The following is a 114,383-nucleotide window of genomic DNA, read 5'->3' on the forward strand; positions in this document are numbered from 1 at the left end:
CGCTGCGCATCGGGGCCCGGGCCGTCGGGGTCTCGGCGGGTGACCGCGCCGACTCCACCTCATCCAAGGCCTCCGGCGACGTCACCGATGACGTCGTCGCCGAACCGGTCTGACCACTGCGCCCGGTTGGCCCGACTTGTCGGGACCACGTCAAGCTCCGTAGCGTCGATGGGATCGCCGAGCAACGAGTCGACCCGAGATGCTTTCAACCCTGATCCGCCGCCAGACCGCCGCTACCAACCCGTGGCATGCCCTGTGGGCGATGATGGTCGGCTTCTTCATGATCCTGGTGGACGCGACGATCGTGGCGGTCGCCAATCCGGTCATCATGGCGGAACTCGGGGCCGGCTACGAGGCCGTGCTGTGGGTGACCAGTGCCTACCTCTTGGCGTATGCGGTGCCACTGCTGGTGGCGGGCCGGCTCGGCGACCGGTTCGGCCCCAAATACCTCTACCTGGTGGGGTTGACGGTGTTCACCGCCGCCTCGCTGTGGTGTGGGTTCTCCGACACCATCGGCATGCTGATCGCCGCGCGCGTCGTGCAGGGCATCGGCGCGGCGCTGTTGACGCCGCAGACCTTGTCGACGATCACCCGTATCTTCCCGGCCGAGCGCCGCGGCGTGGCCATGAGCGTGTGGGGTGCGACGGCCGGTGTCGCGACGTTGGTCGGACCGTTGGCCGGCGGGGTATTGGTCGACGGGCTCGGATGGCAGTGGATCTTCTTCGTCAACGTGCCGATCGGCGTGCTCGGCGTGATGTTGGCGCTGCGCCTGGTGCCCGTATTGCCGACCCACGAGCAGCGCTTCGACGTGCTCGGTGTGCTGCTGTCGGCCATCGGTTTGTTCCTCATCGTCTTCGCGCTGCAGGAGGGCCAGTCGAACGGCTGGGCGCACTGGGTGTGGGGGTTGATGGCGCTGGGCGCCGGCTTCCTCGCCGCGTTCCTGTACTGGCAGGCCGTGAACCCCAACGAACCTCTGATCCCGCTGGTGATCTTCCGCGACCGTGACTTCACGTTGTCGAACCTCGGCGTGGCGACGGTCGGCTTCGTGGTCACCGGGATGATGGTGCCGATCATGTTCTACGCGCAGGCGGTGTGCGGCCTGTCGCCCACGCGCGCGGCGCTGCTGACCGCGCCGATGGCGATCGCGACAGGGGTGCTGGCACCGGTGGTGGGGCGGATCGTCGACCGGTCCCATCCGCGGCCGGTCATCGGTTTCGGCTTTTCGATGCTGGCCGTGGCGCTGACCTGGCTGACCGTCGAGATGTCGCCCGACACGCCGATCTGGCGGCTGCTGCTGCCGTTGACGCTCACCGGCATCGGCATGGCGTTCATCTGGTCGCCGCTGGCCGCGACCGCCACTCGCAACCTGCCGTTGCATCTGGCCGGAGCCGGGTCCGGCGTCTACAACACCACCCGACAGGTCGGGGCGGTGCTGGGCAGCGCCAGCATGGCGGGATTCTTGACCTGGCAGGTGAACGCCGAGATGCCGCCGTGGGCGACCGGCGCCGGCCAGGCCGACACGGTGGTGACCCAGCTGCCGCCGATCCTGTACGCGCCCTTTGCCTCTGCCATGTCGCAGGCACTGCTGCTGTCGGCGTTCGTCGCGCTGTTCGGCGTGGTGGCGGCGCTGTTCCTGCTCGGCTTCGGCAGGGACCGTGCGTTCGACGATCACACCGACCTCGGCGCCGGACCCGCGGTCGAGTACGGCGGCGACGACGCGTTCGCCGATGACGAGTTCGCCGACGACGATGACGACTACCTCGAATACACCGTCGACTGGGGTGATGCGCCGCCCGACGACCGTGAGCCCGCGACCGAACCGCTGACCGCCTCCGAGCCGGAGCAAGGCACCGACGACTCGTGGCAGCTCATCCTCGAGAAGCTTCTCGCCGATACGCCCCCCGCACCGCCGGCGAAGCCGGCGGCCGATCCGGTCGTCTACCCGCACAAGGGTTTTCATGCCGACAGCGAGATGAGCCGGCAGGCCGAAACGAAGCGTCACCAAGCCAGTCACCAAGGCAGTCACCGGAGCAGTCACCGGGGCAACGGCCGCCGTGAGCGGCGGTCTCGCCACCGCTCCGAGGACTCCGCGCCCAAGCAGTTCTGGTTCGACTCCGGGGGTAAGCACGTCCGCGACGACGATCCCGGTGATGCGCCGCGGGGTGGCAGGCACTCACTGCCGTGGCACGACTAGCCCCGGGCACACGAAAGTACCGACACCGGGCCGGGCCGACTGTTGCGCCAGACGGCTTAGGTGAGCGCGTCGATCAACTCGCCCACGGTGTGGGCAGCTTCCAGCGGGTGACGCAGTCGGCCCTTCGGGTTGACGGTGTAGCTGTTGCGCCGCCCGACCTTGGACTTCTTGAGGTAGCCGTCCTCAATGAGGTCGGCCAGTATCGCCTGGACCGAGCGTTCGGTGATGCCGATCCGCATACCCAGTTCGCGAGCGGTCAGCGACCCGCCATGGGCCAGGCAGAGCAACACGTGCGCGTGATTGGTGAGGAAGGTCCACCCGCGAACGCCTGCGGGGCCGTCCGCGCGCTGCGTGCCGCGCGGCGCGGCGGTCCGTTTACGGGGGGCCGTCGCCGCCTTGGTGGGTTTCTTCGTCGCAGCCATCGCGGCCAAGATGTTACCGCATTCATTCGCGTATCGGCTTTCGCCAATGGCCATTGGCGAAAGGTCATTCCGATACCGTCGACTTTCGGCGCGCATCTGCGTCGCGGTCCCCGGTGTCCGTTCTACCGCGGGTTGCTGCGAGGCTCCACACGATCGACACGGTCAGGATCACCACGATCACCGAGAGTGTCAGCGGTATAGGCAGTTTGCCGACCGGCGTCTCCGACAGAACCAGCTTGACCCCGGCGAACGCCAACAGAACCGCGAGGCCGTAGTGCAGATGGGAGAAGCGGCGCAGCAGCCCCGACAGGCAGAAGTACAGGCTGCGCAACCCGAGCACCGCGAAGGCGTTGGCGGTCCAGACGATGAACGTGCTGGTCGTGATGGCCAGCACCGCGGCCACCGAGTCGATCGCGAAGATCAGGTCGGTCGCCTCCACGGCCACCAGCACGACGAACAGCAACGTGGCCACCCGCTTGCCGTTGACGACGGTGAACAGCCGGTCGCCGTGGTAGCGCGGATCGGTCGGCACCAGTCGGCGCACCAGCCGCACCAACAGGTTTCGCTCCGGGTCCAGGTCGTCGTCGTGCTTGAACGCCATCTTGTAGGCCGTGTAGATCAGGAAAGCCCCGAAGAGGTAGGCCGTCCAGAAGAAGGTATTCAGCAGTTCGGCGCCGAGGAAGATGAACACGAGCCGGAACAGCAACGCGCCGATGACGCCCCAGAAGAGCACCTTGTGCTGGTAGCGGTCCGGAACGGCGAAGTAGGTGAAGATGAGCGCGAAGACGAAGACGTTGTCGACCGACAGCGCTTTCTCGATCAGGTATCCGGCGTAGTAGGTGCCGGCGACCTGGCCGCCGTAGGCCCACCAGACGACGACGCCGAAGAGCAGGCCGGTCGCGATCCAGATCGTCGACCACACCGCAGCCTCGCGAAATCCGATGACGTGGTTGTCGCGGTGCAGAAAGAGGTCGATAGCCAGCATCGCCCCGATGAACACGGTGAGGGCCAACCAGCCCCACAGCGGAACGACCACCGCGTCGGCAGTCATCCGGCGACTCGTCCGTCGCGGGAGACGCCGATCTGCACCTCACGAATGCCCGGGACCATGCGCGCAAGTGCGGTGGCGATGCGTCGTTCGGACTCGTCGTCGAACCGGCCGGCCACGGTGACGCTGCCCTCGCGCACCTGTGCGATCCACCGCCGCCTGCCGGTGTAGTTGTCGAGAAGCTTCTGGACCCCGACGGCGATGGCGTCGTCGCTGGTGAGGTTGAGCCGCAGGATGTCTCCGCGACTGACGATCCCGACCACCCGATTCTCGTCATCGATCACCGGCACGCTGCGTACACCGCGCTGAAGCAGCAGGCGACCGACGGTGTCGAGGTCGGTCGAGAGCTCGACGGCGACGGCGGGCGCGGTCATCGCGGCGCCCGCAGTCTCGAGGGCGGCCTCTCTGGCGCGCAGTATGTCGCCGACGGTCAGCATCCCGGCCAGCCGCCCGTCGTCGTCGACCACCGGCACCCCGGCGTACCCGTCTTCAGCGAGGGGTACGGCAGCGGCGCGCAGGGCCGCGGCGCACCGGACCGTGATCACGGGTCGGGTCATGACTTCGGTCACCGGCAACATCGCACGCGCATCCTTCTGTAGACGAGTTCATTTTAACGAATTGTAAAGCACGAAATAAATCTCGTCAAAAGAAGCGGGATCAGGCGAACAGCACCGCGGGGTTGAGGTAGCCGCCGGGATCGAACGCGGCCTTGACGGCCCGCATCGCGGCGATGTCGGCATCGGTGCGCGACATCGCGAGGTAGTCGCGCTTGCGGGTGCCGACGCCGTGTTCGGAACTGACATTGCCGCCAAGCCGGGCGATCAACTCCATCATGGCCGCAAACAGTGCGCGCTCAGCGCTGCCATCCAGCGTGCACCGAACCAGGTTCAGATGCAGGTTCCCCTCGCCGATGTGACCGAACAGCACGGGGATCGCCTGCGGCGCATGGGCGGCGACGAGTTCGGTCGCCTCGGCGGCGAACCGCCGGATCGAGGACAGCGGCAGCGAGACGTCGAACTTGAGCGGCGGCCCGTAGACGCCGAGCACCTCGGCGATGGCCTCGCGCACCGCCCAGAGTCGCTGTTGAGTGGCCGGATCGACACCGACCGCAGGCTCGCCTGCGAGCTCGCTGCGTTCGATCACCGCCGCCAGTCGCTCGGTCTGGTCGCTGTCACCGGCCAACTCGATCAGCAACTGCCACGCGCCCTCGACCGGTGCCGCCACCCCGGCCTGTTCGGCCGTCAGCGCGCTGGCCCGCGCGTCGATCAACTCCAAGGCCGCGATGCCGTCGACATCCCGGAACACCCGGCCCGCCGCGATCAGCGCATCGAGATCGGCGAACCCGCAGATCGCGGTCGTGCGGTGCGACGGCGCGGGATACAGCCGCAGGTCGAGTCCGGTGATGACCCCAAGCGTGCCCTCGGCGCCGACCAGCAGGGAGGGCAGGTCGTAACCGGTGTTGTCGCGTCGCACCCGGCTGTGCCGGCGCACCACCGCGCCGTCCGGCAGCGCGACCTCCATGCCGCTCACCTGCTCGCCCATGTTGCCGTAGCGCACGGTGCGCAGGCCGCCGGCGTTGGTCGACGCCATGCCGCCGACGGTCGCGGTGTCGCGCGCCGCCAGGTCGACGCCGAACAGAAGGCCCGTGGCGCCTGCGGCGCGCTGGACCTCGGCCAGCGTCACACCCGCGCCGACGCTGATCCGGCGCTCCACGACGTCGACCTCGCCGATCTCGCGCAGTCGTTCGGTGGACAGCAGCACGTCGTCGTGCTCGGGCACCGTGCCCGCCACCAGGGACGTCCGACCGCCCTGGACGGTGACGTACGCGCCCGCCCCACGGCAGGCGACGAGCACGTCGGCGACCTCTTCGGCCGTTCCCGGCCGCACCAGCGCGCTGGCCCTGCCCCGGTAGCGGCCCGTGTGGTCGACGCTGCGCCCGCTCAGCACATCGGGATCGGTGCTGACATGGGCGTTCCCGACGATTCCGGCCAGCCGGGCAGTCAGACTCATTCCGCCGGTGTATCACACGCCGCGAGCGACAGGAACGCCCCCAATTCGGTGAGGCGGTCGGGGGTGGCCGGCAGGTACTCGGTGAGCAGCGGCGAGCGCACGACGACGCTGAGATACTTGGCCCGGCTCACGGCGACGTTGAGCCGGTTTCTGTTGAGCAGGAAGGAAATTCCGCGAGGCACATCGTCGATCGACGACGCGGTCATGGAGATGAACACCACGGGTGCCTGTTGACCCTGGAACTTGTCGACCGTCCCGGCGCGGACATCGGACAGGCCCGCCGCGTCGAGGCGCTCACGCAACAGCACCACCTGCGCGTTGTACGGGGTGACTACCAGTACGTCATGCGGCCCCAGCGGGCGAGTGCCGCGTTCATCGGTCCACGCCGCCCCGAGCAACCGGTCGATCTCGGCGACGATGGCGTCGGCCTCCTCGGGACTGTCCGTCGCGTTGCCGTCGTGTTCGACGGCGAGCACCCGGACCCCGGGCGGCTCCCCCTCGAGACTGCGGGCCCCGGCTACGTCGGCGACCGACCGCAGGCGACGGTCGTAGGACAGCCGTGACACCGCCGAGCAGACGGCGGGATGCATGCGGAACGACCGGTCGAGGAAGTAGCCCAGTTCGCCGGGCAGGGTGTGTCGGCCGTCGACCAGCCAACCGAGCGCCGAGCAGTCCACCGGTTCGGGATGGGTGCCCTGGCTGACCTGCGGCAGCTGTTGCGGATCGCCCAACAGCAGGAGGTTGTCGGCGGCCGGGGACACCGCGATCGTGTTGGCCAGGCTGTACTGGCCGGCCTCCTCGATGACCAGCAAGTGCAGGCTGCCCCGCGGGACGCGCACTGGATTGGCGAAGTCCCAGGCGGTTCCGCCGATCACGCAGCCGTGCTCACCGGCGATAAACGCGGGGTAATCCTTCTCGTCGATCTCCTGCCAGCAGGCATCGGCGCCGTGCTTCTTCTTGGCCACCAGGGAGGGGTCCACGCCGGCGGCGACGACCTCACGGAAGAGGTTCTCCACGACGGCGTGCGACTGGGCGACGACCCCGATGCGCCACCGTTGTTCATTGACCAGACCGGCGATGATGGCCGCCGCGGTGAACGTCTTTCCGGTGCCGGGCGGTCCGTGCACGGCGACGTACGACGAGTCCAGGTCGAGCAGTGCGGCGGTGATCGCCTCAGCCGTGTCCGCACCGCGCGGCAGCGGAGCACCGCTGCGGGCCCGCGGCGGACGCCGAAGCAGGATGTCGACGACGGCGGTGGCCGGTATCCGGGGCAGACCGGCGGCGATCTGTTCGGCAGTCGCCTCGATCGAGTCGCGAAGGGGGCCGGTGGGGATCGGGGGGCCGGGGGTCAGCGCGAACGGACGCTGGTCGAATGGACCACCCCGCTTTGGTTCTCGTTCGGCGATGAGCACATTCGTCGGCGGGTCGTCGCACTCGAGCACGGTGACCGAACCGAACGCCCGCCGCTCGGGGTCGTCGCTCAGGCCAGCCGGCGACGGCGGTTCGTAGAGGGCGTACATGGTCCGGCTGAGTTCACCGGCGGCGAGCGTGCCCGACAGTCGCACCCACCGCTGTGGTCTGCGTGCCTTCGGCGGTGTGTGCCAGTCGACTTCGACGACGGACTTCTCCGCGAGGAAGACGTCGGTGTTGTCGGACCACTCCTCGACCGGATTGTTCAACCGGTCGAAGTGGCCCCACCAGAACGGCTTCTCTTCACGGCGGTGGAAGCCGCGGGCGGCCGAGATCATCGCCACGGCAACCTGTTCCGTGGAACGTGCGGCGGACTCGTCGCCCACGAACCGGGTCAGCTTGCGCGCGAGGCCGTCGTCCTCGGTCGCGGCGGCGCCGTCGATGACCGGTTGTGCGCCCGCCGGGGGAACGCCGCTGTCGATCGCGCGGCAGATCAGCCAGTCCCGCAGCTTGCGGGTCGACGTGCAGTCGTAGCGGTTGTAGTCCGCGATCTCCTTGAGTACGACGGTAGCGTCGTACTCACGCCCCGAAGCAGCCAACTCGCAGTAGCGCGCATACTGCGTGATGCTGTCGGTGGCTGTGGTGACATCGCCGGTGCGCAACTGCCCGCCCATGTACAGCGGCTCGAGTGACTTGAGGCTGTAGTTCTCCGTGCCGACACGAATGCTCTTGCGCACCAACGGGTACAGGTCGACAAGCACGCCACAGCGCAGCAAGTCGTCGACCTCGTCCTCGCCCACCCCGTAGCGCCCGGCGAGCCGCAGCAGCGCGGTCTTCTCGTAGGCGGCGTAGTGGTAGACGTGCATGTTCGGGTAGCGCTTGCGGCGGGTGCGAACCATTTTCAGGAAGTCGCGCAGGGCCTGCCGCTCTTCGGTTCGGTTGTGCGCCCACAGCGGATGGAACTCATCGGCGGTGTCGAGCACGCCGAACAGATACTCCAGTCCCCAGTCCCGGCCGTCGTCCGTCCACAGCGGGTCACCTTCGAAGTCGAAGAACAGATCACCGCGGTCCGGCTCGGGCAGCACCATCAACGGCTGGGCATCGGCGACCACGTACGGGGGCTTGCCGTCGACGCGCGGCGCGGTCTGCAGGCGGGCCTGAGAAGTCAGCGCCTCGACGGTTCGAGGCGGCAGTTCGGCCACCGGGCCGTCGTGCGCGGCCAGTTCGGCGACCGTGGTGATGCCCGCATCGATCAGCCGGGCACGCTGGGTGGTCCGCATCCCGGCCACCAGCAGCAGGTCGTCGTGTGCGCGGACCTGGACGGTGCACTCGGGGCAGCGGAAGCACGCCCGGATCTCATCGTCGTCCCACGACACCGGTGAACCCCCGACCAGGTGGCGGTCGAGGAGATCCTGCAGGGCTGCGCGGCGCGGCGCGTAGACCGGCAGCAGTTCGTCGACGCGGTACCGCGCGGTGCCGTTGTCGCCCAGCACGAGTTCGACCTCGTCGGCGACCGGTACGCCCGCACAGGTCAGCGTGTCGGCGTAGGCGGCGAGCTGCAGCAGCGCCTCGACCTTGACGGAGCGGGCGAGTTTGGTGTCGCGCAGCCGGTAGCGTCCGTCGGCATCCAGGATCAGGAAGTCGGCGAATCCGACGAACCGGCCGTCGAACATCGCGGCCTGGTAGATCACCGGCGCCCGCCGCTCGACGGCACGGCGGGTCTGCTCGGCTGCCGCCGTCAGGCCTTCGACGGTGTACGGGGGCCTGCCGATGATCGCGACGTCCTCGCGGTCGCGGAGTTCGTCGAGATGGCGCTGCTCGTGCTCACCGCCGAGCTGGGCAGTACGCGCGAGTAGTTCGTCGTCGGCGGCGACCGCCGGTCCGCGGTTCAATTTCGCGTCGAACGAGCGCAGCAACGCGTATTCGCACCGGGCGGCGGCCGCCAGGTCGGAGGCGCTGTAGACCACCACGGTGTCGGCGACGAACACGCTGTCACTGTAGGTGACGACGCTGACACCACTGTGCGCGCTGAACGCCGTGGGCGCTCAGCCCTGCGGCCGATTGGGCGGGTACGGCTGCTGCGGATAGGGCGCCGTGGGAGGCGAGGGCGCCGTGGGAGGCGGACCCTGCTGCGCCGGCGGGTACGGTCCCGAGGAGGGTCCGTGGCCCGCGGTCGGCACTTGACCGGCCGGCGGCAGCTGTTCACCCGACGGAGAGCCTGCGGATTGATAGGCGGTCGGCACGTCACCGGTGTTGGCCGACATCTGCTCGCGCATCTTGCGGCCCTCCTCTTCGGCCCGGTTGAGGTAGTTCTCCCAGCGCTGCTGCATCGGCTTGATCAGCCCGCCCCCGACTCCGACGATGAGGATGCCGCCGATGGTGCCGAGGATCGCGATCAGCACCGGCAGCGTGACCGTCAGCGCGATGCCCACCTGGTTCAGCGCGGCGATGACGCCCAGGCCCAGGATCGCGATGGCCGCGATGTTGGCCAGCGTCCGGCCGTACGAGAGCCCGCTGAGCGTGTTGGTCACGATGTCGCGCACCGCGGCCGCGATCGCAGCGGCCACCACGACGATGATGATCGCCACGAACAGCTTGGGCAGGAATGCGATCACTCCGGAGAGCAGGTTGCTGACCGGGTTGGGTCCGAAGACGCCGAACGCCAACTGCAGGACGAACAGCAGCAAGGCATAGTAGACGATCTTGCTGACGATCGTCGATGCGTCATATTTGCTGTTATCCAACGCTTTTCGGATGCCGCCCCGTTCCACGGCCCGATCGAAGCCGACCCGTTCGAGCACCTTGTCGATGGCTTTCGCGACGAGCTTGGCCACGATCCATCCGATGATCAGAATGAGGATGAACACAAGCAGTTTCGGGGCGATGGTGGCGACTGTGCGCCACATGTCCCGCAATGCGTCTTCCACGACCCGCTCCTCAGAAAAAAGTCGGTCCCCGACGGTTATTGACACAGTCGTCGTACCCGCACCGGAATGCGATAAACGGAGCTGTGCTAGCTGATCGCCTCAGCCGGGCGTGTTCCCGACCAGCTCGACGCCGTTGCCGTTCCAGCGGAACTTGACGACGCTGTCCAGGCCCGGCACGCCGTTGGAGTAGCGGAGCGCGACCGTGTCGCCGGTGCTGGCGGACGTGTCGACGCCGTTGAAGCCGTAGGTGTCCGGCACGCCGGTGGGGATGAACTTGCCGAGGTGGAACATCACGGCGCGAGTGTTGGGGTTCTCGGCGTTGGTGTTGGCCCGCACGATGACCACCGACAGCTGTGCGCACTCGTTGAAGTTGCCGGCGATCGGCACCGGGTACCAGCCCTGGCCGCTGCGCGGGTCCCTCGGCAAGGCCGCGACGGCCTCGGCGATCTCGGGTGCGTTGAGCTCGACTGCGCACGGGTCGACCGATGCCTGCGCGCTGGGAGGCGCGATGACCGGAGCCGGTGCCGGCGCAGAGGTCGCCGCCGGGGGAGCAGCGGGGGCCGCCGACGGCGTCTTGGAAACCGTCGAGTCGCTCGCGCCACAGCCGGCGACGAACACCGCCGCGGACCCGGCAAGGCTGCCGATCGCCACCGCCCACTTCACAACAGCGCACCGTACCGAACGCGGTGCGCGCGCTCCTGCACGCCGCGCGGCGGGTCGGGCAGTCGGTGGGCACTAGACTCGGTGCTCAATGACGTCCACCGAGCCGGACGCGACCGGCGCCGACATCACCTTTGATGACCTGCAGATTCACCCCTCGGTGCTGCGGGCCGTCGCCGACGTCGGCTACGAATCGCCGTCGGCCATCCAGGCCGCCACCATCCCGGCCATGATGGCGGGCTCCGACGTGGTCGGCCTGGCCCAGACCGGCACCGGAAAGACCGCGGCCTTCGCGATCCCGATCCTGTCGAAGATCGACGTCGGCAGCCGCGTCACCCAGGCGCTGGTGCTGGCGCCCACCCGCGAACTCGCCCTGCAGGTGGCCGAGGCGTTCAGCCGTTACGGCGCGCATCTGCACGTCAACGCGTTGCCGATCTACGGCGGCAGTTCCTACGGCCCTCAGTTGGCCGGCCTGCGACGCGGCGCTCAGATCGTGGTGGGCACGCCCGGGCGGGTGATCGACCACCTGGAGAAGGGCAGCCTCGACCTGTCCCATCTCGACTATCTGGTTCTCGACGAGGCGGACGAGATGCTCACGATGGGCTTCGCCGAAGAGGTCGAGCGCATCCTCGCCGACACCCCCGAGTACAAGCAGGTCGCCCTCTTCTCGGCGACCATGCCGCCTGCGATTCGCAAGATCACCACCAAGTACCTGCACGACCCGGTCGAGGTGACGGTCAAGGCCAGGACGCAGACCGCCGAGAACATCACGCAGCGCTACGTCCAGGTGGCCGGTCCGCGCAAGATGGACGCGTTGACCCGCCTGCTGGAGGTCGAACCGTTCGAGGCGATGATCGTGTTCGTCCGCACCAAGCAGGCCACCGAGGAGGTGGCCGATCGCCTCAAGGCGCGGGGCTTCTCGGCGGCCGCCATCAACGGCGACATCCCGCAGGCGGTGCGAGAGCGCACCATCAACGCGCTCAAGGACGGCTCCATCGACTTGCTGATCGCCACCGACGTGGCGGCGCGGGGACTCGACGTCGAGCGCATCTCGCACGTGTTGAACTACGACATCCCGCACGACCCGGAGTCATACGTGCACCGCATCGGGCGCACCGGGCGCGCCGGCCGGTCCGGTACCGCGCTGTTGTTCGTGACCCCGCGCGAACGGCATCTGCTCAGCTCGATCGAACGGGTGACGCGCCAGAAGCTGGTCGAGTCGGAACTGCCGACGGTCGAGGATGTCAACGAGAAGCGGGTGGCCAAGTTCCGCGACTCCATTACCGCGGCGCTGGCCTCGCCCAAGATCGACCTGTTCCGCACGCTGATCGAGGGTTACGAACGCGACCACGACGTGCCGATGGCCGACATCGCCGCGGCCCTGGCGCTGCAGAGCCGCGACGGCGAGGAGTTCCTGATGACGGAACCCCCGCCGGAGAAGCGCCGGGAGCGACGGGAGAAGGAGGGGCGGGACAGCGAGAACCGCCCCCCGCGCAAGCCGCGGGAACGGCGCGCTGACCTCGCGACCTACCGCATCGCGGTGGGCAAGCGGCACAAGGTCGCTCCCGGGGCCATCGTCGGTGCGATCGCCAACGAGGGCGGCCTGCACCGCAGCGACTTCGGCCACATCGCGATCAAGCTGGACTACTCCCTGGTCGAGCTGCCTGCCAAGCTCCCCAAGAAGACGCTGAAAGCCCTCGAGCACACCAGGATTCAGGGTCAGCTCATCAACCTCGAACCCGACCGCGGGCCCAAGCCGCATCGGGGGAAGTACAAGCCGAAGTGACGGTGTCGGACCGGTCCAGGGATGTGGACACCGGCGGCGGGCTCGAGTCGGTCACCCCGGGCCGGGTCGCCTCGCTCACCGGCATCAGGGCGGTCGCGGCGCTGCTGGTCGTGCTCACCCACGCCGCCTACACCACCGGTAAGTACCCGCAGGGTTACCTGGGCCTGGTCTACTCCCGCGCGGAGATCGGAGTGCCGATCTTCTTCGTGCTCAGCGGATACCTGTTGTTCGCGCCGTGGGTGAAGGCTTCCGCGGCGAGCCGCGAATCGGGTCCCGCGGCGAGCCGCGAATCGGGTCCCGCGGCGGGTCCACCGCCCCCGTCGGTGCGCCGGTACGCCTGGCACCGGGTGCGTCGCATCATGCCCGCCTACGCGGTGACCGTCGTGGCCGCCTATCTCGTCTACCACTTCCGCACCGCGGGCCCGAATCCCGGCCACACCTGGGAGGGGCTGATCCGCAACCTGACGCTGACGCAGATCTACACCGACGACTACCTGTATTCGTTCCTGCACCAAGGCCTTACCCAGACGTGGAGCCTCGCGGTCGAGGTGGCGTTCTATGCGGTGCTGCCGGCGCTGGCGTATGTGCTGCTGGTGGTGCTGTGCCGACGGCGGTGGCGGCCCGGTTTCCTGATGGCCGCGCTGACCGGGCTGGCGGCCGTCACTCCGGCCTGGCTGATCCTGGTGCACACCACCGACTTCCTGCCCGACGGGGCGAGGCTGTGGCTGCCGTCGTATCTGGCGTGGTTCGTCGGCGGGATGATGCTGGCTGCCCTGCAGCCGCTGGGCGTGCGGGCCTACGCACTGGCGTGTGTCCCACTGGCGGTGGTGTGCTACTTCATCGCCTCGACGCCGATCGGCGGTGAGCCCACCACCTCGCCGTCGGAGTTGCGAGATGCCCTGGTCAAAGCGCTGTTCTACGCCGTGATCGCCACGCTGGTGGTCGCTCCGCTGGCACTGAGAGGTGCCGGGTCGGCGGATGGCAGGCAGCAGGGCCTCTACTCCCGCGTGCTGGCCAGTCGGCCGATGGTGTTCCTCGGCGAGATCTCCTACGAGATCTTCCTGATCCACCTGATCACCATGGAGTTGGTGATGGTGGAGATACTGCGCTACCCCATCTACACCGGCTCGATCACGATGCTGTTCCTCGTCACGCTCGTCGTGACGGTGCCCCTGGCGTGGCTGCTGCACCGCTTCACCCGCGTGCGGACCGGCTGACCTGGGACCCACCGCGCCGGGACGAGTTAGGTTAACCTAACCGGACCAGCGACACGAAGGGCGTCATGTCGGACAAAAAACCAACGCGCGGTTTTCAGGGGGCGGTGCTCAAGCTTCTGCGCGCCGGCGACAACGAGTTGACCGTGACCGGTAAGCGCACGATCAGCCCGCACTACACGCGGCTGAGCTTCACCGCGGGGGGCATGCTGGCCGACCGGCCGCTGCACCCGACGATGTGGATCCGCATGTGGTTCGCCGACGGAGACAAGCTGCATCAACGCGGTTACACGCTGGTCGACCCCGATCCCACGAACGACACCGTCGACATCGAGTTCGCCCTTCACGACGGAATCGCCTCGGACTGGGCACAGCGCGCGCAGCCCGGTGACACCATCGAGGTCACCGTGCTCGGCAGCAATTTCGGTCTGCCCGAACCCCCGCCCGCCGGCTACGTGATCGTGGGCGACACCGCCTCGTTGCCTGCGATCAACTCGCTGCTGTCCGCGATCGGCGAGGCGCCGGCACAGGTCTTTCTGGAGGCCGGCCACGACGACGACAAGCAGTTGCCGGTCGCGCGCAGTACCGATGTCACGTGGGTGGATCGCAAGAACGCCGGCGAGGCGCTGGTGGAGGCGGTCAAGACGGCCTCGTTCGACGCCTCCGACCACTTCGGGTGGGTGGCCTGCGACAACCGCACCACCCGGGCGGTGGCCAAGGTCTTGCGCGAGGACTACAAAATCGGCAAGAAGTCGATCAAGGCGCAGGCTTACTGGGTGGCCTGACCGGCCCGGTCACTGCGCGGATTGCCTGCTGGGCAGCACGATCGGCACCACGAACTCCTCGAGCATCGACCGCTCGTCGTCCTCGTCGTGTCCGGGGAACAGCATCAGCGACGTCATGACACGCACCAGCCAGCGCGCCCGGTGCGCGACCGTGTCCGGGTCGTCGCGCCCCAGCGAGATAACGAACGCCTCGGTGAGCGCCTTGATCACCTCGGACTCCTCGGCCATCTCCGCGCCGATCGGACGCTGCGTCGTGGCGAACCACGAGGCCAGTGCCGGGCTTTCGCGCACGTTGCGCAGCGAGGCGAGCATTCCCTCGATCAGTCGTTCGCGCGGATCGGTCAACGAGTTGATCTGCTCGGTCATCTCGCGGTAGAGCCGATAGCTCTCCCGGTGCACGTAGGCGGTGTAGAGCGCCTCACGGTTCTCGAAGTATCGGTAGAGCGTCGCACGCGAACACCCTGCGGCCGAGGCGATCTCGTGCATCCCGACGGTAGCGGCCTCCTTTTCGGCGAACAACTCGCCCGCGGCGTCGAGGATCCGATCGGCGGCCACCTCGGTGCGGCGTGCCGCGAGCCAGTCGCCAGCCATCAGGCTGTCACCGTGAACGGCACCGACAGCGGACGACGCACATAGCTACCGGGAGCCCAGACGATTTGGTCCTCATCGACCTGGAAGTCGGGAATCCGGCTCAGCAGCTCGGTCAGGGCGACCCGGGATTGCATCCGCGCCGCTGCCGCGCCCAGACAGAAGTGTGCGCCATGGCTGAAGGTCAAGATATTGCGCGGCTCCCTCGTGACATCGAGTTCGGCTGCGTTGGAGCCGAACTCGCGTTCGTCGCGATTGGCCGATCCGTACAGGAACAAGACTTTGCGGCCCTCGGGAATCGTGGTGTCGCCGACGGTGGCGTCCCGGGTGGCGGTGCGGGCCAGGCCCTGCACCGGTGACGTCAGGCGGAGTAACTCGTCGACGGCACCGGGTATCAGCGCCGGGTCGTCGACCAGCATCCGCCGTTGATCCTGGCGCTGGTGCAGCAATTGCATTGTACCGCCGAGCATCCCGGTGGTTGTGTCGTTGCCGCCGGTGACCATCGTGAAGGTGAACGCCAGAATCGACAGGAGACCGTTGATGTCGCCGTCAGCGCCGACGCCTGCGGCCACCAGGTGCGAAATGGTGTCGTCCTCCGGTTCGCGGCGACGCTTCTCGATCAGCTCGGTGAAGTACCCCATCATGGCGCCGATCGCGTCGCCGGCGCTGGTCACTCCGTTGGGTTCGGTACTCGCGGCGACGATCGCGTCGGTCCAGCCGTCGAATTGGTCGCGATCCGCTTCCGGGACACCCAGGTAATGCGCGACCACCATGGACGGCAAGGGTTTGAACAGCTCCTTGACGATGTCGCCGCCGCCATTCGATCTGATGCGCTCGATGCGCTCGACGACGTATGCACGGACCTTCGGCTCGACCGCCTCCACCTGCCGCGGCGTGAATCCGCGGGACACCAGCTTGCGGAACTCGGTGTGCACCGGCGGATCTTGCATCACGAACGGCGGGTTATCCTGTAAGCCAATGAGTTCCAGCTCGCCGTAGTTGACCGTCAGGCCCTGCGCCGATGAGAACGTCTCGTGGTCACGCGCGGCGGTCCAGATGTCCGCATGCCGCGACATCACGTAATAGTCGTGGTCCGGCTTGTCCTCGGGCACCACGTGATGGACGGGGTCGTGGTCGCGCAGCGCGCGGTACATGTCGAAGGGGTTGGCCCACGTATCGGCGTCGGCCAGCTGGAACCGCACCGGGCTGCTATGAGACAGAGTAGCTGTCATGTCTCATTGGTACGACAGTATCCGGGACTGTGTCAATACCCATTCCCGCAGCAGCCGGCCAGTTCGGGCTAGATCGCCGCGCCGGGGTTGAGAATGTTGTCCGGATCGAGCGCCGCCTTGATCCGGCGGTTGAGTTCCATCGCCTCGGGTCCGATCTGACCGGCGAGCCAGGGCCGCTTGAGCCGGCCGACACCGTGCTCACCGGTGATCGTGCCGCCGAGGTTGACCGCAAGATCCATGATCTCCCCGAACGCCCGCTGCGCGCGTTCGGTCATCGCAGCGTCGGCCGGGTCGTAGACGATCAGCGGGTGGGTGTTGCCGTCGCCGGCATGCGCGATGACCGAGATCAACAGGTTGTGGTTGGCTGCGATCTTCGCGACCCCGCCGACCAGGTCAGCCAGCGCGGGCAACGGCACGCCGACGTCCTCGAGCAGCAGCGAGCCCTTCATTTCGACGGCCGGAATGCAGAACCGGCGCGCGGCCACGAACGCCTCACCCTCCTCGGGGTCCGTCGTCGAAAAAACCTCTTTCGCGCCGTGTTCGGTGAATACGCCGGCCATGAACTCCACGTCGGACTGGCCCGCGGGCCCCCTCTCATCTGAGGCGGCGACCAGCATCGCGGCGGCGTCGCGGTCCAGGCCCATCTTCAGCTTGTCCTCGACGGCGTTGATGGCCACGGCGTCCATGAACTCCAACATCGAGGGCCGGATCCTGGCTGTGATGTCGACGACGGCGCGCGCCGCCGACTCGACCGAGTCGAACGTGGCGACCACCGTGCTCGCAGCGTGTTGCGCAGGCAACAGTTTCAGCGTCACCTCGGTGACGACGCCGAGCGTACCCTCGCTGCCGACGAACAGCTTGGTCAACGGCAGACCCGCAACGTCCTTGAGCCGCGGCCCGCCGACCCGCACCGCCGTGCCGTCGGCAAGCACCACCTGCAGCCCGAGGACGTAGTCGGTGGTGACGCCGTACTTCACGCAGCACAGCCCGCCGGCGTTGGTGGCTACGTTGCCGCCGATGCTGCAGATCTCGAAGGACGACGGATCCGGCGGATACCACAGTCCGAACTCCGCGGCGGCCTTCTTGACTTCGGCGTTGAGCAGGCCCGGCTGGACGACGGCCGTGCGGGTGACCGGGTCGACGGTGATGTCCCGCATCTTCTCGGTGGTCAGGATGACGGCGCCGTCGAGCGCCGACGCGCCGCCCGACAGCCCGGTGCCCATGCCGCGCGGCACCACCGCGATCCGATGGGTGCCGGCCCAGCGCAGCACGGCCTGGACGTCCTCGGTGGTGCGCGGTCGCACGACGGCCAGCGCCGTTCCCGCGCCGGGGTCGAAGGCCCGGTCGTGCCGATACGACGCCAGGATGTCGGGGTCGGTGACCACCGCACCGTCGGGCAGTTCGACGACCAGATCGGCCAGGGCGGTGTGCACAGGGCAATCGTACGAGCACGCGCACCGGTCGAAGCAGCGCCGGCGCCGACGGCAATACCGGTACGCCTGTATTGAAAAACCACTCGGCGCGAAACCTCCCGGGATATAGTCGCGCCGTGATCGGCGGGGATCCGCTGGCAGGACGCGACGGTGAACTGGCGACCATTCGCCGCGCGCTCGGCGGGGGTGGGAAACAATCCGGCGTGGTGATCGTCGGGGCCGCGGGGGTGGGCAAGACCCGGCTCGCGCGTGAGGTGCTGGCGCTCGCCGAACGTGCCGGTGAACCGACGAACTGGATCGTGGGCACCGAGTCCGCGCGCTCACTACCGCTGGGCGCCTTCACGGCCATGCTGGGCGACGCGATCGCCGAACCCATGCCCAATATTCGGCACCTGATCAATTCCTTTGTCGCGCAACAACGTCGCGGCCGTATCCTGATCGGTGTCGACGACGCGCACCTGCTCGACGGGCTGTCGGCGCACGTCGTGCACCAGCTGGCGCAGAGCCGGGCGACGCGGCTGGTTGTCACGCTGCGCTCCGGGGTGGACGAGCCCGATGCGATCACCGCGCTGTGGAAGGACGGGCTGCTTGCCCGCCTCGACCTCGAACCGCTGTCGGCGGACGCGGCCCGCGGCATGATCGCCGAGACGCTCGGCGGGGCCGTGGAAGCCCGCAGCGCGCGGCGATTCTGGAAGCTGACCGGAGGTAATGCGCTGTTCCTGCGCCAACTCGTCAAGGACCAGATCGATGCGGGCCACATCCGCCGGCGCGCAGGCGTGTGGGTGTGGGACGGCGACGTCGCGGTGTCCCAGAGCATCAGCGACATGGTCGGCAGGCAACTGCGCAGGCTCACCCCCGAGGTGGCGCTCGTGGTCGACACGCTCTCTCAGTGCGAACCCCTGGGCGTCGACGTGCTCTGCGATCTGGTGGCGCGGGCCGACCTCGAGGCCGCCGAGCGGATGCGGCTGGTGACCGTCGAACGCAGCGGCGGGGAGTTGGTGGCCCGGCTGTCCCACCCCCTCTACGGCGAACTACGCCGGGCGAGCGCAGGCGAGATGTACCTGTGCAAGCTGCGCGGCAGGCTGGCCGAACGGCTCGCCAAGGACCCCGACCCCGACATGCAGGCCACCGTGCGACGCGCACTGCTCGCACTCGAGTCCGACCTGCCGCCCGACCCGCAGTTGTGCCTGCAGGCCGCGCAGCATGCGATGACCCTGCTCGACCTGGAGCTGGCCGACCGGTTCGCAACGGCGGCCGCGGAGGCGGGCGCCGGCGACGCGTTGCTGATCCGGGCGCTCAACCTGCTGCTGCTCGGCCGGGGGGCGCAGGCCGAAGAGGTCCTCGGTGAAATCGCCAGAGACGGCGCCGAAGGATCGCATCAGTGGTCGACGTTGCGGGCGGCCAACCTGCTGTGGATGCTGGGCCGGCTCGACGACGCCGCAACCGTCCTGGCGGAGTTGGCGCAGCAGCAGGAGACGCCGGCGGAGCAGTACGCCCGCGCAGCTGTGGAGGCCTGCGTCGACGCGGCGTCCGCGCGCTGCGACACCGCGGTGCTCAAGGCCAGGGCCGCATTGGATTCCGGGCTGCTGACCGACTTTCACGCGATGATGGCCTCGGTGGCGTTGACCATGGCATTGGGCGCGCTCGGCAGGGCCGACGACCTCAGCGCCGTCGCCCAGTCCGCACTCGACCGCGCGATGACGTCGTTTCAGGCCTCGCACATGCGGTTCTGGTTCGCCAGCGTGTACGCCCGCGCCTGCCGGCTGACCGGGCGCATCGGCGAATGCGGCACGATGGTGCAGCGACTCGCGAACTCGGCACACGAGGTGCCCAGCCTGGCCTACGCGAACCTCACCTCGCTGATGGGTAACGCGGAGCTGATGCGGGGCAATGTGCACACCGCCGTCACGCTCCTGCACGAGGCGCTGGCCGGTGTCGAACGGCACGCTGTCACAACGGGTCTGCGGCCGGCCACCTGCTTCGGGCTGGCCGAGGCACACGCCAAGCTCGGCGAGGGCGAAGCGGCCCGGCAGGCGATCGCCGAAGCGGAGTCGAGTGTGCCCGCCGACTACCTGTACATGCACACCGCGCTGAGCATCTCCACGGGCTGGGCGATGATCGCCAACGGTTGCGTGGGTGAGGCGATCGCCACTGTGCGCGCCGCCGCGAGGCAGGCCCGTGAGCGCAACCAGCCGACCCACGAGCTGGCCTGCCTGCAGGCGGCGGCACAGTGGGGTGACTCCTCGTCGGCGTCGCGTGCGCGTGAACTGGCCGACCGGTTGACCCTGCCGCTGGCCGAAGCCGTTGCCCGCCATCAGGAATCGCTGTGCACCGACAACGGTGAGGGGCTGCTCGAAGCGTCCAGCGCGTATCAGCGGATCGGTGACCTGGTCGCGGCCGCCGATGCCGCCGCACAGGCTGCGGTCGCCTTCACCGGCGGTCAGCAACGCAAGCGCGGCCTGCGCGCCGCCGCGATCGCCAAGGAGGTCAGCGACGCCTGCGGCGGCTTGTGCACGCCCGCCCTGCGAAGCCCGGCCAGTCGGCCGCTCACCGGCAGGCAGCGCGAGGTCGTCGAGTTCGTCGTGGCTGGACTGTCGAACCGTGAGATCGCCACCAGGCTGGTGATGTCGGTTCGCAGCGTCGAGGGCCACATCTACCGGGCGTGCCTGCGAGTCGGCGCGAACTCGCGCGAGGAACTTGCCGACATCGCCAGGCGCGGGCCCGCCGCCGCCAGCTGAGATTCCTCGTCACACCGCCCGGTCGAGTTCGCGCAGCGCGGGTAGGAAGAACGCGACCACGCCGAGCAACAGCATCGGCAGCGACAGCGCGAGGAACGTCACATGCAGCCCCGCCGAGTCGGCGAGCGGCCCGGCGATGATCAGCCCCAGCGGTCCCGCGGCGTAGGCCAGCGACCCCATCACGCCGACCACCCGCCCGCGCAGGTGCTGGGGCGCCCGCGTCTGCATGACGTAGTTGTAGATCGGCTGGATCGGCCCGTAGACCAGGCCCACCACCCCGGACAGCACGAGGATGAGCGGCAGCGGCGGCAGGAACGCGATGACCGTCATGGCCACCCCGAGCGTCAGCACGGCGGTCAGCATGGTGGTCCGCCGGCTCATGTGCCTCGACAGCACCGCATAGCCCAGCGCACCGATCAGCCCGCCGATGCTCAACGCCATCAGAACCCAGCCCAGCTGCGCCGGTTCGTCGCGGTCGGTGAAGTACTTGGGAAACAGCACGCTTTCCATCGGCATGTACAGCCCGGTCGCCGTGAGGTCGACGATCGCCAGCGTGCGCAGCACCCTGTTGTGCCAGACGAACCGCAGGCCCTCCATGATGCCCGCCCAGACCCCCTCCGGGAGCAGGTCACGGTCCGGCCTGCCGGTGCCCTCCAGGCGCAACAGGGCCATGGCGGCGATCGACAACCCGAACGCCCCGGCGGTCACCCACATCGTGTCCACGCCGCCCAGCGTCGCGATCAGCAGTCCGCCGATGCCGGGACCCACGATGTAGGCCAGGTTGAACACCGCCTCGTAGACGCTGTTGGCATGGTCCAGGGTCCACCCGGCACGGCCGGCCGCCTCCGGAAGCATCGTCTCGCGCGCGGTCATCCCGGCCGGGTCGAAGAAGGCGCCCAGCGCGGCCAGAGCGGCCAGCACCGCGACGTTGATCGCCTGCACTCCGGCGGTCAGCGCCAGCACGGGAACCGCGGCAACCGACAGCGCCGACAACGCATCCGAGATCATCGACACCCGTCGTCGCCCCAGGTAGTCGACCGCCGCTCCCGCGATCAGGGTGGCCGCCAGCAGCGGCAGCGTCCCGGCCATGGCCACGATCGAGGCCTCGAGTGCAGACCCGTTGCGCTGCAACACCAGCCATGGAAAGGCGACCAATGAGATGCCGTTGCCCGTACCGGCCATCAGCGCGGCGGACAGGATCAGCAGGATGGGACCGCGCCGGCTTTTCGTCATGGGTTATCGCGCCAGAATCTAACAGCGGCCGGGGTCGCCCGGCATCCCATTTGTGCGCCCGTGCACAGTGGTTGCCGTGACACAGCCCCATCCCCGCACCGGCGCGTCGTTCCCGTCGCCGGTACCGCCGGGTTCGGGGTGGCCGGGTGACCCGGCGGCCACTCGGACCGCGGTGGCCGCGACCGCCGCCGCGGTGACGGCGATGGCGGCGGCGGTGCAAACGGTCGCTGAACTCGACGCCGAGGTGTCGGTGTGCCGGGCATGCCCGCGCCTGGTCGAGTGGCGCGAAGAGGTGGCCCGCAAGCAGGTCGTCAAGCGCAAGTCCTATGCCGACGAGCCCTACTGGGGCCGGCCCGCGACCGGCTTCGGATCGACTCGGCCCCGCATCCTCATCGTCGGCTTGGCGCCCGCCGCCCACGGCGCCAACCGCACCGGACGGGTGTTCACCGGCGACCGCTCGGGCGACTTCCTGTTCGCCGCGCTGCACCGCGCCGGGCTGGCGAACCAGTCGCTCTGCGTGGACGCGGCGGACGGGTTGACCCTGAACGACACACGGGTGGCCGCGGCGGTGCGCTGCGCACCCCCGGCCAATGCGCCGACCCCCGCGGAGCGCGCGGCGTGCGCGCCCTGGCTGGACGCCGAGTGGCGGCTGTTGGCCCCCCATGTCCGCGTGGTCATCGCGCTCGGCGGGTTCGCCTGGCGGGCCGCACTGATGATGCTGCGGACGGGCGGAATCACCGTGCGCACGCCTGCGCCGGTGTTCGGTCACGGCACCACCGCCGACTTCGGCGGCGTCACGCTGATCGGCTGCTACCACCCCAGCCAGCAGAACACTTTCACCGGCAAGCTCACACCGGGCATGCTCGACGACGTGTTCGGGCGGGCCAAGGCGATGGCGTCCGCCGGATAGTCGGCGCACCAGCTCGGGGAACGTCTGTCGGTACGGACGCGTTGTAGCTGCCATGCGGCTCTCCGTCCTCGACCTCGTGCCGGTGCGCACCGACCAGTCGACGTCCGACGCGCTGGCGGCCTCCACCCAGCTCGCGCAGACCGCCGACCGCCTCGGCTACACGCGTTACTGGGTCGCCGAGCACCACAACATGCCCGCGGTGGCGGCGACCAGCCCGCCGGTGCTGATCGCGCACCTGGCCGCCCACACCGAGCACCTGCGGCTCGGGTCGGGCGGAGTGATGCTGCCCAACCACGCTCCGCTGGCGGTGGCCGAGCAGTTCGCGCTTCTCGAGGCGGCGCATCCCGGCCGGATCGACCTCGGCATCGGCCGCGCGCCCGGCTCGGATCCGGTGACCTCGATGGCGCTGCGCGGCGCCGCGGGCCGTGACGATCGGGACATCGAGGCGTTCCCCGACTACCTCGACGATGTCGCCGCGCTGATGGGCGCCCGTGGTGTGCGGGTGCCGATCCCGAACCAGCGCTACGTCCTGAAAGCCACGCCTGCGGCTGTCACCGAGCCTCGGCTCTGGCTGCTCGGCTCCTCGATGTACTCGGCGCATCTGGCCGCGGCCAAGGGCCTGCCGTATGTGTTCGCCCACCACTTCTCGGGGCAGGGCACCGCCGAGGCGCTGGCGGTGTACCGGTCGGAGTTTCGGCCCAGCCGGCGGACACCGGAACCGGTGACGTTTCTGACGGTCAACGCGGTGGTGGCCGAGACAACCGACGAGGCAACGGCTTTGGCGCTGCCCAACCTGCAGATGATGGCGCGGTTGCGAACCGGCCAGCCGTTGGGTGCGCTCGATCTCGTCGAGGATGCCCAGCAGCAGGACCTCGCCCCCGACGCCCAGCGGATCGCCGAGAGTGCGTTCGGACGCGCGGTCGTCGGTGACCCGACGGCTGCTGCCGATCAGATGCAAGCGCTCGCCGAGAAGTTCGGTGTCGACGAGATCATGGTCAACCCGATCGCTTCGGCGCGCCGCGGCACGGCGCCGGCGACCGCGCCTGCGCGTCAGCAGACGTTGGAACTGCTGGCCAAAGAACTCTTCTGACTATGTTCTCGGGGTCAGGCGGACCACCGGGATAGGACGTGTGGTGCGCTTCTGATATCCCTTGTAGCGGTTCTTGTTTCCCCGCATGTCGTTCACGATCTCCCACAGCCGCGGGAAGTCGGGGTCGTCATGGGTGACCGGAGTGGCCGTCACCGGGATCCGCTTGGGGCCGACGTTGATCTCCACGTTCGGGTCGGCTTTGAGGTTGTGGTACCACCCCGGCGCCCTGGGCTCACCGCCCATCGAGGCGACGACGAGGTAGTCGTCGCCGTCGCGCGCGTAGCTGAGCGTGTTGGCCCGATGCCGGCCGGTCTTGGCGCCGACCGTGCGAAGGATCAGGTTCGGCGGCCCACCGGGGATGGTGTGGCCGATCCGGCCGTCGGTCGATTTGTAGACCTTGTCGTGCAGCAGCAGTAAGCGGTATGCGATGTGCTTCTCCCACCACGGCATTCCCATGGCGCTCAGTCTGGCGCAGCGGAGTCCAGTTGCGCCAGTGCCTCTCGCAGAAGGCGGCCGGACTCCTCGCGGTCGGGGTCGCGCCGAAGCAGCATGTTCTTCACGAACGACACCTTGTCGCCGCTGCGTCGAGGGACCACGTGCAGGTGGATGTGGAAGACCGACTGGAACGCGGACTTACCGTCGTTGATGACGACGTTGTTGCCGTCGGCGTGCAGGCCCGAGATCCGCGCGGCGCGGGCGATGCGTTGACCGATCCTGGCCATCGCGGCGACGGTCTCCGCCGGAGTGTCGGTGAGGTCGACGGTGTGTTCTTTTGGAATGACCAGGGTGTGGCCCCGGGCGAAGGGCCGGATGTCGAGCAGGGCCAGGTAGTCGTCGTCCTCGTAAATGCGGACGGCGGGCGCCTCGCAGGCGACGATGGCACAGAACACACACGACATGCCCGCCACGGTAGCGGTCACGAACTACGCTGCGCCCTGTGGACACCAGCGACATCGCCTTCGCCGGCGCCGCTGAACAGGCGCGGATGCTGGCCGCCGGCACCATCACCGCGGTGGATTTGCTGCAGATCCACCTCGACCGCATCGAGCGGTTGGACTCGCTGCTGCGGTCGTACCGGGTGGTGCGGTCCGACGGTGCGCGGCGCGAGGCCGCGGCTGCCCAGGACCGGCTCGACGCCGGGGAACGGCTGCCGCTGCTGGGTGTGCCGATCGCGATCAAGGACGACGTCGACGTGGCGGGTGAGACGACGACGTTTGGCAGCGCGGCGCACGGTCCGGCCAAGGCCGACGACGCCGAGGTGGTTCGGCGGTTACGTGCGGCCGGCGCGGTGATCATCGGCAAGACCGCGGTGCCGGAGATGATGATCTGGCCGTTCACCGAGACGGTGACCTACGGCGCGACCCGCAACCCCTGGAACGCCGATTACGCGCCCGGGGGCAGCAGTGGCGGCAGCGGCGCGGCGGTGGCCGCCGGTCTTGCCGCGATGGCATTGGGCTCCGACGGGATGGGCTCCATCCGGATTCCGTCGACGTGGTGCGGGTTGTTCGGACTGAAACTGCAACGCGACCGGGTGCCGCTGGGGCCGCACAACGATGCGTGGAACGGGTTGAGCGTGAACGGGCCGATCGCCAGGACAGTCGCCGACGCGGCGTTGTTCCTCGACGCGTCGACCGGACAGTCGTCCTTCGGCGCAGCCGCGGCCACCGACCCGGGCCGATTGCGGATCGCGGTGAGCATCAGGGTGCCTCCGCCGCTGATGGCCCGGGTCGGCGCTCCGCAGCGGGCGGTGGTCGACGAAGCGGTCGCGCTGCTTCGGGAGCTCGGCCACGAGGTGGTGATCCGCGACATCGATTATCCGAGATCGGCTGTCGCACATGCATTGTCGCGATACTTCCGGGGTGTGTACGACGACGTGCAGACGCTGCCGCATCCAGGCCGGCTGGAGGCGCGCACGCGTACGTTCGCACGGCTGGGCGGGCTGGTCGGCGACGCGCGCATGCGCCGGATCAGGGCCGCGGAAAGCGTGTTGTCCGACCGCATCCTGTCGATCTTCGACAGGGCCGACGTGGTGCTCACACCCGGAACGGCCACCGGGCCATCACGCATCGGCGCCTACCAACGGCGGGGCGCGGTCTCGACGTTGGCGTTGGTGGCGGCGCGGGTGCCGTTCCAGGCGATCTTCAACGTGACGGGTCAGCCCGCCGCCGTCGTTCCCTGGGGTCTCGACCACCACGGGATTCCGACGTCAGTTCAGTTGGTGGGCAGGCCGTTCGGTGAGGCGACACTGCTGTCGTTGAGTGCTCAGCTCGAGAACGCGCGGCCGTGGGCGCACCGGCGGCCCCCGGTGTCCTAGCTCAGCGCCTCGCGCCAGGCTGCCGACTTGTCCGCATACGGCATGGTCTGAGCGGGACTCGTCGACGGCAGTCGCCGGTACTCGAGGTTTCGTGTGAGCGTCACCAGCCGGCGGAAGTTCTTCTGCGCGGCTGCGCCGTTGAACAGCACCCGGGTGATGCCCGGATGGCGCTCGAACAACACCTCGAAGTCGTTGGGCACCATGCTGTCCGGCTCCACCGCCGAGTCCAGGCTGCCGATGCGCCGGCAAGAATGCAGCACATCCCACACGGCGAGTCCGCGATCCGTCAGCGCCGACACCCGTTCGGCGTAGGCGTCGTCCTCGGCGAAGCCGGCGATCCCGCCCATGATCCGCCAGAAGGCATTGCGCGGGTTCCCGTAGTACTGCTGGGATGTCAGTGACATCACGCTGGGCATGTTGCCCAGGATCAGGGTGTGCGCGCCGCGGTCGATGATCGGCGGCAGCCCGTACAACACCGGTGAGGTCATCACGTTCGACTATCCCACGCGGTATACGTTGAGGCGATGGCCGATGAGTACGACCTCGACGCGTCCGGTCTGCTCGACGGGCTCGACGGTGCCGCCCGCGCCGAGCGTGCGGAACTCCTCTCGTGGCTGCTGGACGAAGGCATCACCGTCGAGCAGATCCGCAACGTGTTCATGCCGATGCTGCTTCCCGCGCGCCGCGTCCTCGGCGACGACGGCACCTATGTCTCGGCGCGGGAGACCAGTGAGAAGACGGGCCTCGACCTGGACCTGCTGCAGCGCATCCAGCATGCGATGGGCTTGCCGACGGTCGACGACCCCGATGCGGCCGTGTACCTTCGCGCCGACGCCGAGGCCGCCACGTTCGCCCAGCGTTTCATCGAGATGGGCATCGAGCCCGATCAGATCGTGCAGATCACCCGGTTGCTCGCCGACGGGTTGTCCCGCGCAGCCGAGACGATGCGCTACGCCGGCCTGGCGTCGGTGCTCGATCCCTCGGCATCCGAACTCGTCATCGCCAAGAACACCGAAGCGCTGATGCGTGCGGCCGACCCGTTGCTCGGGCCGATGATCCAGGAGATGCTGCGGCTGCAACTTCGGCACCTGATGGAGACGGAGGCCATCAGTGCTTCCGAACGCGCAGAGGGACAACGGCTGCCGGGTGCTCGCCTGGTGACCATCGCTTTCGCCGACCTCGTCGGATTCACCCGCCTCGGTGAGGTGGTGCCGCCGGAGGACCTGGAGCGTCTCGCTCACCGGCTCTCCGATCTCGCGCACGAGGTGTCGGTGCCGCCCGTCCGGTTCGTCAAGACCATCGGTGACGAGGTCATGCTCGTCAGCCCCGACCCGGTGCCGCTGCTGGAGGCGGTGCTGACGCTCAGTCAGCAGACCGAGGGCGACGACGATCTGCCGCGGTTGCGTGTCGGGCTGGCGACCGGGATGGCGGTCAGCCGGGCCGGTGACTGGTTCGGTGGCGCCGTCAACCTCGCCAGCCGCGTCACCGGTGCCGCCCGGCCGGCGTCGGTGCTCGCCTCGGAGACCACGCGCGACGCCATTGGCGACGACGAGCGATTCACGTGGTCGTTCGCGGGCGCCCGACACCTCAAGGGCATCAAGTCCGACGTCAAGCTGTTCCGGGTGCGTCGGGCCGGCGACTGACCGAACTTGTCGGACCCTCGAACTAGTGTTCGATTCATGGTCCCGGTCAGACCCAGCGTCGACGCCGTCTACGACGAGTTGGAGGCCGCGTTGGTGAAGGTGGCCGAGTTGTCCTACGACTCGCTGTCGCCGGCTGAGGTGTTGGCTGTGTTGGCCCGTCGTGAGGCTTTTCGGTGCGGTGTCTGCGGTCGATCATGTGTTGATCGGTCAGCTGGCCGCCGATGCGGTGCCCCATGAGGTGGGCGCCGCTTCGTGGCCGGATGCATTGGCCTCCGCGTTGCGGATCTCGATGAAGGAGGCCAACCGGCGGGTCGCCTCGGCGCAGGTGCTGGGGCCGCGGCGGGCATTGACCGGTGAGCCGTTGGTGCCGGTGTTGGAGCGCACCGCGGCCGCACAGGCCCGCGGGGAGTTGGGCGCCGAGCACGTGGCGATCATCGAGCGGTTCTTCGCCAAGCTGCCGGGCCACGTCGACTATCAGGCCCGCGAGTTGGCCGAGGCAGACCTGGCCACGGTGGGCGCCGGGCTGCGCCCCGAGCACCTCACCAAGGTCGCCGACCGGTTGATGCTGCTGCTCGATGAGGACGGTCCGATGCCCAACGACAAGGAGCGGGCGCGGCGTCGGTTCTTCACCGTCGGCGCGCAGGGCAGCGATGGGATGAGCAAGGTGCACGGGCTGCTCGACCCGCAGGCGCGCGCGACGCTGGATGCGGTTCTGGCCAAGCTCGCCGCGCCCGGGATGTGCAATCCGGGCGACGAAAACCCCTGCGTCGAGGGCGAACCCAGCCGGGCGCACCAGGCCGGCGATACCCGCACCACCGGCCAGCGCAACCACGACGCGTTGACCGCGATGGGCCGGGCGCTGCTGGCCTCAGGAGAGCTGGGCCAGCACAACGGACTGCCGAGCACCATTGTCGTGACGACGACGCTCAAGGAGTTGGAGTCGGCCGCGGGCTTCGCCGTCACCGGCGGCGGCACCCTGTTGCCGATGGCCGATCTGATCGCCATGGCTGCCACCAGCCACCACTATCTGGTGGTCTATGAGAACCACCGCGAGGTGCCGATGTATCTCGGACGCGCCAAGCGGCTGGCCACGCCGGCACAGCGCCTGGTGCTCTATTCGCGCGACCGCGGCTGCACCAGACCTGGTTGCACCGCGTCGGCCTACCGGGCTCAGGTGCATCACGCGGCCAAGGACTGGGCCGACGACGGCCAAACCAACATCGACGAGCTCACGCTGGCGTGCGGGCCGGACAACCGGCTGGTCGAAAAGGGCGGCTGGCGCACCCGCATCCGTCCCGACGGCCGCATCGAGTGGCTGCCGCCGCCGGCGATGGACACCGGACAGGACCGGGTCAACAACTACCACCGCCCCGAGAAGTACCTGCTCCCCGAAGAAGACCAAGGATCGTAGGGGACAACGCTGTTGCCCACTTTCCGGGTCATCGGGCCTCGCCGAGGCTTACCATCGGACGATGAGCCGGATCGTCAACCTTGCGTGGGTGGTCGTGGTGATGGCGGCGACTGCGGTGGCTGGCGCCGGCGTCGGAAGCGCCGGCCCCGGCGATCCCCCGCCGCCGTGTGCATACACGTTGTCACCGCCGCAGGTGGTTCAGGCCGAGGGGGGCAGCCGCGTCACGGCCACGGTCACGGTCGCCGGCTGTGCGGGCGCGTTCCGGCCTGGATACAGCGTGGCGTGTGTGTACGTCGACGGCCAGGACTCGCAGGGTCAGTGCACGCAGGCAAGGGGCCCGGCCCCCGCGCACGTGTTCTTCGAGCCCTACCAGCCCGGCGCGACGTACCGCTCGACGGGCCGCGGCTGCGGCACGTTGTTCTGGGATGCGTACGCACCCAACTGCCAGGTGCTCGGCCCGGTCACCGCGACACTGTAGGCGACACTGAAGCGCCGCTACCGGTTCGGTGAGAAGCGGCGCAGCCGAAGGCTGTTGGTCACCACGAACACCGAACTGAACGCCATCGCCGCACCCGCGATCATCGGGTTCAACAGCCCCGCCGCAGCCAGTGGCAGCGCCGCGACGTTGTAGGCGAACGCCCAGAACAGATTCCCCTTGATCGTCGACAACGTCTTGCGCGACAACCGGATCGCGTCCGGTACCGCCCGTAGGTCGTCGCGTACCAGGGTCAGGTCACTGGCCTCGATGGCGACGTCCGTGCCGCTTCCCATCGCCAGCCCGAGATCGGCCTGCGCCAGAGCCGCGGCGTCGTTCACGCCGTCGCCCACCATCGCGACCACCTTGCCCTGCGACTGCAGTCGCTCGACGGCGACGACCTTGTCTTCGGGTAGCACCTCGGCGATGACCTCGTCGATGCCGACCTGTCGGGCGACCGTGCGCGCCACGGCCTCGTTGTCACCGGTCAGCATCAGCGGTGTCAACCCGAGATCGCGAAGCAGTGCAATGGCCTCGGCCGAAGTCGGTTTCACGGCGTCCGCCACCACCAGCACCCCGTGCACGCGGCCCGCCCAGCCGACGGCGATCGCCGTCCGGCCTTGTGAATCTGCCTGCCGCATGGCGTCTTCGAGAGATTGCGGGAAGTCTTGTGATGCGAACAGCCGCGCGCGCCCGGCCACCACCTCTCGCCCTTCGACGGTGCCCCGCACGCCGAGCCCGCGCATGTTGGTGAAGGCTGTCACCGCAGGCAGCTCACCCAGCTTGTCGCGCGCACCGGCGGCGATCGCCTTGGCGATGGGATGTTCCGAACCGTCCTCCACGGCGCCCGCGAGCCGCAGCACGTCGTCGGCACGTGAGCCATCGGCGTTGATCACGTCGAGCAGCGTCATCGCTCCGGTGGTGATCGTGCCGGTCTTGTCCATAACCACGGTGTCGATCCGCCGCGTGGACTCAAGCACCTCCGGACCCTTGATCAGGATCCCGAGCTGCGCGCCGCGGCCCGTGCCGACCATCAGCGCGGTCGGCGTCGCCAGGCCCAGCGCGCACGGGCACGCGATGATCAACACCGCCACCGCCGCCGTGAGCGCCGCCGCGACGGAACCGCCTGTGCCGAGCCAGAACCCGAGTGTCGCGACCGCCAACACGATCACCACCGGCACGAATACCGCAGAGATCCGGTCGGCCAGCCGCTGCGCTTCGGCCTTGCCGCTCTGTGCCCGCTCTACGAGGCGGGCCATCTGCGCCAATTGGGTGTCCGAGCCGATCCGATTCGCCCGTACCAGGAGCCGGCCGTCGACGTTGACCGTGGCGCCCACCACCTGCTCGCCGGGGCCGACCTCCACCGGGACCGACTCGCCGGTCAGCATCGACGCGTCGACGGCCGAGCTGCCCTCGACGACCACTCCGTCGGTGGCGATCTTCTCTCCCGGCCGGACCACGAACTCGTCGCCGACCCGCAGCCGGTCGATCGGAATACGCTGTTCGACACCGTTCTTGCGGACGACGACATCCTTGGCTCCCAGCTCGAGCAGGGCGCGCAGCGCGGCGCCGGCCCGGCGCTTGGACCGCGCCTCGAAATAGCGGCCGGCCAGGATGAACGTGGTCACACCGGCAGCGACCTCGAAGTACACGTTGCCGGTGCCGGTGCCGTCGACGCGCGACAGCGTGAACTCGAACCCGTGCGTCATCCCCGGGGCACCGGCAGTGCCCCAGAACAGCGCGTAGACCGACCAGCCCAGTGCGGCCAGCGTGCCCATGGACACCAGCGTGTCCATCGTGGTGGTGCCGTGCCGAAGGTTCGTCCATGCCGCCCGGTGGAACGGCCACGCGCCCCACACCACGACCGGAGCCGCCAGCGTGAACGACAACCACTGCCAGTTGGTGAACTGCAGCGAAGGCACCATCGCCATCGCGATCACGGGGATCGTCAGCGCCGCCGAGATCAACAGCCGCTGGCGCAGCGGCGCGGTCGGATCCTCTTCGACCACCGCGTCGGCGACCTGGTCATCGTCCGGCATGCGGGCCTGATATCCCGCCGCCTCGACCGTCGCGACAAGCGCTTCGGGGCTCACATCGCCTGCATACTCGACGCTCGCCTTCTCGGTGGCGAAGTTCACCGTCGCGGTGACGCCGTCGATCTTGTTGAGCTTGCGTTCGATCCGGTTCGCACAAGAGGCACAGGTCATGCCCTCGATCGACAACTCGAGGGTGGCGGTGTCGGTGGCCGGGTTGTCAGTGGCCATGGTCGTCATCGCTGTGCTCCGCGGTGGTGGCGGGTGCCTGCTCAGCCTCGTCGACCGACACGGTGAACTCCGCGGTGCGCACCACGTCGCCGTGTTGGAAGTCGAGGAACAGCCGGTAGTCACCCGAACTGGGGAAGGTGGTGTGGAAATCGATGTCCGGCCCGGCGGCGGTGGTGCCGTCACCAGATTCGCCCGCCGGGTGCACGTGCAGATACGCCAGGTCGGCGGCGCGCAGGGCGACGAGATGACCGTATGCGCCCAGATACGGCTGCAGATCGTCGGTCGGCGCGCCGTCGTGCGCAACCGACAAGGTCAGCATCGACGCCTCGCCGGCCTTCGGTGTACCGGTCAAGGTGACGGTGTAGCCGTCGACCGCCGACCGCGCTTGCACGGCGGGCAGGGGCCTGGGGTCGTAGTCGCCGCCGACGTGGATGTTGGCGCCCAGCGTCAGGTGCGGGCCGCCGGTGGGAACGAAGTCGGCGAATACCCGATAGTCCCCGGGGCGGCTCAGATCCGCCGGTACCTGCCAGTCGCCCGACGGGTCGAGCACCGGATGCAGATGCTGGTAGGCGGTCAGGTCGTTGCGCACGACGATCAGGTGCATCAGCTTGTCGTGCGCCTCGTCGTACCGGGTCACCGGTGTGCCGTCGGCGCCGAGGATGCGGAAACGCAACACGGATTCGGGGTCGGCGGGGTAGATCGTCTCGGCCAAGTCGAGCGTGTGGCCGTCCTGGGTCGACTGCAATCCTGCGGGCGGCTCATCGGCTGCGGCGGGCGCGGTGTGCTGCGGCGCGGCGCCGTCGGGGCCCACGGTCTTGCCGACCCAGATTGCCACCGCGAACACCGTCGCGAGCGCGACGATGAAGGCGGCGATCCGGGTACCCGTGCGCATCAGTCGGCCAGCCGGTAGCCCGCGTCTTCCACGGCGCTCTTGATCGCGGCCCGTTCCACCGGGGTGTCGCTGCCGATGGTGACCACACCGCTGGCGACGTCGACCTCGACAGAGGTGACGCCGGCGATCTCGCCGATCTCCTCACGCACGGAGGTCTCGCAATGTCCGCAGGTCATGCCGGTCACGGTCACAGTCGTCGTGGTCATGTCACCCACCATACCTATACCCCTATAGGGTATGCAAACCCGCGCCGCCGAGGGCCTGCTTCCGGCGGGCGTGGCACCATCGGCGACCATGCGAGTGCTCGTGCAGCGGGTTAGTTCGGCCGCCGTGACGGTCGACGGCGAGGTCGTGGGCGAGATCCGGCCGGACGGCCAAGGTCTGCTGGCGTTGGTCGGGGTGACGCACCACGACGATGCCGCCACGGCGCAGCGCCTCGCCGAGAAGCTCTGGCAGCTGCGCATCCTCGACGACGAGAAGTCCGCCTCCGACATCTCCGCGCCGGTCCTCGTGGTCAGCCAGTTCACCCTGTACGCCAACACCGCTAAGGGTCGGCGCCCGGCGTGGAACGCGGCTGCCCCCCGCGCCGTCGCCGAGCCGGTGGTCACGTCCTTCGCGGATGCGCTGCGCGCACTGGGCGCCCATGTCGAAACCGGGGTGTTCGGCGCCGACATGCGCGTCGAACTCGTCAACGACGGCCCGGTGACGGTGCTGCTCGAGCTCTGAGCTACTGCGTGGGCACCTGGGGTGCGCCCTCGGACGGCTGCACGATGACGAAACCCTGGCCGTGGAACGACACCTGAACCGCCTCACCGGACCCCCGGCCGATCAACGCCCCGGCCTTGAAGCTGGTCTTCAGCTGCGTCTGCAGATGTGCCGACCACGCCACCACCGCATTGGTATCGGCGAACGTCGGAGCCTCGCCCGCGTCGAGCACCACCGGCGGGCCGTCCGTGGTCAACGCCACCCATCCGGTACCGCGCAGCGTGGTGTTGAACAGCCCGCCGGTCGCGATGCTGCCGCCCTTTACCCGCTCGATGTTCCAGTCCAGGCTCGACGAGAACGCCAGCACGTTCTTTCCGCTGATCGACACCCCGGAGTTGTTGAGGTTCAGCAGGTGCACGTCGTAGGCGCGGTCGGCGAGGAAGACGTCGCCCTGGCCCTGGCACCGCATCAACGGCAGCCCTTCGCCGGTGAGCGCCTTCTTGATGAACTTCGAGGCGCCGCCGCCCTCGAACGCGAAGTCGACGTTGCCCTGATACGCCACCATCGAGCCCTGCCGGGCCATGAACGGTTCACCCAGCCGGACGCGCAGCAGCTTGGTGTTCTGGTTCCCGATCGGCTTCGCCTCCTTCTCGCTGAAGCGTCCATCGACCAGATCGCCGGTGATGCCCGCGAAGCCGTCGCCCCCGTGGTGAGCGGGGGCGCTCGCCTGGGCGGCGCCCTGCGGCTGTGCCTGAGATTGATGCTGCGGCCGGTGCTGCGCCTGTTCCTGGGGCGGTCCGCCCAGCGGCGCCCTACCCATCTGGCCCTGGTGGTGCACCTGATCCGTCCAGCGCTGCCCGTCCCACCAGCGGTACTCGTAGCGGCCCTCGGGATCGGGCCGCCAACTTCCATTGCTCGGTGCTGTCATGGCCTCCAAACTATGCGTTCGACTGGCATTCTTGGGCCATGGCAAAGGAAATCGACCGCGTCCGGGCGCAGAGCGCTTTCGCGGTGGTCAAGCAGCATCCCGGGATGGTGTTGTTCGTCGCGTCGCCTGCGCTCATCGCGGTGGGGTTGGTGTGGTGGCTGGTCAGTCCCGCGCTAGCGGTGCTGCTGTTGATCGCCATGGTGGTCGCCGGCGGCGCCGCGCTGCTGCTCAAGCGCGGCTGACCGGCGGTCGGGGCACCGGCCGGACGCCTCGCGACCAGAGTTCGCTGTGGGATGAAACTACGCTCACCAGTGCTGCAACGGTGTAATCATGTAATCATGAGACACATCCACCACGGCCGGCGCCGCCCAGGCGGTTGGCATCAGGCCCAGCAACCCGACGCAGGCGACGCGGCCGACTGGTTCGTCGGTCGCCTCCCGGACGGCTGGTTCGACGGCGACCCCACCGTCGTCGTCGACCGCGAAGAGATCACGGTCATCGGCCGACTTCCCGAGTCCGAGGGCGAGGACAACGAGGCGCGGGCGGCAGGCAGGGTGGCGCGATTCCGTGAGGACACCCGCGGCGAGCGCATGCGCATCGCCGACGAGGCCGAGGCCCGCTACGGGCGCAAGGTGGCGTGGGGCGTCCAGGTCGGTGACGACGCCTCGCAACGAACCTTGTTCACCCACTTGGCTGTTCCGGTTATGACGCGGCTGCGTCAACCCGAGCGGCAGGTGCTTGACACGCTGGTCGACGCCGGCGTGGCACGGTCTCGGTCGGACGCGCTGGCTTGGTCGGTGCGGCTGGTCGGCGAGCATGCCGACGAATGGTTGGGCAAGCTGCGCGAGGCGATGCGCAACGTCGACGACCTGCGCGCCGAGGGGCCGCAGCTCTAGTCAGGCCCGCTCGACGCCGACGTACTGCGAACTCAGCGCCGACGTCTGCGACAGCGGATCGACCGGCCCGGCATCGACCAGCAGGTTGCGGTTCTGCCCGTAGGACACCGGGTCGGCACCGCCACGCGGATCGAAAATCCTCGAGCCCCAGCCGTGATCGACGATCACGACGCCGGGCCGCGGGCGATCGCTGAGCGCGGCAGGCAGCTCGATGGCACCGACGGGCGAGAACACCTTGACCAGATCGCCCTGGCCGACGCCGAGGTCCGCCGCGTCGTCGGGGTGGATCACGACCTCGCTGCGCTTACCCGACGGATGCAGGCCAGGCAATTCGTTGAGCCAGGAGTTCATCGAGTGCCGGCTCCGGCGGTTGGCCAATTGGAACGGATAGCCGACCGGCGCTTCCGGGGCCGGTTCGGCCAGCAGTTCGCGAGCGCGGGCGAGAAACTCCGGCGGTGCCGCGTGCACCTTCTTGTCCTCGGTGCGCAGCGCTTCGCGGAAGTGACCGAACTCCCGCGGCCCCAGCACCCAGCCGTGCCGGTGCTCCTTGACCTCACGCCATCTGATCCTGCGGCCGTTGAACTTTCGCCCGGTCGCCACCACCAGGCGGTCTATCCAGTGCGGGCCGAACTCCAGCCCGCGCCTACCGGTCAGGCGCGCCGCCGCACGGGTGGCCTTGATGAAGCCGTTGAGCCCCTTGGCCCGAAACATCGGCTTTCCCATCGCGATTGCGAGATCGGTGAAGATCTGCCACTCCTGCCGCGCGCCCGGCGGCGGTTCGACGGCCTTGGCGCCGTAGTGCAGGTACGGCTCGTCGTGCATGTTGCTGGTGAACGCCAGCAGGTCGTCGCGCTCGAGCCAGTGCGTCGCGGGCAGCAGCCAGTGCGCGTGGCGGTGGCTTTCGCGCTGGACGAAGTCGATCGCCACCAGCAGATCGAGTTGCGCCAGCGCCGCGTCCAGCCGGGCGCCGTCCGGTCCGGAGACGACCGGGTTGCCGCAGTTGATCAGCATCGCCCTGATCTGCCCGCGTCCGGGGGTGGTGATCTCGTCGGGCAACTCGCTGATCGCATGCGCGCCGGCGATCATCTCCCGGCCCAGCAGCCGGCTGTGGTGCGGCCGGGCCTTGACCATGGCCGACATCCGGATGGCGTCGACATAGCCGGGTTCGTAGCGGCGGCCGCCCGGCCGGTCCATCCGGCCGGTGATGACGTTGAGGACGTGGCCCAGCCATTCGGCGACCGTGCCCGCCAGGTGCAACGACACGCCGGTTCTGGTGACCACCATCGCCCTGCGGGCGGCGGCGAAGTCACGCGCCACCTGCTCGATCCGAGCCCGGGGGAGATCGCACCGCCCGGCCAGGTCGTCGAGGTCCGCCTCGGCGACCAGGGCGCGCAGATCGCCCACGCCCGTGGCGAGTTCGGCGCAGTCATGTTGATGCTCCAGGCCTTCGTCGAGCACCACCTTGACCATCGCCAGCAGCAGCGCCCAGTCTTGGCCCGGCCGCACCGCGAGGTGGATGTCGGCCTTGTCGGCGGACTCGGTGCGCAGCGGGTCGACGACGACGATCGTGGCGCCCTGCTTCTGGCGGTCCAACGCCCGCCGCCACCCGCCGGGCACGGTTTCCAGCCAATTCCACGCGCTCACCGCCGGATTCGTTCCGACCAGCAGGAAGTAGTCGCAGTTGTCGACGTCGGAGACGGGTGCCATCAAGATAGACCCGTACATCTTCTGCGCCACGACGTGCATCGCGTTCTGGTCGACCGAGCCGACGAAGTAGCGGCTGTGCGTGCCGATCGCGTCGAGCCAGCCGTTCATGAAGATGATGTTCGACGACGAGAAGCCGGACGGGTTGCCGTAGTAGACGCCGACCGCATCCGGGCCGCCCGCCTCGATCGCGGCGGTCATCCTCGCGGCGATGTCGGAGATGGCCTCCTCCCACGTCGCTTCTACGTAGGTGTCGCCCACGCGCCGCATCGGGTTCAGGATCCGCCGTGGGTGCTCGACGAGTTGGTTGGCGGTGCGCCCCTTGGCGCAGAAATCCTGCCAGGTGTGCGGGTTCTGCTTGTCGGGCGCGATCTTGGTGACACGGTTGCCGTCGACCGTCACCTCCAATCCGCAGCAGGCCAGGCAGTACCTGCAGAAGGTGTAGACCGTATCGCTCATCACGGTGAGCGTACGGCGTCAGGCCTGTGTCATAGCCCAATAAGCGCCACGCTTAGCGAGCAGCTCGGCGTGGCTGCCGCGCTCGACGATCCGGCCGGCCTGCATCACCAGGATGACGTCGGCGTCGCGGATGGTCGAGAGCCGATGAGCGATGATGAAACTCGTTCGGTCGCGGCGCAACTCGGCCATCGCCTGGGAGATCAGCAACTCGGTGCGCGTGTCGACCGAGCTGGTGGCCTCGTCGAGGATCAGTAGCCGCGGCCGGGCCAGCACCGCGCGGGCGATCGTGATCAGCTGCTTCTCGCCCGCGCTGATCCGCCCGCCGTCGTCGCTGATGCTGGTCTGGTACCCGTCGGGCAGCATGTGCACGAAGCGGTCGACGTAGGCCGCCTTGGCGGCCGCGATGACGTCGTCTTCGCTCGCATCGGGCCTGCCGTAGGCGATGTTGTCGTAGATGGTGCCGCCGAACAGCCACGTGTCCTGCAGCACCATGCCGATTCCCGACCGAAGCGACTGCCTGCTCACCGACGAGATGTCCACGTCGTCGACGAGGATCCGGCCGGAGTCGACCTCGTAAAACCGCATCAGCAGGTTCACCAGCGTCGTCTTGCCCGCCCCGGTTGGTCCGACGATCGCCACCGTGCTGCCGGGTTCGGCGACCAGCGACAGATTCTCGACGACCGGTGTGCCGGGGGAGTAGCTGAACGTGACGTCGTCGAACCCGACCCGAGCGGGCGACCCGATACGCGGACGCACCCTGTACTCGGGCGACGCGGCCGCCGGATCGGGCGTCTGCTCCTCGGCGTCGAGCAGATCGAACACTCGCTCGGCGCTGGCCACGCCGGACTGCAGCGTGTTGTACATGCCCGCCACCTGGGTCAGCGGTTGGTTGAACTGGCGGACGTACTGGATGAACGCCTGAATGCCGCCCAGCGTGATCTGGCCGGTAGCCACCTGCAGGCCCCCGACCACGGCCACCGCGACATAGCTCAGGTTGCCGATGAACGTGGTGCTCGGGCCGACGAGCCCGGAGAAGAACTGCGCGCCGAAGCTGGCGTCGTAGACGTCGTCGTTGTACTCGCCGAACCGCTTCTGGGCGGCAGCGCGGTGGCCGAAGGTCTTGACGATGGTGAAGCCGCTGTAGGTCTCCTCGATGTGGGCGTTGAGCCGGCCGGTGTTGGCCCACTGCGCGACGAACAGGCCCTGTGACCGCTTGGCGATCGCCTTCGTCGCCCACAGCGACAACGGCACCGTGACCACCGTCAGCAGGGTCAGCAACGGTGAAATCGTCAGCATCATCACCAGCACTGCCAGCACGGTGAGCACCGAGGTCATCAGCTGGCTGATGGTCATCGACAGCGAGGTCTGGATGTTGTCGACGTCGTTGGTGACGCGGCTGAGCACCTCGCCGCGCTGCCGGGAGTCGAAGTAGGACAACGGCATCCGGTGCACTTTGTCCTCGACGTCGGAGCGCAGTGTCACCATGGTGCGCTGCACCGCGACATTGAGCAGCCGGGCCTGCAGCCACACCATCAACGCCGCCACCAGATACAGGAACAGCGCCAGCAGCAGGGTGCGGGCGACGGCGCCGAAATCGACGCCTCGGCCCGGGACCACGTCCATGCCCGAGAGCAGGTCGGCGAATGTCGTGTCGCCGCGGGCGCGGGCGGCCTCGATCGCCTGCTCCTTGGTCAGATTCGCGGGTAGTTGCCTGCCGACCACCCCGTTGAACAACAGGTTGGTGGCGTGGCCGAGGATCAGCGGGCCGACGACGCCGACCGCGATACCGCCGACGCCCAGCAGGATCACCGCCGCGGTGAGGCCCCGTTGCGGCGTCAGCCGCTTCACCAGTCGGACCGCTGATCCGGTGAAGTCACGCGACCGTTCCGTGGGTGCCTGCACCATGCCGCGGATCGGCCGCGCCATCGGCGCGGTCATGAGGTGCCACCGACGCTCGCGCCGAGCGACTGCGACGCCGCGAACTCGGCATACTCGGGGCAGTCCGCCAGCAGCGACTCGTGAGTGCCTGCGCCGACGATGCGGCCGTCCTCCACGACGAGGATCTGATCGGCCTGGGCCACCGTCGAGATGCGTTGCGACACAATCACGACCGTCGAGTCGGCAGAGACCTCTCGCAGCGCAGACCGGACCCTTGCGTCGGTGTGCACGTCGAGCGCGGAGAACGCGTCGTCGAACAGGTACACCGCGGGTCTGCGGATCACCGCCCGCGCGATCGCCAACCGTTGCCGCTGACCGCCGGAGAAGTTGGCGCCGCCCTGAGCGACGCGCATCAGCAGTCCGTCGGTGTGCGCGCGCACGAAGTCGTCGGCGGCGGCCACACGCAGCGCCTGCCACATCTCGTCTTCGGACGCCACACGTCCCGGGGTCGCGCCGAACTGCAGGTTGTCAGCCACGGTCCCGGAGAACAGGTAGCCACGCTGGGGAACCACACCGATCGCCGACCACAGATCTTCGGGGTCGTAGTCCCGTACGTCGACGTCGTCGATGCGCACCGAACCCGAAGTCGCGTCGTACATTCGGCAGATCAGCGCCACCAGTGTCGACTTGCCCGAACCGGTGGACCCGACCACGGCCGTGGTGGTCCCCGGCCGCGCGGTCAGCGAAACATCCTGCAGCACCGGCTGTTCGGCACCCGGATAGCAGTACGTCGCGTTCACCAGCCGGATCTCTCCGCGGATCGAGGACGGCCGCACCGGGTGTTGCGGGCTGGTGATCTTCGCCTCGGTGGCGAGCACCTCGCCGATGCGGTCGGCCGACACCGACGCGCGCGGGATGATGACGAGGATGAACGTCGCCAGCAACACGGCCATCAGGATCTGCATGAAGTAGGACAGGAACGCGATGAGCGCGCCGACCTCCATCTGGCCGGCGTCGATGCGCAACCCGCCGAACCAGATCAACGCGACGCTGGAGACGTTGATGACCAGCGTGGTGGTGGGCAACATCAGCGCCTGCCACCGGCCCGCCTCCAACGCGGTGTCGGCCAGCGCCCGGTTGGCCTCGGCGAAGCGGTTGCGCTCGAACGGTTCCCGGGCGAACGCGCGGACGACCCGCAGCCCCGACAACTGCTCGCGCATCACTCGGTTGATGCCGTCGACCAGGCGCTGCATTCGCCGGAAGATCGGCAGCAGGTGCCGCACGATCCAGTAGTTGGCCAGCGCCAGGACGGGCACGCTGACCAGCAGCAGCCACGACAACCCGGCGTTGAGGTGGACGGCCATCAGGATGCCGCCGACCGACATGATCGGCGCGGTGATCAGCATCGTGCACGTCAGTTGCACCAGCAGCTGGATCTGCTGCACGTCGTTGGTGGTGCGGGTCAGCAGCGACGGGGCGCCGAAGCGTGCCGTCTCCTCGGCCGAGAAGCCGGTCACGTGGTGGAACATCGCCGAGCGCAGGTCGCGACCGAATCCCATGCCCGCGCGCGAACCGAAGTACACCGCACCGACCGCACACACCACCTGCAGCGCGGTGACGGCCAGCATGACACCGCCCAACTCGACGATCCGCCGCAGGTTGCCGGTCGCGACCCCGTCGTCGATGATCGCCGCGTTCACGGTCGGCAGGTACAGCGAGGCGAGCGTGCTGATGACCTGGAAGACGGCGACGGTCGCCAGCAGCCCTCGGTATGGCCGCGCATACTGTCGCAGCAGCGCCCACAGCATCCCGCTACTGTCGCACATCGCTTCCGGGCACCCACGCCGCACAGCGCCTGAGAGTCGGCTGAGTCCGCAGGTCAACCGGCATGTCGGTGGTTGACCGTCTGACCTGTCGCTACAGTGCATGGCGTGACCCACAGCACGCGCGCGACACGCTGCCTCGCCGTTGCGGCCGCAGCTGTCATCTCGCTGGTCACCGCATGCTCGGACTCCGAGCCCACGGGTCCGCAGGTGCCGCAGGACACGTCCGCGCCCCAGCAGGACGTCGCGCACGGCCCCTTCTTCCCCCAGTGCGGTGGTGTCAGCGACGAGGAGATCACCAAGCAGACCCGGGTACCGGGGCTGGTCAACACCGCCAAGACCTCGGTGGGCTGTCAGTGGCTGGCCGGCGGCAGCATCCTGGGCCCGCACTTCTCGTTCACCTGGTTCCGTGGCAGCCCGATCGGCCGCGAGCGCAAGACGATGGAACTGTCGCGCACCGCGGTCGAGGACATCAACATCGAAGGTCACGACGGGTTCATCGGCTACACCGAGGACCCGACGGCGGGGGTCAACCTGTGTGAGGTCGGCATCCAGTTCGACGACGACTTCATCGAGTGGTCGATCAGCTACGGCGCGCCGCCGTTCCCGGACCCCTGCGACGTCGCCAAGGAATTGACCCGCCAATCGATTGTGAACTCCGAATGAGAAGCGTGTCGCCGCGTCGGCCGGCCGCGGGCATCGCCGCCGTGCTCGCCGCCCTCGCCGTCCTGACGGGTTGCACCCAGACCGTCGAGGGCACCGCGGCCAGGGCCGGGTCGGGCGACGTTCCCCGGAACAACGAATCCGAGCGCGAATACCCGAACCTGCTCAAGGAGTGCGACGTCCTGACGGAGGACATCCTGGCCGAGACCGTCGGCGCCGATCCGCTGGACATCCAGAGCACCTTCGTCGGCGCCGTGTGCCGCTGGCAGGCGGCCAACCCGGCGGGCCTGGTCGACATCACCCGGTTCTGGTTCGAGCTGGGCGATCTCGACCACGAGCGCCAGGTCGCCGAGCGGCTCGGGTACCAGATCGAGGACAAGCGCGTGGCGGGCATCCAGTCGTTCGTGATGCGCCCGAACGACCCGAACGGCGCCTGTGGGGTGGCCAGTGACGCCGCCGGCGTCGTCGGCTGGTGGGTCAACCCGCAGTCGCCCGGCATCGATGCCTGCGGGATGGCGCTCAAGCTGATGGAGCTGACGCTGGCCACCCGCGCCTAACGGGGCACGTGGAAGGTGACCAGGGCGGCGCCGTCGAGCGCCAGCTGGTCCCACCGGCCGCCGATGCGTAGCACCGCGATGGCCGAAGTCGGAAACTTCACCGAGATATGTTCGGCTGCAGCGGAATTACTGCTCTCGGCGGCGCACAGGCCGAGGGCGACCGCGGACATCGCGGGTTCGTGGCCGATCACCAGCAGCGTCTGCACGTCGGTGTCGAAGCGTGACTGCGCGCCGTTGATCACGTCGATCACGGTGCCCGGTGTCGCGTCGTAGAGCCGGTCTAGGTAGTCGACCGGCGCCGCGATGCGGGTGCGGGCCAGGGTCTCGCGTGTCCTGGCGGCCGTCGAGCACAGGACGGCGTCGACGCTCGGCGCGTTCGTCCTGAGCCAGTCACCGGCCAGCCCCGCCTCGCGCACCCCCCTTGGTGCCAACGGCCGATCGTGGTCGAGGACCCCCGGCGGGTAGTCCGACTTGGCGTGCCGGAGCAGCAGCAGGGTGCGGTACGGGGCACTCATTCGATCAACGGTAGGGCATGCCGCGCGACGTCCCGGGACTTGTCGGGGCCCGGTCCTACACTCGCGGTGCCCGGCAATCGAACAAACCCAGGGGAGGGGGCGAGATGCGATTCGTGCACACCGCCGATTGGCAACTCGGCATGACCCGCTACTTCCTCAACGGCGAGGCCCAGCCGCGGTATTCGGCCGCGCGGCGGGACGCCGTCGCCGGTCTCGGGCGGCTCGCCGCCGACGTGGGCGCCGAGTTCGTGGTCGTTGCCGGCGACGTCTTCGAGCACAACCAGTTGGCCCCGCGCGACGTCGGCCAGTCGCTGGAGGCCATGCGCGCGATCGGCGTTCCGGTGTACCTGCTGCCGGGCAATCACGACCCGCTCGACGCCTCGTCGGTCTACACCAGCGCGCTGTTCACCGCGGAGTGCCCCGACAACGTCACGGTGCTCGACCGTGCCGGTGTCCACGAGGTCCGGCCCAGCCTGCATCTGGTGGCCGCCTCGTGGACGTCCAAGGCGCCGGCGTCGGACCCGGTCGCAGGCGTGCTGGAGGACCTGCCCGCCGACGGCACGGCCCGCATCGTCGTCGGTCACGGCGCGGTCGACATCCACGTGCCGGACAAGGACCGGCCGTCACTGATCCGCCTCGCCGCGCTCGAGGCCGCCATAGAGCGCGGCGCGGTGCACTATGTGGCCCTGGGAGACAAGCACTCTCGTATGCAGGTCGGCACCACCGGCCGGATCTGGTACTCCGGGTCTCCCGAAGTCACCAACTACGACGACATCGAGACCGATCCGGGCCACGTGCTGGTCGTCGACGTCGACGAGGACGACCCCGCCCACCATGTGCGGGTCGCACCGCAGAAGGTGGGGCGGTGGCGGTTCGTCACGCTGCGCCGCGGGGTCGACGACAACCGCGACATCGCCGACCTCGACATCAACCTCGACCAGATGCCGGACAAGGAACGCACGGTGGTGCGCATCGCGCTGACCGGATCGCTCACCGTCACCGACAAGGCCGCGCTCGACGCCTGCCTCGACAAGTATCACCGTCTGTTCGCCGCGATGAGCCTGTGGGAGAAGCAGACCGAGATCGCGGTGCTTCCGGCCGACGGAGAGTTCGACGACCTGGGCATCGGCGGTTTCGCGGCCTCGGCGGTCGACGAGTTGGTCACGGCCGCCCGCACCGGCGGTGCCGACGCCGAGGACGCACGCGCCGCGCTGGCCCTGCTGCTGCGGCTCGCGGATCGGGGCGTGGCGTGAAGCTACACCGATTGGCACTGAGCAACTATCGCGGCATCAGCCACCGCGAGATCGTCTTCCCGGACCGCGGCGTCGTGGTGGTCTGCGGCGCCAACGAGGTCGGCAAGTCGTCGATGATCGAGGCGCTCGACCTGTTGCTGGAGGCCAAGGACCGGTCTACGAAGAAGGAAGTCAAAGAGGTCAAGCCGACGCATGCCGATGTCGGCGCCGAAGTCACGGCCGAAATATCGACGGGGCCATATCGTTTCGTGTACCGAAAGCGGTTTCACAAGCGCTGCGAGACGGAGCTGACGGTCCTGGCGCCGCGACGTGAACAGTTCACCGGTGACGAAGCGCACGAGCGGGTCAACGCGATGCTCGCCGAGACGGTCGACACCGATCTGTGGCAGGCGCAACGGGTGCTGCAGTCGGCGTCCACCGCCGCAGTGGACCTGTCCGGGTGTGACGCGCTGTCGCGCGCGCTGGACGTCGCCGCCGGCGAGGCGGTCGCCGTATCGGGTACCGAGCCGCTGCTGATCGACCGCGTCGAGGCCGAGTACGGCCGGTACTTCACCCGCACCGGCCGGCCGACAGGGGAGTGGCTGGCGGCCGTCAAGCGGCTGCAGGCCGCCGAGGAGCGAGTGGCCGCCGCGGCCGCCGCCGTTGCTGAGGTCGACGACGCGGTGCGCAGGCACGCGGTGCTCACCGGCGAACTCGCCCGTTTGGCCCCCGAGCGCGCCGACGCGTCGAGAAAGCTGGCCGCCGCACGGGAGGCCGCCGACGCGGTGGCGGAACTGACCCGCCAGCTCAAGGAGGCTCGGCTGGTCGCCGATGCCGCGCAGGCCAACCATGACGCGTCGCGTGCCGCGATCGAGGAGCGGGGCAAGCTGCGCGCCGACATCGAGCAGCGGGCTGCCGCGATCGCCGTACTCGAGGTGTCGGTGGCGACGGCCGCAGAGGACCTGGAGACCGCAGCCGAGGTGCGGCAGGACGCCGACGCCACTGCCGAGCAGGCGCGAGAAGCGTTGGCGGCGAGTCAGGCCCGGGGCGAGGCCGCCCGTCGCGCGGTACAGGAGCTGACCGACCGTGACGAGGCGGACCGGATCGCTGCGAGGCTGGCCACGATCGACGCCGCGCAGCGCGAACGCGACGGCGTCGAAGCGGACCTCGCATCGATCATGCTCTCCGACGAGGCCATGCGGGCGATCGAGGAGGCCAAGGCGGCGGTCGACATCGCCACGGCGCAGGTGGAGTCGGCGTCCGCACAGATCGAGTTGGTCGCGCTGGCCCAGGTTCAGCTCCGCGTCGACGGCGAGACGGTCACCCTGAGCACGGGCCAGTCATGGTCGACGAGTGTGAGCGCCGAAACCGACATCGAGGTGCCCGGCGTGCTGACCGCACGCCTGGTGCCCGGATCGCCTGCTTCGCAGACACGCGCACGACATGATGCCGCGCAGCAGGTGTTGGCCTCAGCGCTGGCCGACGCCGGCGTCGGCGACCTGGCGGCGGCGCGGGCCACCGACCTGCGACGCCAACAGCTGCTCGCGACCCGGGACCGGGCCTGCGCCACGTACCGGGCCCTTGTCGCCGACGAGTCGCCCGACCAGTTGCGGGTTCGCCTGGCCGCACTGCGCGAGCGTCAACCCGGCCACGCCGATCTGTTCGACGTCGACATCGCCGCGGCCCGCGCCGAACTCGAGGCCGCATCGGCTGCGCAGAAAGAGGTGTACGCCGACTGCGAGATGCGCCGCAAGGTCGCCGTCGCCGCCGCTGAACAACTGGGCGACAAGCAGGTCCGGGTCACCGTGCTGCGGGACAAGCTGGCCACCGCGCAGACCGAGCTCGGCAACTCCCGTCGGCGCCTGGACGAACAGCGCTCAGCGATCGCCGACGAGGCGCTGGCCGGCAGAGCGCAGGCGCACGCGGAGGAAGCTCGGCGGGCCGCCGAACTGGTCGCCGAACTCAGCGCGGAGGTCGCTCAGACGGCTCCGGACGCCGTCGCGGCCGCGATGGCCGAGGCGCAACATCAGGCCGATGCCCTGACTGCGGCTCACGACGAAGTGGCGGGCGCGTTGCGGGACCTGAGCGCACAGCTGAAGGTGTACGGCACCCAGGGACGCAAGGGGCAACTGGACGAGGCGGAGACCGAACGCGAGCATGCCGTGGCCGAACACATTCGGGTGCAGCGTCGAGCGCGCGCTGCCGAGCTGCTGCGGTCGGTGATCGAGCGGCACCGGGACGCGACCCGGCAGCGCTACGTCGACCCGTTCCGTGGTGAGTTGGAGCGCCTGGGGCGGTTGGTGTTCGGCGACAGCTTCGAAGTCGAGGTGGACAGCGAGCTACGCGTCTGCAGCCGCACGCTTGCTGGCCGCACCGTGCCCTACGAGTCGCTGTCCGGCGGCGCCAAGGAGCAACTGGGCATCGTGGCACGGTTGGCGGGCGCGGCGCTGGTGGCCGAGGAGGACACTGTCCCGGTGATCATCGACGACGCGTTGGGCTTCACCGACGCCGACCGGCTGGTCAAGATGGGTGCGGTGTTCAACGCGGTCGGCGGTGACGGGCAGGTGATCGTGCTGACGTGCAGCCCCGATCGCTATGCCGCGGTGGACGGCGCTCACCACATCGAGCTCAACAACTGAGGGCGGCAATCTCCACCGATCTCCGGGTGACCCTGTCATAGTGGGTCTAGGGGACATCGAGGTGAGCATCAGCGAAACCCACGGGACGACCGGACGCGATCTCTGGCCGCCGGTGGTGCTGCTGCTCCTGGCCGGTGTCGGCTGGTGGTGGTCGGTGGCCAGCGCCGGCGACATGGGCGCCGATGACGCGATGGCCGGCGCTATGGCCGATGCAATGCCGATGGACTCCCAACCGACCATGTCGTTCGTCGCCTTCCTGGTCGCATGGGTGGCGATGATGGCGGCGATGATGTTCCCTGCGGTGGTGCCGGTGGTCCGGCTCTACCGCCAGGCCGCGGCGAGGGGTAACGCCGCCCCGACGGCGTTCTTCGTCGGTGGCTACCTCGCGTTGTGGACTGTTGTCGGGGTTCCGGCGTACGTCGCCTGGCGTCGGCTCGAGGAGCCCCTGATGACCGGCAGCCCGTGGGCGGGCAGGGTCGCCGGGGCGGTCGCGGTGGCCGCGGGGCTGTATCAACTGACACCGCTCAAGACGGTGTGTCTGCGGCACTGCCGATCACCGATGTCGTTCTTCCTGCGACACGGCAGGCGCCTCGACCGTCCCACCGGTGCCTTTGTCGCCGGCGGCCGTCACGGAGTGTTCTGCGTGGGCTGCTGCTGGCTGCTCATGGCGCTGCTGGTGGCCTTCGGCGCAATGCATCTGGCGTGGATGCTGGTGTTCGCGGTGCTGATCCTCGTGGAGAAGACCGCCCCGTTCGGTGAGCAGTTCGCCCGCGCGACGGGAGTCGCGCTGCTGGCCCTGGGTGCCGCGTTGTTGGTGCAACCGGAACTCATTACCCATCTCCTCTGATCGAAAGGCACATCATGACGACGACGGAGCAACGGCTGCGGTGGCATCTGAAGGGCCGCGGCTACGAGTTCTGCAACTGCGCGCCCGGGTGCGGGTGCAACTTCCACGGGTTCCCCACGTCGGCCGACGGCAGCTGCCGGGCGATGGTCGGCAACCACATCATCGACGGGGCCTGCGGTGACGTCGACCTCTCCGGCGTCAAGGCGATCGCGGTGATCGACTGGCCGAAGGCCATCCACGACGGCGGCGGCAAAGCGGTCTTCATCGTCGAACCCGAGACCGCCGACGAACAGATCGACAGCCTGGCACAGATCTACACCGGTCAGCTGGGCGGCGACCCATGGGGCATATTGGGGACCACGTTTGAGGTGGCCGGACTCGTCAAGGCGCCGATCAGCTTCGAGGGCAACGGAATTCACACCACCATGACAGCCGAGGGTGTCGGCCGCGCCACCGGGGGCAGTTTCAAGAACCCCGTCACCGGCGAGCCCCACCAGGCGCAGATCGTGCTGCCCGACGGCTTCATCTGGACTCGCGGCGAGTGCGGGATCGGCACCTTCTCCGTCGAAGCCGAAGGTATCCGGCTCGACTTCACCGACACCAACTGGATCCTGTACGAGTTCGACTGGTCCAACAACTGAACCCTACGCGGGTTGATCAACTCCTAGACTTCGGCAGATGGAGGCCGACTACGTCGTCGTGGGAACAGGCTCCGCCGGATCGGTGGTGGCGGCCAAGCTCAGCGCGGACCCGTCTGTGGCCGTGGTGGCGCTCGAAGCGGGTCCGCGCGACAAGAACATGTACATCCACATCCCCGCCGGGTTTCAGAAGCTGTTCCGCAGCGAGGTCGACTGGGACTATTTGACGGAGCCCCAGAAGGAACTCGACGGCCGCGAGATCTACTGGCCGCGCGGCAAGATGGTCGGCGGCTCGTCGTCGATGAACGCGATGATGTGGGTTCGTGGCTTCGCAGCCGACTACGACGAATGGGGCGAGGCGGCCGGCGAGCAGTGGAGTTACGCGCACCTCGAGCCGTACCTGCAGCGCATCGAGGGCGGACCGCTGTCGATCACCCGTCAGCGCAGCCCGCGCAGCTCTACGGCGGCGTGGCTGGCTGCCGCCCAGGAGTGTGGTTACCGGGTCGAAAAGCCCAACCAGGCGGCGCCGGAGGGGTTTTGCGAGACGCTCGTGACGCAGCGCCGCGGCGCCAGGTGGAGTGCCGCCGATGCCTACCTCAAGCCGGCGCTCAAGCGCCGCAACCTCACCCTGGAGACCGAGGCGCTGGCCACGAGGGTGGTCTTCGACGGCCGCCGCGCCGTCGGCGTCGAGATCGAGCAGGGCGGGTCGCGGCGCGTCATCAAAGCCCGCCGTGAAGTCGTGCTCTGCGGCGGTGCGATCAACAGCCCGCAGCTGTTGATGCTCTCGGGAATCGGCGATCGGGAGCGGCTGGCCGAGCACGGCATCGAGGTGGTGGCGCACGCACCGGGCGTCGGGTCGAACCTGCTGGACCACCTCATCGCCGCGCTCGGCTTCGACATCCCGAATGATTCGCTTTTCGGCGCCGAGAAGCCGCTGCAGCTGCTGAACTACTTCTTGCGCCGTCGCGGCATGCTGACCTCCAACGTGGGGGAGGCCTACGGCTTCGTTCGCAGCCGTGACGACCTGGCGCTGCCCGACCTCGAGCTGATCTTCGCGCCCGCGCCGTTCTTCGACGAGGGTGTCGGCGATCCCCATGACACGCACGCTGTCGTGCTGGGCACCATCCTGCTCAAGCCGCGCAGCAGCGGCAGCATCGAATTGCGCTCGGCGAACCCGAGAGACAAGCCGGTCATCGATCCGCGCTACCTTTCCGACCCCGAGGGCGTCGATCGTGCCGCGATGATGGCCGGGTTGCGCATGTGCGCGACGATCTCGCAGGCGCCCGCGCTGAACGGGGTCATCGGACGGATCGCCCGGCCTCGCGAGGCCACCTCACTCGACGACGAGACCCTCGAGCAGGCGCTGACCTACGTGTCGCACACGCTCTACCATCCGGTCGGCACCTGCCGCATGGGTCGCGACGACGCCAGCGTGGTCGATCCGCAACTGCGCGTGCGCGGGGTCGACGGGTTGCGGGTGGCCGACGCCTCGGTGATGCCGGCGATCATCCGCGGGCACACCCACGCACCGAGCGTGCTGATCGGCGAGAAGGCCGCCGACCTCATCGCCACCTGAGCCGGGCGATCGTGCCCGCATGCCGACCCGGTCAGTGGGCCAGCGCGAGCACCTCGTCGAAACCCTCGACCAGACAGTCGTGGAAGATCTCGAAATCCGGTATCGCCCCAGCGTCGGCGTTCACGCCGAAATGGCAGGTGTCGACATAGGTCAGCAGCGTCACGTTCACCGCGGCGCCGATCGTCGGACCGAACGCATACTGGGCGCTGACCGGTGCGCCGCCCAGATACACCGGCACCGGGATGCCCGGCACGTCGCTGGCGACGAAGTCCACGTGTCGCAGGATCGACCCGATATACCAGCGCGGCATCAGGTTCAGCACCCCGGCGATCATCTGGGTGTACGGCAGCGAACGTTCGTGCCGCACCTGCCTTGCGTGCCGGTGAATCTCGCGGATCCGCTGCGCGGGGTCGGCGATGCCGGCAGGCACGTCGAACCGCATCAGGGTGATCCGGTTGCCGCCCATCTCGTCGGTCTCGGTGCGCAGGCTGATCGGCATCGACAGATGCACATCGCCGAGTTCGATGCCGTGCTTCTCGTGGTAGCGGCGCAGCCCACCGGTGACCCCGGCGACGAACGCGTCGTTGAGCGCGCCGTCGCACCGGTGGGCCGCGTCGCGAAGCCGGGCCAGGGAGACATCGTGAACGGCGAGGCGGCGCACCAGGCTGCGTTCGGCCATCAGCGGCGAACCGGTGCGGTTGACCGGACGCACGGTGCGGTACACCGACGCAGCGGTGGCGGTCGCGGCGTTGGCGGCCGCGATCGGATGGCGAATCCCGTTGTACAGCAAGCCGGGTGCCGCTTTGGCGGCCGCGGTGAGTGAGGTTCCGGCCAGCTGGGCGTCGTAGCGCAACACGTCGGCATAACCACTGAGCAACGGCCGGTCCGTGGCGTGAGGCTCGGTCGGCAGGATGGCCGCGTGGCCCGCGTCGCGCTCGAGGTCGAATAGGGTCATGCCGATCTGGACGCCGCCGACGCCGTCGGTCAGGGCGTGGTGGAACCTGCACAGCAGGGCTGCCCTGCCGTCGGCGAGGCCGTCGATCAGCGTGGCCTCCCACAGTGGGCGGGCGCGGTCGAAGTCGGCCATCTCCGCCAGCCGGGCCATCTCGAGCACCGTGTCCGGCCCGCCGGGCGCCGGAGCGGTGACGCGGCGGAGGTGGAAGTCGAGGTCGAAGTCGGGGGCCGTCTCCCACCGCGGCGGGGCGGGCGGAGGTGAGGGCACCACCCGCTGCCGGAACATCGGTAGCCGGCGGCTGACCAGGTCGAGGCGGTTGCGGACCACATCCCAGTCGGGCACCTCGTCGAGCATGATCGTCGTCACGACGGTCGACCGCAGGCGTGGATCGCTTTCCATCGCCCAGGTGAAGGCGTCCGTATTGCGCATGAAATCGGTCATTGTCTACTCCCGCCCACACGCTACGACCGCGTTCGACACCAAGTCATCCCCTTGTCCGAGTTGAGGACTTTCTACCCTCGCAACACCTTCCAACGTCACAGGCACTTCCGGGCGAAGAAGGCGCCGCTGCGACGATCCGACAGCCCCACATCCTTGCGGCGCGGGGCACAATGAAGTCGATGACCATGAGCGCCAAGCGTCGGCGAGCGCACGACAGGCTCGCGGCGCTGCCCGGTGTACGCCCGGTCCGCAGGCCGGTGTGTCCGGGGTCGGACGAGCAGTTCGATCTCTACTACGTGCGCACCGGTCGCAAGTCGGCCCGTCCGCTGGTGCTCATTCCCGGCGGGCCCGGCGCCGCGTCGGTCGCGCTGTACCGGGGGTTTCGCCGCCGCGCCGCCGCCGCCGGCCTCGATGTGATCATGGTCGAGCACCGCGGGGTGGGGATGTCGCGCCACCGCGACGACGGTGCCGACCTGCCGCCTGACGCGATGACGATGGACCAGGTGGTCGACGACGTCGCCGCGGTGCTCGACGATGCCTCGGTGCACAAAGCGGTGATCTACGGCACCTCCTACGGCAGCTATGTCGCCGCCGGGGTCGGGGTGCGTCACCCCGACCTGGTGCACGCGATGGTCCTGGACTCCCCGTTGCTGTCGGCCGACGACATCGACGCGGTGCGCCAGGCGACCCGCCGTTCGCTGTGGGACGGCGCCGATGCCGAGACCGCACAGATCGCGCCCACGATGCGCCGCCTCGTCGGCGACGATGTGCTGACGCCCGCCGCCACCCAACTGGCGATGGCGGTGTACGGGTTCGCCGGACCGGCGGTCCTGCGGCGCCAGCTCGACCTCCTGGCGGGCGGCCGCCACTGGCTGTGGTCGGCGATGGACCGGCTGTCGCGGTTCGTGCTCGAACGCAAGGCGCCCTACCGGCACGAGCCGGACCTGGTGAACCGGATCGCCTACCGCGAGCTCAACTACGCCGCCGATCCTGACGGCAAGCCTCTGGACCCGGCCGCGGCGTATCGGGAATCCGATTCCGAGACAATCGCATTCGAGACCGAGCCCTACGATCTGGTCGCCCAGATGCCCCGGTTCAGCTGGCCGACGGTGGTCGTGTCGGGCGGCCGCGACCTCATCACGCCGCCGACCGTCGCGCGGCGGATCGCCTCGCTCATCGGCGATGCCGTCCTGGTCGAGCTGCCGACCGCCGGCCACAGCATCGTCGACCTTCGCGAGCGGGCGGCGCTGGCCGTCGTGCAAGCGGTCTACGAAGGCACCGCGGCGCAACTGCCGGAGCGATCCGCCGAACTGGATTCCCGACCGGCGGGACTGGCGGTACGCACGTTGATCGGGGTGCTTCAGGCCGCCGCGACCCTCGAAGCGCTTGTGCCGGCTGCGGTTCCGCGCGCAGTCAACCGGGTCACGGCTTCATGAATCCGATCTTTGTGTAGTCGGGATCGGCGAGGCCGAACGCACCGAAGTTCGCCAGATTGGTTCGCGCGGCGATGTTTCCGGTCGATTGCGTCAGCGGCAGGCTGAACACCTCCTCGAACAGCAACTTGTCCAGCTCGTTGGCCAGTTGGCGGGCCTTGACGGGATCGAGTTCGCTGACCGTTTCCTCGATCTTCGCGTCGATCTGCGGGGTGCTGATCTTGCCGAAGTTGCTCTCGGCGCCGGTGCGGTAGATCTGAGTCAGGCTCGCCAACGGGAATGCGTCTCCACTCCAGGCGAATTGAGCGATGTCGAAGTTGCCGACGGTGACGAAGTCGGTGAAGAAGCCGGCGGCGGGCCGGATGTCGAGTTCGAGCTTCACTCCGATCTGGGCCAGGTTGTTCTGCGCGATCTGCCCGTACTGGCGGGTGCCGATCGAGTCGAACAACACGTCGCGGATCACCAGTTGGCGGCCGTCCTTCTCGCGGAACTGCCCGTTGAGTCGCCAGCCGAGTGCGTCGAGTTCCTGTCGGGCCTTGTCCGGGTCGAAGGCGACGACACCGCTGTTGTCCTGGTAGCCCTCCTGACCCGCGACATAGATGTGGTTGTTCAGCGGCTCCGGGTTGTCGGCGAGCCCGCGCTGTGTCACCTCGGCGATGGTCTTGCGGTCGATGCCCTTGGCTATCGCGCGCCGCAGCGCGGGGTCGGCCAGGATCGAACCCGGCGCACCGTTGAAGGTGAAGTGGTACCACGCCAGCCCGGGAGCACGCCGGACGCTGACGCCCTGGGTGCGCCGCGCGATCTCCATCTCGTCGAGAGTCGCCAGGCCGGTGGCGTCGATCGTGTTGTTCTGCAGCGCAGGGATCCGCGCGGCGTCATCGAGCACCAGGTAGGTGACGGTGTCCAGCACCGGCGGGGTGGCCCACCACTTCGGGTTGCGGGTCAACGTGATTCGCTTGGCGCCGCGGTCCAGGTTCGAGATGATGAACGGGCCTGCCGACGGGCCGGGACCGCTCAGCTGGGCCCTGTTGAACGCCTCCGGGGTCGCCGTCGAACTCTTGGGCAGCAGCACGGAGCTGCCGGCGAACATGCCCTGCCAATCGGCCCACGGCTGGGCGAAGGTGATGACGGCCTGGCGGTCGTCGACTCCGCGTTCGACCTTCTCGACCCGGTCGCTGCCGTTGGTGGCGGCGATGGCGAACGCCTCGTCCGTGCCGCTGGTCGCGTTGATCTGCGACTGGATGTCCTCCCAGGTGATCGGCGTGCCGTCGCTCCACACCGCGTCGGGATTGATGGTGTACGTCACCACCTGCGGGTCGGTGCTGGTGAGTTCGACGTCGGTGAAGAAGTCGGTGTTGACGGAGGCCGAGCCGTCGGCGGCGATCCGGAACGCGCGCGGCATCGTCGAGCGCATCAACGCGCCCACGTCACCGGTGTTGCCGTCGATGTGCAGCGAGTTGAAGTTCGGCGGGAAGTCGTTGAGCGCCAGCCGCAGATTGCCGCCCTGCTGCAGCTCATCGACGGGTTGGGGGTTGATGTCGTTGGTCGTGCCGACCTCGGCGGAGCCACCGGCCGACGGGACTTCGTCGTTGCCACCGGAGCAAGCGGTCAGGGTCAGCGCGGCGATGACAGTTGCCAGCCCCAGGGCCCGAGCCAAGCGTCGAATCTCCATGCGATCCGACTCTAGCGGCGATTCACCTCGGGCTGCGGAACCGCGGCGAGCAACCGCTTGGTGTAGTCGTGCCGCGGATCGGTGAACACCTGGTCACCGTCACCCTGTTCGACGATGACGCCCTGGTACATCACCGCGACCCGGTGGGCCAGGTGCTTGACCACCGACAGGTCGTGCGACACGAACAGATACGACAACCCGAAGCGCTGCTGAAGGTCGAGCAGCAGATTGATGATGCCGGCCTGGATCGACACGTCGAGGGCCGACACCGGCTCATCGAGCGCGAGGATCTTCGGCTGCAGCGCCAACGCCCGCGCGATGCCGATGCGCTGCTTCTGCCCGCCGGAGAACTCGGCCGGATAGCGGGCGGCATCGGCTCGCCCCAGGCCGACGGTCTCCAGCAGCTCGGCGACGCGGTCCTGGATGCGGGCCTTGTCGACACCGCCGGCCTGCAGCGGTTCTGCCAGCACGTCGAACACCGGTAGTCGTGGGTCCAGCGAGGCCACCGGATCCTGGAACACCACCTGCACGTCGCCGCGCAGCTCCCGACGGCCCCGACGGTCCAGCGTCGCGACGTCCCGGTCGAGTACCTCGATGGACCCCGACTGCGGCGCCGTCAGCTGCAGAATCTCGTGCAGCGTCGTCGACTTGCCCGACCCGGACTCCCCGACGATGCCGAGCGTGCGGCCCTGCTGCAGCTCGAAGCTGACACCGTCGACCGCACGCACCTCGCCGACCTGGCGGCGGATGACCACACCCTTGGTGAGCGGATAAGTCTTGGCCAGATCACGCACCCGCAGCACCACCGGCGCATCGGAGGTGTCGGGCGCCTCGGGTGCGCTGGTGGACACGCCGTAGATGTCGGCGGCGCTGCGTCCGACCACCTGTTCGGTCCGGATACAGGCGGCGCGGTGCTCGGCGGATCCCATGGGCAGCAGTTCCGGCTCGGCGGCACGGCACTCGTCGATCGCCAGCGGGCAACGCGGCGCAAAGGGGCACCCCTGCGGCAGGGCGGCCATGACGGGTGGAGCGCCGGGGATCGGCACCAGCCGCGCACCCTGCGGCGCGTCGAGACGCGGGACCGAGCCGAGCAGGCCGACGGTGTAGGGCATGCGACGGTCGCGGTAGAGCGTGTCGACCGTCGCGACCTCGACGGCCCGTCCGGCGTACATCACCAGCGCGCGGTCGGCGAACTCGGCGACCACCCCGAGATCGTGGGTGATGATCAGCACACCCGCGCCGGTCACCTCCCGGGCCGTCTCGAGCACCTCGAGGATCTGCGCCTGAACCGTGACGTCCAGCGCGGTCGTCGGCTCGTCGCAGATCAACAGGTCCGGGTCGTTGGCGATCGCGATCGCGATCACCACGCGCTGGCGTTCCCCGCCGGACAACTCGTGCGGGAAGGAGCGCGCGCGCCGGTCCGGCTGGGCGATGCCGACGAGTTCGAGCAATTCGACCGCCCGCGCCCTGGCCGCCTGCTTGCCGACGTCGCGCTGGTGGGTCCGGATCGCCTCGGCGATCTGGTCACCGACGGTGTACACAGGGGTCAGCGCCGACATCGGGTCCTGGAAGACCGTGCCGATCGCCTTGCCTCGGATCGTCGACATGTGCTTGTCCGACCGGCCGATCAATTCGTCACCGTGCAGCCGGATCGAGCCGGACACCTCGGCGTACCCGGGCAGCAGCCCGACGACGGCCATCGCGCTGGCCGACTTGCCCGCGCCCGACTCACCGACCAGTGCGACGACTTCACCCTTGTCGACATGGAAGTCCAAGCCGCGCACCGCGTTCACCGGGGCCGCATCGGTCGGGAACGCGACGCTGAGGTCGCGGACCTGCAGCAGGCTCACCGCTTCGCCCCACGGCCGCGCAGCTGCTGCGAATTCGGGTCGAGGGCGTCACGCAAACCGTCACCGATGAGGTTGGCGCACAGGATGATCAGCACCAGAACCCCGGCCGGGAACAAGAACAGCCAGGGAAACGTCGTCGCCGATTTCGTGCCGTCGGCGATCAGCGTGCCCAGCGACACGTCGGGCGGCTGGATACCGAATCCCAAGAAGCTCAGCCCGGTTTCGGCGAGCACGGCGACACCGACGTTGAGCGCGGTGTCGATGATGATGAGCGACGCGACGTTCGGCAGGATGTGGCGGGTGATGATGCGCCAATCTCGCACGCCCATATAGCGTGCGGCGGCGACGAATTCGCGATCGCGCAGCCCCATCGTCATGCTGCGCACCATCCGGGAGCTGATCATCCAGCTGAACAGCGACAGCAGCACGATCATCCAGACGATGTCGCCCTTGGTGCGCTGCACCACCATCAGGATGAGCAGGAGGGACGGCACCACGAGCATCAGGTCGACGAACCACATCAGCACGGGGTCGCGCCACCCGCGGAAGTAACCCGAGATCGTCCCGACCGTCGCCGCGATGAGCGTTGCCAGGAACGCCACGCACACGCCGATCAGCATGGACTTCTGCATGCCACGCAACGTCAACGCCAGTACATCCTGGCCGAGAGCGTTGGTGCCGAACCAGTGGTCGGCGCTGGGCGGCTGTTGGAGCGCGTAGAAGTCCAGATCGCTGTAGCCGTAGGGCAGCAGCGGTGGCAATGCATAGCAGCCGACGAACATCGCGACGAGCAGCACGAGTGAGATCACCGCCGGCTTGTTGCGCAGGAAGCGGCGCAGCACCAGGGTCCGGCGCGACGCGAAGTCGGGGAGGTCGGTGGTCGCCTCGGCGGCGGTGGGTGCGGTCATGACACCCGAAGCCTCGGGTCGAGGCCGGCTGCGATCACGTCGGACAGCAGCCCGGCCAGCAGCACCACCACGGCGGAGAACAACGTAATCGCCACGACGATGTTGATGTCCTGGTTCAGCGCGCCCTGCACGGCCCATTCGCCGATGCCGTGCCAGCCGAAGATCTTCTCGACGAACAGCGCGCCGGTCACCAGGCCGGCGATGCTGTAGGCGAACAGCGTCGCCATGGGAATCAGCGCCGTACGAAGCCCGTGCTTGAACAGCGCCTGCCTGCGGGTCAGCCCCTTGGCCCTGGCGGTGCGGATGAAGTCCTGGCCGAGCACATCGAGCATGGCGTTGCGCTGATAGCGGCTGTATATCGCGATCGAGCCGATGGCCAGGGTGATGGACGGCAGCACCAGATGCTGGAGGCGGTCGACGATCTGGTTCCACGTGCCCTCCACCGGATCCGGTGAGGTCTCGCCGATGTACTCGAACACCTGCGTGCCCAGCGAGGAGTTGACCCGGTTGGCTCCGAGGATCAGCAGACTGGCCATCACGAACGTCGGGGTGCTGATGGCCAGCAGGGACAGGATCGTGATCGTGCGGTCGCTGAGCCGATACTGCCGGATCGCGCTCCACGCACCGGCCACCACGCCGACGACCGTCCCCACCACCGATCCGATGAGCAACAGCCGCAGGCTCACCCCGATGCGGCGCCACAGCTCATCGGACACCGGCTGCCCACCCACGGTGACGCCGAAGTCGCCCTGCGCGACCCCGGCGACCCAGCCGACGTACTGCTCGAGGACCGGCTTGTCCAGCCCCAGTTCGACCCGTTTGGCGTCGATGACCTGCTGAGGCGGTCGCGGGTTGCGCGACTGCAGCGACTCCAGCGGGTCGAACTGCCAGGAGGCCAGCAGGAACACCAGGAACGAGGCCAGTGCCAACAGGACGAGGTAGTTGAGCAGCCGGCGGGCCAGATACCGCGTCATGCGGTGGGTCCGTCCGGCAGCGCGCACGCGAGGAGCAGGACGGCCAACGGCATGCGCACAGGTTAAGAGATGGCGGCGGCGCGGGGCGTGATGCGGCTGCGCGACGTGGCCGACGGACGAGGTGGGAGCCGCAAAGTAATCGTTTCGTTATCTACCGCTGCGGTTATCCGTGTGGGGTGCGGGAGTCGACGACGACTTCCGATGCGCTTTTCGATGGGCCGCGACGCTGGCTGGTCGAGGTCCCCGGAGACCAAGGAGTGGTCAGGGTGAATGCGAAGCAGATCAAGATGTTCTCCGCGACGATCGGCGCGGGCGCGCTGCTCGGCATGGGCGCGGTCGCCGTCACCGTCGGCACCAGCTCGGCGCAGGAGGTCGAACCGCTGCCACCGGGCCCGGTGACGACGTCCGAGATCACCACCGGTGAGACGGTCACCGAGACGGTCGCCCCCGAGGCGCCGGAGTCGCCGGCCGCGACGCCGCCGATCACGACACCGCCGTCGACCATCGCCACCGTCACGCCGTAGTCGCTCAGAGCCCACCGCGGCACCTTTCACAGCGGGCGCACAGGAAAGGCTCAGCCGTGGCCAATGCCGGCCGCCGATAATGGGCCCATGACAGCTCCGTCCGGCATCGGCGCGCAGGAAACCGGTCGCGTCGTCATGCACCGCGCCGACGGCAAGCCGATTCGCGTGCTGGTGGTCGACGACGAGCCCGTCCTGGCCGAATTGGTCTCGATGGCGCTGCGTTACGAAGGCTGGGACATCGCGACCGCGGCCGACGGGGCCTCGGCAATCGCCTCGGCCCGCGAGACCGCGCCTGACGTCGTCGTGCTCGACGTGATGCTGCCGGACATGAGCGGGCTGGAGGTGTTGCGCCGGCTCCGCGAACAGATCCCCGGCCTGCCCCTGCTGTTGTTGACCGCCAAGGATGCGGTCGAGGACCGCATCGCCGGCCTGACCGCGGGCGGCGACGACTACGTCACCAAGCCGTTCAGCATCGAAGAGGTGGTGCTGCGGCTGCGCGCACTGCTGCGGCGCACCGGCGTGACCAGTGAGTCCGGCGCGCCAAGATCGTCGTCGGCGACCTCGTGCTCGACGAGGACAGCCACGAGGTGATGCGCGGCGGCGAGCTGATCAGCTTGACGGCCACCGAGTTCGAACTGCTGCGCTTCATGATGCGCAACTCCAAGCGCGTGCTGAGCAAGGCTCAGATCCTCGACCGCGTGTGGAGCTACGACTTCGGCGGCCGGTCCAACATCGTCGAGTTGTATGTGTCGTATCTGCGCAAGAAGATCGACAGCGGGCGCGAGCCGATGATCCACACCCTTCGCGGTGCCGGATATGTCCTCAAGCCCGCGCGCTGACCCCGCGCCGACGCGGATCCGCTCGCCGAGGACGTGGTCGCTGAGGGCGCGGCTGCTAGCTTCGCAGGTGGCACTGCTGGCGCTGGTGTGCGCTGCCATCGGGGTCGCCACGGTCTTTGCGCTGCAACACTTCCTGACGAATCAGCTGGACGACCGGCTCGCCGAGACGGGGCGCCGGTCAAGCGGGCTCTTCGAGATGGGGCCGCCTGCACCGCCACCGGGCGCTCGGCCGCCGCCCGGCTTTCCCCGGCGGATGATGCTGCGCGACGACATGGGTCCGGGGCCGGCTTTTCTCAACGCGCCGGGCCAGGCCGCAGGCACTCTGGGCGGCATCGTCTCGCGTGGCCGCACGGTCGACGCCGGAGTCGTCACCGCCGACGGCACGCGTGCTCGGATCAGCTCTGCCGCAGCACAACAACTCGTCGGCATCGACCCAACCGGCATACCCCAGACCCGCGAAATCGACGGGCTGGGAAGCTACCGGTTGATCGCCATGCCGGTGCGCGGGCCCGGCAGCGCCGTGATAGTGACCGGCCTGCCGATGTCGGATGTCGGCGACACGCTGCTGACCGTCGTCGTCATCTTCTGCGTGGTGGGCGCGACGGCGTTGATCGCCGGAACCACAGCCGGAATCGTGATCATCCGTCGCCAACTGGCGCCGCTGGCAAGGGTCTCCGACGCGGCCCAGCAGGTGGCCGGCCTCGAGCTCGACCGCGGCGAGGTCCAACTGCCGACGCCGATCGTCGACGTCGACCCGGCGGCCGCGCACACCGAGGTGGGGCAACTGGGTTCCGCGCTCAACCGGATGCTCGACCGGATCGCGTCGGCGCTGTCGGCACGGCATGCCAGCGAGACCCGGATCCGTCAGTTTGTCGCCGACGCCAGCCATGAGCTGCGCACCCCGCTCGCCGCGATTCGCGGCTATACCGAACTGGCACAACGCAAACGCGACGACGTACCCGACGATGTCGCTCATGCCATGAGTCGCGTGCAGTCCGAGGCCGTGCGCATGACAGCGCTCGTCGAGGACATGCTGTTGCTGGCCCGGCTCGACACCGGGCGGCCGCTGGAGCGCTCACCGGTGGACCTGTCCCGGTTGCTCGTCGACACGGTCAGCGACGCACACGTCGCCGGGCCGGAGCACCAGTGGTCGTTGGACGTGCCCGACGAGCCCGTTATGGTCGCCGGTGACGAAGCCCGGCTGCACCAGGTACTGGCGAATCTGCTGGCCAATGCCCGTCTCCACACACCGCCCGGTACGGCGGTCGCGACGTCGTTGGCGGTCGGCCCCGACGGCGCGGCGGTGCTCACGGTCGCCGACGACGGGCCCGGGATCCCGGAGTGGTTGCAGCCGGAGGTCTTCGAGAGGTTCGCCCGCGGCGACTCGTCGCGCTCGCGGCGCGGAGCCGCTCCGGTGGCGACATCGGCCCAAAGCGGAAGCACCGGGCTGGGGCTAGCGATCGTCGCGGCCGTGGTCAGGGCACACGGCGGCGCCATCGCCATGCACAGCGCTCCGGGCGACACCCGCTTCACCGTCACCCTGCCCGCAAGCTGACCCCTTCTCCCGCCATTCCCGCGACTATTCCCGCGACTATTCCGGCGAGCGTGCGTGTCTGCGCACGACACGCTGTGGAGATTCGACACTTTGCGCACGCTCGCGCCCGGTGACGCCGAGCTGGTCACGGCATAGTGTCGAAGGATGTCTGTCACCGACGAGTACCTCAAGAACAACGAGGCGTACGCGAGCACCTTCACCGGTCCGCTGCCGCTGCCGCCGAGCAAGCACGTCGCGGTCGTGGCGTGTATGGACGCGCGACTCGACGTCTACCGGATACTGGGCCTGGGCGACGGTGAGGCGCATGTCATCCGCAACGCCGGCGGGGTCATCACCGACGACGAGATCCGCTCCCTGGCGATCAGCCAGCGCCTGCTGGGGACCAAGGAGATCATCCTTATCCACCACACCGACTGCGGCATGCTGACGTTCACCGACGACGGGTTCAAGCAGCAGATCCAGGACGAGGTCGGCATCAAGCCGGAGTGGGCAGCCGAGGCGTTCATCGACATCGAGGAGGACGTGCGGCAGTCGTTGCGCCGTATCGAGGCGAGTCCGTTCGTCACGAAGCACGACTCCGCGCGCGGTTTCATCTTCGATGTCGCAACGGGCCGGCTCGCCGAGGTCTCGCTCTAGACCTCATCTCTCGCGCGAGGGTGCGCGTTATGTCGCCGATTCCACGGCGTGTCTCGTGCAAACACGCACGCTCGCCGAAACTGCAGCGTTGACAGCGGCGGCCACCGCATCGTTTAATATCGGGTAATGGTCATAAACATGGTCAAATCAACCAACTTTACGAGGAAATGATGACCGCCACCGAGCAACTCAACGCGGGCCGCTACGAGCTCAGCCACCTGCGTTCGCTGGAGGCCGAGGCCATCCACATCATCCGCGAGGTGGCCGCCGAGTTCGAGCGGCCCGTGCTGCTGTTTTCCGGGGGCAAGGACTCGATCGTGATGCTGCATCTGGCGATCAAGGCGTTCCGGCCGGGCCGGTTGCCGTTCCCGGTCATGCACGTCGACACCGGACACAACTTCGACGAGGTGCTGCAGACCCGCGACGAGCTCGTCGAGGAGGCGGGCGTGCGTCTGGTCGTGGCCAAGGTGCAGGACGACATCGACGCCGGCCGGGTGGTCGAGACCATCCCGTCGCGCAACCCGCTGCAGACCGTGACGCTGCTGCGGGCCATCCGCGAGAACAAGTTCGACGCCGCGTTCGGCGGGGCGCGACGCGACGAGGAGAAGGCCCGCGCCAAGGAGCGGGTGTTCTCGTTCCGCGACGAGTTCGGGCAGTGGGACCCCAAGGCCCAGCGGCCCGAGCTGTGGAACCTCTACAACGGCCGCCACCACAAGGGCGAGCACATCCGGGTGTTCCCGCTGTCGAACTGGACCGAGTTCGACATCTGGTCCTACATCGGCGCCGAGAACATCAAGCTGCCGCCGATCTACTACGCCCACCACCGCAAGGTGTTCGAGCGCGACGGCATGCTGCTGGCGGTGCACAAGTACCTGCAGCCGCGCAAGGACGAGGAAGTGGTCGAGAAGTCCGTGCGATTCCGCACCGTCGGTGACGTCACGTGCACCGGCTGTGTCGAGTCGACGGCCGCGACGGTCGCCGAGGTGATCGCCGAGACCGCCATCTCGCGGTTGACCGAACGCGGCGCCACCCGCGCCGACGATCGCATCTCCGAGGCAGGCATGGAAGACCGCAAGCGCGAGGGATATTTCTGATGGCGACGCTGCTTCGCATCGCGACCGCAGGCTCGGTGGACGACGGCAAGTCGACCCTGATCGGCCGGCTGCTCTTCGACTCCAAGGCGGTGATGGAGGACCAACTCGCCGCGGTCGAGCGGACCTCCAAGGAACGCGGCCACGACTACACCGACCTGGCTCTGGTCACCGACGGTCTGCGCGCCGAGCGCGAGCAGGGCATCACGATCGACGTGGCTTACCGCTACTTCGCCACCTCGAAGCGCAAATTCATCATCGCCGACACCCCCGGGCACATCCAGTACACCCGCAACATGGTGACCGGCACGTCGACGGCCCAACTGGCCATCGTGCTGGTCGACGCGCGGCACGGGCTGCTGGAGCAGTCGCGCCGCCATGCGTTCCTTGCGTCGCTTCTGGGCATCCAGCACATCGTGCTCGCCGTCAACAAGATGGACCTGATCGGTTGGGACAAGGAGCAATTCGAGAAGATCCGGGACGACTTCCATGACTTCGCCGCGCGCCTCGACATCCATGACGTGACGACGATCCCGCTGTCGGCGCTCAACGGCGACAACGTCGTGACGAAATCCGACAACACGCCGTGGTACGAGGGGCCGCCGCTGCTGGCTCACCTGGAAGAGGTCTACGTCGCGGGCGACCGCAACCTCACCGATGTGCGGTTCCCCGTCCAGTACGTGATCCGCCCGCAGAGCCGCGAACACCACGATCACCGCAGCTATGCGGGCACCGTGGCCGGCGGCGTCATGAAGGTGGGTGACGACGTTGTCGTGCTTCCCAGCGGCCTGTCGTCGCGCATCGCCTCCATCGAAGGTCCCAGCGGGCCGATCGAGGAGGCGTTCCCGCCGATGGCGGTGTCGATCAGCCTCGCCGACGACATCGACATCTCCCGCGGCGATCTCATCGCCCGGCCCAACAACCAGCCTCGGGTGGCTCGGGAGTTCGACGCCACCGTGTGCTGGATGGCCGATGCCGCATCGTTGGAACCCGGCCGTGACTACCTCGTCAAGCACACCACCCGCACCACGCGGGCCAAGGTGACGGGCCTGGACTACCGCCTCGACGTCAACACGCTGCATCGCGACAAGACCGCGACCGCACTGAAACTCAACGAGCTGGGCCGAATCTCGCTGCGCACCCAGGTGCCGCTGTTGCTCGACGAGTACAGCCGCAACGCGACCACGGGTTCGTTCATCCTGATCGACCCCAACACCAACGGCACCGTCGCCGCGGGCATGATCCTGCCACAGGTCTCGACGCGCACCTCGAGTCCCAACACGGTGCGCCACGAGTCGCTGTGCAAGGCCGAGGACCGGCTGTCGAAGGGCCGCACGGTCTGGTTCACCGGGTTGAGCGGATCTGGCAAGTCGTCGGTGGCGATGCTGGTCGAGCAGAAGCTCCTCGAAAAGGGCACTCCCGCCTACGTTCTCGACGGCGACAATCTTCGGCACGGCCTCAACGCCGACCTCGGCTTCTCGATGGCCGATCGGGCGGAGAATCAGCGCAGGCTGGCGCACGTCGCGGCGATCCTCGCCGACTCCGGCCAGGTGGTGCTGGTGCCGGCGATCAGCCCGCTCGAGGAACACCGTGCACTGGCGCGCAAGGTGACCACCGATGCCGGTCTGGACTTCTTCGAGGTGTTCTGCGACACCCCGCTGGAGGACTGCGAACGCCGCGACCCGAAAGGCTTGTACGCCAAGGCCCGCGCCGGTGAGATCACGCACTTCACCGGCATCGACAGCCCCTATCAGCGGCCGAAGAGCCCGGATCTGCGGCTGACCCCGGAGCGCAGCACCGAGGAACTCGCAGACATGGTGATCGAGTTGTTGGAGCGCGATCAGTGAGCGATCACGAGCTGGCGGCCCGCCTGGCGACCGAGGCCGGCTCGCTGCTGCTCGAGGTGCGCGACGAGCTCGCCGACGCCACCGAGAAGGAGCGTAAAGCGGCGGGCGACAAGCGTTCCCACGACTTCCTGATGGAGGCGCTGGCCCGCGAGCGGCCGCATGACGCGGTGCTGTCCGAGGAGGGCGCCGACAACCCGGTCCGCCTGTCCGCCGACCGGGTGTGGATCGTCGACCCCCTCGACGGTACTCGCGAGTTCTCCGAATCGGGCCGCGTCGACTGGGCGGTCCACGTCGCACTGTGGCAGGACGGGGCGGTTGTCGCCGGCGCGGTGGCGCTTCCCGCTCAGGACATCACCCTCGCCACGCCCACCGTCGCCACGCCGCCGTCGAACTCCGGTCAGCCGCGCATCGTGGTCTCCCGAACGCGGCCACCGGCGCTCGCGCTGGCGGTGCGCGACGCGCTGGACGGCGTACTCGTCGAAATGGGCTCGGCGGGCGCGAAAGTCGCATCCGTCGTGCAGGGCCTGTCCGACGTCTACGTGCATGCCGGCGGCCAGTATGAGTGGGACTCCGCGGCTCCCGTCGCGGTCGCGCGTGCCGCGGGACTGCACACCTCGCGCATCGACGGCTCACCGCTGGTGTACAACCGGGCCGATCCGAAGCTGCCCGACCTGCTGGTGTGCCGGCCGGAGTTGGCGGAGGCCGTACTCACGGTGACGAAAACGTAGCCGTCGCCCTTCACACCGAGCCGGGTCCGGAGGACGATGGGGACATGGGTGACGATTCATCGGCGGACGCCGCGAAGGGGCAGGTATCGACCAACGCCGCGGAAGTGTACGAGGAGTTCTTCGTACCTGCGCTGTTCGCACAGTGGGTGGAACAGATACTCGACGCTGCCGACGTCCACGAAGGTGACCGTGTGATCGACGTCGGTGCCGGCACGGGCATCGTCGCGCGCGCCGCCCTGCAGCGGGTAGGACCAACCGGGTCGGTGATTGCGGTGGACCCCAACGACGGGATGCTCGCGGTGGCCGCCAAGATGGCCCCCCAGCTGGACATCCGACCGGGGACAGCCGAGCGACTGCCGGTCGATGACGATGAGATCGACTGCACGACATGTCAATTCGCGTTGATGTTCTTCGACGATCGGTCCCGCGCTATCAGTGAGATGGCCCGCGTCACACGTCCGGGGGGACACGTCGCAGTCGCCACCTGGGCCGCCGTCGAGGAATCCCCCGGCTATGCGGCGATCGTCGATCTGCTCGGCGACGTCATCGGCGATTGGGCCGCCGAGGCGTTACGCGCGCCGTTCACCATCGGCACGCGCGACCAGCTTGCGGATCTGTTGCGGCCGTGCTTTCCGGAAGTGTCGGTTCAACGGCGCGAGGGGCAGGCCCATTTCGAGTCGCTCGACCAGTGGCTGCACACCGACATCCGGGGCTGGACGCTTGCCGAGCGTGTCGACGACGAGCAGTTCCGGCGGTTGCGCAAAGCGGCGAGCAGGGAACTCGATGAATTCGTCGGCGAGGACGGTCGGGTCACCTTCGCGGCACCGGCGTTGTTGGCGACGGCAACGGCGGCATAGCGGCGATACGACTGCCCGGCGACGCCATACCGGTAGCCGCCGCGGCGTGAACTGGCAGAATCCCCATCATGCGGATGTCGGCCAAAGCTGAGTATGCCGTCCGCGCGATGGTGCAGTTGGCGACCGCCGACACCGGCGTGCTGGTCAAGACCGACGATCTGGCCAAGGCGCAGGGCATCCCGCCGCAGTTCCTGGTCGACATCCTGTCCGATCTGCGCACCGATCGCCTGGTGCGCAGCCACCGCGGGCGCGACGGCGGCTACGAACTGGCCCGGCCCGCCGCCGACATCAGCATCGCCGATGTCCTGCGGTGCATCGACGGTCCACTGGCCAGCGTGCGCGACATGGGGCTGGGCGACCTGCCCTACTCCGGGCCCACCGCGGCGTTGACCGACGTCTGGCGCGCGTTGCGGGCCAGCATGCGCTCCGTGCTCGAGCAGACCAGCCTCGCCGCCGTCGCCTCCGGCGCGCTGCCTCGACACGTCAGCACGTTGGCCGACGACTACCGCGGCCAGGAGTCCAAGCGCGGCCACTCGGTGAGTTAGCGGCGACGCCGCAACCGGCTGCGCGCGGGTCAGCCCGAACCGGATCCGTAAGGGCGGGTGATGATTTCGAGGTAGTGTCCCGCCGGATCCTGGAAGTAGACGCCGCGGCCGCCGTCGTTGTGGTTGATCTCGCCCGGACGATTGCCGTGCGGGTCCGCCCAGTGCTGCATACCCCTGGCCCGAATGCGGCCGTAGATGTCGGTGAACTCGTCTTCGGATACCAGGAACGCGTAGTGCTGCGGCCGGATGGTGTCGTCGGGGCCGACCTGCGCGAAGTCGAGGCTCACTCCATGGTTGAGCTCCACGGCCAGGAACGGCCCGAACTCCTTGGCCCGCGGCAGGCCGAACAATTCGGTGAAGAAGTCCGCCGACCGCTGCCTGTCTGTGGCGGCGACGATGGTGTGGTTGAACGTGATGGCCATGTGCGATCAGTCAACCACCGCCGCCCGACGCGGGGCAACGGTGCAGGATGGACCCATGGCTGGAGTCGACGTGCTGACCTGGTTGATGACCGAGACGGTCGGGGTGCTCCTCGACAAGGCGGTGCGGTAATGGGGTTCGATCTACGCGATCTCGAGGTTCCGGTGCTGGTGGCCCCGATGGCGGGTGGACCATCGACACCCGAACTGGCCGCGGCCGGTTCGAGTGCAGGTGGCCTCGGTTTCGTCCCGGCGGGTTACCTCACCGGCGACGTGTTCGCCGAGCGGCTCACCGCTGCGCAGCGCCTGACCACCGGACCCGTCGGTGCCAACCTTTTCGTCCCTCAACCGAGCGCGGCCACCCCGGAGGCGATCGAGCGCTATTCGGCGGCGCTGCGCGCTGACGTGCAGCGCTACGGCGCCGAACTCGGCACACCACGCTTCGACGACGACGCGTGGGCGGCCAAAGTCGGCGTCCTGCTCGACCTGCGGCCCGCCGTGGCGTCCTTCACGTTCGGCCTGCCCAGCGCCGACGAGGTCGGGCGACTGCGCGCGGCGGGCATCACCACCTTCGGCACGGTCACAACGCTGGCCGAGGCGAGACGCGCGGTGGCCCGTGGCGTCGACGGTGTGGTCGTGCAGGGTCCGGCGGCCGGTGGTCACCGCGGCACCCTGGACCCGACCGCGGCCCCGTCCGAGGAACCACTCGACGTGCTGCTGCCCGCGGTGATCGCCGACGTCGAGGTGCCCGTCGTCGCCGCGGGCGGGCTGATGACCGCCGACGACGTCGCGTGGGCGCGACGGTCCGGTGCCGTCGCAGCGCAACTCGGCACCGCCTTCCTGCTCGCCGACGAAGCGGGCAGCGGCGCGGTGCACCGGACAGCGTTGCGCGACGGCGCCTTCACCGAAACCGCTGTCACCAAGGCGTTTTCGGGCCGCTACGCCAGAGGTCTGCGCAACCGCTTCATCGACGACCATGAGGCCGAGGCGCCGTTGGGCTACCCCGAAGTGCACTACCTGACCAGCCCGCTGCGGGCGGCGGCGATCCGCGCGGGCGATCCGCACGGCTTCAACGTGTGGGCCGGCACCGGATTCGCCAAGGCCGTTGCCGGGCCGGTCGCCGACATCATGCGGACGCTCACCTGACCTGACCGCCCCACCGATCAGCGCAGGTCGTCGATGACGACGTCGCCGGTCTCCGACCGCGCGGTGACGACGGCGTCGGCCGAGCCGCGATCCCGGGTCTGCGGCACCCGGACCACCGTGGCGCCCCGGTCTTGTCCCGTGCTGGCGTCGACGACGTAGCGACCGTGAGCCGGTAGCCCGAGCACGACATCTCCGTTGCGACTCTCGACGTCGACGGTGCGCGGTGCGGCTTCGGCGAAGTCGACCACGACGTCGCCGCTGACCGTGGTGGCCGAGAAGGAGTCAGTCACGACGATCGGGTCGCGGGTGACGACTTCGCCGTTGACGTTGTGGACCTCGACCCGTCGTGCCGACCCGCTCAGTACCACGGCGCCGTCCTCGGTGCGGGCGATCAACTGGTCGAGATCGGCCTGGGCGAGCACCACTCCGGTGTCCTGCTGGGTGGTCACGCTCAACCGGCGCGCCAGATCGGGCGGCAGCACGATGGTGATCTCGCCGGCGCGACTCCACTGTAGAAAGCGCGACGACTCGCCGCTGATGGATACCCGCGCATCGCCGTTCTGGGTGTCGACGGCCAACGGGTTCGCCGCGGCCGCGGTCGAATTGACCATCCGGAGGTCGGCGCGCGGTTCGCGCGCGTCACGGTCGGCGGAGATGCGCACCACGACGGGGACCTGACCGGTGTCGACGGTCAGTGTGCGCATCGACGACGGCAGCGGTCGGGAATCGGTGATGACGCGGAAGTTGATGAGGCCCCACGCCGCCGCGCTGAGGGCGACGAGGGTCCCCACCACCAGCACCGCGGCGGCGACGATGAGCGTTGCGCGGATCGCCGTGCGTCCTCCCGGGGAGAGCGGGGGCGTCGGTGCCGGCGGTGGGGGAGCGATGGTCGTCACGGGATGTCCTTCCAGCAGGTCAGGATTCGAGGTAGCGCAGCACCGCCAGCACGCGGCGGTTCTCGCTCTCGTCGGGGGCCAGGTCGAGCTTGGTGAAGATCGACGCGATGTGCTTCTCGGCCGAGCCCACCGACACGTGCAGCGCCGCCGCGATCGCGGAGTTCGTCTTGCCCTCGGCCATCAGTTGCAGCACCTCGTGCTCGCGCTGGGTGAGCGCTTCGAGCGCGCTGCGCCGGTGGGAGCGCAGCAGGATCTGGGACACCACTTCGGGGTCGAGCACCGTACCGCCGCTGCCGACCACGTCGACGGCGTCGAGGAAGGCGGGCACGTCGGCCACCCGATCCTTGAGCAGGTAACCGAAACCCTTGGTGTCCGAGGCGATGAGGTCGGCCGCATACCGTTCCTCGACATAGTGGGAGAGCACCAGCACCGCCGACTCGGGATTCTGGCTGCGCAGCAGCGCGGCGGCGCGGATTCCCTCGTCGGTGAACGTAGGTGGCATCCGCACGTCGACGATCGCGAGGTCGGGGCCTTCGGCGTTGACCAGCCGTAGCAGGTTGGTCGCATCGGGCACACCGGCCACCACCTCGTGGCCGGCATCGGTGAGGATGCGCTCGATGCCGGCGCGCAGCAGTGCGGAGTCCTCCGCGATCACGATTCGCATGGCAGCACCGCGGTGACGATCGTCGGACCGGCCGACGGGCTGGACACGGAGAAGGTGCCGCGGGCCGCGCGCACGCGTTCCTCCAAACCCCGCAGCCCGGTGGCGTCGTCGTCGGTGATCTGCGCGCCACCGACACCGTCGTCGAACACCGAGACCGACAACCGCGAGGACGCGTCGTCGAAGCGCACGGTGACGATGGCCTGGGTGGCCTGCGCGTGTCTGACGACGTTCGTCAGCGCCTCGGCGACCACAAAATACGCGCACGCCTCCACCTCGTCGGGCAGGCGCCGCGGCAGGTGGACATTCAGTGTGGTGGGCACGCCCATGTTCCGGGAGCGCTGAACCACCGACGACAGCGCGGCGTCCAGGCCCCGGTCCGACAGAATCGTCGGAGCGATGCCGCGCACCACGTTGCGCAGCTCGACCAGCGCGGCCTTGGCGTCGTCGTGCGCCTCGGCGATCAGCGTCTTGGCGGTAGGCGGGTCGGTGTCGAGCTTGGTCTGCGCCAGCCCGATGGTCATGGCCAGCGACACCAGCCGCGGCTGAACGCTGTCGTGCAGGTCGCGTTCGATGCGATGACGCTCGGTCTGCGCCGACGACACGGCGCCCTGTCGGGCATCGGCGAGCGCGCTGACCTGATGCTGCAGCTGCGCGGTCGGCGACGGCGGCAGCAGCCACCGGTCGATCGACGCGTCGACGGCGGGGCCAAACACCAGGATCGCGACGGCGGCCGCAACCGCCACCAGTGCCAGCAACCACGCCAGCGGGACGGGCAGGAACGACAGGCCGGCGTCGTCGTCGCTCTGCTGGATCGCGATCGCCGCGGCCGGGCCTAGGAAGGTGAAGATTAGCAGTCCGAACGCAATGCCGACGGCGACCATGTCGTAGGCCATCCGGAGGTAGTGGTGCGCGACGACCTTCCAGAACCGGGCGCTGCTGACGTCCAGCCACAGTTGGTGCAGCCAGCGCTGGAAGCCCGTGTAGTGCGACATCCGCCGCGGCGGCGCCGCGATTCCCATTCCGAAGACGGCTTCGCTGCGCAGGCGCTCGACCCGGTCGACGCCCCGTATCAGGTAGATGAACACCACCGTTGCCAGTGCGAACCCCACACCGCTGGGAATCGAGGAGACGCCGATGACCAGGATGCCGAGCGGAATCCAGAACCACACCAGCGCAATCGCGGCTCCGGTGATCATCGAGGCGGTCGGCACCAGGCCCAGGGCACGGGTGCGCCGCGCCTCGACGTCCTCGCCGTCGGCGGGCGCGGCCGCGGTGTCTGGATCGGTGTCGGTTACTGCAACCATGTGATCAAACCTATGGACTGCGCGGGCCGGGCGACACACCGTTTCCCGGAGACTCCGGTGGGGGATAACCCCCGCACGTCACTTGGGTGCGGTCAGCTCCAGCGCGATGTTGTCCGGATCGCGGAACTCGAGGATGTAGGCGGGGCCGATGTCCTTCATCGGCTCGTGTGCGATGCCCAATCCATCGAGATGCGTTGCCGCAGCTTCTATTTCACTCTTAGTGCCGAGCCGGAAGGCCAGATGGTCCAAGCCGACCCGGTTCTCGTCGAACCGGTCGTCGGCGACCGGACGCAGACCCAGCAGCGCGCCGCCCAGATCGTAGATGACGCCGCCGTGCAGGAAGCCCAGCGTCTCCCTGGTCGCTTCGTCGGCGCCTTCGGGCAGTTCGAAAAGGATTGCCCAGCCGAACACGGATTCGTAGAACCGCCGCGACCGCTCGATGTCGGTGACGGTGAGGCGCACATGCGCGACGGACGTGGTGTTGATCGCCATCTCCCCATGCTGCCAGCGGCTCAGGAGTCCTCGGGCCCTATCGCGGGCATCGGCGCCGTCGGTGTCTCGGCGACCGCCATCTTGGCGGCCGAGTCGGTGGGGATCACGCCCGCGGCCAGGGCCGCCAGCGCCGCCTCCGTCCCGACGTCACCGCGGGCCCGTTCACTCATCAGCCACCGGATCTCGAGCAGATCGCAATACGCCTGAATCGCTGTCCCGGTGTTGGCGACGGCTGCGTGGGCGTGGTGCATGCCCGGCGTCGCCACCTCCATCACCCACAGCTGTGCCGCGGTGTGCTCGTCGACGTCGTGGCCGGCATCGCGGCACAACTGGCCCTGGTAGGTGTAGAGGTCGCCGAGCAGGATCCGGGCCTGACCCTCGCCGACATCGAGTCCGGTCAGCTCGCGCAGGCGCTGGGCGTGATAGCGGCGGTCGCCGACCGCGACGTGCAGCCGCAGCTCCTCGGAGTCCGGGCCGAGCGGCCGCAGCACGATCTCGTCGACGGCGAACCCGAGCTCATTGAGCCGCCGGATCATGCCCTCGACGTGATAGCGGTCGGCGAGCCCGAACACCGGCTGCTCATGCAGCACCTCCCAGAGCTGTTGATAGCGACCACGAATGTCGAGAGCCTCGTCGATGACGGTGTCCTCCAGCTCGGAGCGGCCCAGCTGCTCGATGAGGTCCACCATGCCGGCGGCCACGTTCTCCACCAGGATGTCGATGTCGTGTTCGCGCTGACCGTCGGACAGCGACGGGTGCACCTCGCTGGTCTCGGCGTCCACCAGAGACGCCTGCAGGACCTGGCCGTCGCGGCGGAACAGCGTGTTGGCCAGCGAGCAGTCGCCCCAGAACACGCCGTGGCGGTGCAAGTCGACCATCAGGTTGGCCATCGCGTCGAACAGCCGGGCGCGGTGCTTGGGCTGATCCGGCGGCAGCCGCTTGAACAGTCGCCGGTACTGCCACGAGCCGCCGAGGAACCGGGTCACCAGAATGGCGGTGTCGAAGTGCGGTTGGCGCACCAGCCCCGCGGGCCGCACCGCGGGCAGCCCCATCCCCTCGAGGGTGCGCAGCACCGCGAACTCCCGGTCCGCGATGCGCGGCGGCATGTCCTTGAGCGCCCACAGCGCACCGTCGGCCTCGGCGAACTTGACCAGGTGGCGGCTCGGGCCCACCGCGACGTCGCGCAGCGGTACGTCGGGCACCGTCCACTCCGACAGCGGACGTTCCCACGGCAGCGCCAGCAGGTCGGCGGTTGGTGCCCGCAGCCGGATGTCGGGCACCCGCATGGACATGACGTTCATGGTGCCAGCAGCGTGCCAGAATCGCCGTCGTGCACATCGGGATGACCGTGCCGGTGATGGAACCGGATCTGAACGCCGCCACGCTGAAGGCGTGGGCCCGCGCCATCGACGACGGACCGTTCTCCTCGCTCTGCTGGGGTGAGCGGATCGCGTTCGACAACCCCGACTCGCTCACCCTGCTGGGCGCGCTGGCGGCATGGACCGACCGGGCACGCCTGGTGACGACGGTCGTGGTGCCCCAGTTGCACGACCCCGTCATGCTCGCCAAGGCGCTGGCCACCGGCGACATGCTCAGCGGTGGCCGGCTGACCGTCGGCATCGGGGTCGGCGGCCGCGAAGAGGACTACCGCGCCGTGTCGGCCGACACCTCGTCTCAGACCATGCGCGGCATGGCCGAGCGGGTCGCCGTCATGAAGCGCATCTGGTCAGGCGAGAAGGTCACCGAATCCGTCGTGCCGGTCGGACCGCCGCCGGCGCAACCGGGCGGGCCGCAGTTGCTGGTCGGCACCATCGGGGCCAAAACCATTCGCAGTGCCGCCGATTGGGCACAAGGACTGGCCGGGATCACGCTGGATCTCGACGTCGCCAAGCAAGCCGAGCTCTTCGACGTCGCACGCCGGGCATGGGCGCAGGCCGGCAACCCGGCGCCGCACCTGGCCACCTCGTTCTGGTTCGCCGTCGGTGACGGACACGACGCGCGAAAGCAGGTCCACCGGCATCTGCGCCGCTACATGAACTGGATCCCGGGCGATGTGGTCGACGCGATGGCGCCCACGACCGGATGGGCCGGCAGCGACGAGGAACTGCTCGCCGTACTGCGCCGCTTCGAGGACATCGGCACCGACGAGATCCATCTGATCCCCACGAGCTCCGACGTCGGCCAGGTGCACCGGGTCGCCGACGTGGTCCGGGAGTTCGCGGCGGACCGCTGATTACCTACTCTGCGCGTCCGGAGGAAAGTTCACGTCTTTGGTGACCGATTCCCATTCGTCGATCGAGGCACCGAACGCCGCCAACTTCTCACGCACCGCCTTGAGCACATCGCGGCCCAGTAAAAGCCGCAGCGGCGGTTCATCAAGCGTGCTGACCATCAGCACCGCTTCGGCCACCTTGCGCGGATCGCCGGGCAGATGGTTGGCGAACTCCTTGATCATGGTCTTGCGCGCGCCGACGTTGTCGTCGTAGTCGGTGATCGGTGTCGTCGACTCCCACATTGAGCGTGCCGCCCAGTCGGTGCGAAACGCGCCCGGTTCGATGGCGGTGACCTTCACTCCGAATGGCTTGACTTCCTGGGCGAGCGCCTCGGTCAGCCCCTCGAGCGCGAACTTCGTCGACGAGTAGTACGCGTTCGGCGGGTTGGCCACCAGGCCGGTCATCGACGAGATGTTGATGATGTGCCCGGACCCGCGGGCACGCATCTGGGGCAGGACGGCCTTGATGGTGTCGACGACACCGAAGTAGTTGGTGTCGAACAACTTGCGGACCTTTACGTCCTCGCCCTCCTCGACGGCGGACAGGTAGCCGTGGCCCGCGTTGTTGACCAGCACGTCGATGCCCCCGAACGCATCGTGGGCCGCCTGCACGGCGGCCGCGATCTGGGCTTTGTCCGTCACGTCGAGCGCCGCCACCGTCGCGCGCTCGCCGAAGGTCTCGGCGAAGTCGGCGACCGATTCCGTGCGGCGCGCGGTCACCACAACGTGGTGGTCGGCTTCCAGTGCCGCCCGGGTGATCTCGCGCCCGATTCCCGTCGAGCAGCCGGTGACCAGCCAGCGGGCCATGTCAGATCGTTCCTTCCGGTAGCCGGCGCAGGTATGCGGCGCGTCGGTCCGCCAGCTCGGTGGCACGTTCGGACTCGGACACCCGCCGCAGTGTGGGCACCTCGTTTTCCAGGGCATCCAGGGCGACGACCCGGCCACGGGCACCCAAGTCGGGCTTCGGTCCGTCGGCGCCGAACTCGGCCATGCGCAGGGTAAGGATGCCCTCGTGCAGACCGTCGGAGTCGATCCAGTTTGCGACGCCCGGGTCGGTCGGGGAGATGACGTAGGTGTAGCTGCCGTCATCGCCGGCCACCGACTGGGCCTTGTTGAGGCTCCCGGTCCGATCGACGATGTCGAGGGTGGTGCCCCAGACGTTGCTCAGCGGGACGGTGAAGTACTCGGCGCCGCCGTCGCTGACGTCGACGACGAACGCCTCGCCCGGATTCAGGTCGAACCGGCCCATCACGTAGACCTGGTTGCGCATCGCGCCGACTCGGTCCGCCGACCACGCAAGGTTGAAGTGGTTGGGCGGCATCTTGTAGATCCCGTGGCTCAGCTTGCCGGTGAAGTTCGCGAAGTGCGCCATCATCGCCGCCGTGGCTTCGGCCTGCTCGTCGAGCGTGCGAGCCGGTGTCGACGGCGCCGAGCCGAGCCGTTGCACCGCAAGATGGTTGGGGTCGTCGCGATCCCAGTGCAGCAGCACGTCGCGGATGTAGAACTCATGTGCCTCCCCGGTCGTCTGCACGTGGTTGGGCCGGTCGCCGGCGGGGTCGGAGTCGACGGTGATGGTGAACGACCCGTCCGGGTCGACGGCCATGGTGCGGCCGTTGAGTACGGCGACGGTGCCCATGTCGGCGTCCCAAAGGGTGAAGTAGTTCTCCGCCATCCGGTTCTCGCCCACCCGGCCCCGGATCTCGTAGCGCTCGTCGCCCGAGATGGGGATGACGCGGTACACGCTGTCCGGATTGTCGATGCCCCAGCGTGATCCGGGGATCGCGTGCCCGGCCACCGGGTGGCCCAGCCGGGTGATGCACGTGACCTGAGGTCGCAACTTGTCCTGGTTCGACGACCACATCGCCGCGGAGAACATGACCTCGGCGAAGGCGGCGTCGAACCGCTCGCGCATGGCCTCGGAGGCCTTGGCGCGCGAAAGCCAGTTCTCGGCGACGCTGCGGTAGGCCGCATTGACCGTCGGGTGGTCCCTCAACTCCAGGGCGGCCAGTTCCTGTTCATGCTGCGATGCCGTCGCGACGGGATCACCGGTGAAATCGGTCATCATGTCCTCTCCGAAGAAGTTCGCGCAGAACGGAACCGGGTGTAGGCCGCGAAGCGTTCGTCGATCCGCTCGTCACTCAGCCCGTGATCCGATGCGGCGTAGGGTGGCCGGGCGGCCTCGCGTGGCCGGTCCACCAGCCAGCGGCGCATCGCGGCCTCCGCATCGACGGTCAGCGGCATCGCGATCGCGTCGTAGACCCGCGACACCTGCCCGATCGGGTCGGCGACCGCGTCGGCGTACTCGATGTCGGTGCAGCGCCACTCCTCGTCGCGCCAGTGCGACCGCACCGCTATCGCACGGTCGGTGGCCCAGCCCATGCGGTCGAGCCAGTCGGTTCCGATGCGGTGGCGGTCGACGTGGTCGGCGTGCATCGCATGCAGCGTGGCGTTGAGGCTGGCGCCCGAGGCGATCGCGTCCTTGGGGTCGCGGTGCATGTGCACGAGGTGCAGGTCGGGGAACCGGTCGCGCAGAGCGTTCAGATAGCCCAGGTGCGCAGGGGATTTGAGCACCCAGCGTCGTGGGCCGGCGCCGGTTCCTTCCCGCTGCCGTTTCTGCCATTGCAGGAACTGCAGCATGCGGTGCAGGTAGTCATACGCCGGGCCGAAGTCCTGCGAGTCGATCCAGCACCGGTACTTCGGCACGTGCGCACCGGATTCGGGCACGTGTGACAGGAACGCATCGGAGAGGAAGACGATCTCCTCTTCGGGCTCGCGTGCGTACATCGGGTGGATGGCGAACAGATCGGGCGCGAGTTCGCGCGACGTCGCCTCCCGCCTCTCGCTCACGGCGATGCGCGGATCCTCACGGTCGGTGAAGTCGTAACCCAGCTGCGGCGCGACCTCGACCACTTCCCAGCCGTACGCGCAGTGGAATCGCTTGTCCGCGGCCAGGAGTCGCTGCAACAGCGTGGTGCCGCTGCGCATCATCCCGACCACCACGATCGGTGCGGCGATCGCTTCCTCGGCGATCTCCGGATGGCGTCGTATCCACTCCTGGGCGCGCAGACGCATGCGCAGGCTGTGGACCAGACCCGAGCGCAGAATGTGCACACCGATGTCGTTGAGGTCGGCGGCGGCGTAACTGCCTGCGAGCACGTTCAGCGGTTCGGTGAACGTCAGGTCACCGAAGTCCTCGATGCCCTCCTTGCGTTGTGCGACGGCCATCAGGGCGGCCGCGTCGAAGGGCCGGGTCACCGACTCAGAACTTCAGGTGCCGGCTGGTGTCGCCGACCTGGTCGACGAACATGATCCGGGTATCGAACCACCAGGACCCCTCGACGCGGTGAAACGTGTCGAGGTAGCGACCGGTGACGATGACCTGCAGCGGCAGGTCCGGCGTCGCCTGAGTCACGCAGTAGTAGGCGCTGGCGCGAGCGGTGCCTGTGGTCTCGTCGACGTCTATCCGCACGTTGGTGGTGAAGTGTTTGGTCTTGGGAGTGCCGTCATCGTGGATGCGGGTGGCCATGTCGTACATCTGCCGGACCCGCGCGGTGCCCTCGAAAACCGTCTCGGGCGGGCCGTCTTCCATACCGCAGATCCGGCCGTGAGCGAACAACGCGGCGACGCCGTCGAGGTCGCCTGCGTCGATGCGGTCGGCGTAGGTGTACACCAGATTCTCGATCTCGCGGGCGGCATCGCTCATCGGCGGTAGACAACCAGGCCCGATGTGTCATGTCAACGACTTCGCGCCGTCACTAGGCTTTCGACCGTGACTTCCAAGTGGACGCCGACCCGACTCGGCAATCTGAGTGGCAAGCGGATCATCGTCACCGGCGCCACCAACGGTGTGGGTCTGGCGACGGCGCGGGCACTCGCGGGAGCCGGCGCACATGTGGTCCTGGCGGTGCGCAACCTGGAACTGGGCGCGCAGCGGGCGGACGAGATCGGCGGCGACACGTCCGTCGTCAAGCTCGATCTCGCCGACCAGTCATCCGTGAGGGCCTTCCCCGATCTGATCGAGGGCGACGTGGACATCCTGATCAACAACGCTGGCCTGGTCGCGCAGAACCGCGGCGAGACGGTCGACGGGTTCGAGAGCACGCTGGGCATCAACTTCCTCGGTCCGTTCGCCTTGACCAATCTGATCTTCGAGCGGGTGCGCTCGAAGATCATCAATGTCGGCTCCGATGCCCACAGGTCCGCCACGATCGCTTTCGACGACCCGCATCTGCGCACGCGCAAGTGGTCGGCGTTCCCGGCCTATGGCCGCTCGAAGCTGGCGGTGATGTTGTGGGGCCTGGAACTGGACCGGCGACTGCGCGAGGCGGGCTCGCCCGTCACCAGCTACCTCACCCACCCGGGTTGGGTCGCGTCGAATCTGTCGAACGTGTCGGACAAGGTGGTGATGGCGGCATTCCACTCGGTGGTCAAGGCGGTGGCCGGCGTGCTGGCCAACGACCTCGATGCGGGTGCGGCCCCGACGCTGTACTGCATCACCGAGCCCATCCCGCCCGGCAGCTACGTCGGGATCGACAGCAGGTTCGGCCTCAAGGGTGGCCCGACGTTGAGCGGTCGCGCCGCGGTGGCATGCGATTACGACGACGCGCAGCGGCTCTGGCAGTTCGCCGAGAAGGAGACCGGCGCCACCCTGCAGCTGTAGTCGCGCGGTGGTGAAAATGTGAGCCACCATTTGATGGTCCGCCGAAAATTGATCATGTAAGGCGGCGGCACTGGCGCCAACCGCGATGATTGTCACTGCGCCGAGCCGCCAAGTGAAGATCCCTCGGAATATCGTTTGTCGCCGTGGCAAGCCGGGTACCGTGCATTTGACTAGCACGTAAATGAGGGAGGTGCCTGTGCGCCGGACCTCGAGAATTGCGGGCTGGCGGCGCGTGGCCGCGCTGCGGCACTTTCTTCATGGCTTCAGCCGATCGATTTCTGCGGCGGCTCCAGAATTCCGAGTTGTCACTTTTTCTGACGGCGTATTTGCGAGGTCGGGGCGCAAAAGGCTTGTCGGGGGGCGTCGACTAACAATCCATTAGTAGGGGGTGAGCCGGATGTCGTATGCCGGATACATCGGACGGGTCGGGGTCTTGGCCGTCGCGCTCGGAGTGGGCGTGTCAGTCGCAACACACCCTGGCATCGTGCTCGCGGAGCCGACGGGGGATCCCGGTGTGTCGAGTTCCGACTCACCATCGGCGGCCTCGACCGGCTCCGGGGCCGCGACCGGCACCGAATCGTCGACGACTACCGGCGGCCTACCGAGCCCGTACGCACCCAGTGATACGTCCGGAGCTTCACCGACGCCGGTTTCTTCACCCGACGAGGGCCCGACGGCCGCCGCGCCGCCGAACGCGTCGGAGCCGCCCGAGAACCCCGACAGCGAAGCCGACCATGAGGAGGATGTCGATTCCTCGATTCCCCCCACGGCCGCCAACACACCGCAAGCCATACCGGCCGGCTCGGAGCAGTTCGACAGACCGACGCAGACGTCTGGTGTAAGCCCGCTGCCTGAATCGACGTCGCAGCCGTCCTCGACCGCCGATTCGGGAGCCCCGGCCAGCCACAGATCGGTCGGAATTGCCATAGCCGACGAGCCTGACGATTTGTCGGCGTCCGATGACTCGAGCGTCGTGGAAACCACGGTCACCACGAGCGGCGCCCCGACGCTCGAGTCGATCTCCGCTTCGACCCTTGAACAGCCGGCCGAGACATCAGTAGCCGACGTCGGTGTCATTCAGAGCCGTCCGCAAGACGCTCCCGCCTATTTCTACGGCGTGCTGGCCCCGCTGAATATCGTCATGACCGCCGTTTCACACATGCTGGCCTGGGTCGGCGCGTTCGCCGGTGCTGTGCCTGGCGCGCCGCTGGAGTCCCCGCTTCTGCTCTTGCTGATGAGTTGGATGCGTCGCGAGAGCCAGCAATCGCTGGTTCGCGACGTGCCGGTAACGAGTCTCGCCACCACCACCACCGGCCAGTCCTTCGATCCACTGCCGGAGACCGACGCCGGCCAACCGCCATCCGTGATCGAGGGCGTTGGCACGACGGACCCGGTGACGGGCGAGATCTCGGGATCGCTGAATCCGGCCGGGACGTCACTGACTTACACCCTTATACAGGGGTCTTCCATGGGCGGGTCGGTCCTAGTGAACGCCGACGGCACTTTCCGCTACACACCGACGACTGCAGCCAGGTTGGCCGCTGCGCAGACCATGGGTGTAGACCTGGACTCCTTTACGGTTGAGGCCAGCGACGGTCAAACCGCATCGACTTCCATCGTTCGGGTGGCGGTTTCGCCGGCCAACCTTTCGGTGGCAACCAACGCCGGCCAGACGGGCTACCTCCCGGGCGGCGTCGCCGTCATCGGTGACCGAGCGTATGTCGCGAATCAAGGTTCCAACACCGTGTCGGTAATCGATATCTCAACGCCCGCGCCGGTCCTGCTCGCCACCATTCCCGTCGGCTGGCGTCCCACCGCTGTGGCCGCCGGAACTGCCGACGGATCGCGCATCTACGTGACCAATTCCTGGTCTCACACCGTATCGGTGATTGACACGTCCGCGCCGACGCCAACGGTTATCGCGACGATCCCTGTCGGCTACGGGCCGACGGGCATCACCGTGAGCCCGTACGGCTCGCGCGCATACGTAGTCAACACCTCCAGCGGGACAGTGTCGGTGATCGACACAGCGGTCAACCGGGTCACCGCCACGGTATGGGCGGGCTATTCGCCCGGCGGTGCCGGGCTCAGCCCCGACGGAACACGGCTCTACGTCACCAGCCTCGGAGGATGGACGGTGTCGGTCATCGACACCACCACACCCACACCGACCGTGCTGGCGACGGTGGGAGTAGGTGCCGCGCCGAGCTCGGTGGCGGTCGGCCACGATCGGGCATTCGTCGCCAATCAGTACTCCAACACCGTGTCCATCATCGACACGACAGGGCCTACTCCGCGGCTGACGGCGACGGTCTCGGTGGGGCCGGCGCCTACGTCGATTGTGCTGAGCAAGGACGGGACAGCTGCATATGTAGCCAACAGCGACGACACCGTGTCCGTGATCGACGTGGCGGGCAACCGCCTACTTCGCACCATCACCGTTGATCCCCAGCCCGAGTGGGGCGCCCATTCGTTGGTGCTGAGCGCTGACGGATCACGGTTGTACGTTGCCGATGCATACGACGGGGCATTGCGGTCTGTCTCCCTGGTCACCGGCACGTCGATCAAGACCGGCCATGCACCTCTCGTCCTTCCCGGCGGTCATGGCTACACCGTCCCGGCAACGTGGTATTTCCCGAACAAGGACGAGCCGCCGGTCGGCGTGGTCTATCTGCAACACGGCTTCTATCGATCCAGTGCCAATGTGTCGGCGCTCGCCAGGGAACTCGCCGAGAGCACTAACAGCGTCGTGGTCACGCCGGACATCAGTTCCAACTACTTCGATCCGTACAACATCTGGGGCAGCCCCATACAGCGCGCCGTAGCGTCGATGTTCTCCGGAGATCGCGCCGCCTTGACGGCCAGTGCATCCGCCGCGGCTGGATACTCGGTCACGTTGCCGAAACAGGTGGTGTTGGCGGGACATTCAGCGGGGGGAACAGTCGTCTCAGCGGCTGCCGGATACATGGCCGATTCCGGCGATGCCAGTGCGCTGAAAGCCGTCATCTTGTATGACTCCGTTGACACCCGTGAGGCCAGAGTCGGACTTGCCAAGCTGAGTGGAGTCAATGCGGTACCGGTGTATCTCATTGCCGCTCAACCGTGTTCGTGTAACTACGGTGGTCAGCATGCTTACAATACCTTGACATCACCGCCCAGCAACTTCACCGGCATCATGTTGGACGGGGGTGGCCACCTCGACGCCGAGGGCGAAACGACCAATTGGTACGCGACGTTCTTCTGCGGTGCCGCCCAGCCCAACAACGCGGCTGCGGTACGGAACATCACTGCGAGCTGGGTCACCCACGTGTTCACGGGATCGACCACCGAGATAGCCGGGCCGGTGGGGACGGTCATCCACCTGGACAATGCGACGGTTCGGATTGTCGGTTCGAGCGGCGCGCTGGCCGCCTAGACCGATCGCATGCTTATTGCCGCATCGGTAAATCGTTGTCTCTCAACAAGATACTGAATGGCACCAGGACACGAATCCATTCTGGAATGGCAACGAACTGATCAAGATCAGTCTGCTCGCATCGACTGAATGGTAGAAAAAGTCCGCATCAAGGACCCCGCGGCGGCATATCGACGCCTATCCAACGGTCAGCAGAACCTCGCTCGTCAGTCGATATCGACCGGGCCTCGTGACAGTTGACACGCTTCTACCGAGGAGCCCCCAATGAGGAAGCCAGTGGCAATACTGGCCGCTGTCTGGAGCCTGCTGAGTGCTCCGCTCTTCGCGGGCCCCCCGCCCGCGAAGGCAGCGGACAACACTTATGCCCTGCAATCGATGTTCAACGCGCTCAAGGCCGGAGACACGCTGACACTCGACGCCGCCGCCACATACGAGTACAGCAACGTGCTGACCATTCGGGTCGCGGGCGTGCGGATCAACGGCAACGGCGCGACGCTAAGAGCCACCAACCCGTCGCTCGCTGCTCTGCAGATCCTTGCTGACAACGTTATTGTGAGCGATCTCAACCTGACGGGGTTGGTGGGAGCCCCTCGGCAGGACGGCCCCAATCAATCCAGGTTGGTTTTCGGCAGCACCGGCACGGTCATCAGCGATGTGAACATCACCGGTGGCGCATCGGCGGGAATCTATGTCGTCGGTGCACGTAATTTCCGGGTCGAGCGCGTGACGATTCGCGACACAGCTGCCGACGGCGTTCAGGTATCGGCCGGATCCAACACCGGGCGGCTCGACAATGTGACGGTCGAACGGTCCGGTGATGATGCGATAGCCGTCGTCTCTTATCTGTGGAGCTTCCCTCCCGCGGCGCCCTGCCGAAACATCGTCATAGAGTCGCCGGTCGTCAGTCGACCCGGCCAGCGCGGGATCGTCGTTGTTGGTGCTGACAACGTCTCGATCAACAATCCGACGGTCACCAGCACGCCACTGTCGGGCATATTCATCGGCTCCCAAGGTTGGCCGTATTTCACCGCAGCCACAAGCGGGGTCAGGATAACGGGCGGCAAGGTCACCCGGGGCAATGACGGCGGGGGCATTCCCACCGGTGCCCTCACGATACTCAGCCAGAATTACTTCGCGAACGTCTCGGACGTCGAGGTATCTGGCTTGACCATCGCCGACACCCCTCAGTCTGCTGTCGCCAACATCGGCGTCGCCGCCTTCTGGGCTGGGCCGCCGAGCCGGGTGGCGCTGCGCGACATCGCCATCACTCAGCAGCCCGAGACACCAGTCGTTTGGGCGAACGTCGCGAGAAGCAGTTACACGACGTCGGGCGTCACCATGAACGGTCGACCGATACCAGTGCCGTGAGTAATCCTCTCGCCTGAATTCAAACCAGCATCAGCGCGGCACGGGTTACCCGACCTGAACACCCGCCTCTCATTTGAGGCGTGCTGGCGTCGGAGCGCTTGTAAACTTTCGCCGGACCTGCCGACGTAGGGGGTGTGATGGCAGAGGTGTCGCGGTACCGTCGCCCGGATCCGCCGCTGCGGGTTGTGGTGACCGGCAGGGCGACTGAGTGTCTTTTCAACATCACCTGCCTGCTGTGGGGTGACATGCTGCGGGATGAGGATGATGACTGATCTGCGGCAGGCCGCCGACGGCGGAAGATCCTCGCGCTTGCGGCGGCTCGGGGACCTGGCGGTGGGTCGAGCACTGTCCTTACCGCCAGTCAGAACCGGATACACGGTCCGCCGCGGCATCAGAGTGCCGATGCGCGACGGCGTAGAACTGCTTGCCGACCACTACGCGCCGGTGACGCACCGCGCGGCGGGCACGATCCTCATGCGCAGTCCGTACGGTCGCGGGATGCTGTCATCGCTGCTTTTCGGCCAGTTGTATGCCTCACGTGGCTATCACATCGTTATCCAAAGTGTGCGCGGCACTTTCGGTTCGGGCGGCACGCTCTCGCCGATGACGTATGAGAAGGACGACGGCCTCGACACCGCGAAGTGGCTGAGTCAACAGGATTGGTACACAGGTGGCTTCGCGATATTGGGTGTTTCGTACGGCGCGATGGCGGGTTGGGCGCTGCTCGATGACCCGCCATCCGACGTGACGGCGGTTATCTCGGTTGTCGGGCCCCATGATGCTAGTCGAATTTCCTGGGACACTGGAGCATTCGCTCTGGCGGATACTCTCGGGTGGTCGCACCAGGTTGCCAATCAAGAAGATGTCAGCCGCTGGCAGAAGCTGTTGGCCGTCAGCCGCACCAATGACGCGCTGGATGCCGCGTTGGCCGAATTCCCACTCGGTGACGCCGCCTCGGCGCTGCTGGGCGACAGTGCTCCGTGGTATCGGACTTGGATCGAGCACAGCGACAAGGCGGATCCGTACTGGACACCGATGAGATTCGATGGAGCGCTCGAAAAGATCGACGTCCCGGTGTTGCTGATCACCGGCTGGCAGGACGCATTCCTCACTCAAACGCTTGACCAGTACCACCGCCTCCACCAGCGCGGGGTTGATGTGGCACTGACTGTCGGTTCCTGGAGCCATCTTTCCATGCTGACGACGGCGATCGGCGATGTCTCTCGAGAGACTCTGCACTGGCTTGATCGGTACGTCGCAGGTCAGGTCAGCACACCGGTGCGCAGTCCGGTCCGCGCGTCGATCACGAACGACGCATGGGTCGATCTGCCTGCCTGGGCCCCCCAAAGTGAAGAGCGGTGTTGGTATCTGGCCTGTTGCGAGGCCCTCTTGGAAGCCGAATCCGGAGACCGGGGCGCAGCGTCAAGGTTTCGCTATGACCCGGCATCGCCGACGCCGGTGCCCGGAGGCCCCTTCCTGTCACCGTCCGGCGGCTACCGCGACGACACCCATCTCGCCTACCGTCATGACGTCTTGAGCTTCGTCTCCGAACCGCTTCGCGCTGATGTGTACCTGATGGGCAGTCCGACGGTCGAGCTCATCCACTCTGCGGACAACCCGTGCGCCGACGTCTTTGTACGCATCAGCGAGGTGAACCGGCGCGGGAAGTCACGCAACGTTACCGACGGCTTCCGAAGGCTCACGGCATCGGTCGATCCCGCGCCGGTTCGCATCGAGATGGACCCGGTGGCGCACCGCTTCCGCGCCGGATCGAGAATCCGGCTCGTCGTCGCCGGCGGCGCCCACCCTCGGTTCAGCCGCAACACCGGCACCGCCGAGTCGCCCTGGAATGCACAGGAGCTCGTCGCTGTCACACATACGGTCCAACACGGCGAGGGCATGCACTCGCGGCTGACCCTCCCGGTCACAGTCGGACGGCCGTCAGAGGCCGCAGACTCCTGACGATCCGCACACCATGCGAACGAGCAGCGTACGCCTGCGGGGTGGCCGAGTGTTTCACACCTCACGGCGCCCGATCCGCCGGTTCGCCGCGAGTGTCGTTTCGTCAGTCATCGCTCGCCCCTCTCGTCGACCGCCGGTTGCCATCCCGGGGCCGGCCCGGTGACCCCTCGCTCAAACACACACTGGATCTGGAGCGGGCAGTAGCCGGGGATGTGGCCGAGGCCCTGCACGGCACGACGCCGCCGTCCGAATTTTCTGGCGCTGCCGCACGACAAGTCGCCGTACCAGCAAAGCGATATGAATGGAGAGATTGCCGGTTCACGACATGTTAAGAACCGCTGACTCGGTTACGGCAACAAATGCGAAGTTTGCACGGCCACACTGGTAGCCGGGCCACACGGTGAACCGCTGATCGCATTTCAACGGATCCGATGTGGAGTTATCTAGCGGAGGCGTAAATTGTTTTCGCAAACGTCATCTCGGGATTTTCGCAGGGTTGGGGAATTCACATGGCCGCTGGAGTGCATCGTCGTCAGGTCCGAGGCAAGCCAAACAAGCGTAGAAGTCGAATCCGCCGCGCGGACACCGCGTCCGCTTCGAACGCCCTGCGCGAGGTGCCTCCAACGGAGGTGCGCACCATCGGCACCGCTGGTTACGGCAAGTACATCGGGCGGGTCGGCGCTCTCGCCGTGGCGATGGGAGTCGGGTTCGCTGTGGCTACGGGCCACGGTGTCGGACTGGGTGCGGCCCGAGCCGACAACACCGAGACTTCTGACGACGTATCAAACGACGCGTCGGTTGAAGCAGGCTCAGCGGTCACGGCGGGTTCCCCTGCCGCGGGGGTGGCGTCGTCGTCGGCCGATCCGCCCACGGCCCTCGCGGGGGACGAGGATGACGAGCCCGACGAGGGCGACGAAAGCCTCACCGAAAGCAATCCGTATGTACCGAAGATGAATTACGCCGGTGGCGTGGAAACCGACGGAGACGGTCGCGACGGGTCGGACGCCGATGCGACAGTCGGTGAACCAGAGTCGGTCGAGGAAGCGCCACAAGGCACAGTGCAGCCGGTGCGGCCGGACGAGTACACCTCAGCGCCGGGCATCGAGGTCACTGCACATGCGGCGGTACCGCGGCCCGGGGCCGAGCGCCAGGCCACCAGCGCGAGTGATAGTTCGAAAATCATGGTGTCACAGCACAACTGGGCGGTATCTTTGGCGCCGCCCGGCAGCGCTGACTCCGGGCGGGACCGCCACCTGAGCGCCATTGCTGAGGGCCCGATCGAGCAGCGAGTGGCCGCGATGGCTGACCAGGACTACACCGCTGCCGGCGCGCAGACGATCATGCTGTCGAATGGTCCGGCTGAGGGCGGAGCCGACGCGATGAGTGCTCTGACGCAGCCCGCGCAGTCTCACACCGCGCCGGCCAACGCTTTCCTCGCCCTCGCCGCGGTGGCGGACACAGTCACCCGCACATTGGTGGCTGTCTTCTTGTCACCATTCTTGGCTCCGGCCCCGGCCATGCCGGCAGATCCGCCGCTGTTGTGGGCGGTGCTGGCGTTCGTGCGCCGCGAGGTTCAGCAATTCCACCGCACCTTCTTCAACCGCACGCCCATCGCCGCCGACGACGCGGTGTCCACCGCCGAGGGCACCGCGATCACCGTCGACCCGCTGACCAATGACGCCGACCCGGATACCGAGCCGACCCCCGACACCATCGCGGTGGTCTCGTTCACCCAACCGTCCAACGGCACGGTCGTGCGTAACGCCAACGGCAGCCTCACCTACACGCCGAACGAAGCCTTCAGCGGCACCGACACTTTCACCTACACCGTCAGCGACGAGACCAGCGCCCCACATATCCACGACTTGTGGGGCTTACTCACCGGCGGCGGTCACACCGCCACCGCCAGCGTCACGGTGACCGTCACCGCCGCACCCGACGGCCCCAACGCGGTCAGCGACACGATCGACGCCGTCGAGGACACCCCGGCGGTCATCACCCGCGCCCAACTGTTGGCCAACGACACCGCCCCCGACGGCGACCCGGTCGTTCTCGTCACAGTAGGAGGCCCTGCCAATGGGACGCTGGACTTCGATTCTGCTTCTGGCGCCTTCACTTACACGCCCGACCAGGACTTCAATGGCACCGACACCTTCGCGTACCGCATCACCGACCCCGCTGGCCGTGCCGACACCGCCACGGTGACCATCAATGTCGCCTCCGTCGCTGACGCAGTGGTCACAGCCGTGGTCGAAGACGTCGGCGTAGACCTGACGGGGGTGGCAGTCGCGCCCGACGGTGACCGTGGGTACATCGCGTCCGGTGCTGACGACGATGCGGACGGAAACGGCGTCGTGACGTGGATCGACGCCGACAGCGACTCCGATGGCTGGAGTGTCGGCGGTACCGTCGAGGTCGGGCGGGACCCGGGTGCCGTGGCCGTAGATGCCGAACAGGCCTACGTCGTCAACCGGGGTGACGGCACGGTCTCGATCATCGATCGGGTAACCCATCGTGAGGTCGACACCGACGGTGATGGTGTGCCCGATCGGGTCTCGGTCGGCGCAGTGACGGATCTGGCGGTGGCCCGCGGAGACGCCGAGAACGACCGCGTCTACGCCGTGGACGCCGACGGTGCCGTGTTGGCGATCGACGCCAGGGAACACCGGGTGGCCGGCCGACTCGAGGGTGCCGCGGGAGACCGGGGCGCTGCGCCGAGCCTCGCGGTGACTCCCGACCGCAGGCGGGTGTATGTCGCCGACCGCGGCAGCATCCGGGTCATCGAAGTGAGCCGCGCCGCCACGCTGAGAACTGCCGGTGGGGACGCCGCCGTCGCTGCAGAGACCGACACGCTTCGGGTTGTTGACGAGGTGAACCTCGGCGGCGACATCACCGGTCTGGAGATCAGCCCTGACGGCCGCCGCGTGTATGCGACCGTCGTGCGGGCCGGCGTTGCGGAGGTCGAGGCGTGGGATGCTCGGGCTGAATCCCTCGAACGTGTCGGTGCCGTCCGCCTCGCGGGTGATCCGCGGGCCATCGCGGTCAGCGATGACGGCACTCGGGGGTATGTGGTCAGAGCCGATCGAAACGTCTCGGTGCTGGACCTCCGCAGACTCACTGTGGTCGACGAGGTCGTCATCGGTGCGGCCGGAGACGCGGCGTTCGTGCCGGGACGTGACGCGCTGCTGGTAGCCGACGCCGCGGCTCTGTTGGTGGTGAGCACGCCGTTCGAGGAGTCGACAGTCCTCGAACCCGACACCGCCCGAACGGGCGAGGACAACTCGGTTGTCATCGACGTGCTCGCCAACGACACCGACGCCGGGGGCGCCGAGTTGACGCCGACGGTGGTCAGCGGACCTGCGAACGGGATAGCCACCGTCAACCTCGACGGCACCATCACCTACACCCCGAACGCCGACTTCGACGGTGTCGACAGCTTCAGCTACACCGTTGACGGCGGAACCTCCAACAGCGCGCCGGCCACCGTCACGGTCACCGTCACGCCGCCGGTCACCATCCAATTGAACTGGCTCGCCGACCCCGATGACTTGGACGCACACTTGCTCGGGCCGTCCGCGACAGGGGATGGCCGAGGCTTCCACGTCTACTATGCGAACCCGTCCTACAACGTGGACGGCACCCTCGGAGGCGCTGCGGAACGAGCCGCGTTCCTGGGGGACGACGACACAGACGGGTTCGGTCCCGAGGTCACTGAAATCAACACACGGACGCCTGGCGAGTACGTCTTCTATGTTCAACGGTTCGCCGGTACCGGAACTCTGGCCGGCTCCGGCGCGTCGGTGACGGTGACCGACCCCAGCAGCTGGCAACACTCTGTGACGTTCTCGGTGCCCGCCGAGGGAGCAGGAGACTTCTGGTCGGTCTTCACGCTCACAGTGTCGGAGGATGGAGCGGTGACTATCACGCCGATCAATGACATAAGCGACATCGCACCGACGCTGCCCGCGACCACGTCGCTGACGCTCTGAGGGGATCCGGTATCAGAGGCGGGGAAAGCCTCTACCTGGCAAGATGCTGGTGCCCCCGGCAGGATTCGAACCTGCGGCCTTCTGCTCCGGAGGCAGACGCTCTATCCCCTGAGCTACGGGGGCGCACGAGAATTCTGCGCCGTTGGGCCTGCACAGCCTAACGCATGTCAGGCAGCGGTTATGGATTCGGGGCCGGAGGTGCACAGACCATAGGATGGACCCTCGTGACCCCCGCCGATCTCGCCGAACTGCTCAGGACCACCGCCGCCGCGGTGCTGGTCGAGCACGGTCTCGACGCGTCAGCGCTGCCGACGACGGTCACCGTCGAGCGCCCGCGCAACCCAGAGCACGGTGACTACGCCACCAACCTGGCGCTTCAGCTCGGCAAGAAGGTCGGCGCCAACCCGCGCGAGCTGGCCGGATGGCTGGCCGCCGCGCTGGCCGACAATGACGGCATCGCCGCCGCCGACGTCGCGGGCCCCGGTTTCGTCAACCTGCGGATCGAGGCCTCGGCGCAGAACGTCATCGTCACCGACGTCTTGACCGCGGGGCCCGAGTACGGCCATTCCGCCGTACTGGCCGGGCAGAGCATCAACCTCGAGTTCGTCTCCGCGAATCCGACCGGTCCGATTCACATCGGCGGCAGCCGCTGGGCCGCGGTCGGCGACGCCCTGGGCCGGCTGCTGTCCACCCAGGGCGCCCGGGTGGTACGGGAGTACTACTTCAACGACCACGGCGCGCAGATCGACCGGTTCACGAACTCGCTGATCGCCGCTGCCAAGGGCAACTCCATACCGGAGGACGGCTACGCCGGCGACTACATCGCCGACATCGCCGCTCAGGTGCTCGCCAAGGAGCCCGACGCGCTTGGGCTGCCCGACGCCGAGGTGCGCGAGACGTTCCGCGCGATCGGTGTGGACCTGATGTTCGCCCACATCAAGCAGTCGTTGCACGACTTCGGCACCGACTTCGACGTCTACACCCACGAAGACTCGATGCACAATTCCGGACGCGTCGAGCAGGCGATCGCCCGGCTGCGCGAGGCCGGCAGCATCTACGAGAAGGACGGCGCCGTCTGGCTGCGCACCACCGACTACGGTGACGACAAGGACCGGGTCGTCATCAAGAGCGACGGCGCACCGGCCTATGTCGCCGCCGACATCGCCTACTACCTCGACAAGCGCGAACGCGGCTTCGACCTGTGCATCTACATGCTCGGCGCCGACCACCACGGCTACATCGCTCGACTGAAGGCCGTCGCCTCGGCACTCGGGGAGGACCCCGCGACCGTCGAGGTGCTCATCGGCCAGATGGTGAACCTGGTCAGAGACGGGCAGCCGGTCCGGATGAGCAAGCGGGCCGGCACGGTCATCACCCTCGACGACCTCGTCGAGGCGATCGGCGTCGACGCCGCCCGGTACTCGCTGATCCGCTCGTCGGTGGACAGCCCGATCGACATCGACCTGGCGTTGTGGTCGTCGGCGTCCAACGAAAACCCCGTCTACTACGTGCAATACGCGCATGCCCGGCTATCCGCCCTCGCCCGCAACGCCGCCGACCTCGGCGTCACCGCCGACACCGCAAACCTGCGGCTGCTCACCCACGACAAAGAGGGCACCCTGATCCGCAACATCGGCGAGTTCCCGCGGATACTGAAAACCGCTGCCGCCCTGCGTGAACCACATCGCGTCTCGCGCTATCTGGAGGAGCTGGCCGGTGACTACCACCGATTCTACGACTCGTGCCGGGTGCTGCCCCAGGGCGACGAGGCGCCTGGCGAACTGCACGGTGCGCGACTGGCGTTGTGCCAGGCCACCCGACAGGTGATCTCCAACGGCCTTTCCATCCTCGGCGTCACCGCCCCGGAGCGCATGTGATCGCCCATCCCGCCGGCCCCCGGCACGCCGAAGAAATCCACCACGGCGGCGCCCCACCGCGACCGCAGTCGCCCGCCGAGATGCTTCTGCTTGCGCCGAACGTATGGCCGCGCAGCACCGTTCGCGACGCCGAGGGTGTCGTGTCGATCGGGGGCGTGTCCGTCGCCGACATCGCGACCGAGTTCGGCACGCCGACGTTCGTCGTCGACGAGGACGACTTCCGCGCGCGTTGCCGCGAGATCTCGGCCGCATTCGGCGGCGGCCAGAACGTGCGTTACGCCGCCAAGGCGTTCATGTGCACCGAGGTGGCGCGCTGGATCAACGAGGAGGGCCTGTCCCTCGACGTCGCCAGCGGCGGGGAGATGGCCGTCGCGCTGCACGGCGGATTCCCCGCAGAGCGAATCGCGCTGCACGGCAACAACAAGTCCGTCGATGAGCTGACGGCCGCCGTCAAGGCCGGCATTGAGCACGTTGTGGTCGACTCGATGACCGAGATCGAGCGGCTCGACGAGATCGCCGGCGCGGCCGGTGTGGTGCAGGACGTGCTGATTCGCGTTACCGTCGGGGTCGAGGCGCACACCCACGAATTCATCTCCACTGCGCACGAGGACCAGAAGTTCGGGCTGTCACTCGCCAGCGGTGCGGCGATGGACGCCGTACGCCGGGTGTTCACGACCGATAACCTCCGGCTCAAGGGCCTGCACAGCCACATCGGCTCGCAGATCTTCGACGTGGCCGGTTTCGAGATCGCCGCGCACCGCGTAATCGGCCTGCTGCGCGATGTGGTCGCCGAGTTCGGGGTGGACAAGACGTCGCAGATGTCGATCGTCGACCTCGGTGGCGGGTTGGGCATCTCCTATCTGCCGGCCGACGACCCGCCGCCGGTCGCCGAGCTAGCCGCGAATCTGACCGCCATCGTGCGCGACGAGTCCGCGGCCGTCGGACTGCCGGCTCCGCGGTTGGTCGTCGAACCCGGTCGCGCCATCGCCGGGCCGGGCACCATCACGCTGTATCGCGTCGGCACGGTCAAGGATGTGGCGGTCGCCGCCGACAAGTACCGCCGCTACGTCAGCGTCGACGGCGGGATGAGTGACAACATCCGCACGTCGCTCTACGGCGCCGAGTACGACGTGCGGCTGATCTCACGACTCACCGAGGCCGCGCCGATACGCGGCCGTATCGTCGGAAAGCACTGCGAGAGCGGCGATATCGTCGTGAGGGACACCTGGGTGCCCGATGACCTCGAGCCGGGCGACCTGCTGGGCGTCGCGGCGACCGGTGCCTACTGCTATTCCATGTCGAGCCGCTACAACCTGATCGGCCGTCCCGCTGTGGTGGCCGTGCGCGACGGGCGAGCCCGCCTGATCCTGCGCCGGGAGACGGTCGACGATCTGCTGAGTCTGGAAGTGAGGTAAGCGATGAGTGAGCCCGACAAGCCCATCGGCGTGGCCGTTCTCGGCATGGGCAACGTGGGTAGCCAGGTGGTCCGCATCATCAACGAGAGCGCCGACGACCTGGCCGCCCGGATCGGCGCACCGCTCGAGCTGCGCGGCGTCGGCGTGCGCCGGGTGGCCGACGATCGCGGCGTCCCGGTCCAGTTGCTCACCGACAACATCGAGGAACTCGTCTCGCGCGACGACGTCGACATCGTCGTCGAGTTGATGGGGCCCGTCGAGCCCGCGCGCAAGGCAATCTTGACTGCTCTGGAGCAGCGCAAGTCCGTCATCACCGCGAACAAGGCGCTGATGGCGGTATCCACCGGCGAACTGGCACAGGCAGCCGAAAGCGCCCACGTGGACCTGTATTTCGAGGCTGCGGTGGCAGGCGCGATTCCCGTCATCCGCCCACTGACCCAGTCGCTGGCCGGTGACAGCGTGCTGCGAGTGGCAGGCATCGTCAACGGCACCACAAACTACATCCTCTCGGAGATGGACAGCACCGGCGCCGATTACACAAGCGCGCTCGCCGACGCGAGCGCCCTGGGTTACGCCGAGGCGGATCCGACTGCCGACGTCGAGGGGTACGACGCGGCGGCGAAGGCCGCGATCCTGGCGTCGATCGCCTTCCACACCCGGGTGACAGCCGACGACGTCTACCGCGAGGGCATCACGAAGGTCACCGCCGCCGACTTCGTGTCGGCCCGAGCGCTGGGGTGCACCATCAAGCTGCTGGCCCTCTGTGAGCGGCTCACCACCGATGAAGGGCAACAACGCGTCTCCGCACGCGTATATCCCGCGTTGGTGCCGCTGAGCCACCCGCTGGCGGCGGTCAACGGCGCATTCAATGCCGTGGTGGTCGAGGCGGAGGCCGCGGGCAGGCTGATGTTCTACGGTCAGGGTGCCGGCGGCGCGCCGACGGCCTCAGCGGTGATGGGCGATCTGGTGATGGCCGCGCGCAACCGGGTCCAGGGCGGTCGCGGACCGCGCGAATCGAAGTATGCCAAGCTCCCGATAGCCCCGATCGGACTCATCCCGACCCGGTACTACGTGAACATGAACGTGGCCGACCGGCCCGGTGTGTTATCCGCTGTGGCAGCCGAATTCGGCAAGCGTGAGGTGAGTATCGCCGAGGTGCGCCAGGAGGGCATGGTCGACGCGGAGGGTCAGCGTTGCGGTGCGCGCATCGTCGTGGTCACCCATCAGGCCACCGACGCGGCGCTCTCCGAGACCGTGGCTGCGTTGGCCGACCTCGAGGTGGTGCAGAGCATCAACAGCGTGCTGCGGATGGAAGGGATCGACGACCAATGAGCGCCCCACCACATGGGGGCACCCCCAGCGCAGCTAGGGGGACCGTCCACCACCCGTGGCCCGGGCTGATCGCCGCCTACCGCGACCGCCTGCCGATCGGGGACGATTGGACGCCGATCACGCTGCGCGAGGGCGGCACGCCGTTGCTGCCTGCCCAGCGCCTGAGCGAATACACCGGATGCACAGTGCATCTCAAGGTCGAGGGCCTGAACCCCACCGGCTCGTTCAAGGATCGTGGCATGACGATGGCGGTGACCGAGGCGGTGGCGAACGGTCAGCAGGCGGTGCTTTGCGCGTCCACCGGCAACACCTCGGCGTCCGCGGCGGCTTACGCCGCGCGTGCGGGCATTACCTGCGCGGTGTTGGTGCCGCAGGGCAAGATCGCGATGGGCAAGCTTGCCCAGGCGGTCATGCACGGTGCGAAGATCATTCAGGTCGACGGCAACTTCGACGACTGCCTGGAGCTCGCGCGCAAGCTCACCGCCGACTTCCCGACCGTGTCGCTGGTCAACTCCGTCAACCCGTTCCGCATCGAGGGGCAGAAGACGGCGGCGTTCGAGATCGTCGACGCGCTCGGCGCCGCGCCCGATGTGCACTCGCTGCCGGTGGGCAACGCGGGCAACATCACCGCGTACTGGAAGGGCTATACCGAGTACCACCACGACGGGGTTTCGGATCGCCTGCCCCGCATGCTGGGCACTCAGGCAGCCGGGGCAGCGCCGCTGGTCCTCGGCGAACCCGTGCGGGAGCCCGAGACCATCGCCACCGCGATCCGGATCGGGTCGCCGGCGTCCTGGACAACGGCGGTCGAGGCGCAGCAGCAGTCCGGCGGCCGATTCCTGGCCGCCACGGACGAGGAGATCCTGGCCGCGTACCACCTCGTCGCGCGGACCGAGGGCGTCTTCGTCGAACCGGCATCGGCGGCCAGCATCGCCGGGCTCCTCAAGTCGATCGAGGACGGTTGGGTGGCCCGAGGGTCCACCGTGGTGTGCACCGTCACCGGCAACGGGCTCAAGGACCCCGACACGGCGCTGAAGGGCATGCCTCCGGTCATCCCGGTGCCAGTCGACCCCGTGGCGGTGGTCGAAAAGCTGGGCCTGGTCTAGCGGGCACGGGAAGATGGACGTGGCGCAGACACTGCCCGCCGGGTTGACGGCGACCTCGGTCGTCGCGGCGTCCAGCGCCAACCTCGGCCCCGGGTTCGACAGCCTCGGACTGGCCTTGAGCCTGTACGACGAAATCGTGGTCGACACCACCGATTCCGGTCTGACCGTCGAGGTCGAGGGTGAAGGCGCCGGTCACGTTCCGCTGGACAGCTCACATCTGGTGGTGCGGGCCATCGAGCGTGGGCTGCACGCGGCCGGTGTGGCCGTGGCGGGCATGGAGGTGCGGTGCCGCAACGACATCCCGCACTCACGCGGGCTGGGGTCATCCGCCGCAGCGGTCGTCGGAGGCCTTGCGGCGGTGAACGGCCTTGTCGCGCAAGCTGGTTCGACACCGCTGTCGGAACAGGACCTGATCCAGCTGTCGTCGGAGTTCGAGGGACATCCCGACAACGCGTCTGCGGCCGTGCTCGGCGGCGGCGTGGTGTCGTGGACGGATTCCGACGGGGCGGCACCGCGCTACGCCGCCGCGCCGCTGCGCATCCATCCCGACATCCATTTGTTCGCGGCGATTCCAGAGGTGCGCTCGTCGACAGCGGAGACCAGGGTGCTGCTGCCCGAGAAGGTGAGCCACACCGACGCGCGCTTCAACCTGAGCAGGGCGGCGCTGTTGGTGGTGGCGCTGACCGAACGGCCCGATCTGTTGCTGTCGGCGACCGAGGATGTGCTGCACCAGCCGCAACGGGCGGCGGCGATGCCGGCGTCGGCGGAATACCTGCGTGTCCTCCGGCGTTGCGGCATTGCAGCGGTGCTGTCGGGGGCCGGCCCGGCGGTATTGGCGCTGACCACGGCGCCGCATTTGCCTTCAGAAGCCCTCGACTACGGCGCCGCCGCCGGGTACACCGTCCGCGAGATGGTTGTCGGTGAAGCGGTCCGCTGGACGTCGGGCGTGGTCGCCAGAAGTTGACAGTGGGTGCGCGGCGGGATGCGGGACGACGGTCACAGGAACCACGCGGCACACAGGCATTCCTTGCTTCCGGCAAAAAAGCACGTTATCCTCGCTGTCGTCCAGCAATCGCAGCGTTTTCTACCTGCGCCGACACTAGGACACCACTCATTTTCCCCGTGTTCTACCCGTGGACTGACGGTTCGCCGCATACCGGCGGATCCCGGCGATCACCGTTGCAAGCGCAATGGTGGGGCCTACACGTTCAGCGAGTCAGCTGAGCGCACGCGAATCCCCGCTTGACTTGATCAGCGAGGGCAAGAAAGGAAATCCGTGACTGATACGGACCTCATCACGGCTGGTGGCAGCAGCGACAACGGGACGCTGCCGGACACCGTGAACTCAGATACTTCCGACGCGCCGACGAGCACACCGACCGCGGAGACCGCTCCGACCGCCGATGTCGCGTCGGGCGACCGCTCCTCTTCGCTGTCCACCATGGTGCTGCCGGAACTGCGCGCCCTGGCCAAGGAGATCGGCGTCGAAGGCGCGTCCGGCATGCGCAAGGGCGAGCTTGTCGCCGCGATCCGCGAGCGCCGCCAGGACTCCGACGGTGGTTCCCAGACGCCCGCGGCCGCCGACAAGTCGATCGCTGCGACCGCGTCCGACGCCAGCACCGCGCCCGACACGAGTAGCGACAACGCCTCGACCGGCGAGGCCGAGAAGGAGCCGCGGCAGCGCCGTGAAAGACGTACCGCGTCACGCGGGGCAGGTGCACCGGGCGGACCGGACGCCGGCGACGAAGGCTCGCAGGACACCGCTTCGGAGAACACCAGGGCCGACGGCCGCCAGGACACCAAGGGCGACGGCCGCCAGGACACCAGGGGCGACCGCCGGCAGGACACCAGGGGCGAGGGCCGCCAGGACACCAAGGGCGAGGGCCGCCAGGACACCAAGGCCGGCGGCGATCAGCAGCGGGCCGACCGCCATCAGGGCGATCAGCAGCAGTCCGATCAGCAGGGTGGCCAGCAGAACCGTGGCGGCAACGCCGGCGACGACGACGGCGAGGGCCGCGGTGGTCGCCGGGGCCGCCGGTTCCGTGACCGCAAGCGCCGCGAGCGTGGTGGCGGCGAGGGTGGCGGCGACGCTGAACTGCGTGACGACGACGTCGTCCAGCCCGTCGCGGGCATCCTCGACGTGCTCGACAACTACGCCTTCGTGCGCACCTCCGGCTACCTGGCCGGACCCAACGACGTCTACGTCTCGATGAACATGGTGCGCAAGAACGGCCTGCGTCGCGGAGACGCGGTCACCGGCGCCGTGCGGGTGCCCAAAGACGGGGAGCAGACCAACCAGCGGCAGAAGTTCAACCCGCTGGTGCGGCTGGACTCGGTCAACGGCGGATCTGTCGAAGACGCCAAGAAGCGCCCCGAGTTCGGCAAGCTCACCCCGCTGTACCCGAACCAGCGGCTGCGCCTGGAGACCACCCCCGATAAGCTGACCACCCGCGTCATCGACCTGATCATGCCGATCGGCAAGGGTCAGCGTGCCCTGATCGTGTCGCCGCCCAAGGCCGGTAAGACCACGATCATGCAGGACATCGCCAACGCGATCACCCGCAACAATCCCGAATGCCACCTCATGGTGGTGCTCGTCGACGAGCGCCCGGAAGAGGTCACCGACATGCAGCGCTCGGTCAAGGGTGAGGTCATCGCCTCCACCTTCGATCGGCCGCCGTCCGACCACACCCAGGCCGCCGAGCTGGCCATCGAACGGGCCAAGCGGCTCGTCGAGCAGGGCAAGGACGTCGTCGTGCTGCTCGACTCGATCACCCGCCTCGGCCGTGCGTACAACAACGCCTCCCCGGCCTCGGGTCGCATCCTGTCCGGTGGCGTGGACTCCACCGCGCTATACCCGCCGAAGCGGTTCCTCGGCGCCGCGCGCAACATCGAGGAGGGCGGATCGCTGACGATCATCGCCACCGCGATGGTCGAGACCGGTTCGACCGGCGACACGGTGATCTTCGAGGAGTTCAAGGGCACCGGCAACGCCGAGCTCAAGCTGGACCGCAAGATCGCCGAGCGGCGGGTGTTCCCGGCCGTCGACGTCAACCCGTCCGGCACCCGCAAGGACGAGTTGTTGCTGTCGACGGACGAGTTCGCCGTCGTGCACAAGTTGCGCCGGGTGTTGTCCGGTTTGGACCCGCATCAGGCTATCGACCTGCTCATGAGCCAGTTGCGCAAGACCAAGAACAACTACGAGTTCCTGGTCCAGGTGTCCAAGACCGCGCCCGGTTCGCCAGACGCCGACTAGATCGCCACTGCTCAGCGAAAGGGGTCGGTGATCTCCCGCAGCGCCGCCAGGGCGTCGTGCATCTGTGCGAACCTGCGCGCGCCGAGGAACTCCCGCCATTCCAGCTCCACCCTGGCGACCTCCTCGCCCGCGAGCCGGCACAGCGCTGAGCCCTTGTCGCTCAACGTGACCAGCCGGGCGCGGGCGTCGGACGGATCCGGCGTGCGGGCGACATAGCCGGCGCGCTCCAACTGGTCGACCAGCGCCCCGGCGGTCTGCTTGGTGACTCGCGCCTGCTCGGCAAGGTCGGTCAGGCGCATGCCGCTCGGATCTAGGCGCTGCAGGAGTCGGGACTGGGCTTGTGTGACGTCGTCCGCCCCCGCCGCGGCCAGCGCCGCCATCACCCGCTGTTCCACCGCTCGGTGCCCGATGAACATCAGCGTCGCGGTGTTCGGCAATGCGGTCACTCCTTGACTTTAGTACGTTTCCCTGACTATTTTCGTCAGGAAACCTGACTAACGCTGAAAGGGGGCGTCATGGACTCCGACACCGTGTGGCGGCACATCGACGAGCAACGGGGAATCCTCGCCGACATGTTCGACGGCATCGATGCCGGCCGGTGGTCGACGCCGTCGCTATGCGACGGCTGGACCGTTCGGGACGTGGCGGCTCATCTGACGCACTCTCACATGAGCAGGCCGCGCGTGGTGCTCGAGGCGGTGCGCTCGGGGTTCCGGTTCAACGCCATGATCCACCGGCTCGCCGTCGAGGACACCCGGGCACCGGCGGAAATCTCCGAGGCATTGCGCGCCATGCGTGGCTCACGCAAGCGCGCTCCGGGCACGGCGGACTGCGATCCGCTGCTGGACGTCCTGGTGCACGGCCAGGACATCGCCGTCCCGCTCGGTTTCGACCTGCCCATGCCCCCCGATGCCGCCGCGGCGGCCGCACACCGGCTGTGGACCATGCGCTTTCCGTTCAACCCGCAGCGCCGCCTGGGCGGTGTCGAACTGGTCGCGACCGACGCCGACTTCCGCGTCGGTGCCGGCCGCATCGTCGAAGCCCCGATCCGCGACATCCTGATGCTGCTCGCTGAGCGTCTCACTCCCAGCGATTTCGGCGTGGCGGGTAGCGCCGAGCGCGACCGACTAGACCGAAATCACACGGCGGGGTCCGATCGCAAGCCGGGCATGACGTAGCGGCGCAGGTGCCGCAGCAGCGCGTCTGGATCACCCGGGTCGAGCGTCTCGCCAGGCACCGTGGTGAGCGAAAGCAGCACTCGCGCAAGCCATTCCGATGCCTCGGCGACGTCGGTGTCGGGATGGATGTCACCGCTGTCGCGTGCCGCGATCAGATACCGCGACCAGAACTCGGCGAGGTCGGGCACCAGGCCCTGCACGCCCGCGCCCGCGCAGGCGGCGAACTCCTCCGGTTCTTCCATGCGCAGCTTCATCAGCAGCGCGCCGGGATCGTCATAGGCGGTGCGGCCGTGCACGATGCCCGCGGCGAGCTGGCGATCCAGGCCCTCGACGGCTTCGAGCATCGTGTGCGCCTCGCACCAGTACGCGTCGTTGAGGCGAACGACGGCCGCACCCAGCAGCGACACCTTGTCCGGGAAGTGGCGATACAGCCAGCCGCGGGACACCCCGGCGACCTCGGCGACCTCGGAGACGGTCGTCGACCGGATTCCCTTGGCGCGCAGACAGACTTCGGCTGCATCGATCAACCGATCGCGGACGTTCTTGGTGGCCGTGCTGCTCGTCACCCGGCGGACTCCTCGTCTACTCTCGCCCTAGCGGGCCGATCGGAGCATTGTGTCATGGTAGACACATTCTGAGATCTGTTCACTGTCGAGAGGTTGGCCATGGCGGAAACGCTTCAGCAGCTGCTTCGCGAGCGCGCCGAGCATGACGCGATCGCGCTGAAGTACGGCGACCGCACGTGGACGTATCGCGAATACATAGCCGAGGCGAAAGCTCAGGCGGCCGCCCTGATCGACGCGGCCGATCCGGATCGTCCACTGCACGTCGGCGTGCTGCTCGGCAACACCCCCGACATGTTGACCGCGCTCGCTGCGGCCGGCCTCGGCGGCTATGTGGTGTGTGGCATCAACAACACCCGCCGCGGCGAGGCCCTGGCGCTCGACATCCGCAAGGTCGATTGCCAGTTCCTCATCACCGACGGAGAGCACCGATCGCTGCTCGACGGGCTCGATCTGGCCGACGTCACGGTGTTTGACACGTCCAGTGCGGAGTGGGCCGACCTGCTCACCGGTGCACCGGACCTGGTCCCGCACCGGGAAGCCGGCGTCGACGACACCTTCATGATGATCTTCACCTCGGGCACCAGCGGCGATCCCAAGGCGGTCCAGGTGGCCAACATGATGGTTCTCTTCGCGGGTACCAGGCTCGTCGAGAAGTTCCAGCTGAGCCAGCAGGACGTCTGTTACCTGTCGATGCCGTTGTTCCACTCGAACGCCGTGGTGGGCGGCTGGGCTCCGGCGCTGGTGGCCGGCGCGGCGATGGTGCCCGCGAAGTTCTCGGCGTCGGGCTTTCTGAGCGACATCCGCCGCTACGGTGCGACCTACATGAACTACGTCGGCAAGCCGCTGGCCTACGTGCTGGCCACGCCCGAGCGGTCCGACGACCGGGACAACCCCCTGCGCATCGCCTTCGGCAACGAGGCCACCGACCGCGACATCGAGGAGTTCGGCCGCCGCTTCGATGTCACCGTCGACGACGGCTTCGGCTCCACGGAGAACGCGGTGATCATCACCCGCACGCCCGACACGCCGAAAGGGTCGATCGGACAAGGCTTTCCGGGCGTGGCCATCTACAACAGCGACACCGTCACCGAGTGTCCGGTCGCCGAGTTCGACGAGAACGGCGCCCTGGCCAACGCCGACGTCGCGGTGGGTGAACTGGTCAACACCGACGGCAGCGGCCTGTTCCGCGGCTACTACAACGACAGCGAGGCCACCGACGAACGCATGCGCCATGGGATGTACTGGTCGGGGGACCTGGCCTACCGCGACGCCGACGGGTTCATCTACCTGGCCGGGCGCACCGCCGACTGGATGCGCGTGGACGGCGAGAACCTGGCGACCGCGCCCATCGAACGGATCCTGCTGCGTCTGCCTGCGATGAACCGGGTCGCCGTCTATCCGGTGCCCGACGAACTCGTCGGCGACCAGGTGATGGCCGCGGTCGTGCTGCAGGACGACGCCGACCTCACTCCCGAGGGGTTCGAGGAGTTCCTGGCCGCACAGCGCGACCTCTCGCCGAAGGCGTGGCCCCGGTACCTGTGGATCGCCGACGACCTGCCCAGCACCGCGACGAACAAGATCCTCAAACGCGAATTGGTCGCACTCGGCGTCCGACGGCGCGGCAGGCGGCTCTGGCGCAGGGACGGCAGCAAATTCCACATGGTCGCCGATTAGCGCTGGGTAAGATCGGCGCATGCGGGCAAAGGAGTCCGTTCGCCGGTTCGAAGTGCTGAGCGAACCGCAGCAAGGCGCCGAGAGATCGACCGGCGCCGGGCGGCCACGCCCCGCCCGGTCGCCCGGGGCGCATCGCAAACCCACCGAGGGCAGGCAAACGAAACTGTGGGCAGGCGTGGTGGTGTTCGCGGCGTTCGTGGCAACGGTCGCGGTTGTGCTGCAGCTCCGCTCGGAACCCGCCGCGCCTCAGGATGCGCCCGCACCCTCGACCCCGGCGTCCACCGCTACCGCGCCGTCGCCGCTGCCCACGACCCCCGCTGATGCGCCTGCTCCCGCGCCGCTGCCCCTGCCGCCGCCGGCCGACGCCACGCCGCCGGTCCCCGAGGTTATGTTGCCGCCGCCTCAGCCTGCCCGGCCGGCGGCCCCGACCATCGTTCCCACCACGGTGGCCGAGGAACCGGCGACGCAGGCGCCGCAGCCGAGCACACGAGCACCGATCAGCGTGGCGCCTGAGACCAGACCGGCATTCCCCGACCAGACACCGCCCACGGGCGGCGACAACGGCGGTGGCCTGCTCGGCGGCGGGGGACTGCTCTGACGTTTTCGACCAGACCCGATCCGGAATAGCGCCCGCTGCGCACGCGTTTAGGTCACTGGCGGCCTCAGCTGGCATAATGGGCCGCTGACCCTCGGTTCCGGTTCACGCCAGAGTCCTCTGCGAAGGCGGAGGGGCGACCCGGCACCACGATCGAAGAGGAAACCATGAAATCGGGTATTCACCCTGACTACGTCGACACCACCGTGCATTGCGGCTGTGGCAACACGTTCACCACGCGCAGCACCAAGAAGAGCGGACAGATCCACGTCGAGGTCTGCTCGCAGTGTCACCCGTTCTACACCGGCAAGCAGAAGATCCTCGACAGCGGCGGCCGGGTGGCTCGCTTCGAGAAGCGCTACGGCAAGCGCAAGGCCGGCGCGGACCAGGCGGCCGAAAAGAACTCAGCCGACAAGTAGCTCACTCTCCGGCGCCCGATCTGCCGCTTCGGCGGCCAGGCCGGGCGTCGGTTCGCGTTCACCCCCGGCGTCGGAGAGGAGGTCGACATGACGAACAGCGCGCCCAGGATCGATGCACTGCTGGCCGAGCACGCCGACCTCGAACGCCAGCTGGCCGATCCGGAACTGCACGCCGACGCCGCCCGCGCCCGCAAGGTCGGCAGGCGGTTCGCGCAGCTCTCACCCATCGTCGGGACATACCGCAAGCTGGAGGCTGCCCGCGGTGACCTGGAGGCGGCACGTGAGCTCGCCGCCGACGACGCTTCCTTCGCCGCCGAGGTCGACGAGCTGGCCGTCACCGTCGAACAACTCGACACCCAGCTCACCGACCTGCTTGCGCCACGCGATCCCCACGACGGCGATGACATCGTGCTGGAGGTCAAGTCGGGGGAGGGCGGCGAGGAGTCGGCGCTGTTCGCCGCGGACCTGGCGCGCATGTACATCCGCTACGCCGAGCGCCACGGCTGGTCGGTGACCGTGCTCGACGAGACCTTCTCCGATCTGGGCGGCTACAAGGACGCGACGCTGTCGATCCGGAGCAAGGGCGACGCCGCCGACGGCGTGTGGTCGCGACTGAAGTTCGAAGGCGGCGTGCACCGGGTACAGCGGGTGCCCGTCACCGAATCGCAGGGCCGTGTGCACACATCGGCGGCCGGCGTGCTGATCTACCCCGAACCCGAAGAGGTCGAAGAGGTGCAGATCGACGAGTCCGATCTGCGCGTCGACGTCTACCGCAGTTCAGGGAAGGGCGGCCAAGGAGTTAATACCACCGACTCGGCGGTGCGCCTCACCCACCTGCCCACCGGCATCGTCGTCACCTGCCAGAACGAGCGCTCGCAGCTGCAGAACAAGGCCCGTGCGCTTCAGGTGCTCGCCGCCCGGCTGCAGGCGATCGCCGAGGAACAGGCGCAGGCCGACGCCTCGGCCGACCGCGCCAGCCAGATCCGTACGGTCGACCGCAGCGAGCGGATCCGCACCTACAACTTCCCGGAGAACCGGATCGCCGATCACCGGATCAACTTCAAGGCACACAACCTCGATCAGGTGCTCGACGGTGACCTCGACGACCTGTTCGACGCGCTGGCTGCCGCCGACAAGCAAGCCCGACTTCAGACGACATGACCCGGCTCAGCCAGATGATCGACGCCGCGGCGACGGCGCTGGCCAGGGCGGGCGTCGGGTCTCCGCGCGTCGACGCCGAGCTGCTGGCAGCACACGCGATCGGCACCGAGCGCGGCCGGCTCGCACTGGTCGAGGCCGGGCCCGGGTTCGCCGAGCGCTACGGCGACCTGGTCGCACGACGCGTGAAGCGGATTCCGCTGCAACACCTCATCGGCATCGCCCCGTTCGGTCCGGTCCAGGTGCACGTCGGCCCCGGCGTGTTCATTCCCCGCCCGGAGACCGAGGCGCTGCTCGAATGGGCTGTGGCGCAGCCATTGTCGCAAGCGCCGGTGATCATGGATCTGTGTACCGGCTCCGGCGCGCTGGCTGTCGCGTTGTGGCGGACCTGGCCGACGGCCCGCATCGTGGCGGTCGACGACTCGGAACGGGCCCTGGAATTCGCGCACTGCAACGTCGACGGCACGACGATCGAACTCGTCCACGCCGACGTCACCGAACCCGGTCTGCTGCCCGACCTCGACGGCCGCGTCGATCTCGTCGTCGCGAACCCGCCCTACATCCCCGAGGTGGCCGATCTGGAGCCCGAGGTGGCCGACCATGACCCTGCGCACGCACTGTTCGGTGGATCGGACGGCATGCGAATCATCGATGCGGTCATCGATTCGGCGGCTAGGTGGCTGCGGCCCGGCGGACGATGCGCCGTCGAGCACGACGACACCACCTCGGAGCAGACCGTCGAATCGTTCGCCAGGACAGGGCGATTCGACGACATCACCGCCCGCCGCGACCTGGCCGGGCGGCCTCGGTTCGTGACGGCACGGAGGGTGGCATGACATCGGGAGTCGCGGCATGAGCCAGTTGTTCGACTGCTCCGATCCCGGTCAGCGCGAGCTCGGCATCGCCTCGGCGTTCAGTGCCCTCAAAGGCGGCCGGCTCGTCGTGCTGCCCACCGACACCGTCTACGGCATCGGCGCCGACGCGTTCGACGGTGACGCCGTCGCCGCGCTGCTGGCCGCCAAGGGCCGCGGTCGCGACATGCCCGTGCCCGTTCTCGTCGGCTCCTGGCACACGATCGAGGGACTGGTCTACAGCGTTCCGCACACCGCCCGGGAACTCATCCGCGCATTCTGGCCCGGCGCGCTGAGCCTGGTGGTCCGCCAGGCGCCGTCGCTGCAGTGGGACCTCGGCGACGCGAACGGCACCGTGATGCTGCGGATGCCGCTGCACCCGGTGGCCATCGAACTGCTGCGACAGGTCGGTCCGATGGCGGTGTCGAGTGCGAACATCTCCGGCAGCCCGGCCGCGGTCACCGCGGCCGACGCGCGCGAGCAGCTGGGCGACGCCGTAGAGGTGTATCTCGAGGCCGGCCCGTCGGAGCAGCAGGCCGCATCGACGATCGTCGACCTCACCGGTGCTCATCCGCGGGTGCTGCGCCAGGGTCCGGTCAGCGCCGAGGCGATCGCGTCCGTGCTGGGCGCCGAACCGGCCACTTTGACGGACTGACAGTGGGTTTCGTGCAGTACGGTTCACCGGTGGTCTATGCGGCGGACACACTGCTGGCGCTCGAAGATCGCGGTGCGGGTGTCCCGCTTCGCGAGCTCGCCCTGGTGGGCCTGACCGCGGCGATCATCACCTACTTCGCGACCGGTTGGGTCCGCGTGCTGGCCCGAAGGCTTGGCGCGGTGGCCTACCCCCGCGAGCGCGACGTGCATGAGCAGCCGACGCCGCGGATGGGCGGGCTGGCGATGTACATCGGCGTCGCGGTCGCGGTCCTGCTTGCCTCGCAACTGCCCGCGCTGACCCGCGGCTTTCTCTACTCCACGGGCATGCCCGCGGTCGTCGTCGCGGGCGGACTCATCATGATCGTCGGTTTGATCGACGACCGGTGGGGGCTCGATGCGCTGACGAAGTTCGCGGGCCAGATCACCGCGGCCAGCGTGCTGGTCACCATGGGCGTGGCGTGGAGTGTGCTCTACATACCCATCGGCGGCGTGGGCACCATCGTGCTCGATCAGGTGTCGTCGATCCTGCTGACACTGGCGCTGACGGTCGCGATCGTGAACGCCATGAACTTCGTCGACGGGCTGGACGGATTGGCCGCCGGTCTCGGGTTCATCACCGCGTCGGCCATCTGCATCTTCTCGGTCGGACTGCTGCGCGACCACGGCGGCGACGTGCTGTTCTACCCGCCCGCGGTGATCTCGGTAGTGCTGGCCGGCGCCTGTCTGGGGTTCCTGCCGCACAACTTCCATCCGGCCAAGATCTTCATGGGCGATTCCGGTTCGATGCTGATCGGGCTGATGCTCGCGGCGGCGTCGACGACCGCGGCGGGGCCGATCTCACAGACCGCCTATGGCGCGCGCGACGTCTTCGCGCTGCTGTCGCCGTTCCTGCTCGTGGTGGCCGTGATGCTGGTGCCCGCGCTGGACATGCTGCTGGCAATCATCCGGCGCACCCGCAAGGGGCTCAGCCCGTTCAGCCCGGACAAGATGCACCTGCACCACCGGTTGCTCGAGATCGGACACTCCCACCGCCGCGTGGTGCTGCTGATCTACCTGTGGGTGGGCATCATCGCCCTCGGCGCGGCGAGCACGATGTTCTTCGATCCCCGCTACAGCGGCGTGGTCATGTTGGCCGCGATTCTTGTGGCCGTCGTCGCGACGTTGATCCCTCTGCTGCGCCGCCGAAACGGTCAGTTCGCGAGTGTGTACGACGAAAAGTAGTAGACCCCCGTTTTGTGGCCTTAACCATATGTTAGGGTGCAATCAGAACCCGAAAAAACCTCGCGGGTTGCCGGCCTCCGGGCCTTCGGTGCAACGCCGACGGCACGGAACAACGACCGACAAAGGGAGCTGCCGCTTGGGTGATTCCAGCGAGCATTTTGCCCTCCGATACGCTCGGGGCGCCACGCACAGAATCATTGAGGCAACTTCACACGACCGCGGGATCGAGGTGACGCAGTGACGACGCCAGCGCAGGACGCGCCGTTGGTGTTACCGTCCATGGCCTTCCGGCCGTTGCGACTGTCGTTGATCTGCATCGTGCTGGCCGCGCTGGCGACCGTGGGCACCGCCCTGCTCGGTCACGCGTTGGTCGGGATCTTCTTCGGCATCGGGCTCGGCATGGGTTTGCTCAACGCCCTCCTAGTGCGACGATCCGTGCATTCGATCACGGCCCAGGCGCATCCGCTGAAGAGCAAGATGGCGCTGAACTCCGCAACGCGACTGATGTTCCTCACGGTGATCGGACTGGTGGTCGCTTTCGTCTTCCGGCCCGAGGGACTCGGTGTGGTGTTCGGAATGGCGTTGTTCCAGATGCTGCTTGTGTTCACGACCGCTCTGCCCGTCGCGAGGAAGCTACGGGCGGGAGGCCTTGACGGATCCGAAGGGGAGGCCACGACGCAATGACCGAGACCATCCTGGCCGCCGAATCGGGCATCCACGTCGGCCAACACACCGAGGCCACCTGGTTCGGGCTCACCGTCAACACCGACACGTTGTTGAGCACCGCCATCGCCGCCGCGATCGTGCTTGCGCTGGCCTTCTACTTGAAGGCCAAGGTCACCTCGAGCGGTGTCCCGAGTGGAGTACAGCTGTTCTGGGAAGCCATCACGGTTCAGTCGCGCAACCAGATCGAGGGCTCGATCGGCATGCGCATCGCCCCCTTCGTCCTGCCCCTGGCGGTGGCGCTGTTCGTCTTCATCCTGATCGCGAACTGGTTGGCAGTACTGCCCGTGCAGTACTCCGACGAAACGGGCATCCACGAATTGCTCAAGCCGGCGGCGGCCGATATCAACTTCGTGCTGGCGCTGGGCCTGTTCGTATTCATCTGCTACCACGCCGCAGGCTTCTGGCGGCGCGGTCCGATCGGCCACCCGGTCAAGCTGCTCAAGGGGCACGTGGCCTTCCTGGCGCCGATCAACCTCGTCGAGGAGATCGCCAAGCCGATCTCGTTGTCGCTCCGACTTTTCGGCAACATCTTCGCCGGTGGCATCATGGTCGCGATCATCGCGCTGTTTCCCGCGTACATTCTGTGGGCACCAAATGCCCTGTGGAAGGCCTTCGATCTGTTCATCGGCGCCATCCAGGCGTTCATCTTCGCGCTGCTGACGATCCTGTACTTCGCCCAGTCGATGGAGCTGGACGAAGAACACCACTGACCAACCCGTAATGCTCGGCAAACCACCTGGTAGGACTGCTACCAGATATCAAGGAGGATAAGGAATGGATCCCACAATCGCTGCTGGCGCGCTCATCGGCGGTGGACTTCTTCTCGGTGGCGGTGCCATCGGTGCCGCGATCGGTGACGGTGTCGTCGGTAGCGCGCTGGTCAACGGCGTGGCCCGCCAGCCCGAGGCGCAGGGCAGACTGTTCGTCCCGTTCTTCATCACGGTGGGTCTGGTGGAGGCCATGTACTTCATCAACCTGGCCTTCATGGCGCTGTTCGTCTTCGCCACCCCGGTCAAGTAGTCCATACCCATGGCTGCCCCGGACATCGTTCTGTTGGCGGCTGAGGGAGGCGGCCAGAGCAACTTCCTCATCCCCAACGGCACCTTCTTCTTCGTGTTGGCCATCTTCCTGGTCGTGCTCGGCGTGATCGGGAAATGGGTGGTGCCACCCATTTCCAAGGTGCTGCGCGACCGCGAAGCCATGGTGCAGAAGACCATCGAGGACAATCGGCGAGCAGCCCAACTGCGGGCTGCCGCCGACGCGGACTATCGCAAGGAGATGGGGGACGCGCGCCGCGAGGCAACCAACGTTCGCGAGGAAGCCCGTGCCGAGGGACGGAAAATCGTCGAGGACGCGCGGACACGTGCCAATGCGGAGGTATCGGGGCTGCTGCAGCAGGCCAACGAGCAGCTCACCGCACAGTCCCGAGCCCTGACGGCCGATCTACAGGCCTCAGTGGAGACCTTGGCGGCGAATCTCGCGAGCCGCGTTCTCGGGGTCGACGTGACGACTCGCACGGTGCCGGTGTCGACAGGTCAAGGACGGTAGCTTCATGTCGACATTCATCGGACAGCTCGTCGGTTTCGCGGTCATCGTCTTCCTGGTCGTCAAATTCGTTGTGCCGCCCGTGCGCAGGATGATGAAGAACCAGCAGGAGGCTGTCCGAACTCAGCTCGAGGACCATGCTGAGGCGGAGACGAAGGTGGCCGACGCCGACACCGAGCACGCCAAGGCGCTCGAAGAAGCCAGAGCCGACGCGAAGAAGGTGATCGAGGAGGCGCGGCACGACGCCGAGAAGATCGCCGAACAGCTCCGGGCGCAGGCCGACGTGGAGTTGGAACGTATCAAGACACAAGGCGCGCATCAGATTCAGTTGCTGCGCCAGCAGCTCATTCGGGAATTGCGGCAAAGCCTCGGCGCCGAGTCGGTGCAGCGGGCCGGTGATCTGGTGCGCGACTTCTTGTCCGACGCGTCCGAGCAGTCCGCAACGGTGGACCGCTTCCTCGCCGAGCTCGACGAGATGGCTCCGTCGACCACGACGCCGGCTGATGTAGTCACCGCGAAACTGGGCGCGGCCAGCCGCGACTCACTGCGCAAGGTGGTCGAGCAGTTCGACGGCGTCGTGTCCGGTCTCGACGGCGCCGCGCTGACCCGGTTGGCTGACGATCTGGCATCGGCAGCCAAACTGTTCCGCAGCGAAGCCCTCTTGGCCAGGCATCTGGCAGATCCCTCGACCGGCTCCGGCCCCAAGGTTCAGCTGGTCGAGCGAGTGCTGTCGGGCAAGGTGTCGGACGCGGCTCTCGACATCCTCAAAACCGCTGCCGCGCAACGGTGGTCGAGCACGCTGGACATGATTCACGCCATCCAGCACATCGCCAGGCTGGCGTTGCTGGTGCGCGCCGAAGCCGAGGGTCAGATTGAGGATGTGGAAGACCAGCTGTTCCGGTTCAGTCGGATCCTCGATGTGCAGCCGCGGCTGATCACCCTGCTCAGCGAGTACGCCACGCCGGTGGACGGCCGGATAAGCCTGCTGAACAACCTACTTGCGCGCCGCGCGAGCAAGAACACCGCAGATTTGCTACGCCAAACGATTGGCCTGCTCCACGGCGAGCGGGCCGACGAGGAGATTCGAGGACTGGCGAATCTGGCGGTTTCGCGGCGAGGCGAGATCGTTGCCCACGTCACTGCCGCGGCCGAGCTCACCGAAACCCAAAGCACCCGGCTCACCGAACTGCTGACCCGCATCTACGGCCACCCCGTGTCGCTGCAGCTGGACGTCAAACCAGAGCTGCTCGGCGGCTTGACGATCGCCGTCGGCGACGAGGTGATCGACGGCTCGCTGGCATCCAAGCTCGCGGCGGCCGAGTCCCACTTGCCCGACTGATCCGATGACACCCAACGACCCACACACGAAGTAGGAAGACGAAAGCCATGGCAGAGTTGACGATCTCGGCGGATGAGATCCAGGGCGCGATCGAGGAGTACGTCGCCGGCTTCGAGGCCGAGACCGAGCGTGAAGAGATCGGCACCGTCGTCGACGCGGGCGATGGCATCGCTCACGTCGAGGGACTCCCGTCGGTCATGACCCAGGAGCTGCTGGAGTTCCCCGGCGGTGTGTTGGGTGTGGCGCTGAACCTCGATGAGCACAGCATCGGCGCGGTGATCCTCGGTGACTTCGAGAAGATCGAGGAGAGTCAGCAGGTCAAGCGCACCGGCGAGGTGCTCTCGGTGCCGGTTGGCGACGGATACCTCGGACGTGTGGTCAACCCGCTGGGGCAGCCGATCGACGGCCGCGGCGAGATCGAAACCTCGGAGCGCCGTGCGCTGGAACTCCAGGCGCCGTCGGTGGTGCAGCGCCAGGGCGTGAGCGAGCCGCTGCAGACGGGCATCAAAGCGATCGACTCGCAGACCCCCATCGGTCGGGGCCAGCGTCAGCTGATCATCGGCGACCGCAAGACCGGTAAGACCGCGGTGTGCGTGGACACCATCCTCAACCAGCGCCAGAACTGGGAGACCGGTGACCCCGACCAGCAGGTCCGGTGCGTGTACGTGGCGATCGGGCAGAAGGGCACCACCATCGCCAGCGTGCGTCAAACCCTCGAAGAGGGTGGCGCGATGGAATACACGACGATCGTGGCCGCGCCGGCATCCGACTCGGCCGGCTTCAAATGGCTTGCACCGTATACCGGTTCGTCCATCGCCCAGCACTGGATGTACGACGGCAAGCATGTGCTGATCGTGTTCGACGACCTGACCAAGCACGCCGAGGCTTACCGCGCCATCTCGCTGCTGCTGCGCCGCCCCCCTGGCCGCGAGGCGTTTCCCGGCGACGTCTTCTATTTGCACTCGCGGCTGCTCGAGCGCTGCGCCAAGCTCTCCGACGAACTGGGCAGCGGATCGCTGACCGGTCTGCCGATCATCGAGACCAAGGCCAACGACATCTCGGCCTACATCCCGACCAACGTCATCTCGATCACCGACGGTCAGTGCTTTCTGGAGACCGACCTGTTCAATCAGGGCGTGCGGCCCGCCATCAACGTCGGCGCGTCGGTGTCCCGCGTCGGTGGCGCCGCTCAGATCAAGGCGATGAAAGAAGTGGCCGGGTCACTGCGACTGGATCTGTCGCAGTACCGCGAGCTCGAGTCGTTCGCGGCGTTCGCCTCCGATCTCGATGAGGCGTCGAAGAACCAGCTGGATCGCGGCGCCCGGCTGGTGGAGTTGCTCAAGCAGCCGCAGAGCAGCCCGATGCCGGTCGAAGAGCAGGTCGTCGCCATCTTCCTCGGCACCAGGGGCCACCTCGATTCCGTACCCGTGGAGGATGTGCAGAAGTTCGAGCGCGAGTTCCTCGAGCACGTCAAGGGGTCGCAGGAGGGAATCCTCAAGGAGATCCGGGAGAGCAAGAAGCTCTCCGAGGACTTGGAAAGCAAGCTCGAGAACGTGGTCAACGACTTCAAGAAGGGCTTCGACACCACCGACGGCAGCTCGGTCGTGGCCGACGAGCATGTCGAGGCCATGAGCGAGGAAGACGTCGAAAAGGAATCAGTGAAGGTCCGCAAGCCCGCACCGAAGAAGAAGAAGTAGGCGAGAGAACCGATGGCTGCCACACTGCGCGAACTGCGCGGCCGTATCCGCTCCGCCGGGTCGATCAAGAAGATCACCAAAGCCCAAGAGATGATCGCAACCTCGCGTATCGCCAAGGCGCAGGCCCGAGTCGAGGCGGCTCGGCCGTATGACCGCGAGATCACCAACATGCTCACCGAACTCGCGAATGCGAGCGCGCTGGATCACCCGCTGCTGGTCGAACACGAAAACCCGAAGCGGGCCGCTGTGCTGGTGGTGTCGTCGGATCGTGGGCTCTGCGGTGCTTACAACGCCAGCGTGTTCCGCCGGTCCGAGGAGCTGTTCTCCCTGCTGCGGGAGGAGGGCAAGCAGCCCGTCCTGTACGTTGTGGGCCGGAAAGCCCTGAGCTACTACAGCTTTCGCAACTGGGATGTGCAGGAGTCGTGGACCGGCTTTTCCGAGCGCCCCGACTATGAGAACGCGCAGGAGATCGCCTCGACGTTGGTAGATGCCTTCACCGCCGGTCTCGACGACGAGGGCGACGATCCGGGACCGGACAACGTCCTCGGGGTCGACGAACTGCACATCGTGTTCACCGAGTTCAAGACGATGCTGTCGCAGTCGGCGATCGCCCGCCGCATCGCACCGATGGAGGTGGAGTACACCGAAGAGGAAACCGGACTGCGCACGCTGTTCTCCTTCGAACCGGACGCCGAGACCCTGTTCGGTGCGCTGCTGCCGCGCTACATCTCTACCCGTATCTTCGCGGCGCTGCTGGAGGCGGCGGCGTCGGAGTCGGCTTCGCGCCGGCGTGCGATGAAGTCGGCGACCGACAACGCCGACGACCTCATCAAGGATCTGACCCTGATGGCCAACCGCGAACGGCAATCTCAGATCACCCAAGAAATCAGCGAAATCGTCGGTGGCGCTAACGCGCTCGCGGACGCCGCCAAGAAGTAGCCCCAGGAAGCGAAGAAGATAATGACTGCTGCGACCGAACAAAAAGAGAAATCATCTCGCTCCGACACCGCCGGCCGCGTCGTGCGCGTCACCGGCCCGGTCGTCGACGTTGAGTTCCCACGCGGCTCCGTGCCGGAACTGTTCAACGCACTGCACACCGAGATCGATTACAAGGATCTCGCAAAGACATTGACGTTGGAGGTCGCCCAGCACCTCGGCGACAACCTGGTGCGTTGCATCTCACTGCAGCCGACCGACGGACTAGTCCGTGGCGTTGAGGTGACCGACACCGGCAACTCGATCTCGGTGCCGGTCGGCGACGGCGTCAAGGGCCACGTGTTCAACGCGCTCGGTGACTGCCTCGACGATCCCGGTTACGGCAAGGACTTCGAGCGGTGGTCGATCCACCGCAAGCCGCCGAGCTTCGACGAGCTGGAACCGCGGACCGAGATGCTGGAGACCGGCCTCAAGGTCGTGGATCTGCTGACCCCCTACGTCCGCGGCGGCAAGATCGCGCTGTTCGGCGGCGCGGGCGTGGGTAAGACCGTGTTGATCCAGGAGATGATCAACCGCATCGCCCGTAACTTCGGCGGCACTTCGGTGTTCGCCGGAGTGGGGGAGCGCACCCGTGAGGGCAACGACCTCTGGGTTGAACTCGGCGAGGCCGACGTCCTGAAGGACACCGCGCTCGTGTTCGGCCAGATGGACGAGCCGCCCGGCACCCGTATGCGCGTGGCGTTGTCGGCGCTGACCATGGCAGAGTTCTTCCGCGACGAGCAGGAACAGGATGTGTTGTTGTTCATCGACAACATCTTCCGGTTCACGCAGGCCGGCTCAGAGGTGTCCACCCTGCTCGGACGTATGCCCTCGGCGGTGGGATACCAGCCGACACTGGCCGACGAGATGGGTGAGCTGCAAGAGCGCATCACCTCGACCCGTGGCCACTCGATCACCTCGATGCAGGCCGTGTACGTGCCCGCCGACGACTACACCGACCCGGCGCCTGCCACCACGTTCGCCCACTTGGACGCAACCACCGAACTCAGCCGATCGGTGTTCTCGAAGGGCATCTTCCCGGCGGTGGACCCGCTGGCCTCCAGTTCGACCATCCTGGACCCGGGTGTGGTCGGCGACGAGCACTACCGCGTCGCCCAGGAAGTCATCCGGATCCTGCAGCGGTATAAAGACCTTCAGGACATCATCGCCATCCTCGGCATCGACGAGCTAGCCGAGGAGGACAAGCAGTTGGTGCAGCGCGCCCGCCGTATCGAGCGCTTCCTGTCGCAGAACATGATGGCGGCCGAGCAGTTCACCGGGCAGCCGGGTTCGACGGTTCCCCTGAATGAGACCATCGAGGCGTTCGACAAGCTGACCAAGGGCGACTTCGACCACCTGCCCGAGCAGGCGTTCTTCCTGATCGGCGGTCTCGAGGACCTGCAGAAGAAGGCGGAAAGCCTCGGCGCGAAGATGGACGACGGCGGCAGTGACGGCGCCCCGGTGCAGTCGGACGAAGACAGCAAGAACAACGGCGACGGCGAGGACAACGGCGACGGCAAGGACAACGGCGACGGCAAGGACAACGACGCCGACAAGGGCGAATAGCGATGGCAGACATGGACGTCGACATAGTCGCCGTCGAGCGTGAGATCTGGTC

The 114,383-nt window shown here is 67.9% G+C and carries 102 protein-coding genes, 1 tRNA gene and 1 pseudogene (2 of these 104 running past the window's edge); 63 read left to right on the forward strand and 41 right to left on the reverse strand.

The genetic code is table 11. The annotated features are described in order from the left end of the window. A protein-coding gene (locus K3G64_RS15040) for a multidrug effflux MFS transporter (RefSeq protein WP_370646950.1) crosses the window boundary here: on the forward strand, positions 1–113 show its 3' end. 1,225 nt of this gene lie to the left of the window's left edge; the window shows 113 of its 1,338 coding nt (coding positions 1,226–1,338); its start codon lies off the left edge, out of view; its stop codon occupies positions 111–113. A gap of 86 nt (positions 114–199) precedes the next feature. After that, entirely contained in the window at positions 200–2,194 is a 1,995-nt protein-coding gene (locus tag K3G64_RS15045) for an MFS transporter (protein WP_238885397.1), read from the forward strand. A 56-nt stretch (positions 2,195–2,250) separates the two neighbouring features. Here the strand turns inward: K3G64_RS15045 and K3G64_RS15050 are convergent, their stop codons facing one another. The 7 genes from K3G64_RS15050 to K3G64_RS15080 form a co-directional block, all read right to left on the reverse strand. Then, positions 2,251–2,616 carry a helix-turn-helix transcriptional regulator gene (locus tag K3G64_RS15050; RefSeq protein ID WP_238885399.1) on the reverse strand — a complete coding sequence of 122 codons (366 nt, stop codon included), beginning with the start codon at positions 2,614–2,616 and terminating at the stop codon, positions 2,251–2,253. 64 nt (positions 2,617–2,680) lie between these two features. Further along, positions 2,681–3,667: a TerC family protein gene (locus tag K3G64_RS15055; protein ID WP_238885401.1), complete on the reverse strand. Its 987-nt coding sequence runs from the start codon at positions 3,665–3,667 to the stop codon at positions 2,681–2,683. Further along, positions 3,664–4,242 (reverse strand): CBS domain-containing protein, encoded by a 579-nt coding sequence (locus tag K3G64_RS15060; RefSeq protein WP_238885403.1) that lies wholly within the window; start codon positions 4,240–4,242, stop codon positions 3,664–3,666. The genes K3G64_RS15055 and K3G64_RS15060 overlap by 4 nt, the downstream gene beginning before the upstream one ends. A gap of 79 nt (positions 4,243–4,321) precedes the next feature. Next, complete coding sequence (locus K3G64_RS15065) at positions 4,322–5,674, reverse strand: FAD-binding oxidoreductase (RefSeq protein WP_238885405.1); 1,353 nt, start codon at positions 5,672–5,674, stop codon at positions 4,322–4,324. Next, positions 5,671–9,072, reverse strand: coding sequence for a TM0106 family RecB-like putative nuclease (locus K3G64_RS15070; RefSeq protein ID WP_238885407.1), 3,402 nt, complete (start codon positions 9,070–9,072; stop codon positions 5,671–5,673). The genes K3G64_RS15065 and K3G64_RS15070 overlap by 4 nt, the downstream gene beginning before the upstream one ends. A 57-nt stretch (positions 9,073–9,129) precedes the next feature. After that, positions 9,130–10,011 carry a mechanosensitive ion channel family protein gene (locus tag K3G64_RS15075; protein WP_238885409.1) on the reverse strand — a complete coding sequence of 294 codons (882 nt, stop codon included), beginning with the start codon at positions 10,009–10,011 and terminating at the stop codon, positions 9,130–9,132. A gap of 99 nt (positions 10,012–10,110) precedes the next feature. Continuing rightward, on the reverse strand, positions 10,111–10,674 hold the full coding sequence (locus K3G64_RS15080) for an LppP/LprE family lipoprotein (RefSeq protein ID WP_238885411.1): 564 nt from the start codon (positions 10,672–10,674) through the stop codon (positions 10,111–10,113). 88 nt (positions 10,675–10,762) lie between these two features. Here K3G64_RS15080 and K3G64_RS15085 point away from each other — a divergent pair, with 88 nt between their 5' ends. The 3 genes from K3G64_RS15085 to K3G64_RS15095 all read left to right on the forward strand — a co-directional run bounded on the left by K3G64_RS15085 (position 10,763) and on the right by K3G64_RS15095 (position 14,456). Then, a complete protein-coding gene (locus K3G64_RS15085) occupies positions 10,763–12,457 on the forward strand; it encodes a DEAD/DEAH box helicase (RefSeq protein WP_238885413.1) in 1,695 nt (564 codons plus the stop codon). Next, on the forward strand, positions 12,454–13,674 hold the full coding sequence (locus tag K3G64_RS15090) for an acyltransferase family protein (RefSeq protein WP_238885415.1): 1,221 nt from the start codon (positions 12,454–12,456) through the stop codon (positions 13,672–13,674). Before K3G64_RS15085 ends, K3G64_RS15090 begins: the two co-directional genes overlap by 4 nt. A gap of 65 nt (positions 13,675–13,739) precedes the next feature. After that, entirely contained in the window at positions 13,740–14,456 is a 717-nt protein-coding gene (locus K3G64_RS15095) for a siderophore-interacting protein (RefSeq protein ID WP_238885417.1), read from the forward strand. A 9-nt stretch (positions 14,457–14,465) separates the two neighbouring features. On the opposite strand, the gene K3G64_RS15100 is transcribed toward K3G64_RS15095, so the two are convergent. From K3G64_RS15100 to K3G64_RS15110, 3 genes are all read right to left on the reverse strand, one after another. After that, positions 14,466–15,047 carry a TetR/AcrR family transcriptional regulator gene (locus tag K3G64_RS15100; RefSeq protein ID WP_238885418.1) on the reverse strand — a complete coding sequence of 194 codons (582 nt, stop codon included), beginning with the start codon at positions 15,045–15,047 and terminating at the stop codon, positions 14,466–14,468. Continuing rightward, entirely contained in the window at positions 15,047–16,276 is a 1,230-nt protein-coding gene (locus K3G64_RS15105; protein ID WP_238885419.1) for a cytochrome P450, read from the reverse strand. The genes K3G64_RS15100 and K3G64_RS15105 overlap by 1 nt, the downstream gene beginning before the upstream one ends. Positions 16,277–16,344: 68 nt before the next feature. Next, on the reverse strand, positions 16,345–17,709 hold the full coding sequence (locus K3G64_RS15110; RefSeq protein WP_238885420.1) for an FAD-binding oxidoreductase: 1,365 nt from the start codon (positions 17,707–17,709) through the stop codon (positions 16,345–16,347). A gap of 116 nt (positions 17,710–17,825) precedes the next feature. Here K3G64_RS15110 and K3G64_RS15115 point away from each other — a divergent pair, with 116 nt between their 5' ends. Further along, positions 17,826–20,447 (forward strand): LuxR C-terminal-related transcriptional regulator, encoded by a 2,622-nt coding sequence (locus tag K3G64_RS15115; protein ID WP_238885421.1) that lies wholly within the window; start codon positions 17,826–17,828, stop codon positions 20,445–20,447. 9 nt (positions 20,448–20,456) lie between these two features. Here the strand turns inward: K3G64_RS15115 and K3G64_RS15120 are convergent, their stop codons facing one another. Next, on the reverse strand, positions 20,457–21,680 hold the full coding sequence (locus K3G64_RS15120; RefSeq protein WP_238885422.1) for an MFS transporter: 1,224 nt from the start codon (positions 21,678–21,680) through the stop codon (positions 20,457–20,459). 76 nt (positions 21,681–21,756) lie between these two features. Between K3G64_RS15120 and K3G64_RS15125 the strand changes: the two genes are divergently transcribed. Both K3G64_RS15125 and K3G64_RS15130 read left to right on the forward strand, forming a co-directional pair. After that, on the forward strand, positions 21,757–22,590 hold the full coding sequence (locus K3G64_RS15125) for a uracil-DNA glycosylase (RefSeq protein WP_305071259.1): 834 nt from the start codon (positions 21,757–21,759) through the stop codon (positions 22,588–22,590). Positions 22,591–22,642: 52 nt separating this feature from the next. Further along, entirely contained in the window at positions 22,643–23,680 is a 1,038-nt protein-coding gene (locus K3G64_RS15130; protein ID WP_238885423.1) for an LLM class flavin-dependent oxidoreductase, read from the forward strand. Here K3G64_RS15130 and K3G64_RS15135 read toward each other — a convergent pair whose 3' ends face one another. Both K3G64_RS15135 and K3G64_RS15140 read right to left on the reverse strand, forming a co-directional pair. Then, positions 23,681–24,136: a nitroreductase family deazaflavin-dependent oxidoreductase gene (locus tag K3G64_RS15135; RefSeq protein ID WP_238885424.1), complete on the reverse strand. Its 456-nt coding sequence runs from the start codon at positions 24,134–24,136 to the stop codon at positions 23,681–23,683. Between the two features lie 5 nt (positions 24,137–24,141). Then, on the reverse strand, positions 24,142–24,579 hold the full coding sequence (locus tag K3G64_RS15140; protein ID WP_238950694.1) for an HIT family protein: 438 nt from the start codon (positions 24,577–24,579) through the stop codon (positions 24,142–24,144). Positions 24,580–24,617: 38 nt separating this feature from the next. On the opposite strand from K3G64_RS15140, the gene K3G64_RS15145 reads away from it, so the two are divergent. Continuing rightward, complete coding sequence (locus K3G64_RS15145; protein ID WP_238885425.1) at positions 24,618–25,994, forward strand: amidase; 1,377 nt, start codon at positions 24,618–24,620, stop codon at positions 25,992–25,994. Here the strand turns inward: K3G64_RS15145 and K3G64_RS15150 are convergent. Beyond that, positions 25,991–26,482, reverse strand: a complete 492-nt coding sequence (locus K3G64_RS15150; protein ID WP_238950695.1) for a DNA-deoxyinosine glycosylase — start codon at positions 26,480–26,482, stop codon at positions 25,991–25,993. The genes K3G64_RS15145 and K3G64_RS15150 overlap by 4 nt on opposite strands. 36 nt (positions 26,483–26,518) lie before the next feature. On the opposite strand from K3G64_RS15150, the gene K3G64_RS15155 reads away from it, so the two are divergent. From K3G64_RS15155 to K3G64_RS15165, 3 genes are all read left to right on the forward strand, one after another. Further along, a complete protein-coding gene (locus K3G64_RS15155; protein WP_238885426.1) occupies positions 26,519–27,637 on the forward strand; it encodes an adenylate/guanylate cyclase domain-containing protein in 1,119 nt (372 codons plus the stop codon). Positions 27,638–27,815: 178 nt separating this feature from the next. After that, positions 27,816–29,048, forward strand: a complete 1,233-nt coding sequence (locus tag K3G64_RS15160) for an HNH endonuclease signature motif containing protein (RefSeq protein ID WP_238885428.1) — start codon at positions 27,816–27,818, stop codon at positions 29,046–29,048. A 61-nt stretch (positions 29,049–29,109) separates the two neighbouring features. Continuing rightward, the gene (locus tag K3G64_RS15165) at positions 29,110–29,526 is read left to right on the forward strand and encodes a hypothetical protein (RefSeq protein WP_238885429.1); all 417 of its coding nucleotides are present in this window, start codon (positions 29,110–29,112) and stop codon (positions 29,524–29,526) included. A 17-nt stretch (positions 29,527–29,543) separates the two neighbouring features. Here the strand turns inward: K3G64_RS15165 and K3G64_RS15170 are convergent, their stop codons facing one another. Genes K3G64_RS15170 through K3G64_RS15180 form a run of 3 tightly spaced genes read right to left on the reverse strand, consistent with a single transcriptional unit; the run spans position 29,544 to position 32,885 of the window. Then, positions 29,544–31,787 carry a heavy metal translocating P-type ATPase gene (locus tag K3G64_RS15170; RefSeq protein ID WP_370647201.1) on the reverse strand — a complete coding sequence of 748 codons (2,244 nt, stop codon included), beginning with the start codon at positions 31,785–31,787 and terminating at the stop codon, positions 29,544–29,546. Beyond that, a complete protein-coding gene (locus K3G64_RS15175; RefSeq protein ID WP_238885433.1) occupies positions 31,777–32,679 on the reverse strand; it encodes a hypothetical protein in 903 nt (300 codons plus the stop codon). Before K3G64_RS15175 ends, K3G64_RS15170 begins: the two co-directional genes overlap by 11 nt. Next, entirely contained in the window at positions 32,679–32,885 is a 207-nt protein-coding gene (locus K3G64_RS15180) for a heavy-metal-associated domain-containing protein (protein ID WP_238885435.1), read from the reverse strand. Before K3G64_RS15180 ends, K3G64_RS15175 begins: the two co-directional genes overlap by 1 nt. Before the next feature lie 88 nt (positions 32,886–32,973). Between K3G64_RS15180 and dtd the strand changes: the two genes are divergently transcribed. Continuing rightward, positions 32,974–33,405 carry a D-aminoacyl-tRNA deacylase gene (dtd, locus tag K3G64_RS15185; RefSeq protein ID WP_238950697.1) on the forward strand — a complete coding sequence of 144 codons (432 nt, stop codon included), beginning with the start codon at positions 32,974–32,976 and terminating at the stop codon, positions 33,403–33,405. Position 33,406: 1 nt separating this feature from the next. Here dtd and K3G64_RS15190 read toward each other — a convergent pair whose 3' ends face one another. After that, on the reverse strand, positions 33,407–34,312 hold the full coding sequence (locus K3G64_RS15190; protein ID WP_238885437.1) for an AIM24 family protein: 906 nt from the start codon (positions 34,310–34,312) through the stop codon (positions 33,407–33,409). A gap of 38 nt (positions 34,313–34,350) precedes the next feature. Here K3G64_RS15190 and K3G64_RS15195 point away from each other — a divergent pair, with 38 nt between their 5' ends. Both K3G64_RS15195 and K3G64_RS15200 read left to right on the forward strand, forming a co-directional pair. Next, positions 34,351–34,554, forward strand: a complete 204-nt coding sequence (locus K3G64_RS15195) for a hypothetical protein (protein ID WP_238885439.1) — start codon at positions 34,351–34,353, stop codon at positions 34,552–34,554. 96 nt (positions 34,555–34,650) lie between these two features. After that, positions 34,651–35,208, forward strand: coding sequence for a hypothetical protein (locus tag K3G64_RS15200; protein WP_238885441.1), 558 nt, complete (start codon positions 34,651–34,653; stop codon positions 35,206–35,208). Here the strand turns inward: K3G64_RS15200 and K3G64_RS15205 are convergent, their stop codons facing one another. Genes K3G64_RS15205 through K3G64_RS15215 form a run of 3 tightly spaced genes read right to left on the reverse strand, consistent with a single transcriptional unit; the run spans position 35,209 to position 41,057 of the window. After that, entirely contained in the window at positions 35,209–37,371 is a 2,163-nt protein-coding gene (locus tag K3G64_RS15205) for a molybdopterin-containing oxidoreductase family protein (protein WP_238885443.1), read from the reverse strand. Positions 37,372–37,389: 18 nt separating this feature from the next. Beyond that, complete coding sequence (locus K3G64_RS15210; protein WP_238885445.1) at positions 37,390–39,309, reverse strand: ABC transporter ATP-binding protein; 1,920 nt, start codon at positions 39,307–39,309, stop codon at positions 37,390–37,392. After that, positions 39,306–41,057: an ABC transporter ATP-binding protein gene (locus K3G64_RS15215; RefSeq protein WP_238950699.1), complete on the reverse strand. Its 1,752-nt coding sequence runs from the start codon at positions 41,055–41,057 to the stop codon at positions 39,306–39,308. Before K3G64_RS15215 ends, K3G64_RS15210 begins: the two co-directional genes overlap by 4 nt. Before the next feature lie 114 nt (positions 41,058–41,171). Between K3G64_RS15215 and K3G64_RS15220 the strand changes: the two genes are divergently transcribed. Then, positions 41,172–41,738, forward strand: a complete 567-nt coding sequence (locus K3G64_RS15220; protein ID WP_370646951.1) for a DUF3558 domain-containing protein — start codon at positions 41,172–41,174, stop codon at positions 41,736–41,738. Next, entirely contained in the window at positions 41,735–42,292 is a 558-nt protein-coding gene (locus K3G64_RS15225; protein ID WP_238885447.1) for a DUF3558 domain-containing protein, read from the forward strand. The genes K3G64_RS15220 and K3G64_RS15225 overlap by 4 nt, the downstream gene beginning before the upstream one ends. On the opposite strand, the gene K3G64_RS15230 is transcribed toward K3G64_RS15225, so the two are convergent. Next, a complete protein-coding gene (locus tag K3G64_RS15230; RefSeq protein WP_238885448.1) occupies positions 42,289–42,807 on the reverse strand; it encodes a SixA phosphatase family protein in 519 nt (172 codons plus the stop codon). The two genes, K3G64_RS15225 and K3G64_RS15230, sit on opposite strands and share 4 nt — an antisense overlap. A gap of 104 nt (positions 42,808–42,911) precedes the next feature. On the opposite strand from K3G64_RS15230, the gene K3G64_RS15235 reads away from it, so the two are divergent. The 5 genes from K3G64_RS15235 to K3G64_RS15255 all read left to right on the forward strand — a co-directional run bounded on the left by K3G64_RS15235 (position 42,912) and on the right by K3G64_RS15255 (position 49,739). Next, a complete protein-coding gene (locus K3G64_RS15235) occupies positions 42,912–44,060 on the forward strand; it encodes a metallophosphoesterase family protein (RefSeq protein ID WP_238885449.1) in 1,149 nt (382 codons plus the stop codon). Next, on the forward strand, positions 44,057–46,678 hold the full coding sequence (locus tag K3G64_RS15240; protein WP_238885450.1) for an AAA family ATPase: 2,622 nt from the start codon (positions 44,057–44,059) through the stop codon (positions 46,676–46,678). The genes K3G64_RS15235 and K3G64_RS15240 overlap by 4 nt, the downstream gene beginning before the upstream one ends. A gap of 61 nt (positions 46,679–46,739) precedes the next feature. Beyond that, positions 46,740–47,525: a DUF2182 domain-containing protein gene (locus tag K3G64_RS15245; RefSeq protein ID WP_238885451.1), complete on the forward strand. Its 786-nt coding sequence runs from the start codon at positions 46,740–46,742 to the stop codon at positions 47,523–47,525. A 14-nt stretch (positions 47,526–47,539) separates the two neighbouring features. Further along, positions 47,540–48,166, forward strand: coding sequence for a DUF1326 domain-containing protein (locus tag K3G64_RS15250; protein ID WP_238885452.1), 627 nt, complete (start codon positions 47,540–47,542; stop codon positions 48,164–48,166). 37 nt (positions 48,167–48,203) lie between these two features. Then, entirely contained in the window at positions 48,204–49,739 is a 1,536-nt protein-coding gene (locus tag K3G64_RS15255; RefSeq protein WP_238885453.1) for a GMC family oxidoreductase, read from the forward strand. A gap of 31 nt (positions 49,740–49,770) precedes the next feature. On the opposite strand, the gene K3G64_RS15260 is transcribed toward K3G64_RS15255, so the two are convergent. Further along, positions 49,771–51,135, reverse strand: a complete 1,365-nt coding sequence (locus K3G64_RS15260; RefSeq protein WP_238885454.1) for a wax ester/triacylglycerol synthase domain-containing protein — start codon at positions 51,133–51,135, stop codon at positions 49,771–49,773. A 179-nt stretch (positions 51,136–51,314) separates the two neighbouring features. Between K3G64_RS15260 and K3G64_RS15265 the strand changes: the two genes are divergently transcribed. Then, positions 51,315–52,571, forward strand: coding sequence for an alpha/beta fold hydrolase (locus K3G64_RS15265; protein ID WP_238885455.1), 1,257 nt, complete (start codon positions 51,315–51,317; stop codon positions 52,569–52,571). Here the strand turns inward: K3G64_RS15265 and K3G64_RS15270 are convergent. From K3G64_RS15270 to K3G64_RS15285, 4 genes are read right to left on the reverse strand one after another with little or no spacing between them, the layout of a single operon-like run. Further along, positions 52,558–54,240, reverse strand: a complete 1,683-nt coding sequence (locus K3G64_RS15270; protein ID WP_238885457.1) for an ABC transporter family substrate-binding protein — start codon at positions 54,238–54,240, stop codon at positions 52,558–52,560. The two genes, K3G64_RS15265 and K3G64_RS15270, sit on opposite strands and share 14 nt — an antisense overlap. An 11-nt stretch (positions 54,241–54,251) precedes the next feature. Next, on the reverse strand, positions 54,252–56,090 hold the full coding sequence (locus K3G64_RS15275; protein WP_238885458.1) for a dipeptide ABC transporter ATP-binding protein: 1,839 nt from the start codon (positions 56,088–56,090) through the stop codon (positions 54,252–54,254). Next, positions 56,087–56,998, reverse strand: coding sequence for an ABC transporter permease (locus tag K3G64_RS15280; RefSeq protein ID WP_238885459.1), 912 nt, complete (start codon positions 56,996–56,998; stop codon positions 56,087–56,089). Before K3G64_RS15280 ends, K3G64_RS15275 begins: the two co-directional genes overlap by 4 nt. Continuing rightward, positions 56,995–57,972, reverse strand: a complete 978-nt coding sequence (locus K3G64_RS15285; protein WP_238885460.1) for an ABC transporter permease — start codon at positions 57,970–57,972, stop codon at positions 56,995–56,997. Before K3G64_RS15285 ends, K3G64_RS15280 begins: the two co-directional genes overlap by 4 nt. A gap of 266 nt (positions 57,973–58,238) precedes the next feature. Here K3G64_RS15285 and K3G64_RS15290 point away from each other — a divergent pair, with 266 nt between their 5' ends. From K3G64_RS15290 to K3G64_RS15330, 9 genes and pseudogenes are all read left to right on the forward strand, one after another. Next, entirely contained in the window at positions 58,239–58,496 is a 258-nt protein-coding gene (locus K3G64_RS15290) for a hypothetical protein (RefSeq protein ID WP_238885461.1), read from the forward strand. Between the two features lie 135 nt (positions 58,497–58,631). Further along, positions 58,632–59,335: pseudogene (locus tag K3G64_RS15295) on the forward strand (response regulator transcription factor). Further along, positions 59,313–60,890 carry a sensor histidine kinase gene (locus K3G64_RS15300; protein WP_238885462.1) on the forward strand — a complete coding sequence of 526 codons (1,578 nt, stop codon included), beginning with the start codon at positions 59,313–59,315 and terminating at the stop codon, positions 60,888–60,890. The pseudogene K3G64_RS15295 and the gene K3G64_RS15300 overlap by 23 nt, the downstream one beginning before the upstream one ends. Positions 60,891–61,034: 144 nt before the next feature. After that, positions 61,035–61,526 carry a beta-class carbonic anhydrase gene (locus tag K3G64_RS15305; RefSeq protein ID WP_238885463.1) on the forward strand — a complete coding sequence of 164 codons (492 nt, stop codon included), beginning with the start codon at positions 61,035–61,037 and terminating at the stop codon, positions 61,524–61,526. A 170-nt stretch (positions 61,527–61,696) separates the two neighbouring features. Further along, on the forward strand, positions 61,697–62,620 hold the full coding sequence (gene cysD, locus K3G64_RS15310) for a sulfate adenylyltransferase subunit CysD (RefSeq protein ID WP_238885464.1): 924 nt from the start codon (positions 61,697–61,699) through the stop codon (positions 62,618–62,620). Beyond that, positions 62,620–64,464: a sulfate adenylyltransferase subunit CysN gene (gene cysN / locus K3G64_RS15315; RefSeq protein ID WP_238885465.1), complete on the forward strand. Its 1,845-nt coding sequence runs from the start codon at positions 62,620–62,622 to the stop codon at positions 64,462–64,464. Before cysD ends, cysN begins: the two co-directional genes overlap by 1 nt. Beyond that, positions 64,461–65,192: a 3'(2'),5'-bisphosphate nucleotidase CysQ gene (locus K3G64_RS15320; RefSeq protein ID WP_238885466.1), complete on the forward strand. Its 732-nt coding sequence runs from the start codon at positions 64,461–64,463 to the stop codon at positions 65,190–65,192. Before cysN ends, K3G64_RS15320 begins: the two co-directional genes overlap by 4 nt. A 44-nt stretch (positions 65,193–65,236) precedes the next feature. Then, complete coding sequence (locus K3G64_RS15325) at positions 65,237–66,049, forward strand: class I SAM-dependent methyltransferase (protein WP_238885467.1); 813 nt, start codon at positions 65,237–65,239, stop codon at positions 66,047–66,049. A 68-nt stretch (positions 66,050–66,117) separates the two neighbouring features. Beyond that, complete coding sequence (locus tag K3G64_RS15330) at positions 66,118–66,594, forward strand: Rrf2 family transcriptional regulator (protein ID WP_238885469.1); 477 nt, start codon at positions 66,118–66,120, stop codon at positions 66,592–66,594. Positions 66,595–66,623: 29 nt separating this feature from the next. Here the strand turns inward: K3G64_RS15330 and K3G64_RS15335 are convergent, their stop codons facing one another. Then, positions 66,624–67,016 (reverse strand): VOC family protein, encoded by a 393-nt coding sequence (locus tag K3G64_RS15335; protein ID WP_238885471.1) that lies wholly within the window; start codon positions 67,014–67,016, stop codon positions 66,624–66,626. Between K3G64_RS15335 and K3G64_RS25545 the strand changes: the two genes are divergently transcribed. Both K3G64_RS25545 and K3G64_RS15340 read left to right on the forward strand, forming a co-directional pair. Next, complete coding sequence (locus K3G64_RS25545; RefSeq protein WP_255727765.1) at positions 67,015–67,146, forward strand: hypothetical protein; 132 nt, start codon at positions 67,015–67,017, stop codon at positions 67,144–67,146. The genes K3G64_RS15335 and K3G64_RS25545 overlap by 2 nt on opposite strands. Further along, complete coding sequence (locus K3G64_RS15340; protein ID WP_238885472.1) at positions 67,146–68,159, forward strand: nitronate monooxygenase; 1,014 nt, start codon at positions 67,146–67,148, stop codon at positions 68,157–68,159. The genes K3G64_RS25545 and K3G64_RS15340 overlap by 1 nt, the downstream gene beginning before the upstream one ends. A 17-nt stretch (positions 68,160–68,176) precedes the next feature. Here the strand turns inward: K3G64_RS15340 and K3G64_RS15345 are convergent, their stop codons facing one another. From K3G64_RS15345 to K3G64_RS15365, 5 genes are all read right to left on the reverse strand, one after another. Next, on the reverse strand, positions 68,177–69,055 hold the full coding sequence (locus K3G64_RS15345) for a DUF4097 family beta strand repeat-containing protein (RefSeq protein WP_238885474.1): 879 nt from the start codon (positions 69,053–69,055) through the stop codon (positions 68,177–68,179). A gap of 19 nt (positions 69,056–69,074) precedes the next feature. Further along, positions 69,075–69,719, reverse strand: a complete 645-nt coding sequence (locus K3G64_RS15350) for a response regulator transcription factor (protein ID WP_238885475.1) — start codon at positions 69,717–69,719, stop codon at positions 69,075–69,077. Next, positions 69,707–71,023, reverse strand: coding sequence for a sensor histidine kinase (locus K3G64_RS15355; RefSeq protein WP_238885476.1), 1,317 nt, complete (start codon positions 71,021–71,023; stop codon positions 69,707–69,709). The genes K3G64_RS15350 and K3G64_RS15355 overlap by 13 nt, the downstream gene beginning before the upstream one ends. A 78-nt stretch (positions 71,024–71,101) precedes the next feature. Beyond that, positions 71,102–71,515, reverse strand: a complete 414-nt coding sequence (locus tag K3G64_RS15360; protein ID WP_238885477.1) for a VOC family protein — start codon at positions 71,513–71,515, stop codon at positions 71,102–71,104. Positions 71,516–71,535: 20 nt separating this feature from the next. Then, on the reverse strand, positions 71,536–72,801 hold the full coding sequence (locus K3G64_RS15365) for a DUF4032 domain-containing protein (RefSeq protein WP_238950701.1): 1,266 nt from the start codon (positions 72,799–72,801) through the stop codon (positions 71,536–71,538). Between the two features lie 56 nt (positions 72,802–72,857). Here K3G64_RS15365 and K3G64_RS15370 point away from each other — a divergent pair, with 56 nt between their 5' ends. Beyond that, the gene (locus K3G64_RS15370; RefSeq protein WP_238950702.1) at positions 72,858–73,748 is read left to right on the forward strand and encodes an LLM class flavin-dependent oxidoreductase; all 891 of its coding nucleotides are present in this window, start codon (positions 72,858–72,860) and stop codon (positions 73,746–73,748) included. On the opposite strand, the gene K3G64_RS15375 is transcribed toward K3G64_RS15370, so the two are convergent. The 4 genes from K3G64_RS15375 to K3G64_RS15390 are packed head-to-tail and all read right to left on the reverse strand — an operon-like array spanning position 73,749 to position 77,490. Next, the gene (locus tag K3G64_RS15375) at positions 73,749–74,594 is read right to left on the reverse strand and encodes an oxidoreductase (protein ID WP_238885478.1); all 846 of its coding nucleotides are present in this window, start codon (positions 74,592–74,594) and stop codon (positions 73,749–73,751) included. Between the two features lies 1 nt (position 74,595). Next, the gene (locus tag K3G64_RS15380) at positions 74,596–75,849 is read right to left on the reverse strand and encodes a hypothetical protein (RefSeq protein WP_370647203.1); all 1,254 of its coding nucleotides are present in this window, start codon (positions 75,847–75,849) and stop codon (positions 74,596–74,598) included. After that, positions 75,849–77,042, reverse strand: coding sequence for a sulfotransferase family protein (locus K3G64_RS15385; RefSeq protein WP_238885482.1), 1,194 nt, complete (start codon positions 77,040–77,042; stop codon positions 75,849–75,851). Before K3G64_RS15385 ends, K3G64_RS15380 begins: the two co-directional genes overlap by 1 nt. Positions 77,043–77,046: 4 nt before the next feature. Beyond that, positions 77,047–77,490: a nuclear transport factor 2 family protein gene (locus K3G64_RS15390; RefSeq protein WP_238885484.1), complete on the reverse strand. Its 444-nt coding sequence runs from the start codon at positions 77,488–77,490 to the stop codon at positions 77,047–77,049. A gap of 66 nt (positions 77,491–77,556) precedes the next feature. Here K3G64_RS15390 and K3G64_RS15395 point away from each other — a divergent pair, with 66 nt between their 5' ends. Further along, positions 77,557–78,447, forward strand: coding sequence for an SDR family NAD(P)-dependent oxidoreductase (locus K3G64_RS15395; protein WP_238885486.1), 891 nt, complete (start codon positions 77,557–77,559; stop codon positions 78,445–78,447). Positions 78,448–78,825: 378 nt separating this feature from the next. On the opposite strand, the gene K3G64_RS15400 is transcribed toward K3G64_RS15395, so the two are convergent. Beyond that, positions 78,826–79,374, reverse strand: coding sequence for a hypothetical protein (locus tag K3G64_RS15400; RefSeq protein ID WP_238885488.1), 549 nt, complete (start codon positions 79,372–79,374; stop codon positions 78,826–78,828). A gap of 214 nt (positions 79,375–79,588) precedes the next feature. On the opposite strand from K3G64_RS15400, the gene K3G64_RS15405 reads away from it, so the two are divergent. The 4 genes from K3G64_RS15405 to K3G64_RS15420 all read left to right on the forward strand — a co-directional run bounded on the left by K3G64_RS15405 (position 79,589) and on the right by K3G64_RS15420 (position 89,181). After that, on the forward strand, positions 79,589–81,862 hold the full coding sequence (locus K3G64_RS15405) for an Ig-like domain-containing protein (protein ID WP_238885490.1): 2,274 nt from the start codon (positions 79,589–79,591) through the stop codon (positions 81,860–81,862). A 264-nt stretch (positions 81,863–82,126) separates the two neighbouring features. Continuing rightward, positions 82,127–83,230 carry a right-handed parallel beta-helix repeat-containing protein gene (locus K3G64_RS15410; RefSeq protein WP_238885492.1) on the forward strand — a complete coding sequence of 368 codons (1,104 nt, stop codon included), beginning with the start codon at positions 82,127–82,129 and terminating at the stop codon, positions 83,228–83,230. A gap of 264 nt (positions 83,231–83,494) precedes the next feature. Then, positions 83,495–85,192 carry a CocE/NonD family hydrolase gene (locus K3G64_RS15415; protein ID WP_238885493.1) on the forward strand — a complete coding sequence of 566 codons (1,698 nt, stop codon included), beginning with the start codon at positions 83,495–83,497 and terminating at the stop codon, positions 85,190–85,192. A 614-nt stretch (positions 85,193–85,806) separates the two neighbouring features. After that, positions 85,807–89,181, forward strand: a complete 3,375-nt coding sequence (locus K3G64_RS15420; protein ID WP_238885494.1) for an Ig-like domain-containing protein — start codon at positions 85,807–85,809, stop codon at positions 89,179–89,181. A 47-nt stretch (positions 89,182–89,228) separates the two neighbouring features. Here K3G64_RS15420 and K3G64_RS15425 read toward each other — a convergent pair. Beyond that, a tRNA-Arg gene (locus K3G64_RS15425) sits at positions 89,229–89,304 on the reverse strand. Between the two features lie 101 nt (positions 89,305–89,405). Between K3G64_RS15425 and argS the strand changes: the two genes are divergently transcribed. The 6 genes from argS to rho all read left to right on the forward strand — a co-directional run bounded on the left by argS (position 89,406) and on the right by rho (position 98,167). Beyond that, a complete protein-coding gene (gene argS / locus K3G64_RS15430; RefSeq protein ID WP_238885495.1) occupies positions 89,406–91,058 on the forward strand; it encodes an arginine--tRNA ligase in 1,653 nt (550 codons plus the stop codon). A gap of 80 nt (positions 91,059–91,138) precedes the next feature. Next, positions 91,139–92,473 (forward strand): diaminopimelate decarboxylase, encoded by a 1,335-nt coding sequence (gene lysA / locus K3G64_RS15435; protein ID WP_238950704.1) that lies wholly within the window; start codon positions 91,139–91,141, stop codon positions 92,471–92,473. A gap of 3 nt (positions 92,474–92,476) precedes the next feature. After that, positions 92,477–93,805, forward strand: a complete 1,329-nt coding sequence (locus K3G64_RS15440) for a homoserine dehydrogenase (RefSeq protein ID WP_238885496.1) — start codon at positions 92,477–92,479, stop codon at positions 93,803–93,805. Further along, a complete protein-coding gene (gene thrC / locus K3G64_RS15445) occupies positions 93,802–94,911 on the forward strand; it encodes a threonine synthase (RefSeq protein ID WP_238885499.1) in 1,110 nt (369 codons plus the stop codon). The genes K3G64_RS15440 and thrC overlap by 4 nt, the downstream gene beginning before the upstream one ends. A gap of 19 nt (positions 94,912–94,930) precedes the next feature. Further along, positions 94,931–95,875, forward strand: a complete 945-nt coding sequence (gene thrB, locus K3G64_RS15450; protein WP_238885501.1) for a homoserine kinase — start codon at positions 94,931–94,933, stop codon at positions 95,873–95,875. A gap of 312 nt (positions 95,876–96,187) precedes the next feature. Further along, positions 96,188–98,167 carry a transcription termination factor Rho gene (gene rho / locus K3G64_RS15455; protein ID WP_238885502.1) on the forward strand — a complete coding sequence of 660 codons (1,980 nt, stop codon included), beginning with the start codon at positions 96,188–96,190 and terminating at the stop codon, positions 98,165–98,167. 11 nt (positions 98,168–98,178) lie between these two features. Here the strand turns inward: rho and K3G64_RS15460 are convergent, their stop codons facing one another. After that, positions 98,179–98,583 (reverse strand): MarR family winged helix-turn-helix transcriptional regulator, encoded by a 405-nt coding sequence (locus tag K3G64_RS15460; protein ID WP_370647205.1) that lies wholly within the window; start codon positions 98,581–98,583, stop codon positions 98,179–98,181. A gap of 99 nt (positions 98,584–98,682) precedes the next feature. Here K3G64_RS15460 and K3G64_RS15465 point away from each other — a divergent pair, with 99 nt between their 5' ends. Further along, a complete protein-coding gene (locus K3G64_RS15465) occupies positions 98,683–99,345 on the forward strand; it encodes a maleylpyruvate isomerase family mycothiol-dependent enzyme (protein ID WP_238885509.1) in 663 nt (220 codons plus the stop codon). Here K3G64_RS15465 and K3G64_RS15470 read toward each other — a convergent pair. After that, positions 99,306–99,911 carry a TetR/AcrR family transcriptional regulator gene (locus K3G64_RS15470; RefSeq protein ID WP_238885511.1) on the reverse strand — a complete coding sequence of 202 codons (606 nt, stop codon included), beginning with the start codon at positions 99,909–99,911 and terminating at the stop codon, positions 99,306–99,308. The two genes, K3G64_RS15465 and K3G64_RS15470, sit on opposite strands and share 40 nt — an antisense overlap. Before the next feature lie 99 nt (positions 99,912–100,010). Between K3G64_RS15470 and fadD1 the strand changes: the two genes are divergently transcribed. The 16 genes from fadD1 to K3G64_RS15550 all read left to right on the forward strand — a co-directional run. Further along, positions 100,011–101,585 carry a fatty-acid--CoA ligase FadD1 gene (fadD1, locus tag K3G64_RS15475; RefSeq protein WP_238885514.1) on the forward strand — a complete coding sequence of 525 codons (1,575 nt, stop codon included), beginning with the start codon at positions 100,011–100,013 and terminating at the stop codon, positions 101,583–101,585. A 19-nt stretch (positions 101,586–101,604) separates the two neighbouring features. Further along, entirely contained in the window at positions 101,605–102,183 is a 579-nt protein-coding gene (locus K3G64_RS15480; protein ID WP_238951045.1) for a hypothetical protein, read from the forward strand. A gap of 164 nt (positions 102,184–102,347) precedes the next feature. Continuing rightward, the gene (gene rpmE / locus K3G64_RS15485) at positions 102,348–102,599 is read left to right on the forward strand and encodes a 50S ribosomal protein L31 (protein ID WP_238885516.1); all 252 of its coding nucleotides are present in this window, start codon (positions 102,348–102,350) and stop codon (positions 102,597–102,599) included. Positions 102,600–102,686: 87 nt separating this feature from the next. Then, complete coding sequence (prfA, locus tag K3G64_RS15490; RefSeq protein ID WP_238885518.1) at positions 102,687–103,760, forward strand: peptide chain release factor 1; 1,074 nt, start codon at positions 102,687–102,689, stop codon at positions 103,758–103,760. Next, positions 103,757–104,593: a peptide chain release factor N(5)-glutamine methyltransferase gene (prmC, locus tag K3G64_RS15495; protein WP_238885521.1), complete on the forward strand. Its 837-nt coding sequence runs from the start codon at positions 103,757–103,759 to the stop codon at positions 104,591–104,593. The genes prfA and prmC overlap by 4 nt, the downstream gene beginning before the upstream one ends. 16 nt (positions 104,594–104,609) lie before the next feature. Continuing rightward, positions 104,610–105,263, forward strand: a complete 654-nt coding sequence (locus K3G64_RS15500; protein ID WP_238885523.1) for an L-threonylcarbamoyladenylate synthase — start codon at positions 104,610–104,612, stop codon at positions 105,261–105,263. A 2-nt stretch (positions 105,264–105,265) separates the two neighbouring features. Further along, a complete protein-coding gene (locus K3G64_RS15505; RefSeq protein ID WP_238885525.1) occupies positions 105,266–106,483 on the forward strand; it encodes a glycosyltransferase family 4 protein in 1,218 nt (405 codons plus the stop codon). Between the two features lie 237 nt (positions 106,484–106,720). Continuing rightward, positions 106,721–107,167 (forward strand): ATP synthase subunit I, encoded by a 447-nt coding sequence (locus K3G64_RS15510; protein WP_238885527.1) that lies wholly within the window; start codon positions 106,721–106,723, stop codon positions 107,165–107,167. After that, positions 107,164–107,919, forward strand: coding sequence for a F0F1 ATP synthase subunit A (atpB, locus tag K3G64_RS15515; RefSeq protein ID WP_238885529.1), 756 nt, complete (start codon positions 107,164–107,166; stop codon positions 107,917–107,919). The genes K3G64_RS15510 and atpB overlap by 4 nt, the downstream gene beginning before the upstream one ends. Positions 107,920–107,983: 64 nt before the next feature. Further along, positions 107,984–108,229, forward strand: a complete 246-nt coding sequence (locus tag K3G64_RS15520; RefSeq protein ID WP_238885531.1) for a F0F1 ATP synthase subunit C — start codon at positions 107,984–107,986, stop codon at positions 108,227–108,229. Between the two features lie 9 nt (positions 108,230–108,238). Beyond that, positions 108,239–108,757, forward strand: coding sequence for a F0F1 ATP synthase subunit B (locus K3G64_RS15525; RefSeq protein ID WP_238885532.1), 519 nt, complete (start codon positions 108,239–108,241; stop codon positions 108,755–108,757). Between the two features lie 4 nt (positions 108,758–108,761). Further along, positions 108,762–110,093 carry a F0F1 ATP synthase subunit B/delta gene (locus K3G64_RS15530; protein WP_238885533.1) on the forward strand — a complete coding sequence of 444 codons (1,332 nt, stop codon included), beginning with the start codon at positions 108,762–108,764 and terminating at the stop codon, positions 110,091–110,093. Positions 110,094–110,140: 47 nt separating this feature from the next. Continuing rightward, the gene (gene atpA, locus K3G64_RS15535) at positions 110,141–111,790 is read left to right on the forward strand and encodes a F0F1 ATP synthase subunit alpha (RefSeq protein WP_238885534.1); all 1,650 of its coding nucleotides are present in this window, start codon (positions 110,141–110,143) and stop codon (positions 111,788–111,790) included. A gap of 12 nt (positions 111,791–111,802) precedes the next feature. Then, positions 111,803–112,729: a F0F1 ATP synthase subunit gamma gene (locus K3G64_RS15540; RefSeq protein WP_238885535.1), complete on the forward strand. Its 927-nt coding sequence runs from the start codon at positions 111,803–111,805 to the stop codon at positions 112,727–112,729. 21 nt (positions 112,730–112,750) lie between these two features. After that, positions 112,751–114,331: a F0F1 ATP synthase subunit beta gene (gene atpD, locus K3G64_RS15545; protein ID WP_238885536.1), complete on the forward strand. Its 1,581-nt coding sequence runs from the start codon at positions 112,751–112,753 to the stop codon at positions 114,329–114,331. 2 nt (positions 114,332–114,333) lie between these two features. Further along, positions 114,334–114,383: the 5' portion of a F0F1 ATP synthase subunit epsilon gene (locus K3G64_RS15550; protein WP_238885537.1), read on the forward strand. 316 nt of this gene lie beyond the right edge of the window; 50 of the gene's 366 nt are visible here — the first part of the coding sequence; the start codon lies at positions 114,334–114,336; the stop codon falls past the right edge of the window.

The organism is Mycobacterium sp. IDR2000157661 (assembly GCF_022317005.1).
Taxonomy (GTDB): domain Bacteria; phylum Actinomycetota; class Actinomycetes; order Mycobacteriales; family Mycobacteriaceae; genus Mycobacterium.

What these genes read in the sequence shown, in the direction of transcription:
- K3G64_RS15155 (WP_238885426.1), top strand. Translation starts at nt 26,519, where the DNA reads ATGGCCGATGAGTACGACCTCGACGCGTCCGGTCTGCTCGACGGGCTC.
- K3G64_RS15355 (WP_238885476.1), bottom strand. Translation starts at nt 71,023, where the DNA reads ATGGTTGCAGTAACCGACACCGATCCAGACACCGCGGCCGCGCCCGCC.
- K3G64_RS15280 (WP_238885459.1), bottom strand. Translation starts at nt 56,998, where the DNA reads ATGACCGCACCCACCGCCGCCGAGGCGACCACCGACCTCCCCGACTTC.
- K3G64_RS15380 (WP_370647203.1), bottom strand. Translation starts at nt 75,849, where the DNA reads ATGACCGATTTCACCGGTGATCCCGTCGCGACGGCATCGCAGCATGAA.
- K3G64_RS15265 (WP_238885455.1), top strand. Translation starts at nt 51,315, where the DNA reads ATGACCATGAGCGCCAAGCGTCGGCGAGCGCACGACAGGCTCGCGGCG.
- K3G64_RS15205 (WP_238885443.1), bottom strand. Translation starts at nt 37,371, where the DNA reads ATGAGCGATACGGTCTACACCTTCTGCAGGTACTGCCTGGCCTGCTGC.
- K3G64_RS15335 (WP_238885471.1), bottom strand. Translation starts at nt 67,016, where the DNA reads ATGGCCATCACGTTCAACCACACCATCGTCGCCGCCACAGACAGGCAG.
- K3G64_RS15065 (WP_238885405.1), bottom strand. Translation starts at nt 5,674, where the DNA reads ATGAGTCTGACTGCCCGGCTGGCCGGAATCGTCGGGAACGCCCATGTC.
- K3G64_RS15325 (WP_238885467.1), top strand. Translation starts at nt 65,237, where the DNA reads ATGGGTGACGATTCATCGGCGGACGCCGCGAAGGGGCAGGTATCGACC.
- prfA (WP_238885518.1), top strand. Translation starts at nt 102,687, where the DNA reads ATGACGAACAGCGCGCCCAGGATCGATGCACTGCTGGCCGAGCACGCC.
- K3G64_RS15200 (WP_238885441.1), top strand. Translation starts at nt 34,651, where the DNA reads ATGAGACACATCCACCACGGCCGGCGCCGCCCAGGCGGTTGGCATCAG.
- K3G64_RS15440 (WP_238885496.1), top strand. Translation starts at nt 92,477, where the DNA reads ATGAGTGAGCCCGACAAGCCCATCGGCGTGGCCGTTCTCGGCATGGGC.
- K3G64_RS15360 (WP_238885477.1), bottom strand. Translation starts at nt 71,515, where the DNA reads ATGGCGATCAACACCACGTCCGTCGCGCATGTGCGCCTCACCGTCACC.
- K3G64_RS15250 (WP_238885452.1), top strand. Translation starts at nt 47,540, where the DNA reads ATGACGACGACGGAGCAACGGCTGCGGTGGCATCTGAAGGGCCGCGGC.
- K3G64_RS15415 (WP_238885493.1), top strand. Translation starts at nt 83,495, where the DNA reads ATGACTGATCTGCGGCAGGCCGCCGACGGCGGAAGATCCTCGCGCTTG.
- K3G64_RS15405 (WP_238885490.1), top strand. Translation starts at nt 79,589, where the DNA reads ATGACCGCCGTTTCACACATGCTGGCCTGGGTCGGCGCGTTCGCCGGT.
- K3G64_RS15375 (WP_238885478.1), bottom strand. Translation starts at nt 74,594, where the DNA reads ATGGCCCGCTGGCTGGTCACCGGCTGCTCGACGGGAATCGGGCGCGAG.
- K3G64_RS15175 (WP_238885433.1), bottom strand. Translation starts at nt 32,679, where the DNA reads ATGCGCACGGGTACCCGGATCGCCGCCTTCATCGTCGCGCTCGCGACG.
- K3G64_RS15095 (WP_238885417.1), top strand. Translation starts at nt 13,740, where the DNA reads ATGTCGGACAAAAAACCAACGCGCGGTTTTCAGGGGGCGGTGCTCAAG.
- K3G64_RS15085 (WP_238885413.1), top strand. Translation starts at nt 10,763, where the DNA reads ATGACGTCCACCGAGCCGGACGCGACCGGCGCCGACATCACCTTTGAT.
- K3G64_RS15260 (WP_238885454.1), bottom strand. Translation starts at nt 51,135, where the DNA reads ATGACCGATTTCATGCGCAATACGGACGCCTTCACCTGGGCGATGGAA.
- K3G64_RS15330 (WP_238885469.1), top strand. Translation starts at nt 66,118, where the DNA reads ATGCGGATGTCGGCCAAAGCTGAGTATGCCGTCCGCGCGATGGTGCAG.
- K3G64_RS15460 (WP_370647205.1), bottom strand. Translation starts at nt 98,583, where the DNA reads ATGTTCATCGGGCACCGAGCGGTGGAACAGCGGGTGATGGCGGCGCTG.
- K3G64_RS15270 (WP_238885457.1), bottom strand. Translation starts at nt 54,240, where the DNA reads ATGGAGATTCGACGCTTGGCTCGGGCCCTGGGGCTGGCAACTGTCATC.
- K3G64_RS15150 (WP_238950695.1), bottom strand. Translation starts at nt 26,482, where the DNA reads ATGACCTCACCGGTGTTGTACGGGCTGCCGCCGATCATCGACCGCGGC.
- K3G64_RS15480 (WP_238951045.1), top strand. Translation starts at nt 101,605, where the DNA reads ATGCGGGCAAAGGAGTCCGTTCGCCGGTTCGAAGTGCTGAGCGAACCG.
- K3G64_RS15285 (WP_238885460.1), bottom strand. Translation starts at nt 57,972, where the DNA reads ATGACGCGGTATCTGGCCCGCCGGCTGCTCAACTACCTCGTCCTGTTG.
- lysA (WP_238950704.1), top strand. Translation starts at nt 91,139, where the DNA reads ATGCTTCTGCTTGCGCCGAACGTATGGCCGCGCAGCACCGTTCGCGAC.
- cysD (WP_238885464.1), top strand. Translation starts at nt 61,697, where the DNA reads ATGACCGCCACCGAGCAACTCAACGCGGGCCGCTACGAGCTCAGCCAC.
- K3G64_RS25545 (WP_255727765.1), top strand. Translation starts at nt 67,015, where the DNA reads ATGTGCGATCAGTCAACCACCGCCGCCCGACGCGGGGCAACGGTGCAG.
- K3G64_RS15525 (WP_238885532.1), top strand. Translation starts at nt 108,239, where the DNA reads ATGGCTGCCCCGGACATCGTTCTGTTGGCGGCTGAGGGAGGCGGCCAG.
- K3G64_RS15055 (WP_238885401.1), bottom strand. Translation starts at nt 3,667, where the DNA reads ATGACTGCCGACGCGGTGGTCGTTCCGCTGTGGGGCTGGTTGGCCCTC.
- K3G64_RS15165 (WP_238885429.1), top strand. Translation starts at nt 29,110, where the DNA reads ATGAGCCGGATCGTCAACCTTGCGTGGGTGGTCGTGGTGATGGCGGCG.
- K3G64_RS15370 (WP_238950702.1), top strand. Translation starts at nt 72,858, where the DNA reads ATGACCGTGCCGGTGATGGAACCGGATCTGAACGCCGCCACGCTGAAG.
- dtd (WP_238950697.1), top strand. Translation starts at nt 32,974, where the DNA reads ATGCGAGTGCTCGTGCAGCGGGTTAGTTCGGCCGCCGTGACGGTCGAC.
- K3G64_RS15465 (WP_238885509.1), top strand. Translation starts at nt 98,683, where the DNA reads ATGGACTCCGACACCGTGTGGCGGCACATCGACGAGCAACGGGGAATC.
- K3G64_RS15190 (WP_238885437.1), bottom strand. Translation starts at nt 34,312, where the DNA reads ATGACAGCACCGAGCAATGGAAGTTGGCGGCCCGATCCCGAGGGCCGC.
- K3G64_RS15340 (WP_238885472.1), top strand. Translation starts at nt 67,146, where the DNA reads ATGGGGTTCGATCTACGCGATCTCGAGGTTCCGGTGCTGGTGGCCCCG.
- K3G64_RS15215 (WP_238950699.1), bottom strand. Translation starts at nt 41,057, where the DNA reads ATGCTGTGGGCGCTGCTGCGACAGTATGCGCGGCCATACCGAGGGCTG.
- K3G64_RS15400 (WP_238885488.1), bottom strand. Translation starts at nt 79,374, where the DNA reads ATGGCAATTCCGACCGATCTGTGGCTGGCCGGGGCTCCCGAATCGGCG.
- K3G64_RS15100 (WP_238885418.1), bottom strand. Translation starts at nt 15,047, where the DNA reads ATGGCTGGCGACTGGCTCGCGGCACGCCGCACCGAGGTGGCCGCCGAT.
- K3G64_RS15140 (WP_238950694.1), bottom strand. Translation starts at nt 24,579, where the DNA reads ATGTCGTGTGTGTTCTGTGCCATCGTCGCCTGCGAGGCGCCCGCCGTC.
- K3G64_RS15255 (WP_238885453.1), top strand. Translation starts at nt 48,204, where the DNA reads ATGGAGGCCGACTACGTCGTCGTGGGAACAGGCTCCGCCGGATCGGTG.
- cysN (WP_238885465.1), top strand. Translation starts at nt 62,620, where the DNA reads ATGGCGACGCTGCTTCGCATCGCGACCGCAGGCTCGGTGGACGACGGC.
- K3G64_RS15060 (WP_238885403.1), bottom strand. Translation starts at nt 4,242, where the DNA reads ATGTTGCCGGTGACCGAAGTCATGACCCGACCCGTGATCACGGTCCGG.
- K3G64_RS15230 (WP_238885448.1), bottom strand. Translation starts at nt 42,807, where the DNA reads ATGAGTGCCCCGTACCGCACCCTGCTGCTGCTCCGGCACGCCAAGTCG.
- K3G64_RS15530 (WP_238885533.1), top strand. Translation starts at nt 108,762, where the DNA reads ATGTCGACATTCATCGGACAGCTCGTCGGTTTCGCGGTCATCGTCTTC.
- K3G64_RS15540 (WP_238885535.1), top strand. Translation starts at nt 111,803, where the DNA reads ATGGCTGCCACACTGCGCGAACTGCGCGGCCGTATCCGCTCCGCCGGG.
- K3G64_RS15410 (WP_238885492.1), top strand. Translation starts at nt 82,127, where the DNA reads ATGAGGAAGCCAGTGGCAATACTGGCCGCTGTCTGGAGCCTGCTGAGT.
- K3G64_RS15050 (WP_238885399.1), bottom strand. Translation starts at nt 2,616, where the DNA reads ATGGCTGCGACGAAGAAACCCACCAAGGCGGCGACGGCCCCCCGTAAA.
- K3G64_RS15135 (WP_238885424.1), bottom strand. Translation starts at nt 24,136, where the DNA reads ATGGGAATGCCGTGGTGGGAGAAGCACATCGCATACCGCTTACTGCTG.
- prmC (WP_238885521.1), top strand. Translation starts at nt 103,757, where the DNA reads ATGACCCGGCTCAGCCAGATGATCGACGCCGCGGCGACGGCGCTGGCC.
- rpmE (WP_238885516.1), top strand. Translation starts at nt 102,348, where the DNA reads ATGAAATCGGGTATTCACCCTGACTACGTCGACACCACCGTGCATTGC.
- fadD1 (WP_238885514.1), top strand. Translation starts at nt 100,011, where the DNA reads ATGGCGGAAACGCTTCAGCAGCTGCTTCGCGAGCGCGCCGAGCATGAC.
- K3G64_RS15210 (WP_238885445.1), bottom strand. Translation starts at nt 39,309, where the DNA reads ATGACCGCGCCGATGGCGCGGCCGATCCGCGGCATGGTGCAGGCACCC.
- K3G64_RS15365 (WP_238950701.1), bottom strand. Translation starts at nt 72,801, where the DNA reads ATGCGGGTGCCCGACATCCGGCTGCGGGCACCAACCGCCGACCTGCTG.
- atpD (WP_238885536.1), top strand. Translation starts at nt 112,751, where the DNA reads ATGACTGCTGCGACCGAACAAAAAGAGAAATCATCTCGCTCCGACACC.
- K3G64_RS15300 (WP_238885462.1), top strand. Translation starts at nt 59,313, where the DNA reads ATGTCCTCAAGCCCGCGCGCTGACCCCGCGCCGACGCGGATCCGCTCG.
- K3G64_RS15225 (WP_238885447.1), top strand. Translation starts at nt 41,735, where the DNA reads ATGAGAAGCGTGTCGCCGCGTCGGCCGGCCGCGGGCATCGCCGCCGTG.
- K3G64_RS15170 (WP_370647201.1), bottom strand. Translation starts at nt 31,787, where the DNA reads ATGGCCACTGACAACCCGGCCACCGACACCGCCACCCTCGAGTTGTCG.
- K3G64_RS15235 (WP_238885449.1), top strand. Translation starts at nt 42,912, where the DNA reads ATGCGATTCGTGCACACCGCCGATTGGCAACTCGGCATGACCCGCTAC.
- K3G64_RS15350 (WP_238885475.1), bottom strand. Translation starts at nt 69,719, where the DNA reads ATGCGAATCGTGATCGCGGAGGACTCCGCACTGCTGCGCGCCGGCATC.
- thrC (WP_238885499.1), top strand. Translation starts at nt 93,802, where the DNA reads ATGAGCGCCCCACCACATGGGGGCACCCCCAGCGCAGCTAGGGGGACC.
- K3G64_RS15390 (WP_238885484.1), bottom strand. Translation starts at nt 77,490, where the DNA reads ATGAGCGATGCCGCCCGCGAGATCGAGAATCTGGTGTACACCTACGCC.
- atpB (WP_238885529.1), top strand. Translation starts at nt 107,164, where the DNA reads ATGACCGAGACCATCCTGGCCGCCGAATCGGGCATCCACGTCGGCCAA.
- K3G64_RS15195 (WP_238885439.1), top strand. Translation starts at nt 34,351, where the DNA reads ATGGCAAAGGAAATCGACCGCGTCCGGGCGCAGAGCGCTTTCGCGGTG.
- K3G64_RS15045 (WP_238885397.1), top strand. Translation starts at nt 200, where the DNA reads ATGCTTTCAACCCTGATCCGCCGCCAGACCGCCGCTACCAACCCGTGG.
- K3G64_RS15130 (WP_238885423.1), top strand. Translation starts at nt 22,643, where the DNA reads ATGCGGCTCTCCGTCCTCGACCTCGTGCCGGTGCGCACCGACCAGTCG.
- K3G64_RS15305 (WP_238885463.1), top strand. Translation starts at nt 61,035, where the DNA reads ATGTCTGTCACCGACGAGTACCTCAAGAACAACGAGGCGTACGCGAGC.
- K3G64_RS15105 (WP_238885419.1), bottom strand. Translation starts at nt 16,276, where the DNA reads ATGACAGCTACTCTGTCTCATAGCAGCCCGGTGCGGTTCCAGCTGGCC.
- K3G64_RS15120 (WP_238885422.1), bottom strand. Translation starts at nt 21,680, where the DNA reads ATGACGAAAAGCCGGCGCGGTCCCATCCTGCTGATCCTGTCCGCCGCG.
- K3G64_RS15180 (WP_238885435.1), bottom strand. Translation starts at nt 32,885, where the DNA reads ATGACCACGACGACTGTGACCGTGACCGGCATGACCTGCGGACATTGC.
- K3G64_RS15500 (WP_238885523.1), top strand. Translation starts at nt 104,610, where the DNA reads ATGAGCCAGTTGTTCGACTGCTCCGATCCCGGTCAGCGCGAGCTCGGC.
- atpA (WP_238885534.1), top strand. Translation starts at nt 110,141, where the DNA reads ATGGCAGAGTTGACGATCTCGGCGGATGAGATCCAGGGCGCGATCGAG.
- K3G64_RS15520 (WP_238885531.1), top strand. Translation starts at nt 107,984, where the DNA reads ATGGATCCCACAATCGCTGCTGGCGCGCTCATCGGCGGTGGACTTCTT.